Source organism: Halolamina rubra (genome assembly GCF_000739555.1).
Taxonomy (GTDB): domain Archaea; phylum Halobacteriota; class Halobacteria; order Halobacteriales; family Haloferacaceae; genus Halolamina; species Halolamina rubra.
On record NZ_BBJN01000039.1, the window covers coordinates 1 to 110585 of the forward strand.

105 protein-coding genes, 1 tRNA gene, 1 other RNA gene and 8 pseudogenes (1 of these 115 running past the window's edge) are annotated in these 110585 nt (G+C 70.7%); 46 read left to right on the forward strand and 69 right to left on the reverse strand.

What is annotated here, in order from left to right; all coding sequences use genetic code 11:
- Together ACP95_RS10880 and ACP95_RS10885 are read right to left on the reverse strand one after the other, a co-directional pair.
- Positions 1-802, reverse strand: a pseudogene (locus ACP95_RS10880) (hypothetical protein); the annotation flags it as partial.
- 46 nt (positions 803-848) lie between these two features.
- A complete protein-coding gene (locus ACP95_RS10885) occupies positions 849-1682 on the reverse strand; it encodes a hypothetical protein (RefSeq protein ID WP_049981232.1) in 834 nt (277 codons plus the stop codon).
- A gap of 124 nt (positions 1683-1806) precedes the next feature.
- Here ACP95_RS10885 and ACP95_RS10890 point away from each other — a divergent pair.
- Positions 1807-2951 (forward strand): annotated as a pseudogene (locus ACP95_RS10890) (NADH:flavin oxidoreductase/NADH oxidase).
- A gap of 93 nt (positions 2952-3044) precedes the next feature.
- Here ACP95_RS10890 and ffs read toward each other — a convergent pair.
- The 3 genes from ffs to ACP95_RS10900 all read right to left on the reverse strand — a co-directional run bounded on the left by ffs (position 3045) and on the right by ACP95_RS10900 (position 4615).
- Positions 3045-3355: signal recognition particle sRNA (ffs, locus tag ACP95_RS15365), an RNA gene on the reverse strand.
- A gap of 73 nt (positions 3356-3428) precedes the next feature.
- Positions 3429-4151 (reverse strand): hypothetical protein, encoded by a 723-nt coding sequence (locus ACP95_RS10895; RefSeq protein WP_049981233.1) that lies wholly within the window; start codon positions 4149-4151, stop codon positions 3429-3431.
- A gap of 44 nt (positions 4152-4195) precedes the next feature.
- A complete protein-coding gene (locus ACP95_RS10900; RefSeq protein ID WP_049981234.1) occupies positions 4196-4615 on the reverse strand; it encodes a DUF7548 family protein in 420 nt (139 codons plus the stop codon).
- A gap of 85 nt (positions 4616-4700) precedes the next feature.
- On the opposite strand from ACP95_RS10900, the gene ACP95_RS10905 reads away from it, so the two are divergent.
- Both ACP95_RS10905 and ACP95_RS10910 read left to right on the forward strand, forming a co-directional pair.
- The gene (locus ACP95_RS10905; RefSeq protein WP_049981235.1) at positions 4701-5867 is read left to right on the forward strand and encodes a thiolase family protein; all 1167 of its coding nucleotides are present in this window, start codon (positions 4701-4703) and stop codon (positions 5865-5867) included.
- Positions 5864-6274: an OB-fold domain-containing protein gene (locus ACP95_RS10910; protein WP_049981236.1), complete on the forward strand. Its 411-nt coding sequence runs from the start codon at positions 5864-5866 to the stop codon at positions 6272-6274. The genes ACP95_RS10905 and ACP95_RS10910 overlap by 4 nt, the downstream gene beginning before the upstream one ends.
- On the opposite strand, the gene ACP95_RS10915 is transcribed toward ACP95_RS10910, so the two are convergent.
- Positions 6275-7051, reverse strand: coding sequence for a DUF7547 family protein (locus ACP95_RS10915; RefSeq protein ID WP_049981237.1), 777 nt, complete (start codon positions 7049-7051; stop codon positions 6275-6277).
- Between the two features lie 87 nt (positions 7052-7138).
- Here ACP95_RS10915 and ACP95_RS10920 point away from each other — a divergent pair, with 87 nt between their 5' ends.
- Positions 7139-7426 (forward strand): DUF7111 family protein, encoded by a 288-nt coding sequence (locus ACP95_RS10920; RefSeq protein ID WP_049981238.1) that lies wholly within the window; start codon positions 7139-7141, stop codon positions 7424-7426.
- Between the two features lie 48 nt (positions 7427-7474).
- Positions 7475-9361: a phospholipase D-like domain-containing protein gene (locus ACP95_RS10925; RefSeq protein ID WP_049981239.1), complete on the forward strand. Its 1887-nt coding sequence runs from the start codon at positions 7475-7477 to the stop codon at positions 9359-9361.
- On the opposite strand, the gene ACP95_RS10930 is transcribed toward ACP95_RS10925, so the two are convergent.
- On the reverse strand, positions 9249-11189 hold the full coding sequence (locus tag ACP95_RS10930; RefSeq protein WP_049981240.1) for a DHH family phosphoesterase: 1941 nt from the start codon (positions 11187-11189) through the stop codon (positions 9249-9251). The genes ACP95_RS10925 and ACP95_RS10930 overlap by 113 nt on opposite strands.
- A 117-nt stretch (positions 11190-11306) precedes the next feature.
- On the opposite strand from ACP95_RS10930, the gene ACP95_RS10935 reads away from it, so the two are divergent.
- The 4 genes from ACP95_RS10935 to ACP95_RS10950 all read left to right on the forward strand — a co-directional run bounded on the left by ACP95_RS10935 (position 11307) and on the right by ACP95_RS10950 (position 14412).
- Entirely contained in the window at positions 11307-11807 is a 501-nt protein-coding gene (locus ACP95_RS10935) for a Mov34/MPN/PAD-1 family protein (protein WP_049981241.1), read from the forward strand.
- Positions 11804-12253: an adenylyltransferase/cytidyltransferase family protein gene (locus ACP95_RS10940; RefSeq protein ID WP_049981242.1), complete on the forward strand. Its 450-nt coding sequence runs from the start codon at positions 11804-11806 to the stop codon at positions 12251-12253. Before ACP95_RS10935 ends, ACP95_RS10940 begins: the two co-directional genes overlap by 4 nt.
- Positions 12254-12334: 81 nt before the next feature.
- Positions 12335-13735, forward strand: coding sequence for a heme o synthase (locus ACP95_RS10945; protein WP_049981243.1), 1401 nt, complete (start codon positions 12335-12337; stop codon positions 13733-13735).
- Between the two features lie 2 nt (positions 13736-13737).
- Complete coding sequence (locus tag ACP95_RS10950) at positions 13738-14412, forward strand: DUF7546 family protein (RefSeq protein WP_049981244.1); 675 nt, start codon at positions 13738-13740, stop codon at positions 14410-14412.
- A gap of 10 nt (positions 14413-14422) precedes the next feature.
- Here the strand turns inward: ACP95_RS10950 and pyrI are convergent, their stop codons facing one another.
- From pyrI to ACP95_RS10970, 4 genes and pseudogenes are all read right to left on the reverse strand, one after another.
- On the reverse strand, positions 14423-14884 hold the full coding sequence (pyrI, locus tag ACP95_RS10955) for an aspartate carbamoyltransferase regulatory subunit (RefSeq protein ID WP_049981245.1): 462 nt from the start codon (positions 14882-14884) through the stop codon (positions 14423-14425).
- The gene (gene pyrB, locus ACP95_RS10960) at positions 14877-15800 is read right to left on the reverse strand and encodes an aspartate carbamoyltransferase (RefSeq protein ID WP_049981246.1); all 924 of its coding nucleotides are present in this window, start codon (positions 15798-15800) and stop codon (positions 14877-14879) included. Before pyrB ends, pyrI begins: the two co-directional genes overlap by 8 nt.
- A gap of 108 nt (positions 15801-15908) precedes the next feature.
- Positions 15909-17686 (reverse strand): annotated as a pseudogene (locus ACP95_RS10965) (DNA mismatch repair protein).
- Positions 17687-17720: 34 nt separating this feature from the next.
- A complete protein-coding gene (locus tag ACP95_RS10970; RefSeq protein ID WP_049981247.1) occupies positions 17721-19298 on the reverse strand; it encodes a thiamine pyrophosphate-binding protein in 1578 nt (525 codons plus the stop codon).
- Positions 19299-19376: 78 nt separating this feature from the next.
- Between ACP95_RS10970 and ACP95_RS10975 the strand changes: the two genes are divergently transcribed.
- Positions 19377-19757, forward strand: a complete 381-nt coding sequence (locus tag ACP95_RS10975) for a hypothetical protein (RefSeq protein ID WP_049981248.1) — start codon at positions 19377-19379, stop codon at positions 19755-19757.
- Here ACP95_RS10975 and ACP95_RS10980 read toward each other — a convergent pair whose 3' ends face one another.
- On the reverse strand, positions 19758-20165 hold the full coding sequence (locus tag ACP95_RS10980) for a DUF6691 family protein (RefSeq protein WP_049981359.1): 408 nt from the start codon (positions 20163-20165) through the stop codon (positions 19758-19760).
- A 41-nt stretch (positions 20166-20206) separates the two neighbouring features.
- The gene (locus ACP95_RS10985; RefSeq protein ID WP_049981249.1) at positions 20207-20686 is read right to left on the reverse strand and encodes a YeeE/YedE family protein; all 480 of its coding nucleotides are present in this window, start codon (positions 20684-20686) and stop codon (positions 20207-20209) included.
- Between the two features lie 123 nt (positions 20687-20809).
- On the opposite strand from ACP95_RS10985, the gene ACP95_RS10990 reads away from it, so the two are divergent.
- Positions 20810-22108 (forward strand): MFS transporter, encoded by a 1299-nt coding sequence (locus ACP95_RS10990; protein ID WP_049981250.1) that lies wholly within the window; start codon positions 20810-20812, stop codon positions 22106-22108.
- A 29-nt stretch (positions 22109-22137) separates the two neighbouring features.
- On the opposite strand, the gene ACP95_RS10995 is transcribed toward ACP95_RS10990, so the two are convergent.
- The 6 genes from ACP95_RS10995 to ACP95_RS11020 all read right to left on the reverse strand — a co-directional run bounded on the left by ACP95_RS10995 (position 22138) and on the right by ACP95_RS11020 (position 28753).
- Positions 22138-22419 (reverse strand): hypothetical protein, encoded by a 282-nt coding sequence (locus tag ACP95_RS10995; RefSeq protein ID WP_049981251.1) that lies wholly within the window; start codon positions 22417-22419, stop codon positions 22138-22140.
- 281 nt (positions 22420-22700) lie between these two features.
- The gene (locus tag ACP95_RS11000) at positions 22701-23852 is read right to left on the reverse strand and encodes an acyl-CoA dehydrogenase family protein (protein WP_049981252.1); all 1152 of its coding nucleotides are present in this window, start codon (positions 23850-23852) and stop codon (positions 22701-22703) included.
- Between the two features lie 68 nt (positions 23853-23920).
- Positions 23921-25846 carry an AMP-binding protein gene (locus ACP95_RS11005; protein WP_082224668.1) on the reverse strand — a complete coding sequence of 642 codons (1926 nt, stop codon included), beginning with the start codon at positions 25844-25846 and terminating at the stop codon, positions 23921-23923.
- A 57-nt stretch (positions 25847-25903) separates the two neighbouring features.
- Complete coding sequence (locus tag ACP95_RS11010; RefSeq protein WP_049981253.1) at positions 25904-26506, reverse strand: DUF6517 family protein; 603 nt, start codon at positions 26504-26506, stop codon at positions 25904-25906.
- Between the two features lie 101 nt (positions 26507-26607).
- Entirely contained in the window at positions 26608-27000 is a 393-nt protein-coding gene (gene mce / locus ACP95_RS11015) for a methylmalonyl-CoA epimerase (RefSeq protein ID WP_049981254.1), read from the reverse strand.
- A gap of 67 nt (positions 27001-27067) precedes the next feature.
- Positions 27068-28753 (reverse strand): acyl-CoA mutase large subunit family protein, encoded by a 1686-nt coding sequence (locus tag ACP95_RS11020; RefSeq protein ID WP_049981255.1) that lies wholly within the window; start codon positions 28751-28753, stop codon positions 27068-27070.
- A gap of 118 nt (positions 28754-28871) precedes the next feature.
- On the opposite strand from ACP95_RS11020, the gene ACP95_RS11025 reads away from it, so the two are divergent.
- Positions 28872-29327: a hypothetical protein gene (locus ACP95_RS11025; RefSeq protein WP_049981256.1), complete on the forward strand. Its 456-nt coding sequence runs from the start codon at positions 28872-28874 to the stop codon at positions 29325-29327.
- A gap of 70 nt (positions 29328-29397) precedes the next feature.
- Positions 29398-30066, forward strand: a complete 669-nt coding sequence (locus tag ACP95_RS11030) for an O-methyltransferase (RefSeq protein ID WP_049981257.1) — start codon at positions 29398-29400, stop codon at positions 30064-30066.
- A 27-nt stretch (positions 30067-30093) separates the two neighbouring features.
- On the opposite strand, the gene ACP95_RS16140 is transcribed toward ACP95_RS11030, so the two are convergent.
- Entirely contained in the window at positions 30094-31545 is a 1452-nt protein-coding gene (locus ACP95_RS16140; protein ID WP_202593827.1) for a hypothetical protein, read from the reverse strand.
- 103 nt (positions 31546-31648) lie between these two features.
- Entirely contained in the window at positions 31649-32449 is an 801-nt protein-coding gene (locus tag ACP95_RS11040) for a creatininase family protein (RefSeq protein ID WP_049981258.1), read from the reverse strand.
- A gap of 123 nt (positions 32450-32572) precedes the next feature.
- Between ACP95_RS11040 and ACP95_RS11045 the strand changes: the two are divergent.
- The 3 genes and pseudogenes from ACP95_RS11045 to ACP95_RS11055 all read left to right on the forward strand — a co-directional run.
- Positions 32573-32865 (forward strand): annotated as a pseudogene (locus ACP95_RS11045) (DUF2267 domain-containing protein); the annotation flags it as partial.
- Between the two features lie 196 nt (positions 32866-33061).
- On the forward strand, positions 33062-33448 hold the full coding sequence (locus ACP95_RS11050) for a nascent polypeptide-associated complex protein (RefSeq protein ID WP_049981259.1): 387 nt from the start codon (positions 33062-33064) through the stop codon (positions 33446-33448).
- Positions 33449-33452: 4 nt separating this feature from the next.
- On the forward strand, positions 33453-34184 hold the full coding sequence (locus ACP95_RS11055) for a tRNA (adenine-N1)-methyltransferase (protein WP_049981260.1): 732 nt from the start codon (positions 33453-33455) through the stop codon (positions 34182-34184).
- A gap of 44 nt (positions 34185-34228) precedes the next feature.
- Here the strand turns inward: ACP95_RS11055 and ACP95_RS11060 are convergent, their stop codons facing one another.
- On the reverse strand, positions 34229-34552 hold the full coding sequence (locus ACP95_RS11060; RefSeq protein WP_049981261.1) for a transcription factor S: 324 nt from the start codon (positions 34550-34552) through the stop codon (positions 34229-34231).
- Positions 34553-34614: 62 nt separating this feature from the next.
- Positions 34615-35883, reverse strand: a complete 1269-nt coding sequence (locus tag ACP95_RS11065) for an MFS transporter (RefSeq protein ID WP_049981262.1) — start codon at positions 35881-35883, stop codon at positions 34615-34617.
- A 279-nt stretch (positions 35884-36162) separates the two neighbouring features.
- Here ACP95_RS11065 and ACP95_RS11070 point away from each other — a divergent pair, with 279 nt between their 5' ends.
- Positions 36163-36591, forward strand: a complete 429-nt coding sequence (locus ACP95_RS11070) for a DoxX family protein (protein WP_049981263.1) — start codon at positions 36163-36165, stop codon at positions 36589-36591.
- A gap of 27 nt (positions 36592-36618) precedes the next feature.
- Here ACP95_RS11070 and ACP95_RS11075 read toward each other — a convergent pair whose 3' ends face one another.
- Positions 36619-37137 carry a CNNM domain-containing protein gene (locus tag ACP95_RS11075; RefSeq protein WP_049981264.1) on the reverse strand — a complete coding sequence of 173 codons (519 nt, stop codon included), beginning with the start codon at positions 37135-37137 and terminating at the stop codon, positions 36619-36621.
- 123 nt (positions 37138-37260) lie between these two features.
- Between ACP95_RS11075 and mvaD the strand changes: the two genes are divergently transcribed.
- Positions 37261-38259: a phosphomevalonate decarboxylase MvaD gene (mvaD, locus tag ACP95_RS11080; protein ID WP_049981265.1), complete on the forward strand. Its 999-nt coding sequence runs from the start codon at positions 37261-37263 to the stop codon at positions 38257-38259.
- 112 nt (positions 38260-38371) lie between these two features.
- Positions 38372-38941, forward strand: a complete 570-nt coding sequence (locus tag ACP95_RS11085) for a GNAT family N-acetyltransferase (protein WP_049981266.1) — start codon at positions 38372-38374, stop codon at positions 38939-38941.
- A gap of 11 nt (positions 38942-38952) precedes the next feature.
- On the opposite strand, the gene ACP95_RS11090 is transcribed toward ACP95_RS11085, so the two are convergent.
- The 5 genes from ACP95_RS11090 to ACP95_RS11110 form a co-directional block, all read right to left on the reverse strand.
- Positions 38953-40023 (reverse strand): ATP-NAD kinase family protein, encoded by a 1071-nt coding sequence (locus ACP95_RS11090; protein ID WP_049981267.1) that lies wholly within the window; start codon positions 40021-40023, stop codon positions 38953-38955.
- 237 nt (positions 40024-40260) lie between these two features.
- Complete coding sequence (locus tag ACP95_RS11095) at positions 40261-40962, reverse strand: competence/damage-inducible protein A (protein ID WP_049981268.1); 702 nt, start codon at positions 40960-40962, stop codon at positions 40261-40263.
- Positions 40963-41015: 53 nt separating this feature from the next.
- Positions 41016-41663 carry a class I SAM-dependent methyltransferase gene (locus tag ACP95_RS11100; RefSeq protein WP_049981269.1) on the reverse strand — a complete coding sequence of 216 codons (648 nt, stop codon included), beginning with the start codon at positions 41661-41663 and terminating at the stop codon, positions 41016-41018.
- A gap of 2 nt (positions 41664-41665) precedes the next feature.
- The gene (locus tag ACP95_RS11105; protein ID WP_049981270.1) at positions 41666-43756 is read right to left on the reverse strand and encodes a type II secretion system F family protein; all 2091 of its coding nucleotides are present in this window, start codon (positions 43754-43756) and stop codon (positions 41666-41668) included.
- Between the two features lies 1 nt (position 43757).
- Positions 43758-45413, reverse strand: a complete 1656-nt coding sequence (locus ACP95_RS11110; protein WP_049981271.1) for a type II/IV secretion system ATPase subunit — start codon at positions 45411-45413, stop codon at positions 43758-43760.
- Between the two features lie 164 nt (positions 45414-45577).
- Between ACP95_RS11110 and ACP95_RS11115 the strand changes: the two genes are divergently transcribed.
- Entirely contained in the window at positions 45578-46048 is a 471-nt protein-coding gene (locus tag ACP95_RS11115; protein ID WP_049981272.1) for a DUF5793 family protein, read from the forward strand.
- 151 nt (positions 46049-46199) lie between these two features.
- Here ACP95_RS11115 and pdxS read toward each other — a convergent pair whose 3' ends face one another.
- Positions 46200-47108: a pyridoxal 5'-phosphate synthase lyase subunit PdxS gene (gene pdxS / locus ACP95_RS11120; RefSeq protein ID WP_049981273.1), complete on the reverse strand. Its 909-nt coding sequence runs from the start codon at positions 47106-47108 to the stop codon at positions 46200-46202.
- A gap of 133 nt (positions 47109-47241) precedes the next feature.
- On the opposite strand from pdxS, the gene ACP95_RS11125 reads away from it, so the two are divergent.
- Positions 47242-47997, forward strand: a complete 756-nt coding sequence (locus ACP95_RS11125; RefSeq protein WP_049981274.1) for a DUF1405 domain-containing protein — start codon at positions 47242-47244, stop codon at positions 47995-47997.
- Here ACP95_RS11125 and ACP95_RS11130 read toward each other — a convergent pair.
- The 8 genes from ACP95_RS11130 to ACP95_RS11165 all read right to left on the reverse strand — a co-directional run bounded on the left by ACP95_RS11130 (position 47994) and on the right by ACP95_RS11165 (position 56455).
- Complete coding sequence (locus ACP95_RS11130; RefSeq protein ID WP_049981275.1) at positions 47994-48971, reverse strand: isocitrate/isopropylmalate dehydrogenase family protein; 978 nt, start codon at positions 48969-48971, stop codon at positions 47994-47996. The two genes, ACP95_RS11125 and ACP95_RS11130, sit on opposite strands and share 4 nt — an antisense overlap.
- The gene (gene leuD / locus ACP95_RS11135) at positions 48968-49651 is read right to left on the reverse strand and encodes a 3-isopropylmalate dehydratase small subunit (protein WP_049981276.1); all 684 of its coding nucleotides are present in this window, start codon (positions 49649-49651) and stop codon (positions 48968-48970) included. Before leuD ends, ACP95_RS11130 begins: the two co-directional genes overlap by 4 nt.
- On the reverse strand, positions 49648-51075 hold the full coding sequence (gene leuC / locus ACP95_RS11140) for a 3-isopropylmalate dehydratase large subunit (RefSeq protein ID WP_049981277.1): 1428 nt from the start codon (positions 51073-51075) through the stop codon (positions 49648-49650). Before leuC ends, leuD begins: the two co-directional genes overlap by 4 nt.
- Positions 51072-51425, reverse strand: coding sequence for a hypothetical protein (locus ACP95_RS11145; protein WP_321163001.1), 354 nt, complete (start codon positions 51423-51425; stop codon positions 51072-51074). The genes leuC and ACP95_RS11145 overlap by 4 nt, the downstream gene beginning before the upstream one ends.
- A 4-nt stretch (positions 51426-51429) precedes the next feature.
- Positions 51430-52461 carry a ketol-acid reductoisomerase gene (gene ilvC / locus ACP95_RS11150; RefSeq protein WP_049981278.1) on the reverse strand — a complete coding sequence of 344 codons (1032 nt, stop codon included), beginning with the start codon at positions 52459-52461 and terminating at the stop codon, positions 51430-51432.
- Positions 52454-53176 (reverse strand): acetolactate synthase small subunit, encoded by a 723-nt coding sequence (gene ilvN / locus ACP95_RS11155; protein WP_049981279.1) that lies wholly within the window; start codon positions 53174-53176, stop codon positions 52454-52456. The genes ilvC and ilvN overlap by 8 nt, the downstream gene beginning before the upstream one ends.
- On the reverse strand, positions 53173-54987 hold the full coding sequence (gene ilvB, locus ACP95_RS11160; protein ID WP_049981280.1) for a biosynthetic-type acetolactate synthase large subunit: 1815 nt from the start codon (positions 54985-54987) through the stop codon (positions 53173-53175). Before ilvB ends, ilvN begins: the two co-directional genes overlap by 4 nt.
- A 244-nt stretch (positions 54988-55231) precedes the next feature.
- Positions 55232-56455: a LeuA family protein gene (locus tag ACP95_RS11165; RefSeq protein ID WP_082224669.1), complete on the reverse strand. Its 1224-nt coding sequence runs from the start codon at positions 56453-56455 to the stop codon at positions 55232-55234.
- Positions 56456-56604: 149 nt separating this feature from the next.
- Here ACP95_RS11165 and ilvD point away from each other — a divergent pair, with 149 nt between their 5' ends.
- From ilvD to ACP95_RS11185, 4 genes are all read left to right on the forward strand, one after another.
- The gene (gene ilvD, locus ACP95_RS11170) at positions 56605-58356 is read left to right on the forward strand and encodes a dihydroxy-acid dehydratase (protein WP_049981282.1); all 1752 of its coding nucleotides are present in this window, start codon (positions 56605-56607) and stop codon (positions 58354-58356) included.
- Between the two features lie 51 nt (positions 58357-58407).
- Positions 58408-60084 carry a histidine kinase N-terminal 7TM domain-containing protein gene (locus ACP95_RS11175; protein WP_049981283.1) on the forward strand — a complete coding sequence of 559 codons (1677 nt, stop codon included), beginning with the start codon at positions 58408-58410 and terminating at the stop codon, positions 60082-60084.
- A gap of 24 nt (positions 60085-60108) precedes the next feature.
- On the forward strand, positions 60109-61386 hold the full coding sequence (locus tag ACP95_RS11180) for a HEAT repeat domain-containing protein (RefSeq protein WP_049981284.1): 1278 nt from the start codon (positions 60109-60111) through the stop codon (positions 61384-61386).
- A 70-nt stretch (positions 61387-61456) separates the two neighbouring features.
- Positions 61457-61843 (forward strand): hypothetical protein, encoded by a 387-nt coding sequence (locus ACP95_RS11185; RefSeq protein WP_049981285.1) that lies wholly within the window; start codon positions 61457-61459, stop codon positions 61841-61843.
- On the opposite strand, the gene ACP95_RS11190 is transcribed toward ACP95_RS11185, so the two are convergent.
- A complete protein-coding gene (locus tag ACP95_RS11190; protein WP_049981286.1) occupies positions 61828-62562 on the reverse strand; it encodes a protein sorting system archaetidylserine synthase in 735 nt (244 codons plus the stop codon). The genes ACP95_RS11185 and ACP95_RS11190 overlap by 16 nt on opposite strands.
- Before the next feature lie 127 nt (positions 62563-62689).
- On the opposite strand from ACP95_RS11190, the gene ACP95_RS11195 reads away from it, so the two are divergent.
- Positions 62690-63130, forward strand: coding sequence for a cupredoxin domain-containing protein (locus ACP95_RS11195; protein WP_049981287.1), 441 nt, complete (start codon positions 62690-62692; stop codon positions 63128-63130).
- 72 nt (positions 63131-63202) lie between these two features.
- Here ACP95_RS11195 and ACP95_RS11200 read toward each other — a convergent pair whose 3' ends face one another.
- The 4 genes and pseudogenes from ACP95_RS11200 to ACP95_RS11215 all read right to left on the reverse strand — a co-directional run bounded on the left by ACP95_RS11200 (position 63203) and on the right by ACP95_RS11215 (position 65691).
- Positions 63203-63844, reverse strand: a complete 642-nt coding sequence (locus ACP95_RS11200) for a 30S ribosomal protein S3ae (protein WP_049981288.1) — start codon at positions 63842-63844, stop codon at positions 63203-63205.
- Positions 63841-64083, reverse strand: a complete 243-nt coding sequence (locus ACP95_RS11205) for a KEOPS complex subunit Pcc1 (RefSeq protein WP_049981289.1) — start codon at positions 64081-64083, stop codon at positions 63841-63843. The genes ACP95_RS11200 and ACP95_RS11205 overlap by 4 nt, the downstream gene beginning before the upstream one ends.
- Positions 64080-64508 carry a hypothetical protein gene (locus ACP95_RS16370; protein WP_049981290.1) on the reverse strand — a complete coding sequence of 143 codons (429 nt, stop codon included), beginning with the start codon at positions 64506-64508 and terminating at the stop codon, positions 64080-64082. The genes ACP95_RS11205 and ACP95_RS16370 overlap by 4 nt, the downstream gene beginning before the upstream one ends.
- Before the next feature lie 716 nt (positions 64509-65224).
- Positions 65225-65691, reverse strand: a pseudogene (locus ACP95_RS11215) (30S ribosomal protein S15).
- A gap of 245 nt (positions 65692-65936) precedes the next feature.
- Here ACP95_RS11215 and ACP95_RS11220 point away from each other — a divergent pair.
- Positions 65937-66008, forward strand: a tRNA-Ala gene (locus tag ACP95_RS11220).
- Positions 66009-66324: 316 nt separating this feature from the next.
- Positions 66325-67185 (forward strand): SDR family oxidoreductase, encoded by an 861-nt coding sequence (locus ACP95_RS11225; protein WP_049981292.1) that lies wholly within the window; start codon positions 66325-66327, stop codon positions 67183-67185.
- Positions 67186-67229: 44 nt separating this feature from the next.
- Here ACP95_RS11225 and ACP95_RS11230 read toward each other — a convergent pair whose 3' ends face one another.
- Positions 67230-67940, reverse strand: coding sequence for a DUF502 domain-containing protein (locus tag ACP95_RS11230; RefSeq protein WP_049981293.1), 711 nt, complete (start codon positions 67938-67940; stop codon positions 67230-67232).
- 202 nt (positions 67941-68142) lie between these two features.
- Here ACP95_RS11230 and ACP95_RS11235 point away from each other — a divergent pair, with 202 nt between their 5' ends.
- Positions 68143-68385 (forward strand): SelT/SelW/SelH family protein, encoded by a 243-nt coding sequence (locus tag ACP95_RS11235; RefSeq protein WP_049981294.1) that lies wholly within the window; start codon positions 68143-68145, stop codon positions 68383-68385.
- A 29-nt stretch (positions 68386-68414) separates the two neighbouring features.
- Here the strand turns inward: ACP95_RS11235 and fdhF are convergent, their stop codons facing one another.
- On the reverse strand, positions 68415-70550 hold the full coding sequence (fdhF, locus tag ACP95_RS11240; RefSeq protein ID WP_049981361.1) for a formate dehydrogenase subunit alpha: 2136 nt from the start codon (positions 70548-70550) through the stop codon (positions 68415-68417).
- Between the two features lie 178 nt (positions 70551-70728).
- Between fdhF and ACP95_RS11245 the strand changes: the two genes are divergently transcribed.
- Positions 70729-71811 carry a bactofilin family protein gene (locus ACP95_RS11245; protein WP_049981295.1) on the forward strand — a complete coding sequence of 361 codons (1083 nt, stop codon included), beginning with the start codon at positions 70729-70731 and terminating at the stop codon, positions 71809-71811.
- 8 nt (positions 71812-71819) lie between these two features.
- Here ACP95_RS11245 and ACP95_RS11250 read toward each other — a convergent pair whose 3' ends face one another.
- The 4 genes from ACP95_RS11250 to ACP95_RS11265 all read right to left on the reverse strand — a co-directional run bounded on the left by ACP95_RS11250 (position 71820) and on the right by ACP95_RS11265 (position 77541).
- Positions 71820-72482, reverse strand: coding sequence for an RAD55 family ATPase (locus ACP95_RS11250; protein WP_049981296.1), 663 nt, complete (start codon positions 72480-72482; stop codon positions 71820-71822).
- A complete protein-coding gene (locus ACP95_RS11255; protein WP_049981297.1) occupies positions 72479-73066 on the reverse strand; it encodes a response regulator in 588 nt (195 codons plus the stop codon). The genes ACP95_RS11250 and ACP95_RS11255 overlap by 4 nt, the downstream gene beginning before the upstream one ends.
- A gap of 61 nt (positions 73067-73127) precedes the next feature.
- Complete coding sequence (locus ACP95_RS11260; protein ID WP_049981298.1) at positions 73128-75809, reverse strand: PAS domain S-box protein; 2682 nt, start codon at positions 75807-75809, stop codon at positions 73128-73130.
- 91 nt (positions 75810-75900) lie between these two features.
- The gene (locus tag ACP95_RS11265) at positions 75901-77541 is read right to left on the reverse strand and encodes a SufS family cysteine desulfurase (protein ID WP_049981299.1); all 1641 of its coding nucleotides are present in this window, start codon (positions 77539-77541) and stop codon (positions 75901-75903) included.
- 84 nt (positions 77542-77625) lie between these two features.
- On the opposite strand from ACP95_RS11265, the gene ACP95_RS11270 reads away from it, so the two are divergent.
- Positions 77626-77979, forward strand: coding sequence for a hypothetical protein (locus ACP95_RS11270; RefSeq protein WP_049981300.1), 354 nt, complete (start codon positions 77626-77628; stop codon positions 77977-77979).
- On the opposite strand, the gene ACP95_RS11275 is transcribed toward ACP95_RS11270, so the two are convergent.
- Genes ACP95_RS11275 through ACP95_RS11285 form a run of 3 tightly spaced genes read right to left on the reverse strand, consistent with a single transcriptional unit; the run spans position 77980 to position 78904 of the window.
- Entirely contained in the window at positions 77980-78246 is a 267-nt protein-coding gene (locus ACP95_RS11275) for a hypothetical protein (RefSeq protein ID WP_049981362.1), read from the reverse strand. It abuts the gene before it with no gap.
- Positions 78246-78524 carry a ubiquitin-like small modifier protein 1 gene (locus tag ACP95_RS11280; RefSeq protein WP_049981301.1) on the reverse strand — a complete coding sequence of 93 codons (279 nt, stop codon included), beginning with the start codon at positions 78522-78524 and terminating at the stop codon, positions 78246-78248. The genes ACP95_RS11275 and ACP95_RS11280 overlap by 1 nt, the downstream gene beginning before the upstream one ends.
- Positions 78521-78904 (reverse strand): hypothetical protein, encoded by a 384-nt coding sequence (locus tag ACP95_RS11285; RefSeq protein WP_049981302.1) that lies wholly within the window; start codon positions 78902-78904, stop codon positions 78521-78523. The genes ACP95_RS11280 and ACP95_RS11285 overlap by 4 nt, the downstream gene beginning before the upstream one ends.
- 177 nt (positions 78905-79081) lie before the next feature.
- On the opposite strand from ACP95_RS11285, the pseudogene ACP95_RS11290 reads away from it, so the two are divergent.
- A pseudogene (locus ACP95_RS11290) lies at positions 79082-81015 on the forward strand (aldehyde ferredoxin oxidoreductase family protein).
- An 89-nt stretch (positions 81016-81104) separates the two neighbouring features.
- Here ACP95_RS11290 and ACP95_RS11295 read toward each other — a convergent pair.
- Positions 81105-81320, reverse strand: coding sequence for a hypothetical protein (locus tag ACP95_RS11295; protein WP_049981303.1), 216 nt, complete (start codon positions 81318-81320; stop codon positions 81105-81107).
- Between the two features lie 84 nt (positions 81321-81404).
- Here ACP95_RS11295 and ACP95_RS11300 point away from each other — a divergent pair, with 84 nt between their 5' ends.
- The 5 genes from ACP95_RS11300 (at position 81405) to ACP95_RS11315 (ending at position 86850) form a co-directional block, all read left to right on the forward strand.
- Positions 81405-82433 (forward strand): zinc-binding dehydrogenase, encoded by a 1029-nt coding sequence (locus ACP95_RS11300; RefSeq protein WP_049981304.1) that lies wholly within the window; start codon positions 81405-81407, stop codon positions 82431-82433.
- Positions 82434-82678: 245 nt separating this feature from the next.
- Positions 82679-83404: a hypothetical protein gene (locus ACP95_RS11305; RefSeq protein WP_049981305.1), complete on the forward strand. Its 726-nt coding sequence runs from the start codon at positions 82679-82681 to the stop codon at positions 83402-83404.
- Between the two features lie 7 nt (positions 83405-83411).
- Complete coding sequence (locus ACP95_RS15785; RefSeq protein WP_154018528.1) at positions 83412-83561, forward strand: hypothetical protein; 150 nt, start codon at positions 83412-83414, stop codon at positions 83559-83561.
- Positions 83561-85036, forward strand: a complete 1476-nt coding sequence (locus tag ACP95_RS11310; protein ID WP_049981306.1) for a sodium:solute symporter family protein — start codon at positions 83561-83563, stop codon at positions 85034-85036. The genes ACP95_RS15785 and ACP95_RS11310 overlap by 1 nt, the downstream gene beginning before the upstream one ends.
- 314 nt (positions 85037-85350) lie before the next feature.
- Entirely contained in the window at positions 85351-86850 is a 1500-nt protein-coding gene (locus ACP95_RS11315) for a M28 family peptidase (RefSeq protein ID WP_049981307.1), read from the forward strand.
- A 3-nt stretch (positions 86851-86853) separates the two neighbouring features.
- On the opposite strand, the gene ACP95_RS11320 is transcribed toward ACP95_RS11315, so the two are convergent.
- The 3 genes and pseudogenes from ACP95_RS11320 to ACP95_RS16380 all read right to left on the reverse strand — a co-directional run.
- Positions 86854-87576 carry an SDR family NAD(P)-dependent oxidoreductase gene (locus tag ACP95_RS11320; RefSeq protein WP_049981308.1) on the reverse strand — a complete coding sequence of 241 codons (723 nt, stop codon included), beginning with the start codon at positions 87574-87576 and terminating at the stop codon, positions 86854-86856.
- A gap of 64 nt (positions 87577-87640) precedes the next feature.
- Positions 87641-88183: an LLM class flavin-dependent oxidoreductase gene (locus tag ACP95_RS16375; RefSeq protein WP_237560438.1), complete on the reverse strand. Its 543-nt coding sequence runs from the start codon at positions 88181-88183 to the stop codon at positions 87641-87643.
- Positions 88184-88248: 65 nt separating this feature from the next.
- Positions 88249-88590: pseudogene (locus tag ACP95_RS16380) on the reverse strand (LLM class flavin-dependent oxidoreductase); the annotation flags it as partial.
- A 159-nt stretch (positions 88591-88749) separates the two neighbouring features.
- On the opposite strand from ACP95_RS16380, the gene ACP95_RS11330 reads away from it, so the two are divergent.
- Entirely contained in the window at positions 88750-90075 is a 1326-nt protein-coding gene (locus ACP95_RS11330; RefSeq protein ID WP_049981309.1) for a phosphoribosylamine--glycine ligase, read from the forward strand.
- Positions 90076-90097: 22 nt separating this feature from the next.
- Positions 90098-91252, forward strand: a complete 1155-nt coding sequence (locus tag ACP95_RS11335; RefSeq protein WP_049981310.1) for a hypothetical protein — start codon at positions 90098-90100, stop codon at positions 91250-91252.
- 73 nt (positions 91253-91325) lie between these two features.
- On the opposite strand, the gene ACP95_RS11340 is transcribed toward ACP95_RS11335, so the two are convergent.
- The 6 genes from ACP95_RS11340 to ACP95_RS11365 form a co-directional block, all read right to left on the reverse strand.
- Positions 91326-92759 (reverse strand): PAS domain S-box protein, encoded by a 1434-nt coding sequence (locus ACP95_RS11340; protein WP_049981311.1) that lies wholly within the window; start codon positions 92757-92759, stop codon positions 91326-91328.
- A gap of 164 nt (positions 92760-92923) precedes the next feature.
- The gene (locus ACP95_RS11345; RefSeq protein ID WP_049981312.1) at positions 92924-93304 is read right to left on the reverse strand and encodes a PaaI family thioesterase; all 381 of its coding nucleotides are present in this window, start codon (positions 93302-93304) and stop codon (positions 92924-92926) included.
- 41 nt (positions 93305-93345) lie between these two features.
- The gene (locus ACP95_RS11350) at positions 93346-94152 is read right to left on the reverse strand and encodes an enoyl-CoA hydratase/isomerase family protein (protein ID WP_049981313.1); all 807 of its coding nucleotides are present in this window, start codon (positions 94150-94152) and stop codon (positions 93346-93348) included.
- A complete protein-coding gene (locus ACP95_RS11355) occupies positions 94152-95036 on the reverse strand; it encodes a 3-hydroxyacyl-CoA dehydrogenase family protein (RefSeq protein WP_049981314.1) in 885 nt (294 codons plus the stop codon). The genes ACP95_RS11350 and ACP95_RS11355 overlap by 1 nt, the downstream gene beginning before the upstream one ends.
- 55 nt (positions 95037-95091) lie before the next feature.
- Positions 95092-96561 carry a zinc ribbon domain-containing protein gene (locus ACP95_RS11360; protein ID WP_049981315.1) on the reverse strand — a complete coding sequence of 490 codons (1470 nt, stop codon included), beginning with the start codon at positions 96559-96561 and terminating at the stop codon, positions 95092-95094.
- A complete protein-coding gene (locus tag ACP95_RS11365) occupies positions 96558-97730 on the reverse strand; it encodes a thiolase domain-containing protein (RefSeq protein WP_049981316.1) in 1173 nt (390 codons plus the stop codon). Before ACP95_RS11365 ends, ACP95_RS11360 begins: the two co-directional genes overlap by 4 nt.
- A gap of 118 nt (positions 97731-97848) precedes the next feature.
- On the opposite strand from ACP95_RS11365, the pseudogene paaK reads away from it, so the two are divergent.
- Positions 97849-99134: pseudogene (gene paaK, locus ACP95_RS11370) on the forward strand (phenylacetate--CoA ligase PaaK).
- A 29-nt stretch (positions 99135-99163) separates the two neighbouring features.
- Here paaK and paaI read toward each other — a convergent pair.
- Entirely contained in the window at positions 99164-99562 is a 399-nt protein-coding gene (gene paaI, locus ACP95_RS11375; RefSeq protein WP_049981317.1) for a hydroxyphenylacetyl-CoA thioesterase PaaI, read from the reverse strand.
- 129 nt (positions 99563-99691) lie between these two features.
- On the opposite strand from paaI, the gene ACP95_RS11380 reads away from it, so the two are divergent.
- Positions 99692-100168, forward strand: coding sequence for a MaoC family dehydratase (locus ACP95_RS11380; protein ID WP_049981318.1), 477 nt, complete (start codon positions 99692-99694; stop codon positions 100166-100168).
- Positions 100169-100197: 29 nt separating this feature from the next.
- Here the strand turns inward: ACP95_RS11380 and paaE are convergent, their stop codons facing one another.
- Genes paaE through ACP95_RS11405 form a run of 5 tightly spaced genes read right to left on the reverse strand, consistent with a single transcriptional unit; the run spans position 100198 to position 103129 of the window.
- Complete coding sequence (gene paaE / locus ACP95_RS11385; protein WP_049981319.1) at positions 100198-100398, reverse strand: 1,2-phenylacetyl-CoA epoxidase subunit PaaE; 201 nt, start codon at positions 100396-100398, stop codon at positions 100198-100200.
- Positions 100395-100847 carry a 1,2-phenylacetyl-CoA epoxidase subunit PaaD gene (gene paaD, locus ACP95_RS11390; protein WP_049981320.1) on the reverse strand — a complete coding sequence of 151 codons (453 nt, stop codon included), beginning with the start codon at positions 100845-100847 and terminating at the stop codon, positions 100395-100397. Before paaD ends, paaE begins: the two co-directional genes overlap by 4 nt.
- Complete coding sequence (gene paaC, locus ACP95_RS11395) at positions 100840-101667, reverse strand: 1,2-phenylacetyl-CoA epoxidase subunit PaaC (protein ID WP_049981321.1); 828 nt, start codon at positions 101665-101667, stop codon at positions 100840-100842. Before paaC ends, paaD begins: the two co-directional genes overlap by 8 nt.
- Positions 101667-102185, reverse strand: coding sequence for a PacF protein (locus ACP95_RS11400; protein ID WP_049981322.1), 519 nt, complete (start codon positions 102183-102185; stop codon positions 101667-101669). The genes paaC and ACP95_RS11400 overlap by 1 nt, the downstream gene beginning before the upstream one ends.
- 2 nt (positions 102186-102187) lie before the next feature.
- The gene (locus ACP95_RS11405; protein WP_049981323.1) at positions 102188-103129 is read right to left on the reverse strand and encodes a Phenylacetic acid catabolic protein; all 942 of its coding nucleotides are present in this window, start codon (positions 103127-103129) and stop codon (positions 102188-102190) included.
- A gap of 83 nt (positions 103130-103212) precedes the next feature.
- On the opposite strand from ACP95_RS11405, the gene ACP95_RS11410 reads away from it, so the two are divergent.
- The 3 genes from ACP95_RS11410 to ACP95_RS11420 all read left to right on the forward strand — a co-directional run bounded on the left by ACP95_RS11410 (position 103213) and on the right by ACP95_RS11420 (position 105730).
- On the forward strand, positions 103213-103863 hold the full coding sequence (locus ACP95_RS11410) for a helix-turn-helix domain-containing protein (protein WP_049981324.1): 651 nt from the start codon (positions 103213-103215) through the stop codon (positions 103861-103863).
- 25 nt (positions 103864-103888) lie between these two features.
- On the forward strand, positions 103889-104650 hold the full coding sequence (locus ACP95_RS11415; RefSeq protein WP_049981325.1) for an enoyl-CoA hydratase/isomerase family protein: 762 nt from the start codon (positions 103889-103891) through the stop codon (positions 104648-104650).
- A gap of 99 nt (positions 104651-104749) precedes the next feature.
- Positions 104750-105730 (forward strand): AAA family ATPase, encoded by a 981-nt coding sequence (locus ACP95_RS11420; RefSeq protein WP_049981326.1) that lies wholly within the window; start codon positions 104750-104752, stop codon positions 105728-105730.
- A gap of 33 nt (positions 105731-105763) precedes the next feature.
- Here ACP95_RS11420 and ACP95_RS11425 read toward each other — a convergent pair whose 3' ends face one another.
- Positions 105764-106756: an asparaginase gene (locus tag ACP95_RS11425; RefSeq protein WP_049981327.1), complete on the reverse strand. Its 993-nt coding sequence runs from the start codon at positions 106754-106756 to the stop codon at positions 105764-105766.
- A gap of 129 nt (positions 106757-106885) precedes the next feature.
- Between ACP95_RS11425 and ACP95_RS11430 the strand changes: the two genes are divergently transcribed.
- Together ACP95_RS11430 and ACP95_RS11435 are read left to right on the forward strand one after the other, a co-directional pair.
- Positions 106886-108925, forward strand: a complete 2040-nt coding sequence (locus ACP95_RS11430) for a hypothetical protein (RefSeq protein ID WP_049981328.1) — start codon at positions 106886-106888, stop codon at positions 108923-108925.
- On the forward strand, positions 108922-110585 hold the start of the coding sequence (locus tag ACP95_RS11435; RefSeq protein ID WP_049981329.1) for a UvrD-helicase domain-containing protein. 1843 nt of this gene lie beyond the right edge of the window; the window shows 1664 of its 3507 coding nt (coding positions 1-1664); the start codon lies at positions 108922-108924; the stop codon falls past the right edge of the window. The genes ACP95_RS11430 and ACP95_RS11435 overlap by 4 nt, the downstream gene beginning before the upstream one ends.

A 110585-nucleotide genomic window follows, 5' to 3' on the forward strand; every position in this document is an offset into this window, starting at 1 on the left:
GTCGAGATTCCGCCTCCGACCCGTCGTCGCCGGCCGAGTCAGATTCCGCCTCCGACCCGTCCTCGCCGCCGATCGGCGGGTAGACGCCGGTGTCCGGCGCGTCCGACTCCGGCGTCGGATCGGCGGCCTCGACGGTGCCCTCCGGGTCGAGCCCGCCGTCGTCGCCGCCGAAGACGCGCCCGCCGCGGGCGGCCTCCTCGGGGTCCGGCCAGTCGGGCTCGTCGTCCATCTCGATCCGGTCGCCGGTGTCGAGTTGCTGGCCCACGCCGAGCGCCTCAGCAATGCGCTCCCTGGTCGCCTCGACCCGCTCGGCGTCGGCGTGGCCGGCGGCCGGCTCGTAGTTCTCGACGCGAACGTCGAGCACTTCGGTCGCGAGCTGGTGGAACGCGACCATCGACTTCACGGCGGTACCGAACTGCCGCTCGCGCTTCTCGTCGATCGCGCCGTACTCCGACTCGCGGATCGCGTCGAGCTCGTCGACGGCCTCGGCGAGCGTCGACTCCAGCCGTTCGGTCGTCTCCCGGAGCGCCGCGACTTCCTCCGCGAGGGCGTCGACGCGGTCGTCGCGTGAGGAGTCTACCTCTCGGTCGTCACGTGGACCGGCGGCGACGTGGTCGTCACCGTCGGTTCGGCCGCCGTTCTCGGCCTCGAGCCGTTCGATGCGTGCCTCGAGCGCCGCGAGACGGTCGCTCTCGTCGCCGGTCGGCGACGAGGCGGCCTCGGTAGACGCGTGCTGCTCGGCCGAGTCGTTCCCCCCGATCGTTCGCGGATCAGTCGGTCCGTCGTTCCCGCGTTCCCCCATCACGCCACGGGTACTCGAGCCCGGACTATAACGTTACGCCCGGGAGCTACCGACCGATCCCGCAGCCCGAGACCGTGTCGCAGTCCAGCCCTTCCGCCTCCAGCGCGTCGATGAACTCGTTCATCCCGATCGCGTCGCTGGCGATGTGGCCGGTGACGACGAGGTTCTTCCCCTCGCCGCCGTACTCCTCCCGCAGTTCGGCCGTGTCGCCGGCGCCGACGTGGATGTACAGCACCGTGTCGACGCCGTGGTCGAAGTAGGCGCTGGCCACGTCGCTGCCGCCGTTGGTGCCGGCGGCGTGGTGGATCGCCACCTCGCCGAGCTCGTTGTCGCGCTCGCCGAGGCGGAGCTCCACGTCGGTGATCGCCTCGTCGATCTCGCGGATCTCGCCCAGTGCGTCCGCGAACTCGCCGACCGTCGCGTCGTCGTCGAGGCCGTCGGCGACCTCGCGGAAGCGTCGGCGCCCGAGCTCGTCCGGCGCGAGGTGGACGTTCATGTACGGGATGTCGAGGTGTTCGGCGATGGAGGGGTCGTGGCGGTAGTTCGCGCTGTGGCCCGCGTGCTCCATGCCGGAGATGATCCCCGACGCCGCCTCCTCGGCGCGCTCCTCGGGGACGCCGTGGGCGGTCATGAACTCGACCTGCTTGTCGAGCACCGGGGCGAAGTTCACGCGCGGATCGCCGCCCGGCGGGTGGTGGGCGAGCACGAGGTCGTACCCCTCGCGCTCGGCGAGCTGGATCTCCGGCGACTCGAGGTCGATCCCGACGAGCGCCGTTTCGAGGTCGTCGCCCGGGACGTGGATCCCGCTGTCCGCCGGCACCTCGTCCCAGCCGACGAGGTCCAGACTGATCTCCATGATCTCCTGCGTCGAGAGTGCCATACCCCCTCTCCCGCGGCGTCGGTGAAAAGCTCCCGAATCCGGCACGACGCGCCGACGGGTCGCCGGTATCGGCAATCCGGACACGAGCCGACAGCGCTTTTCCCGCCCGCGCGAACGGTGGGCCGTGAACGCTTCACTGTTCGAACCGCTCACGCTGCGTGAGACGACGATCCCGAACCGCGTGATGGTGTCGCCGATGTGCCAGTACTCCTGTGACGATCGGGACGGGCTGGCGACCGACTGGCACCACGTCCACCTCGGGAGCCGCGCCGTCGGCGGCGCCGGCGTCGTGATCGCCGAGGCGACCGCAGTCGAGCCGCGCGGGCGCATCTCGCCCGAGGACCTCGGCATCTGGAGCCAGGAGCACGCCGACGCGCTGGCGCCGACCGCCGAGTTCATCCGCGAGCAGGGCAGCGTGCCGGCGATCCAGCTCGCCCACGCCGGCCGGAAAGCCAGCACGCGCCGCCCGTGGGAGGACGGCCCCCGCCTCGTGAAACAGGACGAGGGCGGCTGGACGCCGCGGGGCCCACCGACGATCCGTACCCCCGCGACGAGGCGAACACGGCGCCGACCGAGCGCATGGATCGTGACGACATCGACGAGGTGATCGACGCGTTCGTCGACGCCGCCGAGTACGCGCTGGACGCCGGCTTCGAGGTGCCGGAGATCCACGCCGCCCACGGCTACCTGCTCCACGAGTTCCTCTCGCCGATGAGCAACGGCCGCGACGACGAGTACGGCGGCGACTTCGAGGGACGCACCAAGCTGCTCCGGGAGGTCTGCGAGGGCGTCCGGGAGGTCTGGCCCGACGAGAAGCCGATCTTCGTGCGGATCTCCGCGACCGACTGGCTCCCGGACCGCGAATCCTGGGACGTCGCCCAGTCGGCCCGGCTCGCGAGCGAGCTCGCAGAGATCGGCGTCGACTTCCTCGACGTCTCCTCCGGCGGCATCCACCCCGACCAGGAGCTCCCGCGGACCGGCCCCGGCTACCAGGCGCAGTACGCCGAGACGATCCGCGAAGTGCTGGCCGAGGACGGGCAGACGCTCTCGGGCGACACGCTCGCTGCGGGCAGCGACGAGATCGCGGTCGGCACCGTCGGCGGCATCACCGAAGCGACCCACGCCGAGGCGCTGGTCGGCAACGAGCGCGCCGACGCGGTGCTGCTCGCCCGTGAGCACCTTCGGGATCCGTACTTCACGCTCCACGCCGGGCGCGAACTCGACGCCGAGAACGCGCCGGAGTGGCCGGACCAGTACAAGCGAGCCTGAGCGGCCCTCACGGTTCGGAAATTCTGAACAGTTTGCGATTTCTCGAACGTGCGAACCGCGAGCCATCGGCTCGGGAACTGAGAACGGAATGAATGGCGGACGGCCGGGGTTGCCCGGCGTTCCGACACGGGGAGTCTCGGTTGCCTCCTCCACCCCGCGACCCGACGAGCGACGGGCGTCCGACGGTGGGCTGCTCGCTTCCGCGCCTGACCCGGTTCCGTCGACCAACCACGGCGGACCGCCCCTGCGGGCGGGCGTCGTGGACCGCTGTCCCCGGCGGACGAGGCTTCGACGTCGGCTCCCGAGGCCCGCGCCGGTCAACCGGACGAGCCCGGGGTTCGGTCCCCCCTGAAGACTATCTCGGGGGTGACGAGCGGGGCCTAACCGCCCGACCTAGTCCAGTTCCTACTAACGCGGTCGAACTTAAGGCCCTTTCGGGACAGAGATACCCACGCGAGACGCGACCCGCGTCCCGCCTCAGAGCTCCACGGGCTCCAGCGTCGCCTCCAGCTCGTCGACGTGCTCGTTGTAGGCGTCGACGAACGCCGGGAACTTCGGGACGAACCGGCGCACGTCGCTGGCCGCGGGGGGCTGGTACTGCGAGACGAGGTAGACGCCGTCGCTGCCGCCGACCCGGAGGTAGGAGACGCCGTCGCGGTCCCAGTTGAGCTCCCAGCGCAGCCCGTCGATGCGTTCGGCGTAGGTGCCGTAGTCGCCGCCCTCGAAGCGGCGGAGCTCGCCCGCGATCCGGTCGCAGATCTCCTCGACGCGGTCGAGCACGCGCCGGCGTTCCGCGACCGCGTTCTCCGTCGTTTTTGCCTCGGGGAACTCCGTGGTCACGTCCGAGAGCGTCGCCTCGGCCGCCTCGACGTACTCGTCGTAGGCGTCGACGAACGCCGGGTACTCCGCGAGCGCGGCCGCGAGCGGTTCGGGGTCGGGCTGGCGCTTGGTGGAGACGACGTACACTTCAGACCCGCTCTTGGGGTCGAACTTCAGGAAATCCAGTTCGCCGGCCTCGTGTTTCACCGTCCACTCGCCGCCGGGCGTGTCGAACGTCTCCCGGCCGTAGTCGCCGCCCTGGAGGCGGGCGAGGTGGTACGCCACCCGGCCGGCGTGGTCGGCGACGGCGGCGACGATCTCGTCGCGTCGCTCGGCGACGGCTTCGGCGTCTGTCGGCTCGACGGGTGGCCAGTCGGTCACGGGTTCGGTAGCTCGCTGGGAGAGTTAACGCTCGCGGTCACGGCTCACAGCACCGTCCGGGCCTGGAGACCGGAGACCGCCGTCAGCGCCAACGCGCCGGCCAGCACGGCCCAGCGGTGGTTCTCGATCCACGCGTACTCCGCCGGGAAACTGAACAGCACCGTCGAGTCGATCGTGAGCACCCACGCGACCGCGGCCAGCACCACGCTCAGGGCGACGACGGCGCCGACGCCGGAGAGCGTCAACGCGTCGGTGTGGGGGCGCCCGACCGAGAGGAACACGACGGCGGCGACGACCGCCAGCAGCCCGACCGCGGTCAGCCCGAACGGCCCGGCCGCGTAGTACGCGCCGAGCGTGTCCCCCGCCCCAGTGATCAACACCAGCGGCGCGAACACGACGACCGCGACGGCGGCGGCGACGACGGCCGCGAGTTTCCCGGCGTCGGCGGGGTCGGAGAGGTTCATGGCCGGTGGTGGCGCCGGCGCGGCCATAAATCGCTCGTGTTCCGCGAAGGGAAACGCGTAAGCGACCCGCGGCCGGCCCCCCGGTATGGACCGAGTCGCCATCGTCGGCGCGTCGATGACCCCCTTCGGCGACCGCGAGGGGGAGTGGCTCCGCGACCTGTTGGCCGAGGCCGGCGCGGACTGCCTCGACGACGCCGGCGTCGGGGCCGACGCCGTCGACCACCTGTACGTCTCGAACATGGCCAGCGGCGAGCTGGAGGGACAGACGGGCGTGCCGAACATGCTCGCCCACGATCTCGCCGCCCAGCCGGCCTACACCGCACGCATCGACCAGACCTCCTCCTCCGGCGGCGCCGGCATCTACGCCGCGTGGCAGTCGATCGCCTCCGGCGCCAGCGAGATGACCCTGCTCGTCGGCGGCGAGAAGATGACCCACAAGACGACGGGCGAGGCGACGGACGTGATCGCCTCGCTCACCCACCCGGTGGAGTACAAACACGGCGTCACACTCCCCTCCTTCGCCGGGCTCACCGCGCGACTGTACCTCGAGGAGTACGACGCGCCCCGCGAGAGTCTGGGCAAAGTCGCCGTGAAGAACCACAGGAACGGCGTCGACAACCCCAAGGCGCAGTTCCGGAAGGAGGTCGATCTCGACACCGTGCTCGACTCGCCGATCGTCGCCGACCCCCTGCGGCTGTACGACTTCTGCCCGATCACCGACGGCTCGGCGGCGCTGCTGTTCTGTCCGGAGTCCGTCGCCCGCGAGATCGCCGACGAGTACGTCCTCGTCAGCGGCGTCGCGGGCGCGACGGACACCCACGTCGTCCACGAGCGCGCGGACCCGACGACGATGCGCGGCGTCGTCGAGTCGAGCGACCAGGCCTACGAGATGGCCGATCGCGAGCCCGAAGACGTCGACTTCGCGGAGCTCCACGACATGTTCACCATCCTCGAGTTTCTGCAGTTCGAGGACCTCGGCTTCGCGGAGAAAGGGGAAGGCTGGAAGGCGATCGAGTCGGGCCGGACCGAGCGCGACGGCGACCTGCCGATCAACACCTCCGGCGGCCTGAAGTCGAAAGGCCACCCCCTCGGCGCCTCGGGCGTCGCACAGGCCGTCGAAGTGTACGAACAGCTCCTCGGCGAGGCCGGCGACCGACAGCTCGACGACCCCGAAGTCGGGCTCGCCTGCAACGTCGGCGGCTTCGGCAACTGCGTGACCACCACGATCCTCGAAACCCCGGAGGCAGAATGAGCGACCAGACTGACACCACGAGCGACGAAGCGAGCGAGGAACCGGCGATGACCGCGTACCGCTATCCGGACGGCAGCGTCACCTACCCCGGCCACCCCAGGGGCCCGGACGGGAACGAGCCGGTCGGGACCGTCGACCTCAGCGAGTACACCGCCGAGGTGGTGACCTGGACCACGTCGACGGCGACGCCGCCGGGCGTGCGCCAACCGAACCACCTCGCGATCGTGGAGTTCGACGTGGACGGCCGGCCGGTCCGCGCGCTCGGCCAGCTCGAGGAGGGGAACGTCGAGATCGGCGACATGGTCGAACCGTTCCACGTCGACGAACTCCGCGACCCTGAAGCGGGCATCCGCGAGCCGGAGAGCCAGGCGTGGGACGGGTTCCGGTTCCGCCCCGTCGAGGAGTAGCTACTCGTCGTCGCGCTCGTCCGCGTCGGCGTCGTCTTCCGCCGGTTCTTCGGTCCCCTCCCCGGTCGCCCCCCTGACCTCCTCCCTGATCGAGTCGAGTTCGGCGTCGACGTCCGGCTCGGCTGGCTCCGCCGACTCGTCGGCGTCGGCACCCTCGTCCGCAGTCGCCTCTCCCTCCCCCGCATCCGCCTCGCTCTCGTCGGACACGTCGAGGTGGACGGCCTCGTCCCCGCGCGCCGGCGATCGCGACGACCCCGAACCTGCCGCGCGGTCGCCCGCCTCCCGGAGCCGTTCTTGGATCTCCGCCGACAGCGTCTCGGCCTCGGAGAGGAGCTCCCGGGCCTCGGGGTCGGGGGCGTCGGTGCCCGCGAGCGCGTCGTTCAGCTCGTCGAGACTGCTGGCGAGCCGCTCCGTCGAGAGCCCGCGCCCGGCGTCGATCGCGCGGCTTACCGCACCTGCCTCGTCCACGTCGTCCGGGATCGCCGTACGTTCGGGGTCGAGCGCCCGGAGCGCGGCGCCGCCGAGCTGGAGCAGCCGGACGTTCGCCTCCAGGATCGAGATCAGGGTGGGGATCGTGTACTCCTCGGTGAAGCGGAGCACCTCGCGGAGCCGCGGCGGGCGCGGGGCGGGGCGGCCGCCGCCCGGTAGCCCGCGCGGGATCCGCGGCCCGTCGCGACGGTCCTCGTCTAACGCCTCCCTGAGCTCGACGAGCGTCGACTCCAGCTCCGCGATTCGGTCCCGTAGCTCGTCCGGGTCGGGGTCGCGGCGGTCGGTCATGGATCGTCGTTGGGGCCGCCGACGCATAAGCCCCACCGCGGCGCCGACACCGACGGTTCTTACTCGCGGGCCGCCGAACCGACGGCCATGACCGACCACGAGGCCGCGACCGAACTGACCGCCGGCGACGTGACCGCCCGCTACGTCGAGGCGGCGGGGGAACGGCGGCTCGACTTCGAACGCGAGGGGCGGACCGCCTCGATCGCCCAGAACGCCGACGGCTACGCGATGCTGAAAGTGCGCACGGGCCCCGAGGGCGACGAACTCGAGCGCTACTACGGGTTCGACATGGCGCTGGACCACGCCGCGGAACTGCTCGGCGTGGGCGTCAACGACCTCCCCGTGCCCGACCCCGCCGCGGACATGGGGATGTAGCCCCCGACCCGGCGAGAGTTTATCAACGATAGGGGGACCACCCCTTCCGTGCCGCGAAAGCCCCGTTCGACCGACCGCCGACTGCCCCCTGAGAGCCGTCAGTGGCTGGCCCGCATCGCGGGGCTGCTCCTGGGGGTCGCGCTCGTGCTCGCGCTCGCGAGCGTCGGCGCCGTCGCCGCCGATCGAACCGCCGGTCCGTCGACCGCCCCCGCCCCGACAGTCGCGGTCGGGAACGCCTCGAACGCCTCCGGCGTCGTGCTCGAACTCTACCCCGATCCGGTCCGGAACGGCGACGCCGGCGAGTACGTCCTGGTCGAACTCCCGCGGGCCGGGAACTGGAGCCTCTCGGACGGCGAATCGACCGTCCGCCTGCGAAACCGCTCGGGACGCGTCCTCGTCACCCCCGAGCCGGGAGCCGTCGGCGACCACGTCGCCGCCGACACGGCAGTCGTCGAGGGCTCGCTCGCGCTGGCGAACACGGGCGAGACGGTCGTCCTCCGGCGCGACGGCGAGACAGTCCACCGTGTCCGCTACGAGGCGACGGTCGAGGGCGAGCGCTACCTCCCTGCCCCTGGCGAGTGGCGCCCGCCCGGTCTCGACCCGCGGTCGCCGGTCCCCACCGGCCCGGCCAACGCCACCGCGTTCCTGCTCCCGGACTCCCCCGGACTGGCGCTGTCGACGCTCGAGAGCGCGACCGAACGCCTCCTGCTCGCGGGCTACACGTTCTCCTCCGAGCGAGTCACGGCGGCGCTGCTCGCGGCGGAGTCACGGGGCGTCGACGTGCGCGTGCTGGTCGAGGCCGAACCCGTCAACGGCGCCTCGGCCCGGCAGGCACGCCTCCTGGATCGTCTCGCGGCCGGGGGCGTCGACGTGCGCGTCGTCGGCGTCGGCGCGGACCGGTTCAACTACCACCACCCGAAGTACGCCGTCGTCGACGGGCGGGCGCTGGTCCTCACCGAGAACTGGAAACCCGCGGGCGTCGGCGGCGCCTCCAGCCGCGGCTGGGGCGTCCGGATCGAGAACGGCACCACCGCCGACGAGCTGGCCGCGCTGTTCCGGAACGACGCCGGCGCCGCCGACACTCGGGCGTGGGAGTCGTTCCGACGGAACCACCGGTTCGAGTCGTTCCCGGCCGCGAACGGGAGCTACCCCACCGAGTTCGCGCCGGAACAGGTCACGGCGACGAACGTGACGCTCCTGACCGCGCCCGGCAACGCGGCGTCACGGCTCGTCGCCGCCGTCGACGCCGCCGACTCCCGGGTCGACGTGCTCCAGCCCAGCCTCGGGCGACAGGACAACCCGCTCGTCCGGGCGACGCTGCGGGCGGCCCAGCGCGGCGTCGAGGTCCGGATCCTGCTCTCGGGCGCGTGGTACGTCGCCGAGGAGAACGAGGCGCTGGTTTCGTGGCTGAACGACTGGGCGGCGCGCAACGACGCCCCACTGACCGCTCGCGTCGCCGAACCCGGCGGCCGGTACGAGAAGATCCACGCCAAGGGGCTGCTGATCGACGACGACATCGCGGTCGTCGGCTCGCTCAACTGGAACGAGAACAGCGCGACCCGGAACCGCGAGGTCGCGCTCGCGCTGCACGGGCGCGAACCCGTCGCGTACTACCGGGAGAGCTTCGACGCCGACTGGGCCGGCGGTAACGGGGGGGAGAACGTGGCTGTTCGCGGCGGGCGCCGTGGCCGCCGTACTGGTCGCGGGGCTCGTCGCGGGGCGCTCGGTGCGCTTCGCGGCGGTGGAGAAGTGGGAGGAGTGACCTTGTCGACGCTGTCGGGAGATCAGTCGTCACAGAGGCGCGGCTGCCAGTCGCCGCGCCTCAGTCGTCCAGGGCGGCGGCCGTCGAGGAGAGCGCCTCGTCGATCTCGGCGTCGGCCATCTTCTCGACCAGCGCGTCGATCACCTGCTCGCGCCTGCCCTTCACGAACTTGATCGAGCCGACGACGAGGTGGCCGCCGCCGGAGACGCCGGCGCCGGGCAGCTCCTCGTTCAGCTCCTCGACCATCTCCGGGATGTCCAGCCGCACGCCGTCGCTCCGGAGCACGGCGAAGTCCGGGCCGTAGCCGATCGTGATCACGGGGTCGCCCGTCTCCTCGACCTTCGTGTCGTGGAGCTCGCCGGTGGTCTTCCCCGGCGCGGGGTAGGTGAAGCGGTGGGCCCACTGGTCGAGGTCGATCCGGTAGAGGTGGGCGTCGCTCTCGAGGGTCTCGTGCTCGACGTGGTCCTCGACGGCGTCGAGCTGGTCGTCGACGTCCCGCTCGGCCCGCGAGGAGAGGAACTCGACCAGCTCCTCGTGGCGGTCGCGGTCGTCACAGCCGACGTTGAGCACGTCGTTCACGACCGAGTGGCCGCTGGAGTAGCGGAGGAAGTGGGCCGCGTAGTCCAGCGCCTCGCCCACGTCGTCGAGGTCGTCACGGTCGTACCCCTCGGCCTCCGCCAGGTCGACGTAGTCGCTCATCGCGTCGGCGCGGGAGCGGTCCGAGACCCCGGCGACCGCCGGCACGTGCCGGAGCTCGTCGGTGATCTCCGGGTCGATCATCCGCGCGAGCTCGACGCACATCATCCCCGTGGTGATGCTGTAGTCCTCGTCGTACAGGTACGGGTTGACGTGGGCGTCGAGCAGCGGGTCCACCGCCTCCGGGTCCGGGTGGTGGTGGTCGACGACGGCGATGGGCATGTCGTAGTGCGCGAGGTTGCGGTAGGCCGGCGTGTCCTCCTCGGTGCTCCCGTTGTCGAGCATCAGCAGGAACGGAAGCTGCTGGCCGTGCCGGGCCCGCCCCTCCAGCGCGAAGTTGAGGTCGCGGGTCACGTCCTCCATCTCGTAGAACGGCGCCTTCGAGGGGAGCCGCTTCAGCAGGTGGCGGCCGGCGTCGGGGTCGGCGTGGACCTCCTGGATGAAGTGCTCCAGCGCGCGCTGGACGGGGATCGCGGCGCACATCCCGTCGCCGTCGGCGTGGTGGCGCACCCGGATCGGGCGGCCCTCGAGCACCGTCCGGCGGAGCAGTCGCGCGAGATCCTCGAGGTCGCCGCGGAGCTTCTCGAACTCGGGCCACTCGACCAGCGGCTCGACGGCTTCTGGGCCGGCACGCTCGGTGCGGGCCTCGTCGAGGCGCTCGCGGGCGGCCTCGGCCTTCTCGCCGTCGAGTACGGTCACGTCCTCCACCTCGAGCTGGCGGACGCCGTCGTGGAGGCCGACTTCGCCGGTGACGCGGGCGACGTCGCCGAGTTCGGCCTCGGGGTAGGCGCGCACGCCGGCTTCCTCGAACGCCGCGGCGGCGACGATTCCCGTCTCGTCGCCGACGTGGAAGATCGTCGGGCCGCCGGTCTGTTTGATCTGGGTGAGCTCGCCCTCGACGGTCACCGTCTCGTCCCGGGTGAGGTCGTCGATGGCGGTGATCTCCGGCTCGTGTTCGACGCGCACGACCCGGTTCTCGTCTGGGTCGACCTCCTCGAACGCGAGGTCGCCGTTCTCCCGGATCTCGGTCAGGCCGACTACGAGCTCGTCGCCGACCTCGTACTCGCCGTCGAGGCCGGACTCGTGGACCAGCCCCGAGACGTTGTCGGACACGTCGACGAAGACGCCGTAGTCGACGACGCCGTTGACGGTCACGAGGTAGCGGGCGCCCTCCGCCACGTCGTCGATCGTGCAGTCGTCGTCGAGATCGTAAACCACGGTCGCGTCGTCGGGAACATCCCGACGGGCCGGGGGCGAACCGCCCTCGGCGGTGCCGGCGTCCTCGCCGGCGGAGTCATCAGTCATACGGAAAAGTCGGCGGTCGCCGGTGTTAAGTCTTCCAGTTCGGACCGCTGAGGGTGGCTCGACCCCGACAGCTCCGTCCCGGAATCCTTAGTTGGCGCCGCCCCCGAGTTCGGGGAAATGGGACTGTTCCGGTCGGGCGACGTTGTCGGGATCGCCGACGACGCCCTCACGTTCGCGCTCGAAGCGTCCCGCGAGAGCCACCCCGACGAGTACATGGGGCTGCTGCGGGGCGAGCCCGCCAGCGAGTTCGGACTCGACCACGAGGGGCTGCTCGTGACCGACGTGCTGATCATCCCGGGCACGGAGTCGAACCCCGTGAGCGCGACGGTCAAGACCAGCATGGTCCCCAACGACTTCTCCTCGGTCGGCTCGATCCACTCCCACCCGAACGGCGTGCTCGAACCCTCCCAGGCCGACCTCGCGACGTTCACCAAGGGGCAGGTGCACATCATCGTCGGCCACCCCTACGGCCGCGACGACTGGGTCGCGCTGGACCGCGAGGGGAAGCGCCGGAGCCTCCCGGTGTACGACGTGGAGCTCGACGACCCCGAGGAGTTCTTCGACTTCACGCAGGCGGACATCGACGCCGAACTCGGCCTCGACGGTGACGAGCCATGAGCGGGGGACCGGCGGACACGCGGCGAGCAGTAGCGCAGGGCACCTTCGACCTGATCCACCCCGGACACGTCCACTACCTCCGGGAGGCCGCGGCGATGGCCGACGAGCTCCACGTGATCGTCGCCCGGAGTTCGAACGTCTCCCACAAGGCCGACCCCGTGCTCCCCGCCCGCCAGCGCCGGGACGTGGTCGACGCCGTCGACGCCGTCGACGAGGCCCACCTGGGCGACGAGTCGGACATCTTCGTCCCGATCGAGCGCATCGACCCGGACGTGATCGTGCTGGGGTACGACCAGCACCACGACGAGTCCGCGCTCGCGGCCGCGCTCGCCGATCGCGGGATCGACTGCGAGATCGACCGCGCGGGGCCCCGGGAGCCGAAGTACGACGACGAGCTGCTCTCGACCGGGAAGATCGTCGACCGCATCCTGGAACGCCGTGGATGAGCGCCCGATCGACCCGCTGGCAGTTCCCGGCGAGAGGGCAAACGCGAAGCCGATAAGTACCGCGGGACGCAACTTCGCGTAGTGAGTTCCGACCGCCAGTTCGCCGGCATGCTCGCGGCGACCGCGATGGGAGTGTACCTCCTCGTCGCCATCGGTGCGACCACGGCGGTGACCGACGCCGCCACCGCCTGTCAGGGCTGGCCTGCCTGCGGGAGCGGCTTCGGCGTCCCGACCACCGCGGACGGCTGGTTCGCCCTCGGCCACCGCGTCGCCGCCCTCGCCGTCGGCCTGCTCCTCCTCGCCACCGCAGCCCTCGCGTGGCGTCGCGACGAGTCCCGGCGCGTGAAGGCGTCGCTGCTGTTCGCGATCGTCCTCTACCCGGTCCAGTCCGGGGTCGGCGCCGTCATCGCCACGACGACCGTCACCCCGGCCGCGGCCGTCGCGGCCCTCCACCTCGGCACGGGCGTCGTCATCTTCGGGAGCGTGCTCGCGGCGCTGGCGTGGGCGCTCGAGGCCGCCACCGGCGACCCCGACGACGAACCGACCGACCCCCTCGACGACGCGCCGGCGACCGTCGAGGAGTCGCCCTCGCCCGAGCTCCCGGCGCCCGGCTGGCCCCGGACGAAGGCGAAGCTCGCGGCGTACGGCCGCCTGACCAAGCCGCGGCTGATGTGGCTGCTCTGCCTCGTCGCCTCGGCGGCGATGGCGCTGGCCGGCGGCGCCAACTTCACCGTTCCCGTCGTCGCCAAGACGCTCGTCGGCGGCGCGCTCGCCATCGGCGCCTCCGGCACGTTCAACCACGTGCTCGAGCGCGACGTGGACCGCCGGATGCAGCGCACCAGCGACCGCCCGCTCGCGGTCGACCTGGTGCCGGTTCGCAACGCCGTCGCGTTCGGCCTCGCGCTCGCGGCGATCTCGGTCGGCCTGTTCGCCTCGATCAACGTGCTCGCGGCGGTGCTCGGGCTGACCGCCATCGCGTTCTACAGCGTCGTGTACACGCTGATCCTCAAGCCCAACACCGTCCAGAACACCGTCATCGGCGGCGCCGCCGGCGCGCTGCCCGCGCTCATCGGCTGGGCCGCGGTCACCGGCGAGATCGGCTGGGGCGGCCTCGGGCTGGCGACGGTCGTGTTCCTCTGGACGCCCGCGCACTTCTACAACCTCGCGCTGGCGTACAAGGACGACTACGCCGCCGGCGGCTTCCCGATGATGCCGGTCGTCCGCGGCGAGACGACGACGCGCCGCCACATCGTCTGGTACCTCGGCGCGACGCTGGCGGCGACGGCGGCGCTGGCGCTGACGGCCCGGCTCGACTGGCTGTTCGTCGCCTTCGGGATCGCGCTCGCCGGGCTGTTCCTCTGGACGGTCGTGCGGCTCCACTTCGAGCGCACCGAGGCGGCGGCGTTCCGCGCGTTCCACGCCTCGAACGCCTACCTCGGCGGCGTGCTGCTCGCCGTCGTGCTCGACACGCTGGTCCTGTGAGCATGTCGGCAGTCACCGTCCCCGGCGTCGAGGACCTCCCCGAACCGCGGACGGTGCTGCTCTGGACCGCCGTGCTGTACGTGGAAGTGATGGCGCTCACCGGCTACTGGCTGTTCGGCGACACCGCATCCGTCAGCAGCCCGCGGTTCGCGCTGTACGGGCTGCTCTGGATCAACGTCGCGCTGTGGGTGTTCGTCCGGGCGGACGTGCCGGACGTGGGCCCGAGCGCGGTCCGCCGCGGCGCCGTGGTGGCGCTCGGCTACCTCGCGGTGCTCGCGTACACCGGCGGCGTCGTCGCCCCCGGGATCCCCACGACGTTCGACTACACGGCAGGCTTTTCGGTGCTCTGGCTCCCGCCGGGCTGGGGCCCCGCGATCACGTTCAAGAGCCAGTACCTCCGGCTGATCCTGATGCCCGCGAAAGTGATCGGCTACCTCGCGCTGACGTACCTCGTGTTCGTCACGGTGCTCGACGTGTCCCGGTCCGCGGTGTCGGGGCTGCTGGGGCTGCTGTCCTGTGTCTCCTGCTCGTGGCCGATCCTGGCGTCGGTCGGCACCGCGGCGCTCGGCGGCGGCTCGTTCGTCGCGGTGGCGACGACGACGTACGCCTACGACGTGTCGACCGCGGTGTTCCTGCTGACGGTGGCGCTGCTGTCCTGGCGCCCGTCGTTCCGGTAGCCCGCCGGGCTCAGCTCACGTCGAGGTGGTCGGCGATCCCCTCGCGGATGATCGTCTCGCAGTAGTCACAGCGCACGCCGTCGTCGAGCACGTCGAAGCGGGTCTCGACCGGCTCCTCGTCGTTGGTGATGCAGTTGCTGTTCGGGCAGGCCAGCACGCCCGTCACCGACTCGGGGCGCTCGACGCGTTTCTTCTCGCGAACTTCGTACTCCTCGACGATGTTCACCGTCGCCCGCGGCGCGATCAGCGAGAGCACGTCGACCTCGGCCTGGGAGAGCTCGCGCTCCTCCACCTTCACTACGTCCTTGGCGCCCATCCGGTCGGAGGGGACGTTCATCGCGACGCTGACCCCGGTGCCCTCGCTGCCGTCGATGCCCAGCAGCGCGAGCACGTGGAGGGAGCTACCGCCCGGGAGGTGGTCGAGTACGGTGCCGTCGCGGATCTTGGAGACGCGGAGTTCGTGGTCACTCATCGTTCGAGAGCAGGAGGTCGAGCAGCGCCATCCGGACCGGCACGCCGTTGTGGGCCTGCTCGAAGTAGTTCGCGTGGTCGGTGCCGTCGATCTCCGGGTCGATCTCGTCGACGCGCGGCAGCGGGTGCATCACCGTCAGGTCGTCCCGGGCCGCCTCGAGCGTCTCGGCGTCGATCTGGAACTCCCCGGCGACCTTCCGGTACTCGTCCTCGTCGGGGAACCGCTCGCGCTGGATCCGCGTGACGTACAGCACGTCGAGTTCGGGCAGCACCTCGTCCAGCTCGGTGTGCTCCCGGACCTGCGCGCCCGCCTCGTGGAGGTCGAACCGGACCGAGCGCGGCAGCCGCAGGGACTCCGGACTGACGAAGTGCATGTGGGCGTCGAACTCGGTCAGCGCGGTCGCCAGCGAGTGGACCGTCCGGCCGTACTTCAGGTCGCCGATGATCCCGATCGTGAGATCGTCCAGCCCCGCGGCCTCCCGGATCGAGTAGAGGTCGAGCAGTGTCTGGCTCGGGTGCTGGCCGGCGCCGTCGCCAGCGTTGACGACGGGCACGTCGACGAACTCCGAGGCCATCCGGGCGGCGCCCTCGCGGGGGTGGCGGAGCACGAGGCCGTCGGCGTACCCCTCGACCACCCGGACGGTGTCGGCGAGGCTCTCGCCTTTCTTCACCGAGGAGGCGTCGACGCCGCCCATGTCGACGACGTCGCCGCCCAGCCGCTTCATCGCGGTCTCGAACGACATCTTGGTTCGCGTGCTCGGCTCGTAGAAACAGAGCGCGAGCACCGTCTCGGGGTACCGGGCGGGGAGCGGGCCGCCGCCGTCCAGCGCGGCGTCGAACTCGGCGGCGCGGTCGAGCACGCGCTCGACGTCCGCCCGCGAGAGCTGGCCCGCGGCGACGAGGTGGTCCTGACGCATCAGTCGAGAGGGCGATGGGCACGACCTTGAATCCCTCGGCTCGGCCGTCCTCGCCGGTGTTCACGCCCGTGTGTGCGGCAGGGACCGACGTTACGAATCTCGAAGGAGTCAGTCCTGCCACTCCGCGTCCGACAGCGTCCGCTGGACCGCCTCCTCCCCGACCGCGGCGGCGATGGAGCGGAACGCGGCGCGCTCGTCGCGGTCGCCGGCGTTCGCGACCAGCCGCGAGACGATGAACTCCGGCGTCGAGCGCCCGACCGTCCCGAACCGCGGCTGGTAGTCGACGCGCAGGTCGAGCTCGTCGGTCAGCCCCTCGGCGAAGATGCCGTCGATGCGGGCGGTGTCGGGCAGCGGCGCGAGGTCCTCGGCGAGGTGGGTTACGAACACGCCCAGCGCGCCGCGGTCGACGGTCAGGTCGACCAGCCCGTTCAGCAGGTCCGCCGCCCTGCCCGGCTCCGTGATCGCCTCGAACTCGTCGACGAGCATCAGCGCGCGCCCTTCGCCGGTCAGCGGCGGCACGACCGACCGCAGCGTCGACTCCAACACGCCCGCGTTGAACGAGGCGTGGCGCCGGTGGAACACGATCGCGTCGAAGCGGCCGACCTCGGCCTCGTCGGCCGGGACGGGCAGCCCCATCGCCGCCAGGAGCGCGACGCCACACAGCGTCTCCAGCAGCGTCGTCTTCCCCCCGGAGTTCGCGCCCGTCAGCACCGCCACGCGGTCGCCCGAGGGCGGGTCGCTGCGCGCGCGCCGCCGGAGACCGAGTGGTCGCCGACGCCGTAGCTAACGGGCTGGATCTCGCCGTCGATGAACAGGTTGCGCGCGCCACGAACCGCGAGCCCGTCGTCGACGAGCGTCGGCCGCGTGAGATCGTGTGCCGCAGCGAAGCGGGCGAGCGACAGGTCGAAGGCAAGCTCGTCGACCGCGTCGACGGCGGTCTCGATCTCCCCGCCCGCGGTGTCGAGCGTCTCCCGGAGCTCGCCGGCGACGACTGCCTCGCGGTCCGCGACCTGGCCCTCCAGCTCCGCGACGAGCCCGCGCAGCGTCGCCGAGACGAAGTCGGTCTCGTCGCGGGCCTCGTCGGGCGCGACCGCCCTGACCTCGCTGGGGGTGACGCCGGTCTCCTCGGCGACGTAGGAGATCACGCCGCTCTGGAACGCCTCGAGCGAGCGCACGTCCTGCCCGCGGACGGTCTCCAGCACGTCCAGCGCGCCGTCGTCGAGCCGGCGCGCGGCGGCGAGCTGGGTCCGAAGTCTGTCGAGCTGCTCGTCGGCGCCCTCACCCACCGAGAGCGGCTCGTCGGCGGCGTCGTCGCCGAACTCGCCCTGCACGGCGCCCAGCGCGTCGACGGCGTTCGCGAGCGCGTCGGCGTCGAGATCCGCGAGGCGCTCGAACGGGCCGCCCTCGCTCGCGCCGATCTCACGGAGGTCGAGCGCGGCGTCGACCGCCGCGCGCCGGCCCGCGCCGGCGTCGTCGTAGCGCTGGAACGTCGCGACGACCGACTCCCGGCCGTCGTCGTCCAGCCCCGCCCACACCTCGCGGGCGGCGTCGATGCGGTCGAGTCGGTCTTCGGCGGCCGACTGGCTCGACAGCGGCGTGAGCACGCGGATGCGGTCGGCGGCGCCGTCGGTCAGCGCGTCCCGCGCGGCCAGTTCCAGCAGATCGCCGTACACGTCGCGGGCGTCGCCGGTGCCCAGCGTGTCCAGCCCGGCGGCGCCCGTGGCCCGCCGGAGGATCCGCGTCGCCCGGCCCCGCGAGAGGCCGGCGTCGACCAGCGTCCCCACGTCGGCGGACTCGATGGCGCGCACGGCGCGCTCGACGCCCAGTTCGGTTTCGAGCAGCTCGGCCGTCTTCGGGCCGACGCCCCAGTACTCCTGCAGTCGCATGGGTGGAGGTGTGGCCGGGGGTTCTTGAGCGTTGTCAGAACTCGACGGGGATCTCGATCAGCGTCGGTCGGTCCCGGTCGAACGCCGCCGAGAGCGCAGCGGGCAGCTCGTCGGCGACGGCGTCGAACTCGATCCGCCGGGCGGCGGCGCCGAAGCTCTCGGCCATGTCGACGAACGCCGGGTTCTCGATGTCGGTCGCCATCGTCCGGCCGTAGTCCCGGCGCTGCACGTCCTCGAGGATGTCGTAGGAGTCGTCGTTGCAGACGACGATCGGCACGCCGAGGTCGTACTGCACCGCGGTCGCGAGGTCGCCGACGGTGAACAGGAGCCCGCCGTCGCCGACCAGCGACACCACCTGGCGGTCGCTCCCGATCGCCGCGCCGAACGCGGCGGGCGGGCTGAACCCCAGCGTGCCGAACCCGCGGGGGAAGAGGAACGAGCGCGGCGCACCGGTCGGGAACCGCGTCCGCGCGGCGTAGCTCACCTTCGTCATGTCGTTGACGACCACCGCGTCGTCGTCGAGCGCGTCCCGGAGCACCGCCAGCAGGTGGTGTCTGTCGTCCTCGGCGCCGACCGCGAGCGGTTCGGGGCCGGCGTCGGCGGCCTCGTTCGGCCCGTCGAAGCGCAGCCCGCGCTCGCTCGCGCGGTCGTGGATCGCCCCGAGCGTCGCCCCGGCGTCGCCGACGATCCCCAGCGCCGTCTCGTGGTTGTTGCCGAAGTTCGTGGGGTCGACGTCGACGTGGATCAGTGCCTCCGGGAACGGCGTGTCGGCGCTGTCCTGCGCGCTGAGCTCCGTGCCGACCGCCAACACGAGGTCGCGTTCGGCGACGAACTCGTGGGCCGGCTCGTGGCCCAGCGCCGTCGCGACACAGCAGTCGTGGTCGCCCGGAACCACGCCCTTCCCCGCGGCGGTCGTAATTACCGGGATCTCCGTCTCGTCGACGAACCTCCGCACCGTCTCGGCGGCGTCGACGGTCCCGCCGCCGACGACGAGCAGGGGGCGGTCGGCGCCGGCGAGCAGCTCGACCGCCTCGTCGACGCGCTCGGTGTCCGGCCCCGGCGGGGCGGCGGCCGCGCGGTCGACCAGGTCGACGGGCTCCGCGCGTTCGAGCACGTCGGTCGGGATCTGCACGTGGATCGGGCGGGGGCGGCCGCGCTCCAGCCGGTCGAACGCGTCGGCGATCGTCTCCGGCACGTCGGTTACGCGGTCGACGTGGTAGCTCTCGGCGGCGACGGAGTCCATCACGCCCTGCTGGTCCTTGAGCTCGTGGAGGTGGCCCTTCCCGCGACCGGCCTCGTTGGTCGCGTTCGTCGTCGAGATCACCAGCATCGGCGAGGAGTCCGAGTACGCCTGCCCGACCGCGGTCGCGACGTTGGTCAGCCCCGGGCCGGTGATGACGAAGCAGACCCCGACGCGGCCGGTCGCACGGGCGTAGCCGTCGGCCGCGAACCCCGCGCCCTGCTCGTGGCGAGTCGTGACGTGGTCGATCCCGCTGTCGAGCAGCGCGTCGTAGATCTCCAGGGTGTGCACGCCGGGGATCCCGAAGGCCACGTCGACGCCCTCGCGCTCGAGCTGTGCGACGACCGCCTCGCCGCCGGTCAGTCGGTCCATACCTCCTACGGGGCGCGTGAACCACCGTAGTTCTTTCTCCGACCGCAGTTTTTTGCGTCAGCCGGTGGAGTGGCCCCCATGAGCGAACTGGCCGCCGACCCCATCCACACGGCGCTCGCGGACCGGCTCGGCACCGCGCTCCGGGGGGTGATCGTGTACGACGGCGAGCGCGTCGACGACTCGCTGCGGGCCGACGTGGCGGATCAGTACACCGACGAGGAGATCAGGTCGTTCGTCGACAACAGCATCGTCCACCAGCTGGACGCGCCGACCGTCGAGGAGTCGTTCCAACTCGGCAGCCTCGAAGCCGTCGTTCGCACGTTCGAGCGCTCGTGGGTCACCCGGGTCGCCGACGGCGCCAAGCGGGGCTGTCTGTTCTCCGTCGAGCGCGACGAGAACGTGTCGATGGCGGCCGTCGAGGACGGGATCGAGATCGTCCGCGAGGAGCTGCGGGAGTAGTCAGTCCCGGAGCAGGTCCCGGGCGACCCCCTGCCCGTAGGCGCCGACGAACATCCCGGCGATCCCCGCGAGGATCGGCCAGTTGCCGATGCCGACGCTCGCGTAGGCGGCGCCGGGGCAGATGCCCGAGATCCCCCAGCCGACGCCGAACACGACGCCGCCCAGCAGCACGTTACTGTCCAACGTTTTCCGGCGCAGATCGTACACCCTGTCCGTCAGCGGCGCGCGCTTCCCGCTCCGGGTCGCGAGGTGGAACACGGGGCCGGCGACCAGCGCCGCCCCGCCCATCACGAACAGCAGGCCGAAGTCCTCGAACTGCAGGAAGTCGAGCACGACCTCGGGCCGGGCCATCCGCGAGACCGCGAGGCCGACGCCGAACACGAGGCCGCCGACGAAGATCAGCGGCATGAACAGCGGGTGGCGGCCGTCGGCGCCCGCTCCGGGATCGCTCACGGCGACACCCCCATCGCCAGCAGGACGTGGGCGGTCCCGGCGGCGACGAGCACGAACGTCGCGACGTTCAACAGCGACGCGTCGGAGAGCGACCCCACGCCGCAGATCCCGTGGCCGGAGGTACAGCCCTTCCCGACCCGGGTGCCGACGCCGACGAGCACGCCGCCAACGAACAGCCGCGTCGTCGACACTTCGGTGACGAACCAGTCGTCGCCCGAGAGGGCAGTGTACGCCGCCGCCCCTAGCACGATCCCGGCAGTGAACACGAGCCGCCAGCCACGCGACTGGACGAAGCGGAACTGCTGGAACCGGTCGCGGTCGGAGACGTACGAGAGCGTCGACTCGAGGAACGTGCTCGCGCCCGCGGCGATGCCCGTCCCGAGGTAGATGGCGACCGTCGCGAGGCCGATCAGCAGGCCGCCGACGAGGTAGTGCAGGACGCCGTTGGGGAACAGCGTCGCGAAGTCCAGAGCCATAGGGCCCTCTCCGCCCGGCACGCGTTTGAACGTCCCGGCGCCGGCGGCCGAATCCTCAGCTGACCGATACGATGGCGTCGCCGGAACCCCTACGGATAAATCCCGGCTGGTTCTGGGTCCGCCGTGTCTCGGCTCTCGTTCGACGCCGTGCGGGGGTTCGACCGCTCGGTGTACGTCGTCGCCGTCGGCCAGCTGCTGAACGTGTTCGGCTCCGGGCTGGTGTACCCGTTCGCGACGATCCACTTCCACCTGGAGATCGGGATCGCGCTGTCGCTCGTCGGGCTGGGGCTGCTCGTGAAGAACGTCAGCACGGCCGTCGCGACCACCGTCGGCGGCTACCTCGCCGACCGGATCGGGCGCAAGCCGGTGATGGTGGCGGCGATGGCCGGCAACGCCGTCACACTCGCGGGCTACGCGTTCGTGCCAGCGATCGCCGCCGCGATCGACCCGCTGGACCCGGCGGGTGCGTTCATAGCCGTCTCCGCGTTGGCGGGCGCGACGAACGGGCTGTACACGCCGGCCGGGCAGGCGTACATCGCCGACCTGACCGACGGCGCGGAGCGCGACCGCGCCTACTCGCTGCTGAAAGTCGGCAACAACGTCGGCTTCGGCACTGGGTTCGTCGTCGGCGGCCTGCTGTACGAGTGGGCGGAGGTGACCGTGTTCCTCGCCGACGGCGCCACCTCCGCGGTCGTCGCCGTCGTGCTGTTCGCGCTGGTGCCGCGGATCCACGCGGGCCAGGAGGACGTGGCGCTCCGGGACTCAGTGGGCGACTGGGGAGCGGCGATCACCAAGCGCCGCGTGCTCGGCCTGGCGGCGCTGAACGTCTGCTTCGCGGTGCTGTACGCCCAGATGCAGACCACCGTCCCCGTCGTCGCCGAGGCGGAGCTGGGGCTCTCCTCGTCGGAGATCGGCACGCTGTTCGTGCTCAACCCGCTGACGCTCGTGCTGCTCCAGATCCCGCTCGTCGACGCCGTCTCGGGCTGGCGGCGCACGCGGGGGCTCGTGCTCTCGGTCGGCTTCTGGGCGGCGTCGATGGCGGTCGTCTGGCTCGTCTACCTGCTGGATCTGGGCCCGGCGGCCGCGGGACGCCATCCGCTGCTCGCCGTCGGCGTCGGGCTGCTCGGGCTGCATCTCGTCGCCCGGACCGTCGGCGAGGTGCTGCACTCGCCGATCTCGACCTCGCTGATGAGCGCGCTGGGGAGCGACGGCGAGCGCGGCGCCCAGCTGTCGATGCTCGAGGTCGCCAAGCGCGCCGGGTTCGGGATCGGCTCCTTCGTCGGCGGCGTGTTCTTCGACTACGGGCTGGCGGCGTGGCTCTGGCCGTCGCTGATCGGGGTCAGCCTGCTGCTGGGCGTCGGGCTGCTGGCGTTCGAACGGACGCTGTCGCCGACTGAGAACGGCTTGGCGGCGGAGAGCTAGATCGCCCTTCCGGAACCAGACCGCGCGGTTCAGCTACTCGGGAGGCTCGGCCCCACACTCGGCGTCGGCATGTCGGCGCCGGCGACCTCGCCGACGTACCAGACGAGCGCGGCGACCGCGGGGGCGACGAACGCGGCGGCGGTGAACAGCGCCGACGGGAGGTCGCCGTGGGCGTAGTGAACCCGCGCGAGGTTCGACCAGAACAGCGCCCACACGATCAGCCCCGCGGCGACCGCGACGGTCGTGGCCACGTCGACGATGCGACTCGCTGCGCTCGATGCCAAATCGAGCGCGTTGCGGTACGCAGGCATCGTCGCATGCCGACCATCGAGCCTTGTGAAAGTTTGATAAATTTAGTAATGAATGTGGTGGAGAATACCTGCGAACGCGTCGCAAAAACTGAATCGTTGCCGCCGTGTCCGGCAGCGAATTCGGGGTCGACAGCAGTTCTGGCCTCACAGCCACGGCGTCAGCTCCGAACCGACGACACGGAGGTCGTCGGCGGTCGCTCGCCGATTGGGCTACACACAGCCACGGCGTCCGCTCCGTGACTGCGCGACGGAGCGCGCAGTAGGTCGCTCGCCGTGGCTGGTTAGCGCGGCGTCTGCCGGTAGATCAGGTTCCGCTGGATCTCGTTGGCGCCCTCGTAGATCACCGGGATGCGCACGTCGCGGTAGACGCGAGCGATGCGGCGGTCCGCGAAGATCGAGCGGCCGCCGTGGAGCTGCATCGCGCGCTCGGCGACGTCGACGGCGGTCTCGGTCGACTTGGTCTTGGCCATCGCCGCCCAGTAGCCGGGGTTGTCGTGCTCCTTCACCATCCGCGCGGCGCGCCAGTTCAGCGTCCGGGCGGCCTGGAACTCCGTCTGCATGTCCGCGAGGATGTGCTGGACCGCCTGGAACTCGTTGATGTTGCGGCCGAACCCCTCGCGCTCGTGGACGAACGCCTCGGCCTCCTCGATGGCCGCGGCCGCGAGCCCGAGCCCGTGGCCGCCGACGACGACCCGACCGTGGTTGAAGAAGTCCGCGAGCGCGTAGAACCCGCCGCCCTCGGTGCCGACGAGGTTCTCCTCCGGGACGCGGCAGTCGTCGAAGACGATGTGGCCCTGTTTGGACGCGCGCATCCCCATCTTCTCGGGGATGTGCTCGGCCTCGTACCCCTCGGAGTCGGTCTCGACGATGAACAGCGAGTAGTTGCCGTAGCGGTCGTCGCGGTCGCCGGTCTTGGCGTAGACGGTGAGCCAGTCGGCCTCGACGGCGTTGCCGACCCAGTACTTCTCGCCGTTGAGCACCCACTCGTCGCCGTCCTTCTCGGCGCTGGTGGTCATCCCCGCGAGGTCGGAGCCGGTGTCGGGCTCGGAGACCGCGAGCCCCGAGAGCTGGTCGTTCTGGGCGACCGGGCGGAGGTACTTCTCGTGCTGCTCCTCGGTGCCGTACTGCTCGACCAGCTCACAGCCGAAGGAGGCGAGCATCAGCGTCAGCCCGATGCCGGCGTCGGCGCGGAAGAACTCCTCGCCGATCGCGAGGATCTGTTCCACGTCGAACCCGCGCCCGCCTAGCTCCTCGGGCAGGTCGGCGGCGACGAGGCCGGCGTCCATCGCCGCCTCGAGCACGTCCCACGGGTACTCCCCGGCCGCGAACTGCTCCGCCGCGACGGGTTCGATCTCCGCCTCGGCGAACGCTCTGGCTTCGGCTTTCGCCTCGCGCGCGTGCTCGGGGACGAGCCCCTCGTCGAGTAAGTCCATACGCTAGAGTGGCGGCGAGCACGCAAAAAGGCACTCAGAACTGCCGCTCCGTGGTCCCGCGTTTCCGGTCAGCGCCCGTCGGCCGCGGACTCGTCGTCGTCCTCGCCCGCGTCGTCGGGCGCCTCCTCGTCATCCTCGACCTCGTCGCCGGTTTCGTCGTCCGCGGCGGCGCCGATCCCCGTGAGCCGGTCGCTCTCCCGGCGCCCCGCGGGCCCGTCCGACGACGAGAGCGCGGCGCCGCCCCGGCGTTCCTCGTCCTCCTCGGTTTGCTCCGGCTCCGCCTCCGGCGCGTTGTCGGCGTCGACGCCCGGGTCGGCCTCCGCCCGGGTCGGCTCGGTCTCCATCGCCGCCTCTAGCGCCGCCGCTGCGGGATCCTCGTCGTCGGACCCGTCGGGCACCGATTCGTCGGCAGCCGCCGGCTCCTCGCCAGCCTCCGGGGTGACGTCGTCGCCGTTGCCGGCGGCGCGGGCGCTCGGTCGGTCGCGCTCGATCGCCACCGTGTCGCCCTCGCGCAGGCGCTCGCGCACCGCGTCGCGCTCGACCGTCCCCGACACCGTCCGGGGGAGCTCCTCGACCGTGCCGACCGTCCGCGGGAGCTTGAACCCCGCGAGCCGCTCGCGCAGGTGGCTCTCGAGCGCGTCCACGTCGACGTCGTCGCCGGCCGGGACCAGCAGCGCGGCGACCCGCTCGCCCCACTCCTCGTCGTCCATCCCGACGACCGCGGCGTCCTCGACCGCCTCGTGGGCCCGGAGCGCGTCGACGACCTCCCCGGGGTCGACGTTCTCGCCGCCGGTCAGGATCCGGTCGTCGAGCCGGTTCAGCACGTACAGCCGCCCGGCATCGTCGCGGTACCCCACGTCGCCGGTGTGGAGCCCGTGGGGCCCGAACGCCTCGTCCGTCGCCGCCGGGTCGCCGTAGTAGCCCGGCGTGACCGTCGGGCCGCTGACGACCAGTTCGCCCGACTCGCCCGCCGCGACCGGTTCGCCGTCCCCGTCGACGACGGTCACCGTCGTCCAGAGCAGGGGGTTCCCCACCGTCTCGGGGTGGTCGTACGCCTCCTTGGCGCGGGCGGTCGCGATCTGTGAGGCCGTCTCGGTCATCCCGTACGTCGGGCAGATCGGCACCGAGTAGTCCCGGCAGCGCTCGACGAGCTCGGCCGGGGTGGGGGCGCCGCCGACGAGCGCGAACCGCAGGCAGTCCGGGAGCGTGCCCCGCGCCGAGAGCATCCGGCGGAGCATCGTCGGCACCAGCGAGACGCAGGTCGCTTCGTGCTCGCGCAGGTCGTCGACGGTTCCCCCCGGATCGAACGACTCGCGGACGATCACGGTCGTCCCGTACAGCGTCGAGCGCAGCACTGGCGCGATTCCGCCCATGTGGTGCAGCGAGAGCGGCACCAGCCAGCGGTCCTCGGGGTCGACCCCCAGCCTGAACGCGCTGGCGGTCGCGCTCGCGAGCAGGTTCCCCATCGTGAGCCGGACCGCCTTCGGCTCTCCGGTGGTCCCGGAGGTGAACAGGAGCAACTGCGTGTCCGCTCGCTCCCACGCGGTCGGCGTGAACTCGTCCGGCTCGGCCGCCGACAGCGGCGTCACGTCGTCGTCGTCGGCCTCGTCGATGGTGAACGCCGGCACCGACCGCCCCACCTCCGCCGTTGCCGCCCGGACCTGCGACTCGGTGGTCCCGTCACAGACGACGGTGTCCACGTCGGCGCGGTCGAGGCGGGCGGCGAGCTCCGGCGGCGTGAACTCCGCCGCCAGCGGCACCAACACGGCGCCCAGCCGCATCGACGCGTGGATCAGGCAGACCGCCTCGACGCCCGTCTCCAGGACGGCGGCGACGTGATCGCCCTCGGCGACGCCGAGCGCCGAGAGCCGTCCGGCCATCTCCTCGACCGTCTCGTCGAGCGTCGCGTACGTCCAGGCGTTGCCGGAGCTCGCGTTGACGAGGGCCTCCCGGTCGGGCGTGGTCCGGACCCGGTGGGCCAGCCAGTCGTGCATATCTCCCTCCACAGGACTACTGGTACTTCCCTCTTGGCACACGTCGCCGGCGACCGGTTAACCGTGGCCGAGCGACGCGAACAGCGACTCGACGGCGGCGCGGCTCTCGGGGCGATCCGGCGTGTAGACGCCGACCGCGAACACCGTGTCCTCGCCCATCGTCTCGCGGGCGACGAGGAGCCGCGGGGCGTCGCCCTCGACCGCGTACTCGCCGGCGGTCACCTCCTGGCCGGCGAGTTCGACGGTCGTCTCGCCTGCCCACGTTACCTCGGTCGTCTCCATCGGGAGGTACGGGAAGACGTAGGTCACCACCTGCTTCAGCGGCGCGTACGTCAGCGGGTTGAGCGGCACGCCGCCGAAGCGCCAGGCCGGGAGGCTCACCGTCACCACCGCCGCCCCCGTCTCCTCGTGGGTCGTCGTCATCACGTACGCCGAGAGGTCGACGCGCTTCTCGACGCCGGCGACGCCCAGTCGCTCCCGGAACTGCACCGGCTCTACGGTCGGCTCGGCGAACCCGTGGTGGTCGGCGGTGCCGGCGTCGACGGCCAGCGGCGCGTCGGCGCTCCCCTGTAGCGGCCCGCCGGCGACCAGCCAGCCGCCGCCGACGGCCGCGAACAGCACCACCCCGACGACGCCGAGCCTGAACAGTCTCCACAGCATGCGCCGCGGTTACGAGTAAGCTCCCTTAACTGTTCGGCTCGGTGATAGCCACGGGACGGCGCAGCCGACGGCCGCAGCGGAACGGGCCGCAGAAGGGTTCGTCAGTGCTCCACGAACTCGACGAGCACGCCAGCGGTGTCCCGCGGGTGGAGGAAGGCGATGTCGTGGTTCCACGCGCCCGGGCGGGGCTCGTCGTCGATGGGCTCGATCCCGAGGTCGCGGGCGCGGTCGAGGGCGGCCGCGGCGTCGTCGGTCGCGAAGGCGACGTGGTGGAGGCCCGGGCCGTTCTCGGCGACGTAGTCGGCGATAGTGCTGCTGTCGTCGAGCGGTTCGATCACCTCGACGTACCCGTTGCCGAGGTCGAGGAACACGAAGCGCATCCCGCGGGCCTCGTCGGTCTCCTCGTGGACGTTCTCGGCGCCGAGCAGGTCACCGAACAGTGCCGCGGTCTCGGCGGCGTCGTCGGTGGCGACGCCGGCGTGGTCGAACTCCATGGGCGTGTCTCGGGGTCGACGGCCCAAAAGCGTGGGTCGTTCGCGTGAGGCTCCGCGGGGCGACCGCTCAGACCGACACGCCCTGCTGGTACTCGCCGAACACGTCGCGGAACAGGTTACAGACCTCACCCACGGTCGCCTTCGCCTTCACCGCGCCGACGATGTACGGCATCACGTTCTCGTCGCCCGCGGCGGCGTCACGCAGGTCGTCGAGCGCCGCCTCGACGGCGTCGTCGTCGCGCGCCTCGCGGAGCTCGTTGAGCCGGTCGATCTGTCGCTGCTCGTCCTCCTCGTCGACCGACTCCAGATCCATCTCCGGCTCGGCGTCCTCGACCTCGAACTCGTTGACGCCGACGATGACCCGCTCGCCCTCCTCGATCTCCTCCTGGCGCTCGAAGGCGACTTCCTGAATCTGACGCTGGACCCACTGGTCCTCGATGGCGCCGCGCATCCCGCCACGGTCGTCGACGTCCTCCAGAATGTCGAACGCCTCCTCCTCGAGTTCGTCCGTGAGGCTCTCGACGTAGTAGCTGCCCGCGAGTGGGTCGATGGTGTCGGCAGCACCCGACTCGTGAGCGAGTATCTGTTGTGTTCTGAGCGCGGTCCGGACGGATTTCTCCGTCGGCAGCGCGAGCGCCTCGTCCTTCCCGTTGGTGTGGAGGCTCTGAGTGCCGCCGAGCACCGCCGAGAGCGCCTGGTAGGCGACGCGGACGACGTTGTTCTCGATCTGCTGGGCCGTGAGCGTCGAGCCGCCGGTCTGGGTGTGGAACTTCAGCTGCTTCGACTTGGGGTTCTCGGCGTCGAAGCGCTCCTCCATGATCTGGGCCCACATCCGGCGGGCGGCCCGGAACTTCGCTGCCTCCTCGAAGATGTTGTTGTGGGCGTTGAAGAAGAAGCTCAGCTGGGGCGCGAACTCGTCCACGTCGAGCCCGGCGTCGATGGCCGCCTCGACGTACTCGATCCCGTTGCCGAGCGTGAACGCGACCTCCTGGGCGGCCGTCGAACCGGCCTCGCGGATGTGGTAGCCCGAGATGGAGATGGTGTTGAAGTTCGGCACCTCCTCGGCGCAGAACTCGAAGATGTCCGTGATGAGCCGCATCGACGACTCCGGCGGGTAGATGTACGTGTTCCGCGCGGCGTACTCCTTCAGGATGTCGTTCTGGATGGTGCCACGCAGCTCCTCGCGGTCGACGCCCTGCTCGTCGCCGACGGCGATGTACAGCGCGAGCAGCACGCTCGCGGGCGCGTTGATCGTCATCGACGTCGACACCTCGTCCAGCGGGATGCCGTCGAACACGGTCTTCATGTCCTCGATCGAGTCGATGGCGACGCCGGAGCGTCCAACCTCGCCAGTGGCCATGCCGGCGTCGGAGTCGTGGCCCATCTGCGTCGGCAGGTCGAACGCCATCGAGAGTCCGGTCTGCCCCTGGTCGAGCAGGTAGTGGAAGCGCTCGTTGGTCTCCGACGCCGTCCCCATCCCGGCGTACTGCCGCATCGTCCAGAGCCGGCCGCGGTGCATCGTCGAGTAGACGCCGCGGGTGTACGGCTCCTCGCCCGGGAAGCCGATCTCCTCCTCGTAGTCTTTGTCGGCGATGTCGTCGGGGGTGTACAGCGGGTCGACCTCCTGCCCGCCGGTGTCGGTGGTGAACGTCTCCTTGCGCTCGCCGAACCGGTCGACGGTGGGGCCGTAGGTCTCCGCCTCCCAGGACTCCTTCCCCTCGCGGATCGCCGCGAGGTCCTCGTCGTCGAACATGGGTCGAACTGGGGGCGGTTCGGACTTAAGGGTGGGGAGACCGCGGCGACCCCCGCGAGGCGCCGACGGCGGTCCGGAGTCACCCCCCTTTATCGGCGACCGGGCCACAGGAGCGGACATGGCACTCATCGACACCGCGTTCAGTATGCTGCACGTGCTGTTCGCCGGGATCTGGGCCGGCACGACCGTGTTCTACGCGTGGCGGATCCACCCGCTGCTCTCCGAGGGCGACATCGGCGCCACGTCGGCGATGTCGATCACGACCGGACTGCGCTGGCTGACCCGGATCGGCGCCGTCGTGTTCGTCGTCACCGGCGGCCACATGGCGGCGACGGGGTACGGCGACGGCCGGCTGTTCGGCACCAGCGCCGGCCACGCCGTGCTCGGGATGCTCGCGCTCTGGCTGGTCGTCACCGGGCTGCTCGAGGCCTCGATCGGCAAGATCCAGGACTCGCTGGGCGAGGGGAAGATCCAGACCGCCGGCCGGGAGAACGAGACGCTGATCCGCGTCGCGGCGACGTTCTCGGTCGTCCTGCTCCTGCTCGGCGGCTACCTCGCGCGGCCGCTGGTCTGAGACCAGCCGACCACACACCGACGGGTTCGTCGGGCCAAACGCTTACTTCTCCGCCGGCGAACCGACGCGCATGGATCTGGAGACCGTCGAGCGGTACGTCCGCGCCACCGGCGCGGGCCACAGCGAGGTGCAGGCGGAGATGGCCGACTACGCCGACGAGAACGACTTCCCCATCATCGGCCCCGACGCGGGCGCGGTGCTGCGGATGCTCGCGCGCCTCACCGACGCCGAGCGCGTGTTCGAGTTCGGCTCGGGCTACGGCTACAGCGCCTCCTGGTTCCTCGCCGGCGGCGCCGACGAGGTGGTGCTCACCGAGATCGACGAGGGCGAACTCGACATGGCGCGGGAGTTCCTCGACCGCGCCGGCGTCGCCGACCGCGCGCGGTTCGAGCACGGCGACGCGCTGGAGCTGGTCGAGGCGTACGGCGGCCCGTTCGACGTGGTGCTGATCGACCACGACAAGCCGCGCTACGCCCAGGGGTTCGACAAAGCCCGAGAGAAGGTCCCCGAGGGCGGCGTGATCGTCGCCGACAACATGACCCGCGGCCCGATCGACATCGACGCGCTGACGGCGTACTTCGCCGACGGCGAACCGCTCCCCGACGACGCCAGCGACGGCACCGAGGGGATCGCGAACTACGTCGAACACGTCCGCGCTGACCCGGCGTTCGAGTCGTTCGTCCTCCCCGTCGGCTCGGGGCTCTGTCTGAGTACGCGCGTCGCGCCGCGGCGGGACTGAGCCCCCTGTAGGCCGGTCGCGTTCAGGTCACTGCCGCACGCCCGTGACCGACGGCACACTGATCCGCGCAGCCAGCCCGCGCCCCGTCGACCCGACAGCGCCGGCGGCGGCGTCGAGGCCGTCGCGCACCCTGCTGCCCAGCGACCGAACACCCCCGGAGACGGACGAGCACGTTTCCGTCGCGGCGTCCGCGACGGTCCGTCCCGCCGCGGCGGCGCCGTGACTCGACTCGCTCGCGACCTGCCGGACTCGTCGGCTGGCCGCGCTGCTGCCGTGCCGGAGCCCTGCGACCGCCCGAGCCCCTGCGCTCCCCAGCCGTCCGCCGACGCCGCGAGCGACGCCGGCGAGCCGAGCCGCTCGCTCCCCCACCCCGCGACCGATCCTGGCGGGGGCAACCGTCGTCGCGGCCGTCGTCGCCGCCACCGCGGCCAGCGTCGGGACGGCGACCAGCGAGCGCAGGCCCGTGGCGGTCGTCACCTGGTCGGCCGTCGACGCCGCGTCGTCGTCGGCCTCGGCGTACGGGTCGGGGTCCCGGAGATCGGTCAGCACGCGCTTCGCGATCACGTCGGCCCCGTTCTCGAACTCGGGAGCAGTCGGCGGGTCGGCGACCGCGTCGAGCACGTCGATGGGGCGGTCGGCGACGGCGAACCCGTCCACGTCGAACCGCTCCAGCCAGTCGGCGACCGCGCGCTGTTCGTCGGTCGCCGGGTGGACCACACAGGGCGTGCCCGCGACTGCGGCGTCCATGATCGTCGAGTAGCCCGAACAGACCACCGCGTCGGCGCCACGGACGTACGGCAGCAGCGACGGGACGGGGTCCCACTCGTCGTCGGCCACGTCGAGCACGTCGTACCCCTGCCGGCGCAGGTGGTCGGCGATGGTGGACAGCGACGAGTAGTGGCTCGGCACGACCACCACGTCGGGCGGGTCGTCGACGGCCCCGTCGCCGTCGAGCGCCACCGGCGGGATCCGGGTTGCCGCCTCGGGGTCGCCGCCCGACTCCGGCCAGACCACGGGGTAGAAGAACTCGCGGGCCGCCGAGAGCTGGAACCGCGTGTGGAACCCCGCGCCGGCGCGCTCGATCCGGTCGCGGTAGAGGCTCGGCATGTCGTGTTTCAGCACGTACAGCGGCACGTCACACCGACTCGCCGCCATCGCGGCGAACATGTCGTCGGTGACGAGCGCGTCCGGCTCGGTGGCGGTCAGCCAGGCCTGGTACTCCACGATCCGACTCAGGCTGGCCGGGAGGCTCCGACTGAGCGTCTCCCACGTCGAGCCGCCCTGGAACGTGTCGATGAAGTCGACGTCGGTGGGTTCGAACTCGTCGTACCCGTTCAACGCGACGAACTGGGTGCCGGCGCCGCCGCCGGCCATGCGGACTCTCCCGCCCCGTCGCTCGACGGCGTCGGCGACGGCCAGCATCCGAGTCGCGTGTCCCGCACCTTCGGGGTAGTGCGCGACGGCAACTGTCGGAGCCATGAATCGTCGGACGTTCCAGCCTCGCCCCTAAGGGCCTTGTGGCGATCTGAGCGCGCTCGAGACAGGGCTCGACGCCCGTGCACGCCGGCCCCCGGTGGCGGCGTCAGACCTGTTCGGTCCGCCTCCCCGGTTTGGGGTCGACGTGCTCCCGGGGCATCAGGTCCGCGAAGCGCTGGTCAGCCAGCCACTCCGCGAGGTGGACCAGCTCGTCGCAGGCGGCCTCGAACAGCCGCTCGCCCTTCTCCGCGCTGGCGTCTGTCGGGTCGCCGAAGGCGCCGTTGGCGGAGTTCTCGATCGTGTCGTAGTGGACCCGGGCGCCGTGGCGGCTGTGGCCGGAACTCGCGAGGTCGGTCAGGCCGCCGTCGCGGGCGTTCTCGAACTCGCCCGGCTCGACCGTCTCGGGGTCGAGATGCAGCAGCATCGACGTCTCCTTCGGGCCGGCGTGGGGGCCGTTGGTCTCGAAGAGGTCGTCGACGAGCTCCGGGATCGACTCGTCCCACATCCACGGCGTCGCGAACGCGGTCTCGTCGGCGCGGAGGCGGCGGCCGACCTCCTGGAGATGCTGTGCGTTGCCGCCGTGGGCGTTGACGAACACCACGCGGTCGATCCCGTGGGCGGTGAGGTTCCGCGTCAGCTCCTCGACGTAGTCCCGGAACGACGACGGCGACACCCACATCGTGCCGTGGAAGTGGCGGTGGTGGTCGCTGACGCCGACGTTCACGGTGGGCGTACAGACGAACCCCGTGCGATCGGCGGCCGCGCGGGCGAGCCCCTCGGCGATCACGTGATCGGTCGAGAGCGGCAGGTGCGGGCCGTGCTGTTCGGTCGAGCCGAGCGGGACGAACGCCACGGGGCCGGCGTCGGCGGTCGCCACGTCCGGCCACGTCTGGTCGGCGAGGTACATGGGTAGTCGCCGGTGCCCAGGCCCCTAAAGCCTCCCGAGCGCGGCACGCCCGGGGCGAACAGCCGCTCGTGGACCTGTTAGGTCTGCATAACTTTAACCGCGGCTGGTCCGTAGTTACGGACGATGAACTTCGACGAGTTCACCGGCGAGATCCAGCACCGACTCGAGCTACCGGGAACCGGCGAGGCGGTTCGCTCGATACGGGCGACGCTGATGGCGCTGGGCCAGCGGATCCCCGAGGGGAACGCCGAGGACCTCGCGGCGTCGCTCCCGATGGAGATCAAGTGGTACATGACCGGCGCCGTCCACGGCACGGCCAGCGGTTCGACTGGGCGGAGTTCGTCTCCCGGGTCAGCGAGGTGGAGGGCACCGAGCGCCAGGAGGCGGCGTACCACGCGCAGGTGGTGATGGATCTCGTGGCGTCGCAGGTGCCGCCGTCGGACCTGCGGCAGCTGCGGGACGCGCTCCCGGAGAGCGAGGACGACGAGAACTGGGGGAAGCTGTTCGGCGTCGTCGACGACGGCGGCTGGCAGGGCGGCTCGACGGCGTAACGATTTCGGAGCCTCCGGCCCCTTCGCCACGCTTTTGACGCCTCCCCACCGACTCACGACCATGTTTGGAGGCGGCGGACTCAACCCGCGCAAGATGCAGCAGATGATGAAGCAGATGGGGATCGACGTCGAGGAGCTCGACGCCGAGGAAGTGATCATCCGGACCGGCGACGAGGAGCTCTACTTCGACGGCGCCCAGGTCACCAAGATGGACGCCCAGGGCCAGGAGACCTACCAGATCGTCGGCGAGCCGAACGTCCGCGAGACGGGCGGCGACGATACGGAAGCGCTGGAGGAGGGTGCCGACGAGGCCGACGACGACGGCGGCATCCCCGACGCCGACGTGGAGATCGTCGCGCAGCGTGCCGGCGTCACCGAGTCCACCGCCCGGCAGGCGCTGGAGGAGAACAACGGCGACCTCGCCGCGGCCGTCTCGCAGCTGGAGTAGTCCGGTGGAGGCCGTTCTACTGGTTCACGGCGACCGTGAGTACGTACGCCACCCCGGCGAGGAGCTCCAGACCGACCTCGGCGTGCTCGACGTGCCCGAGGACGTGAGCCACGGCGACGAGCTCGAGACCCACCTGGGCGAGCGCTTCGTCGCCCAACGACTCCGAGGGCCGGATCTGTTCGAGCACTTCGAGCGCACCGGCGCGCCGATGATGCCGCGCGACGCCGGGCTCGTGATGGGCCACACCGGCGCCGGCGGGGGCGACCGCGTGCTCGACGCCGGCACCGGGACTGGCGTGCTCGCGGCGTACCTCGCCCGTGCGGGCGCCGAGGTGACGACGTACGAGACCGACGCCACGTTCGCCGACGTGGCCCGGGAGAACATGGCGCTCGGCGGCGTCGACGACCGCGTCGACGTGCGAACCGGCGACGTGACCGAACAGCTCGACGAACTCGTCGACGAGGGCCCGTTCGACGTGCTCACGCTCGACACCGGCGACTCGGCGGCCGTCGTCGAACGCGCGCCGGAGCTACTGACCAGCGGCGGGTTCGTCGCCGTCTACTCGCCGTTCGTGGAGTCGGTCCGGGAGACCGTCGAGGCCGCCCGCGACGGGCTCACGGAGATCCGGACGTTCGAGACGATCCAGCGCCGGATGGACGTGAGCGACCGCGGGACGCGGCCGTCGACGGCCGGCGTGGGCCACACTGGCTACCTCACGTTCGCGCGGAAGGAGTAGGGGCGCGTCCGTTCGTTTTCGGCGCGGTCAGGCCGCGAGCGCTCTCAGTGGTCGTCCTCGCGCCACTTGTGGCCGCACTCCGTACACGTGAAGAAGCGCGTCTCGGACTCGTCGGCCGAGCGGATCTGCTTCATCTCGTAGCTCGCGCGGTCGTGGCCGCACTCGGGGCAGCGGATCTCCGTGGTCGGCCCCATGGCCTCCTCGCCCACGTCGGACATGTCGACGATCTCGCTCTCCTCCTGGTCCTGCTGGGTGGTCATCGCGCTCTCCTCGGCCTCGTCGCGGGGCTCGGTGTAGCCACAGCTGCCACAGACCCACTCGTCGCCCTCCGCCTTCATCATCGAGCCGCACTCGTCGCAGAACTTCATTAGCGGTGGCGTAGCGGGCCACCCGGTTTAAGCGCCGGGGTTCGCCGCCGGTGGGGCGTGGGTCAGCCGAACGTCCCGGACTCCACCGCGGTCGGCGCGCCGAACCGCCGCAATGGGGGGAGGGCCGCCCAGAACGACCCGGTGAGCGCGATGCCGACGCCGCCGGCCAGCAGCACCGCCCGCGCGCCGACCGCGGCGCCCGCCAGGCCCCCGAGCAGCAGTCCCAGCGGGCCGACGACGTTGCTCAGGCTGCTGACCGTCGCCGTCACCCGGCCGAGTCGGTCGTCGGGCACGCCCGTCTGCATCGTCGCCTGCACGCCGACGTTGTACACGCCGACGGGGACGCGGGAGAGCCCGAACAGCGCCGCCGTCAGCGCGACGCCGCCGAGTTCGACGCCGCCGACCCAGGCCGCGCCCGCGAGCAGGAGGCCGACGGCGTTCGTGACGCCCAGCGATCGGTCCTCGACCAGCGGCGCGAGCAGGGAGCCGGCGACGGCGCCGGCGGTCGTCGCCGCGAGCAGGAGGCCGTACCCCGCCGCGCCCGAGAGCGCGGCCGCGTACGCGGGCAGCACCGCGAACGCCGCGCTCGTGAGGAAGTTGGCGACGAGGCTCGCCAGCAGCATCGCGCCGAGCACCGACCCCGTGAGGACGGCGACACCCTCCCGGAGTTCCCGGCGGTAGGCAGCGAGATCGAGGCGGCCGTCCGGATCGTCACTCCCCTCCGCCGACTCGGTTTCGGGGATCGAGAGCCCGAGGAACAGCAGCGCGGCGACGCCGTACGTCGCGGCGTCGACGCCGTACAGCGCGACGGCGCCCACGGCGGCGACGAGCGCGCCGCCGATCGCCTTCGCCCCGGCGTCGACGGCGCTCGTGACGATCGAGAACGCGCTGTTGGCACGGACGAGCGACTCGCTGGCGACGACTCGGGGGAGCGCTGCCGTCTGGGCCGGCGCCGCGAACAGTTCCGTCAGCGCCATGAACGGGAGCACCGCGAGCACGACCCAGACCGAGAGCTCGCCGGCCAGCGCCGCCAGCGGCACGAGCAGCGACAGGACGGCGCCGAGCGCCTCCGAGCCGACGAGGACGCGCTCGAGCCGCGCGCGGTCGACCAGCGGGCCGGCCAACAGCTTCAGCGCGTTCGGCGCACGCAGCAGGAACCCCGCGAGCCCGGTGTACGTCGTCGAGCCGGTGAGCTCGAACACCAGCCACATCGCGGCGACGGTGTACAGCCCGTCGCCGAGGAAGCTCGTCGCCCGGCCCGCGAGCATCCGGCGGAACGCCGGATCCGTCGGGGGCGAGAACCGCCGGCGGAGCGTCGCGTGGAGGGACACGCGCGAGCCGTCGGCGGCCCGCGTGTTGAACCCTCGGGGAAACGCGGTTTAGTAAGTTTTCGGATAGGTTCGACCCCTGTCGTTCTGACCCGCGGCGGCGTTCGGACGGGCGGATTTGGAGGCGATTCTTTCACACGATTTCGGCGGTAACACCGCTGTAACCGGGTGACGGCGGGGTTCGCGAGCGCTCAAGTGGTTCGCACCTGTAGCTGGTAGCGTGACGCAACCACCCACTACGGCGGAACCGCTCGCAACCGACTCGACGACGGAGGTGGCGCGATGAGCCTGCTCCAGGTCGCCGCGTTCGACGGCGCCGCGGGGACGATCTTCCTGCTGGCCCGGGTCGTGTTCGGCCTCGTCCTCGCGTTCATGGGGCTGAACCACTTCATGGACGTCGAGGGGATGGCGGGGTACGCCGGCGCGAAAGGCGTCCCCGCGCCCGAGTTCGGCGTCGTCGCCTCCGGCGTGATGCTGCTGCTGGGCGGGCTCGGCATCGCCGCCGGCGCCTACCCCGTGCTCGCGGCGGGCGCGCTCGCGACGTTCTTCGTCGTCGCGACGCCGCTGATGCACGACTTCTGGAACGCCGAGGACACGCAGGGCGAGATGACCCACTTCCTCAAGAACGCCGCGCTACTGGGCGGCTCGCTGGCGTTCCTCGGGCTCGGCGGCGCCGACTGGCCGCTGGCGCTCGGCGTCGGCCTGTTCTAAGCGACACCCCCGACCGCTCGTTGCGGGCTACTCCACGTACGGGCGTTCGATGTCGGGTTCCCCCTCGATCCAGCGCGTGATCGCGCTGGTCCCCCAGTCGAACAGCGAGATCACCGGCGAGAGCACGCGCTCGACGACCGAGATGACGGGCGCGACCCGGAGCGACCACGCGGCAGCGTTGCCGAGCCCGTACGCCTTCGGGACGATCTCGCCGAACACGAGCACCAGCACGCTCGTGAGCAGCGTCGCGGCGACGACCGCGGCGCCGGGGTCGAGCGAGCGCGCGACCAGCACGGTGACGATGCTCGAGATCGCGACGTTGACCACGTTGTTCCCGACCAGCAGCGTGACGAGGAGCCGATGGGGGTCCTCGCGCAGCGCAGCCAGTGTTCGCGCCCGGCCGTCGGCGGCGGCGGTCGCGTCGGCGGAGGTGTCCGTGCCAGCCGGCAGCGAGAAGATCGCCGTCTCGGAGCTGGAGAAGAACGCACTACAAGCCAGCAGGGCGACTGTGGCGGCGATCCCGGCGGCGAGTAACAGGTCGACCATGGCCACCTTCCCGGCGGGGCGGTAATGAAGCCGGCGGCGGGCGCCACCGGCCGCCGTGTCGTGGCACGTCGACGCCACAGCACCGACACGTCTAACCCGGGCCGCCGAGGAACTCCGACAGAGATGCCGCTCAAGGCCACCGCGCGGGCCCACCCCATCCAGGGGCTCGTGAAGTACCACGGGATGCGCGACACGGAGCTGCGCCTCCCCTACCACGACTCGATCAGCGTCTGTACCGCGCCGTCGAACACCACCACCACCGTCGAGTTCCTCCCCGACGCCGGCGACGACACGTACATCATCGACGGCGAGGGCGTCGACGGCCGCGGCGCCGAGCGCATCCGCCACGTGCTCGATCACGTCCGCGACCTCGCGGGGATCGACCACGCCGCGCGGGTGGAGAGCGAGAACTCCTTCCCCTCGAACGTCGGCTTCGGCTCCTCCTCCTCCGGCTTCGCGGCGCTGGCGATGGCTGCCAGCGAGGCGGCGGGGATGGACCTGACCCGACCCGAGATCTCGACGATCGCGCGCCGCGGCTCGTCGTCGGCGGCCCGCGCGGTCACGGGCGCCTACTCCGACCTCTCCGCCGGCCTCAACGACGAGGACTGCCGCTCCCACCGCCTCGCCACCGGCACGGGCGAGGACGGCTTCGACCCGGAGGAGGACCTCCGGATCGTCACGGCGCTCGTCCCGGCTTACAAGGAGACCGAGGAAGCGCACGAGGAAGCCGAGGCGAGCCACATGTTCGACGCGCGACTGGCGCACGTCCAGGACCAGCTGGTCGAGATGCGCGACGCGCTGCGGGAGGGCGACTTCCACCGCATCTTCGGCACCGCCGAGCACGACTCGCTGTCGCTGACGGCGACGACGATGACCGGCCCGTCGGGCTGGGTGTACTGGAAGCCCCAGACCATCGCCGTGTTCAACGCCGTGCGGGAGCTCCGGGAGACGGGCGTGCCGGTCTACTTCTCGACGGACACCGGCGCGTCGGTGTACGTGAACACGACTGCGGACTACGCCGACGTGGTCGAGGAGAAGGTCGCGGAGACGGGCGTCGAGACGCAGGTCTGGGAGGTCGGCGGCCCCGCCGAGGTGCTCGCGGAGAGCGAGAGCCTGTTCTGAGCCAGCCCCGGCGCGCGATCGTCGGCAGCGTCGGCCGCCGGCTCTGAGCGTGGTGCCGTGGCTGTGTCGCCCCTCCCCCAGGTTCTTTTTCGATCCGTCGGGTGTCGCCAGTATGGTCGAAGTTCGGTCGATCCGGAAGTCCGACCTCCCCGCGTTCCGCCGCCTCCACAACCGCTACGTCGACCGCGATGAGTCGCTCGACACCGTCCGCGAGTGGTACGCCGAGTCGCCCGAGTTCCTCCTCGGCGCGTACGACGGGGAGGCGCTCGTCGGGCACGCGCTCGGCCGCCCGCACTCGGCGGAGCGCCTCGAACTCGCGGGGATCAGCGTCGAGGAGTCCCACCGCCGGCAGGGGATCGGCTCGGCGTTGCTTGACGCCGTCGAGGACCGGGCCGTCGCCCACGGGTTCGAGCGCGTGTCGCTCGGCTCCGCCGGCGGCTACGTCGACGAGTTCTACGCCGCGAACGGGTACCGTCCCGAGAGCGTCCTGGTCCGTCTCGACGCCGATTCGGCGGTGCCGGAGACGGTCCACGAGGTGGTGGGGGTCCGAATCGAGGACGGGACGCGGAAACTCTACGTCGAACCCGGAGACGGCGGCCCCGACCACCTCGACGCGGTCCGTGGAGCGTTCGACGACCCCGAGGCGATCTACATCATGGCGAAGCAGCTCGACGAAGCGTAACCGGCCGCACGTCAGACCAGCTTCATCATCCGGGTCTCGAACTTCCCGACCCGGACTTTCCACCAGCCGCGGAGCTCCTCGTCCAGATCCGGGTCGTCGGTGTCGGCGCGCAGCACGTTCACGCCGTCGAGCTTCGCCCGCGAGGCGACGATCGTCACGTCGCACTGCCGAATCACGTCGGGGGAGAGCTGGGGGTTCCCGCGGCCGAACACGAACCCCTGGCCGCCGATGGGGGAGACGACGATGACGTTCTCGCCTTCCGGCCCGAGCGCGTCCAGTATCTGTTGCTCGCTGGCGTCTCGCACCACCACCTCGCCGTCGCGCCACACGTCGACGCCGATCGGCGAGCCCTCGAACCCGAGTTCGTCCTTGATCGTTCCGACTGTCGATCCGGGACCGAGCACGTACGTCCGCGACGGCTCGGCCCGGATGTCGTCGGCGACGCCCTCGGCGAGCGCCTCGACGGTACCGCCGCCGAGCTGCTTCGAGGACTGCATCTGCTCTCCCACCGGCACTCGTGCGACCGCCCGGAGTTCCGGGTTCACCTCGCCCTCGCGGTACTCGTCCTCGTCGATGTCCATCACCTCCCGGCGCTCGGTGCGCTCGTAGCTCGCGACGATGTAGGCGGCGTCCTCCGGCGAGACCGCGAACACCGAGGAGTAGACCTTGACGCCGGCGGGAACGCCGAGCATCGGCGTGTCGGTTCCCTCGAGCGTCTCCGCCACGTCCGCCGCAGTCCCGTCGCCGCCCACGAACAGCACGAGGTCGACGCCGGCGTCGACGAACGCCTCGACGGCCTCGCGAGTGTCCTCCGAACCCGTCTCGTCGCCCCCGGGCTGGCCGAGAACGGCGGGCTCGTACCCCGCCGCCCGGACCGCCGCCTGCCCCATCGGCTCGCCCCAGGTCGAGATCTCGGCGTCGGGCAGTCGATCCCGGAGCTCTGCCAGCGCGCGCTCGGCGCGCTGGGGCGCCCGCGGTTCCGCGCCGCGGGCGCGGGCCTCCGCCACCTTCCCGTCGGTGCCCTTCAGCCCGACGCGGCCACCCATTCCCGCGATGGGGTTGAGGACGAAACCAACGTGCATGGCCCCCCTTCGACGGGGAGCGGGAAAACGGCCGCGGAGGCGGCGACCGCGACAGCCCTGCCGCCGGCGTCGACGCCGGAGACCACCAGAGCTAAGCGCCGGAGCGTCGAACGCCGAGGCATGCTTCAGGCTACCGCAGTCGAAGGGGTGTCGCTCGATCCGGCGCTGACCGGCGCCGTCGCGCTCGTACTGGGGATCGCCGTGACGGCGGCGTGGACGCTCGCGTTCTACCGGTAACTACTCGGCGTTCTCGCCGACGTCGTCGACGTGCTCGGCCAGCCACGCGGCCGCCCGTCGAGCTTCCGCCGGATCAGTCGCCGTGACCTTCAGCGTCACCGTCTCGCCGGGGTAGGAGCCGACGCTCACGTCGAAGCGCTCCCCCACCTCGGCGATCCGGTCGAGCAGCTCGCTCTCGGGCTCGGCGGCCTCGACGCGCTCGACGTACGTCTGCTCGCCGTCGAACTCGTCGGCGACGGCCGCGAACATCGCCCGCATCTCCGCCGGGACGCCGGGGAGCACGTAGCAGGACTCGACGACGGCGCCCGGGGCGACCCCCTCGGTGTTGTGGAGCGGCCGCGAGCCGGCCGGGAGCTCGGCGGTGCCGGTCGCGAGGTCGTCGCCCGCGTAGCCGCCCTCCTCGCGGAGCCACGCGACGGCCTCGTCGTGCAGTTCGACCTCGCGGCCGAACGCGGCCGCGACGCCCGCCATCGTCACGTCGTCGGGGGTCGGGCCGAGGCCGCCGGTGACGATCACGGCGTCGTACTCGGCGTGGTACTCGTTGACGACGCGGGCGATGTCCGCCTCGCGGTCGGGGACGGTCGTCACGCGCTCCACGCCGACGCCCCGCTCGTCGAGGCGGGCACAGAGCCAGGTCGCGTTCGTGTTCTCGGTGTCGCCGGTGAGCAGTTCGTCGCCGACGGTGACGATTGCGGCGTCCATCTGTCGGGGGTAGGCGCGAGCCGGGGAAAAGCGCGACGGCGGCGGCTCCGCCCTCACTCTCCGGGGCCGACGACGGCGTAGCAGTTCCCGCTGGAGAGCTCCCACTCGAGCAGCGCCAGCTCGCTCGCCCGGAGGTCGGCCTCGAACTCCCTGGGGTCGTACACGTGGTAGAACCGCCCGACGGTGTCGCCGCCCGGCAGCGTCCAGTCGATCTCGGTGTCGAGCCCCGAGCCGTCGGTCTCCTCGTCGACGAACCGGTCGTGGGCGGTGCTCCACGCGCTCACCAGCGCCCGCCCGCCCGGCGCGAGGGTGCGACCCAGTTCGTTTAGGCTCGCGAGCCGGCGCGTCCGCGGCCGGAGGTGGTGGAGCGTCGCGACGTACACCGCGAGATCGACCGCGTCGGCCCGCAGCGGGATCGACCCGGCGTCGCCGGCGACGAGGTCGACCGCGAACCCGCGCTCGGTGGCGCGGTCGGCCGCCTCCGCCAGCAGCCCCGTGCTGGCGTCGACGCCGACGACGCGGTCGGCGTGGGCGGCGAGCACCTCGGCGTGGCGCCCGTTGCCGCAGCCGAGGTCGAGGCCGACGGCGCCGGAGCGCCCCTCGAGGAACGACTCGATCTCGGGCCAGGGGTACTCGCGGGTCTGTGAGAAGTGGCCGGCGATGCGGTCGTACGTCTGGCCGGCGTGGCGGTCCGCTCCCATCGTCAGAGGAAGGCGAAGGCGATCACGGTAAGCGTGAGCAGGATCACGACGTGTTTCGCCCCGTCGGCGATCGACCCCTCGCCGAGCTGGCCGGCGATCAGCCCCGAAAACGTCGCCTGGATCACGGCGGCGTGGTAGAACAGCAGCGTGTACGCCCCGGTGTCGACGCTCCCGAGGCTGCCGAACACGCCGCCGGAGACGCCGCCCGGGAGCCCGCCGCCGGTGCCGCTCAGGTTCGCGCTGTCGATCGCCGGGATGAACGACGTCGAGAGCGCGAACACGATCCCGATGAACACGAGATAGGCGATGTAGATGACCAGCATGTACGTCACCATCTCCTGGCGGCGCTCGCGCTGGAGCCGGCGGCTGGCGCGGGCCTCGTCGGCCGCGATCTCCAGCACGGGCGCGATCTCCCCGCTCGCCGTCATCGCGTTGGTGATCAGCACCGTCGCGCGGGTCATCATCGGCGAGTCGATCCGGCGCTCCATCCGGCGGAACGCCGCCCGCACGTCGGCGCCCCAGCGCACGTCCTCCCACGCCCGCTGGAGCTCCGGGCTCAGCGCGCCCAGATCCGAGCGCGTGAGTCGCTCCATGCTCTGGACGACGCTCACACCCGCGTCGTTGATGCTCGCGAAGCGGTCGAGGAAGTCGGGGATCACCCGCTCGATCGACCGCACCCGGCGCTTGTCGATCTCGTACAGCAGCGCGAACGCGCCGGTGACGAACAGCGTCGCCTCGACGACCGGGCTGTCGACCGCCCGGAGCGCCGCCAGCGGGGCGAGGGGGATCGCCCCCGCACGGACGAACACCCACCAGAGCCCGACCGGGACGGTGACGGCGAAGCTGTAGCTCGGGTTGCGCAGCAGGGTCCGGGCCGGGCTCCGCAGCCAGCCGAGCACCGACTCGTACGTCTCGTACACCGCGAGCCGTTCCCGGCTGGCCCGCCACTCGTCGGCGACCTGCCCGCCGTCGGCGCGGGCGGCTTCGGTCTCCACGTCGGTGATCCCGCTGACCTGGACCGGCGGGATCTCCGAGCGCACGTCGCCGAGCGTGCTGCTGATCGTCCTGGTCGAGCTGTCGATGTAGGCGACGAACGCCAGGCTCGCCACCGGGACGGCGAGGTACACCACCACCCGCAGGAGGTCGAGCGTGTCCTGCAGGACGAGGCCGACGACGACGAGGATGGTGATCAGGAACAGCGGGCCCGCGACGAGCACGGTGACGTACGCCTCGGCGAACGTCGACAGCAGGTCGAGATACTGGCGCTGCTGGGCCTCGGCCTCCTCCTGGTAGCGCTCGTACTGCCCCTTGAGGAAGTTCGAGAGCGACTGCCCGGAGCCGAGCACGGAGGCGAGGTTCTCCCCGAACTCCTCTAAGTTCTCGCTGGGCGTGCGGTCGGCCATCCGGTCGAGCGCGGTCAGCACGTCGGTGCCGAACGTGTTCATGTCCCTGACGGCGACGCCGATCTCCACCGCCGCCTCGCCGTACACGTCGCGGTTTCGGGTCAGCGTGTCGAGGATCGCGGGGAACGCCATCCCCGACCGGGAGAGCGCGTACACGAACGCGATCGTCCGCGGGAGCGTCGCCTCGATCCCGCTCGCGCGGTTGCTCGCCCGCTCGTCGAGCATCGCCCACCGCAGAACGTAGGTGCCGAGCGCCAGCGCCGTGCCGACGGTCGCGCTGGAGACGAACACCAGCACGAACAGGTCCGCCAGCCCGAGGTCGGTGACGCGGGTCAGGTCCGCGAGGAACCCCAGCGCGGCCGGCAGCGCAGCCCGCACGGCCTCCCCGCTGATCCGGAGCGTCCAGAGCAGCGCGGCAGCGCCGTAGACGCCGACGACGCTGCCGCTCACCCCGAACAGGAGGCTGTACAGCAGCGTCCGCGCCGCGTAGACGCGGTGGGTGGTCCGGACGTGGGCCGCACGGAGGCGGGACTGCTGGTCCCGCTTGCGCGGGCTCTCGTCGGCGACGTAGTCGCCGAACAGCGAGATCGCGACTCGGGTGACGAGTAGCTCCGCGGGCCGGGCGACGCGCTCGGCCGCGATCGGCAGCAGCAGGAGCACGGCGACGACGAGCGGGAGCGCCCAGAGCATCTCACTCCACCGTGTCGGCGAGCCCATCGCCCGCCGAGAGCTCGACGTCGGCTCGTTCGACCCGGTCCATCACGCGGTCCGGGTGGGCGTAGTACTCGTTGATCAGCGCGGTGAAGGCGCGGTAGTCGGTGATGCCGCGCTTCTGGAGGAACTCGAGGAACCGCTCGCGGTCGCGCATCTCTTGGAGCAGTTCCGAACGGCGCCAGCCACGCTCCTCCTGGATCTCCTCGAGCAGCGCGGAGTCCCGCCGGCGCACGGTGTCGGTGTCGGCCTCCCACTGGAACGCGGCGGAGTAGTCGAGCTCGCCGGTCCGCTGGTCGATGCCGCCGATCTCGCCGACGGTTTTGGTCCGGCGGACGCGCTCGTCGTCCTTCCGGGTGAGCACCTGGATCGAGATCATGTCGAGGCTCTGGACCATCGCCCGCGGGACGTTGATCGGCTCGTTCTCCAGCCGGTTGATCACGGTCTCGATCGAGTCGGCGTGCATCGTCGAGAACGTCGTGTGACCGGTGTTCATCGCCTGGAACAGCGTGACCGCCTCGGCGCCGCGGACCTCGCCGACGACGATGTACTCCGGGCGGTGACGCAGCGCCGAGCGCAGCAGGTCGTACATGTCGATGTCGGTCCCCTCGTCCAGCCGCTCGCGGGTGACCGAGGAGAGCCAGTTGTCGTGGTACAGCGAGAGCTCGCGGGTGTCCTCGATGGTGAGCACCTTCGCCCGCGGCGGGATGAACATCGACACCGCGTTCATCGACGTGGTCTTCCCCGACGCCGTCCCGCCGGCGAAGATGAGCGACTTGTTGTGCTCGATGCAGAGCCAGAAGTACGCCATCTCGCTGATCGTGAACGTGTCGTTCTCGATCAGGTCGATCGGCGTGAACGGCTCCTCGGCGTACTGCCGGATCGTGAACGCCGAGCCGCGTGGGGTGACTTCCTCGCCCAGCGCGAGCTCGGCGCGGGAGCCGTCGGGGAGCGTCGTCTCGACGATGGGGTCGCCGACGGAGATGTGGCGGCCGGACTGCTGGGCGAGCCGGATGACGTAGTTGTCCAGCGCCTCGGGCTCGAAGGAGACGTTCGTCTCGATGTCGGTGTACTCGTCGTGGTAGACGAAGATCGGGAGCTCGTAGCCGTCACACGAGATGTCCTCGATGTGGCCGTCGTTCAGCAGCGGGTCCACCTTCCCGTACCCCCGGAAGTCCCGCATGAGGTAGTACAGCAGCGAGTGGAACGTCCCCATGTCGGCGTCGACGCCGTACTGCTCGAGCAGCGTTTCCAGCTCCTCGCTGAGTAGCTCCCTGTCGGCGTCGGTGTCGGCCGCGCGGTACAGCAGCGGGTCGCGGATATCCTCGACGACCCGGCGCAGCAGCAGCCGCTCGAACTCGTCCAGGGTCGGCTCGACGGCGTGGTACTGGTGTTCGCTCGCCGCCGGGTCGTGGGTGATCACCACGTAGGCGTACGGCGCGTTCACCCAGTAGCGGTCGACCTCCTCGTGGCCCTCGGGCACGTCGAACGACGCCAGCGGCCCGTCCTCGCCCGGACGGAACGGCCGCGTCTCGAGCTCCGCGCCGCGAAGTAGCTCCAGCGTCCGGCTGATGCGCCGCTTCAGCCCCGAGAGCGTGCTACCGGTCTCCGACCCGTCGATTCGGTCCCCCGACATGCCGTAGTCGTGTGGGCTACCGGAGGGGCGGCCTTATAACTGTACGCACTGCGGCGTCGGCTGCAGTCCGCGCGCGCCGGCCGCGGGTCGGCGCGACCGAACTGTCGCAAGGCACACACGGGCGTCACGGTTTTAGGTACCCATCGCTAACCGTGCAGTACCGAATGAGGCGCGACTACTTCGAACTTGACGTGACGAACGTCGACTGGGCGGCGGAGGGTGCCGAGCCCGCCCAGCCGCTGGTCGAGATCGACTTCAGCGGCCCCGGGGAGGGGCTCCGGGAGCGCCTCAGCGACACCGACGGCGAGCTGCTCGCCGGCGACGACGTCGACGTCGCGTTCCGCCTCCAGGAGGAGCTCGTCGAGGACGCCTCCGTGCCGGGCGTCGTCGCCGTCACCAACCGCGTCACCGGGGAGTACGTCCTCGAACTCAACGAGGAGTCGGCGGACGTGCTCCGGTTCATCGAGGCCGCGCGGGCGTACACCGAGTCCGAGGACGCCGACGGCTACCGCGTGATCGTCTCGATCGACGGCGAGGAGATGGTCGAGTACGAGAAGGACACGTTCCTCGTCTACGACGCCGACGGCGAGTTCCTCCGCGAGCGCAGCCTCATCCCGCCGGGCGTCGAACTGTAACCGGCCGTCGGCTCTCTACTGCAGCTATCGCGCACGCCTCGAACAGTCGGCGCTATCAGCACCGTTCGAGCCGCGTGGAAAGTTCACACAGTCCAGAATTTGTGACCAGTCCGGAACACCCACAGTGTCGTCAGAAGGAACGCGACCGCCCTCAGTTGCCGCGGCCCTGCAGCTTCTCCTCCTCGGGGAGGTCGACGTTGGCGTCGCCGCGCATGCCGCCGCCGGCGTCGGAGGCGATCTCGAACAGCGCCTCCGGGTCGTCCCAGTTGTTGACGGCCTCGACGATCGCGCTGCCCATCGCCTGGGGGTTCTCCGCGCCGAAGATCCCCGAGCCGACGAAGATGCCGTCGCAGCCGTGGTACATCATCAGCGCGGCGTCGGCGGGGGTGGCGATCCCACCCGCGGCGAAGTTGACGACCGGGAGGCGACCGAGGTCGGCGGTCTCGTGAACCAGATCGCGCGGCGCCTCGTTCTCGCGGGCCCACATCTCGCGCTCCTCGTAGTTCATCCCCTCCAGCTTACGGATCGCGCTCTTGATGTTGCGCTGGTGGTGGACCGCCTGGTTCACGTCGCCGGTGCCGGCCTCGCCCTTGGTGCGGATCATCGCCGCGCCCTCGTCGATGCGCCGGAGCGCCTCGCCCAGGTTGCGCGCGCCGCAGACGAACGGCGCGGTGAAGTCGCGCTTGTCGATGTGGTACTCCTCCTCGGCGGGGGTGAGCACCTCGCTCTCGTCGACCATGTCGGCGCCGGCGGCCTCCATGATCTCGGCCTCCTTCCGGTGGCCGATCCGGACCTTCCCCATCACCGGGATCGAGACCTCGTCGGTGATCTCGCCGATGTCCGCGGGGTTGGCCATGCGGGCGACGCCGCCGCGCTTGCGGATGTCGGCCGGCACCGCTTCGAGATGCATCACCGCGACGGCGCCGGCGTCCTCGGCGATCCGGGCCTGCTCGCGGTTCACCACGTCCATGATGACGCCGCCTTTCTGCATCTTCGCGAAGCCCCGCTTCACGAGGTCGGTGCCCCGTTTGAGCTCCTCGATGTCGTCTACTTCGTCCATACGTTCCCTTACGGCGGACGGGACTTAAGGGGGGTGGCTTCGGCCCGTTCGGCCGGGAGTCGGCGGCGACGCCCGCGGGACCGTCCGCACCGCCACCGGCAGCCCTTTGCCGCCCCCGCCCGCTCCCTCGTCCATGACCCTGCCGGGCCTGCTCCCCCGCTCCCGCCTGCCCGACCGCGACGCGCTCCCAGGCTGGCTCGCCCCAGTCCCGCGGGCCGTCGAGGACCTCGGCCTGCGGGCGGTGTGGCTCGTCGTCCTCACGAACCTCGTCGGGACCGCGTTCGGCTTCTGGTACTACGGCTTCCACCCGCTGCCGCTCTCGGACCCGCTGATCGTCGGCCAGTTCGCCGCGGAGCCCGTGCTCGTGTGGCCGCTCGTCCCCGACAGCCCCGTGGCGACGCTGTTCATCGCGCTCGCGTTCGGCGCGTGGGCGCTGGGGCGGAACAGCGAGTACCTGAACGCGCTGGCCTTCTTCGGCTGCTGGAAGCTCGGCCTCTGGACGCCGTACGTCCTGCTCGTCTTCTCGGAGGGGTTCCGCGCGGTCAACCCGCTGCCGATGTACCTGTTCCTCCTGTGCAGCCACCTCGCGATGGTGGTCCAGGCGTTCGTGCTCCACCGGTTCTCGGACTTCCCGGTCCGCGCCGTCGCGGTCGCGGTGCTCTGGTACGGGCTGAACGACCTCGTCGACTACTTCGTCCCACTGGTGGGTACGCCCCACCACACCCTGATCCCGGGGCAGGTCGTCGGCGCCGACGGATTCCTCACGCACCCCTCGGAGATCCACCTGCTCGCGGCGGCGGGCGCGGTGGTGCTCACGCTCACGGCGACGTTCCTGACGCTGTCGACGCGGGTGAAGAAGCTGGAACTGCTCGCAGAAGCCGACCGCTAGAGCCGGCGGATCACGGCGTCGGCGACCGCGTCGGTCGTCGCCGAGCCGCCGAGATCCGGCGTTCGGGGCCCCGCCTCGAGAACGGCCTCGACGGCCGCGCGCACCTCGTTCGCCTCCTCGTCGTGGCCCAGGTGGGAGAGCAGCATCGCCGCGCTCAGCATCGTCGCCGACGGGTTGGCGACGCCCTCGCCGGCGATGTCTGGCGCGGTGCCGTGGACCGGCTCGAACAGCCCGTTCTCGGCGCCGACGTTCGCGGAGGGGAGGAGCCCGAGCCCCCCGACCAGCCCGGCCGCGAGGTCCGAGAGCACGTCGCCCGCGAGGTTGGGGCAGACGATCACGTCGTACTGGGTCGGGTCGAGCGCGAGCTTCGTCGCCATCGCGTCCATCAGTTCAGTCCCGTAGTCGGCGTCGCGCTCGTCGGCGACGGCGTCGACGGCGTCGAGGAACCGGCCGTCGGTCGTCCGCATCACGTTCGCCTTGTGCGCGACGGTCACGTCGGCGTCGCGCTCGGCGGCGTACTCGAAGCCGAACTCGGCGATGCGCCGCGAGGCGGACTCGGTGACGACCCGGGTGAGCGTCGTCACGCCCTCGCCGAGATCGCTCTCGTGGCCCGCGTAGACGCCCTCGGTGTTCTCCCGGACGAACACCACGTCCGTCTCGGGCCGGAGCGCGTCGACGCCGGGGTACGCCCGCGCCGGGCGGACGTTCGCGAAGCTGCCGACCGCCTCCCGGAGCGGGAGGATCACCTCGGCGGCCGTCTCGCCCGCGGCGCCGAACAGCGTCGCGTCGGCGCCCTCGACGGTCTCGCTCGTCGATTCGGGGAGCGGGGTGCCCCGCTCCGCTGCCACCGCGTCGCCGGCCTCGGCGTCGACGAACGAGAACTCGGGCTCGACTGCTTCGAGCACCCGGACTGCCGCCGGGACGACCTCCTGCCCGATCCCGTCGCCCGGGACGACCGCGATCTCGTCGGTCATCTATCGGTGTAGGGGAGCGAGGCGGCCGTCTCGGCGACCTGCTCGGGGTTCGACCCCAGTAGGGCGGTCGTGTCCCACTCGCCGGCCACGAGCGACTGCCGCTGGGCCGGATCGACCGCGGCGTCGATCTCGCGGTCGGCGTACGTCACGGTCTCCGCGGCCACGTCGACCGTGATCTCGGTGTCGGGCTCGGCCTCGACGCGGTCCTGCAGCGCCGCGATCGCCTCGCTGTCGGCGGTCACTGTCGGGATGCCCAGCGCGAGGCAGTTGCCCGCGAAGATCTCCGCGAACGACTCGCCGACGACGGCGTCGATCCCCCAGCGCTGGAGCGCCTGGGGCGCGTGCTCCCGGGAGGAGCCACAGCCGAAGTTGGCGTTGACCACGAGCACGTTCGCGTCCCCGAACTCGGGGTCGTTGAACGGGTGGTCGGTCGGGTTCTCGGCGACCTCGCCGCCGTCGGCGTCCGGGCCGGTGGTCTCGTAACGCTGGTCGAAGAAGGCGAACTCGCCCAGCCCCTCGAACGTGAGCACCTTGAGGAACCGCGCGGGGATGATCTGGTCCGTGTCGATGTCGTTCCCGCGGACGGGGACGCCCGTCCCCGTGACGCGCTCGACGGCCGGGGCGTCGACGCCGCCGTCGCTCGACGGGTCAGCGTCAGTCGCGGTCTCGTCACCGCTCATCGCGCCACCTCCGGGGTCGCGTCCAGTTCGCGCACGTCGGTCACTTCCCCCGTCACGGCCGCGGCGGCGACCATCTCCGGGCTCATCAGGATCGTCCGCCCGTCGGCGCTGCCCTGCCGGCCGACGAAGTTCCGGTTGGAGGAGGAGGCACACACCTCGTCGCCCTCCAGCTGGTCGTCGTTCATCCCGAGACACATCGAGCAGCCCGCCTCACGCCACTCGAAGCCCGCCTCGCGGAAGGTTTCGTCCAGCCCCTCCCGCTCGGCGGCGGCTTTCACGCGCTGGCTGCCCGGGACGACCAGCCCGCGCACGTCGTCGTGGACCTCGCGGCCCGCGACGATCTCTGCGGCCGCCCGCAGGTCCGGGAGCCGCGCGTTCGTACAGGAGCCCAGGAACGCGACGTCGACCGGGAAGCCGGCCATCGGCTCGCCGGACTCGACGCCCATGTGCGCCTGCGCGCGCTCGGCGACCGCGCGGTCCTCGGGCGGCAGCGCCTCGGGCGCCGGCACGGGCTCGGAGACGCCGGCGGTCTGGGCGGGCGTCGTCCCCCACGTCACCGTCGGCTCAATCGCGTCGGCGTCGATCGTGACCACGTCGTCGTAGGTGGCGTCGTCGCCCGAGCGGATCGACTCCCAGTACCGCTTGCGCTCCGCGAACGTCTCGGGCGAGTCCTCGAACGCGTCCGTCTCACGGAGCCACTCGTAGGTGGTCTCGTCGGGGTTGACGTAGCCCGCGCGGGCACCGCCCTCGATCGACATGTTGCAGACGGTCATCCGGCCGGGCATCGACAGCGACTCGACGGCCGGGCCGCCGTACTCGTACACGTAGCCGACGCCGCCGTCGGTGCCGAGCTCGCCGATGATCGTCAGGATCAGGTCCTTCGCGGTGACGCCGTCGCCGAGCTCGCCCGTGACCTCGATCCGGCGGACCGCCTGCTTCTCCATCGCGACGGTGCCGGTGGCGAACACGTCCCGGATCTGTGAGGTGCCGATCCCGAACGCCAGCGCGCCGAAGGCGCCGTGGGTCGCGGTGTGGGAGTCGCCGCAGACGACGGTCATCCCGGGCTCGGTCAGCCCCTGCTCCGGCCCGATGACGTGGACGATCCCCTGCCGGCCGGTGTCGGGGTGGTCGAACGTGACCCCCGCGTCGGCGACGTTCTCCTCGAGCTTCGCCATCATCGACTCCGCGGCGTCGTCGTCGTACGGGCGCTCCCGGTCGTCGGTCGGGACGATGTGGTCGACGGTCGCGTGGGTGCGCTCGGGGTAGGCGATCTCGAGGTCGCGCTCCTCGAGCATCCCGAACGCCTGCGGGCTGGTGACCTCGTGGATCAGGTGCAGGCCGACGAACAGCTGGTCCTGGCCGCTGGGGAGCCGACGGACGCGGTGGCGGTCCCACACCGCGTCGTACAGCGTCCCCTCGCTCATACGTCGGCCTCTGTGTCCGCCTCCGCGTCGTCGTCCTCCTCGACCCGTTCGACGCCGCGGTCGTACACCTGCGCCGCGTCCGGGGCGTCCTCCCGCGGCGTGTGGTCGACGTCGCCCATCGGCTCCTCGTCACGCTCGTCGTCGGGCTCGGCGTCGGCCTCGCCGCCGTCGACGACGGCGACCTTCCCGCGCTCGAACACCTGGGAGTCGCCGAACGTCTCGCCGGTCATGGGGTTGGTGTGCTGCACGTCGCCCATCGTGTGCTGGTCGGCGGCGTGCTCCTCGTCGTGTCGCTGGCTGTCGGTCTCGTGTCGATCCGTCGGGGTTCGGGTGTCGGTGTGTCGGGTCATTGTCTCAGTCGTCCGCGGGTGGGTTGGCTGCCTCTCGGTGCTCCTCCTCGCTCCAGGCGAACAGCGCGCGGAGCTCCTCCCCCACGTCCTCGATGTCGTGGGCCTTCTCGGCGCGGCGGCGCTGGCCGTACGACGGCCGGCCGGCCTGGTTCTCCGCGATCCACTCGCGGGCGAACTCGCCGTTCTGGACCTCCTCGAGCACGGTCTCCATCTGCTCGCGCGTGTGGTCGTCGACGACGACGTCGCCGCGGGTGAGCCCGCCGTACTCGGCGGTGTCGGAGACGGAGTCCCACATCTCGCTCATCCCGCCCTCGTACAGCAGGTCGACGATGAGCTTGAGCTCGTTCAGACACTCGAAGTACGCCATCTCCTCGCTGTAGCCGGCGTCGGTCAGCGTCTCGTACCCCGCCTTCACGAGCTCGGTGACGCCGCCACAGAGCACCGCCTGTTCGCCGAACAGGTCGGTCTCGGTCTCCTCGCGGAACGTGGTCTCGATGACGCCCGCGCGGGTGCAGCCGATCGCGTCGGCGTACGCCAGCGCCTCCTGCTTCGCCTCGCCGGTCGCGTCGCGGTACACCGCGAGCAGCCCGGGCGTCCCCTCGCCGTCGGCGTACTGCCGGCGGACGATGTGGCCCGGCCCCTTCGGCGCGACCATCGTCACGTCGACGTCCTCGGGCGGCTCGATCTGGTCGTAGTGGACGTTGAACCCGTGGGCGAACTGGAGCGTGTCGCCGGCCTCGAGCTCCGGCTCGATCGCCGCGTACACGTCGGGCTGGACGTTGTCCGGGACGAGCATCGACACCATGTCCGCGGCCGCGGCCGCCTCCGTCGGCGTCGCTACGGCGAGCCCGTCCTCACGGGCCGCCGACCGCGAGGCCGAGCCCTCCCGCAGGCCGACGATCACGTCGACCCCGCTCTCCGCGAGGTTCTGGGCGTGGGCGTGGCCCTGGCTGCCGTAGCCGAGTACGGCGACCGTCTTCGTCTCGATGTAGCTGTGCGTCGCGTCGTCGTCGTGGTAGATCGTGTTCTCAGTCATCGTTCGTCGGCGCCTCCGGCGCCGTTGCGTGGCTCGATGCCGCGTCGATCCGCTGTCGTTCGTAGCGCTCCTCCTCCGCGTCGGTGGTCCACTCGGTGCCGCGAGCCAGCGCGGCGGTCCCGGTTCGCGTCAGCTCCCGGACGCCGAAGCGCTGGAACGCCTCGATCGCCCGGTCGACCTCCGCGGAACTGCCCGTCACCTCGACGGTCACCGTCCCGGGCTCGGCGTCGAGGGTGCGGGCGTCGAACATCTCGGCGACCGACTCGACCGCGGCGGGCCGGTCGTCGTGGACTTTCAGCACCGCCAGCTCGCGCCGGACCGCGTCCCGGCCCAGCTCGCGGACCGAGATCACCGGCACCAGCTTCTCGAGCTGCTTCTCGACCTGCCGGACGCCCGGCTCCGGCTCCTCGATGGTGAGCGTCATCCGGGCGGTCTCGGGGTTGGTCGTCTGCCCGACGGTGAGCGAGTCGATGTCGAACCGGCGGCGGCTCACCAGCCCGGCGACCTCCGCCAGCACGCCGGGCTCGTGTTTCACCAGCGCCGAGATGGTGGTCCGGCGCTCGGGGTGGCTGGCCTCGGCGTCGGGGTCGACCCGGACGCCCTCCTTCGAGCGGCGCCCGCTGGGTCGCTCGCGCTCGTCGGGCCCGGGACCGGTCAGCCCGTCACGCTTTGCGTCGCGGTCTGCGAAGCCCCCCTCGGCTCGCTCCCGGCTCATAGCTGCCCCTCCGAGAGCGCGAAGCCACTGTTGTCGCCGCCGCTCGGGACCATCGGGTAGACGTTCTCGTCGGGGTCGATCCGGGCGTCGACGACCGACGGGCCGTCGTGGGCGAACGCCGCTTCGAGCGTGTCGGCGACCTCGTCGTACTCCTCGAGCGTGAACCCCTTCGCGCCGAACGCCTCCGCGATGGGTTCGAACTCGGGCATCCAGCCGTACTCCGAGGCGGTGTGTCGCCCCTCGAAGAACGCGTCCTGCCACTGGCGGACCATCCCGATCGCCTCGTTGTTGAGGATGATCACTGTCACGTCTAGGTTCTCCCGCGCGGCGACGGAGAGCTCCTGCAGCGTCATCATGAACGAGCCGTCGCCCTCGAAGCAGACGACCTCCCGGTCGGGCGCGGCGACTTTCGCGCCGATGGCGGCGGGCAGCCCGTACCCCATGGTGCCCAGCCCGTGGCTGGAGACCCAGGCGCGCGGGTCGCGGTACGTCCAGTACTGGGCGGCCCACATCTGGTGCTGGCCGACGCCGGTGGTGACGATCGCGTCGTCGGGCGTCGCCGCGTCGGCGGCCTCGACGACGAACTGCGGCTTCAGCGGCTCGTCCTCGGGCGCCGCGTACGTCATGGGGTACGTCGCCTCCCACTCGCGGCACTGCTCGCGCCACACGTCGTGGCCGTCGGCGTCGGATCGCGCCTCGAGCGCGTCGTGGACCTGCCCGACCACGGCCGCGGCGTCGCCGACCAGCGGGTAGTCCGCCTCGACGTTCTTCGAGATCTCGGCGGCGTCGACGTCGGCGTGGATCACCTCGGCCTCGGGCGCGAACGTCTCGATGCCACCCGTGAGTCGGTCGTCGAAGCGCGTCCCGATCGCGAACAGACAGTCGGTGTGCGAGACCGCCAAGTTCGCGGCGCCGGTGCCGTGCATCCCGGCGAAGGAGAGACAGCGCTCGTCGTCCTCCGGCACCGTGCCGATGCCGGGCATCGTCGTCACCACGGGCACGTCGAAGCGCTCGACGAACGCCCGCAGCTCCTCGCTGGCCTCGGCTTTCACCACGCCACCACCCGCGAGCACGAGCGGTCGCTCCGCCCGGGCGAGCGCGTCGGCCGCGGCGTCGACGGCTGGCTCGTCGGCGCGCTCGGGCGCCTCGTAGTACTCCGGCAGTCCGGCCTCCGGGCCGGCGTCGCTCGTCGTCTCGGCCGTCGTCGCGTCCTTCGGCAGGTCGACCAGCGTCGGGCCGGGGCGGCCAGCGGCCGCGAGTTCGACCGCCTCGCCGACGCTCGGGCCGACGGCGTCGGCCTCGCCCGCGACGTAGTTCTGCTTCGTGATCGGCCGCGTGACGCCGACGGTGTCGGTCTCCTGGAACGCGTCGTTACCCAGGAACTCGGTCGGCACCTGCCCCGTCAGCGCGACGACGGGGTCGGAGTCCATGTCGGCGTCGGCGATCCCCGTGACGAGGTTGGTCGCGCCCGGACCGGAGGTCGCCATGCAGACGCCCGGCTCGCCCGTCACCTGGCCGTAGGCGTCGGCGGCGTGGGCCGCCGCCTGCTCGTGGGCCATCGTGACGTGGGTCGGCGCCGCGTCGGCCTCCGCGAGCGCGTCGTAGACGGGCATGATCGCGCCGCCCTGCACGCCGAAGACGTGCTCGACGCCCGCCGTCTCGAGCGCGGCGATCGCGGCGTCGGCGCCGGTCGTCGCCGTGGACTGCTCGTCGTGGTCGGGTGGCTGTTCGTCGCTCGGTTCCGCTCGGTCGTCGTCGTGCCGTGGCTCCCCCTCGGTGGGTCGGGCCGCGGCGGGTGCTGGCTCGCTCATCGTGACTGGTGACTGCGGGTTCGCTGGTCGGGTGATGCGACGGTCGGTTGAGAAGCGGTGGGTGTAGGGGTCAGGCAGCCCCTACAATGATGAGCGAGACGCTGACGCCGAGCGAACCGGTGTGGCGTCGACGCGTCATGGACGGCCCGATGAACCCGACCGTGATAACTCTTTCCGCGCCGTGTCGACCCGTGACACGATCGCTGCCGCTGGGGCTGTCGCGAGGCGTCGTCGGTGGCGCGCATCAGGCCGGCCCCTCCGTGATCCGCTCGCTCTCGCGATCCACGTCGTGGGCCTCGGCGATGGCGGCGAGCGTGTCGTCGGTGATCTCGTCGCCGTCGGCGCCGCGGTCTTTCACCTCGCGGGTGACCGCGCGCACCTGCTCGTCGGTCGGGTCGTAGCCCGCGTCCTGCAGGCGCTCGCGGACGGAGTGGGTGCCGGTGTGTTTGCCCAGCACCAGCTCGCGCTCGGCGCCGACCATCTCCGGCGTCATCACCCCGGGCTCGAACGTCGCCGCGTTCTCGATGACGCCCGCGGCGTGGATGCCGGACTCGTGGGCGAACGCGTTGTCGCCGATCACCGGCGCGTTCGCCGGCTGGTCGACGCCGCTGCGCGCCTCGACGGTACGGGCCAGTTCCGTGATCTCCGTGGTGTCGATCCCGGTGTCGGCGCCGTAGACGCTCTCGGCGGCCATGACGACCTGCTCGAAGGCGGCGTTGCCGGCACGCTCGCCGATGCCGCCGACGGAGACCTGCGCCTGGTCGGCGCCGGCCTCGAAGCCGGCCAGCGCGTTCGCGCTCGCGAGCCCGAAGTCGTCGTGGGTGTGCACGTCGATCCGCGCGTCAGTGTGCTCCCGGATCGACCGGATCAGGTCCGCGAACCGGTCGGGGGTCGCGACCCCGCAGGTGTCCGGGACGTTGATCCAGTCGGCGCCGGCCGCCGAGACCGCCTCGATCACCTCGAACAGGTAGTCGGGGTCGGTTCGGGTGGCGTCCATGGGGGAGAACATCACTTCGGCCCCGGAGTCGGCCGCGCGCTCGACGTTCGCGACCGTGCGCTCGAGCACGGCCTCGCGGCTGGCGTGCATCGAGTCCTCGATCTGCACGTCGCTGGTCGACGCGAACGTGTGGACCATGTCGACGCCGGCGTCGATCGCGGCCTCGACGTCCTCCTCGACGACGCGGGCCAGCCCACACACCGTCGTGTCGGCGGCCGACGCCACGTCGCGGACCGCCGCGAACTCCGCGTCGGAGTTCACGGGGAAGCCCGCCTCGATCACGTCGACGCCCGCGCTGTCCAGCGCGGCGGCTATCTCGCGTTTGTCCTCGTAGGAGAACGACGTACGGGGCGACTGTTCACCGTCTCGCAGGGTGGTGTCGAAGATCCGAGCTTTGGCGAACTCGGGATCAGTTCTCAGCGTGCCCTGGGAGAACTCGATCCGCCGGGGATTCCGACGCTCCCTCGATATCGTGAGTCATTGCGTCCCACGCTATCCCGTGCCGTGGCATAAACCTGTCGCCCCGATCCATCACGGTTAATAGGGATGGTCACTTAGTTGAGTGATCATCGACGCCACGCCCGGGACGGAGTTAAGTGCCCCCGGGCGTGGGTGACGGTATGAGTCGACAGCACACAGGCGGGGAGGGAGACGCCCCGAGCGGGGGAAAACCCCCCGAGCTGCGGAGCAGCGAAGTGACCGAGGGGCCGGAGCGCGCGCCACACCGCGCGATGTTCCGCGCGATGGGGTTCGACGACGACGACCTCTCCTCGCCGATGGTCGGCGTCGCCAACCCCGCGGCCGACGTGACGCCGTGTAACGTCCACCTCGACGACGTCGCCGACGGCGCGATCGTGGGCGTCGACGACGCCGGCGGCATGCCCGTCGAGTTCGGTACCATCACCATCTCCGACGCCATCTCGATGGGGACCGAAGGGATGCGCGCGTCGCTGATCTCGCGGGAGGTGATCGCCGACTCCGTCGAGCTGGTCGCCTTCGGCGAGCGCCTCGACGCGCTGGTCACCGTCGCGGGCTGCGACAAGAACCTCCCCGGGATGCTGATGGCCGCTATCCGGACCGACCTGCCGAGCGTGTTCCTCTACGGCGGCTCGATCCTCCCCGGCCAGCACGAGGGGCGTGACGTGACCGTCCAGCACGTGTTCGAGGGCGTCGGCACGTACGCGCAGGGGGAGATGAGCCGCGAGGAGCTGGACGAGCTGGAGCGCAACGCCTGCCCCGGCGCGGGCTCCTGTGGCGGGATGTTCACCGCGAACACGATGGCCTCCATCAGCGAGGCGCTCGGCCTCGCGCCGCTGGGAAGCGCGTCGCCGCCGGCCGAGACAGAAGGCCGAACCGAGGTCGCCGAGCGCGCGGGCGAACTCGCGCTCGACGCCGTCGAGCACGACCGGAAACCCTCCGACATCCTCTCGCGGGCGTCCTTCGAGAACGCGATCGCGGTGCAGGTCGCGATGGGCGGCTCCACGAACGCGGTGCTCCACCTGCTCGCGCTGGCCGCGGAGGCCGGGATCGATCTCTCCATCGACGACTTCGACGAGATCGCCCGCCGGACGCCGAAGATCGCCAACCTCCAGCCCGGCGGCTCGCGGGTGATGAAGGATCTCCACGACGCCGGCGGCGTCCCCGTGGTGATCCGCCGGCTGGTCGAGGCCGGCCTGTTCGACGGCGACGCGAAGACGGTCACGGGGCGCACCGTCTCCGAAGAACTCGCGGAACTCGACCTGCCCGCGGACGAGACGCTCGACGAGACCGACTTCCTCCGGCCCGTCGACGACCCGTTCCACGAGGAGGGCGCGATCAAGATCCTGAAGGGGAACCTCGCGCCCGACGGCGCCGTCCTGAAAGTCACGGGCGAGGACCAGTTCCACCACGAGGGGCCGGCCCGCGTGTTCGAGAGCGAGGAGGACGCGATGAAGTACGTCCAGGAGGGCGGCATCGAGTCCGGCGACGTGATCGTCATCCGGAACGAGGGGCCTCGCGGTGGCCCGGGGATGCGCGAGATGCTCGGCGTCACCGCCGCCGTCGTCGGCCAGGGCCACGAGGACGACGTGGCGATGGTCACCGACGGCCGCTTCTCGGGCGCGACTCGCGGCCCGATGATCGGCCACGTCGCGCCTGAGTCGTTCGCCGGTGGCCCGCTCGGCGCGCTGGAGGACGGCGACCACGTCACCGTCGACATCCCCGACCGCAGCCTCGACGTCGACCTCGACGACGACGAGATCGAGCGACGGCTCGACGATCGCGAGCCGCCCGAGCGGGAGTACACCGGCGGCGTGCTGGGCAAGTACGGGACGCAGTTCGGCTCCGCCGCCGACGGCGCCGTCACGAACCCGGGGCTGACGCGCGACAGGTAACGAGGTCGGCCGGAACACCAAAAGGTCCCCCCTACGTGCTGATGTGGTACTGTGACGGTGCACGTCGATCCGGGGATCCTCTATCTGGCTGCCCTGATCGTCTCCTCCGCGGTCTGTGGGTTCATGGGCTATCTCGCGATCGCGAACCGCAACCGACGTGGTGCGCGCGCGTTCGGAGTCCTCGTCGGCATCCTCCTGGTGTGGGCGCTGACCGAAATCGTCGAACTCGTCACCGCCGAGCCGTCGGTCGCGGCGGTCGCGCGGCAACTCCGGTTCGTGTTCGTCCCGTTGATCCCGGTCGCAGTGCTGGTCATCGCGCTCCAGTACACCGACCACGAGGAGTACGTCTCCTCGGGGACGGTCGGCCTGCTCTGCCTCGTCCCGACGATCACCGCCGTGCTCGTGCTGACCAACCCGGAACACGGCTTCGTCTGGATCGACGGCACGATGGTGTCGGTTCCACCGTACTCCGTGTACGAGGTCACCTACCGGCCGTGGTTCTGGATCTACTTCGTGTACACCCAGGTGCTGATCGTGATCGCGGTCGTGCTGTTCCTCCGTTGGGGGCTCGACGCCGAAGGCCCCTATCGCCGGCAGGCCCAGTACATCCTCGTCGGTATCTCGGCGCCGTGGCTGGGGAACCTTCTCGAGATCACCGGGATCTGGAACTCGCCCGTCGACCTCGGCCCGATCGTGACCACGATCACTGGGATCAGTATCGGTATCGCAGTGTTCCGCTTCCGGTTTCTGGATCTGTCTCCCATCGCCCGCGACACCGTCGTCGAGGCGATGCACGGCGCCGTGATCGTGCTGGACGAGGAGGACCGCGTCGTCGACGCCAACCCCGCGGCCCGGAAGCTGCTCGACGCCGGCGACGACGGTGTCGTCGGCCACGCCGTCGACGACATCGCGTCACCGTCGCTGGCCGAGGCCTGTCGTGAGACGGACGGACCGGAGCGGCTCTCGCTCCCCGTCGGGCAGGGCGAGCGCACGTTCGACGTGGTCCGCTCGGCGCTCCCCAGCAGTGGCCGGGTGGTACTGCTCTCGGACGTGACCGAGCAACGCCGGCAAGCCAAGCAGTTGGAGCGGCAGAACGAACGGCTCGATCAGTTCGCGTCCGTGCTCTCGCACGACCTCCGGAACCCGCTCAACGTCGCGCAGGGGTACGTCGACCTGATCGAGCAGGACGGCGAGGACGGGGAGAACGTCGAGCGCGTCGAGTCGGCGCTCGATCGGATCGAGTCGCTGATCGAAGACACCCTGGCCCTCGCCCAGGAGGGGTCGGCGGTGACCGACCCCGAGTTCGTCGACCTCGCGGCCGTCGCCGAGTCCGCGTGGGAGACCGTTCCGACCGACGACGCGACGCTCGCGATATCGGTCGACCGAACCGTCCGCGCAGACCGGGACCGGCTGGTTCGGCTGTTCGAGAACCTCTTTCGCAACTCGGTCGAGCACAACGATAACGCCGATCTCACCGTGCGCGTGGAGGGTATCCCGGACGGGTTCGCGGTCGTCGACGACGGGGAGGGGATCCCCGAGAGCGAGCGTGCGGCCGTGCTCGAACGGGGGTACACCACCAGCGACGGTGGAACCGGACTCGGGCTGGCGATCGTGGCCGAAATCGCGCGGGCCCACGGCTGGCGAGTCGAGATCGCCGGGAGCGAGGGGGGCGGCGCACGCATCGCGTTCCACGGGGTCGAGGGCGCGCTCGGAAGGGAAACGCCTTAATCAGTTTCGGACCCAGTCACAGGTATGACTGACGAGGAGGAGGCGACCGAGACCGAGGAGGAGGCGCTCCAGCTCTCCGCCGAGGAGATGGAGTCCCGCCTCGACGAGGCGAGCGAGTCGCTCGAGGACGCCGAGACCGAGGCCGCGCTCGACGACGTCGAGGCCACCGTCGACCGCGTGGCCGAGGCGTTCGAGACGGCCGACTTCCCCGAGGACGACGAGGAGGCCGGGGAGATCGAGAGCCGCATCGACGAGCTCCGCGAGGGGATCGAGGAGCAGCGCGGGCCCTACGCCGAGGACGTGGTCGACGACCTCGAATCGTTCCAGACACAGCTCACAGAGACGCGCTGGACCGCCAAGGGCGAGCCTGCGGTGCAAGACGCCGTCGCCGACTACCTCGACGCCGCGGGCGACGCGCTCGACGCCGAGTTCGGCGACGCCGCGGACGCCGAGCCCGAGACGCTGGCCGACGAGCTCGACGCCGTCGCCGACGCGGTCGAGGACGCCGGCCTCGACGCCGACGACGACGCCGACACGATCGCGGCGCTGGTCGAGGCGACCGACGAGCTCGAGTCCGGGCTCGACGACGCCGAGGAGTGGGACGACCTCCAGACCAACGAGCAGCTCCGGGCGGAGGGGTTCTACGACGTGCTCGGCCACTACAAGGACTACCCCGTCGAGTGGGCCGCGCTGAAGGAACACGAGCAGCAGGGCAACGTCGAGCAGGTGCTCCGCGCGCTCGACGCGCTCGACTCCGAGTTCATGGAGCGTCACTGCATGGAGGCGCTGACCCGGATGGGCGATCCGGCGGCGTTCGACGAGATGCACGCCCGCGCCCAGAAGCGCGACAAGCCCGGGATCGAGGCGCTGGGGAAGATGGGCGCCGGCGCCGAGGACGCCGTCGACACGCTGCTCGACTACGTCGACGAGGACTCCGACCCGCAGCTCCAGAAGGTGACGTTCAAAGCGCTGGGCGAGATCGGCAGCGAGGAGGCCACCCAGCCGCTGGCGAACAAGCTCGAGATGGAGGACGACAACGTCCGACCGATCGCGGCCCGCGCGCTCGGCCTGATCGGCGACACGCGAGCGATCGAGCCGCTGGCCGACACCGTCGAGAACGACGAGGAGCGCACCGTACGCACCGCCGCGGCGTGGGCGCTCCGCCAGATCGGCACCCGCGAGGCGCTCGAAGCGGCCGCCGAGTACGACGACGCCACGGCGTACACCCTGCAGGCGGAGGGCGAGAAGGCCCGCGAGGCGCTCGACGCCGACGACGACGAGGCCGCCGCCGTCGAGGCCTGATCGGCGCCGCCCCCCGGCGATTATCGTGGTCTTCCTGTGGAGTTAAGTGCGCCACTCGCGCACGCCCGATGTGAACGACCAGTACCAGCAGTTGGTCCGGCTGGTGAAGGCGCGGGCGGGACGGAGCTTCCGGACGGCGTTCTGCTACGACGCCGACGGCTGGGACGCGCTGTACGTCCGAACCGACCTCGCGACCGACGACCTCGAGGCGGCGGTCCCGGCGCTCGCCGAGCGCGCGCGGTCACAGGAGCCGCTCGTCCGGGGGCGTGACTACCCGCCGCTTGGCGCCCAGCGCGCGTCGGTGTTCCTCCACGAGAACGCGGTGCTCGTCCAGTTCAGCGAGCCCGACTCCGAGACCGGGGTCGTGCTCACGCTCGACACAGAGGTCGCGGGGAACCTCTCGGAGTTCGTGAAGGCGTGTGAGACGGTGCTGACCGAGCCTCAGCGCCGCCAGTAGAGCACCGGCCCGAGCACGAGGTACGCCAGCGCGAGGTACAGCAGCCCGAACGCGAACCCCCGACCGTACAGCCCGGGCAGCAGGATCGCGCCGGCCTGGACGACGCCCATCACCAGCGCGTCCTGGGCGTGGAGGTCGGGGTAGACCACGTCACAGAGCATCAGCGGCGTCAGCACCGCCGCGAGCGCGAGCAGGAACCCGGCGTCGTGAAAGCCTGCGAGGGGGATCCCGGCGCCCCGGTAGCCCGTGAGCACGATGGCGCCGAAGATCGTGGCCGCGAGCGTCGTCGGCACGCCGACGGTCTCGTCGCTGTCGCTGTCGTAGGCGGTGTACAGTCCGAGTCGCGTGACGGCGGCGGCGACGTACAGCGCGGGGACGGCGACGCCCGCCAGCGCGAGCAGGCCCTCTGCGGAGAGCCCCGACGCCAGCGTCGCCGGCGATCCCCACTCCCGCAGGGAGACGACGGCGACGAGGAACGCGGGCGCGACGCCGAAAGTGGCCACGTCCGCGAGCGAGTCGAGGTAGGGGCCGGCCTCGGTGCCGCCGTACTTCCGGGCGACGACGCCGTCGAGGCCGTCGGCGATGGCCCCGAGCAGCACGAGCCGGGCCGCCAGGCCGACGTCGACGGTCACCGCGACGACCGCGAGAAACCCCAGCGCGGCGTTCCCGACGGTGACGGCGTCGGCTGGCCCGAGGCGACCGATGAACCGCGAGCGCATGTCCGGCCCGTCGGCCGGCCCCGGTTTACGTGTTTACATCCGGACGACGGCCGCGGGTCCGGCGGAGCCGCGCCGCGATCGCTCCGGAATCACGCCGCCTAAATCGCTCGGGTTCCAACCCCGGCGTATGGAGCGCCGACGCTATCTCGTCACCGCGGGCGCCGCCGCCGCGGCGAGTCTCGGTGGCTGTCTCGGGCTGACCCGGGGGGAGAACACCGAGTTCGACGTGGGGATGCGCCCCACCGCGTACGATCCGCCGGAGATCACCGTCGCGCGGGGGGAGGAGGTCGTCTGGGAGAACACGGGTACCCGCGACCACACGGTAACCGCCTACGAGGCGTCGCTGCCCGACGGCGCCGCCTTCTTCGCCTCGGGTGGGTACGAGGACGAGCAGGCCGCCCGCGACGCCTGGGCCAACGGCGCCGGCGGCGCGCTGAGCAACGGCGAGCAGTTCAGCTACACGTTCGAGATCCCCGGCGAGTACGAGTACTTCTGCATCCCCCACGAGAGCGGCGGGATGATGGGGACCGTGATCGTCGAGGACCGCACGCCGACGGCGACGGAGTAGGCGTCGACGGCGCGGTCGCTCGTCGCCGGTGAAAAAGCGAAAAGCGCGTGAATCCGTTGCCGAGCGGCGGCGCTACTCCTCGACGGCCTCGTCGACGTCCTCCTCGTCCACGTCGACGGAGGCCTCCTCCTCGGCCGCGACCTCCTCGGGTCGGGCCTCGAGCGTCAGCTTCTGGACCTCGACGCGGCGCAGCGGGTAGATCTCCTTGGCCTCGCCGTAGATGGCGGAGGAGACCCGCCCCTCGACGACGCTGTCGACTAGCTGCTCGAAGCTGCGCTCCTCGGCGGCGTCCTCGACGATGTCGACCATCACCGAGCGGATCGCCTGCTCCTGGGAGCGGTCGGCCTTCTGGGTCGTCAGCGCGACCGGCTGGATCTTGACGCGGTAGTCGTCCGTGGTCAGCAGCGTGACCGTGGCGGCGACCTTCGAGGCGCCGCGGCGGACCAGCGAGCGCAGGTAGTCCCGCGTGAGTTCGTACTTGATGAACTCGGTGTAGGCGGCGTCGCTGCCCACGTCGTTGATCTTGAACGTCAGCTTGCTGTTGTTCTGTCCCTGGTCGCCCTCCATCTCGCCCTGCGTGGTCTCGATGGTTCGGCCGACGACCTGGTTCGGTTCCTCAGCGACAGTCTCACCGATCTCGGCCCGGTCGAACTGCTCGGGCGCGAGCACGGTGTACCATCGTTTGCCTTCGATCGTTGTGGATTTCTCGCTCATGTGTTGTCGGTGTCCCGCGCCGTCTCGCAGACGGCGTCGGCGACAGTCAGGTTGACGAGGTAGTCGTCGACGGAGGCGGCCAGCCCGCCAGCGTCCTCGCGGACGATGGTGGTCCGGACCGCGTCGCCGTCGACGGCCGTCGTCATCGCATCGGTGTTGTCGGGAGCGAGCGCGGCGGCCACGACCCGCGCGTCTGCGTGGGTCGTCGAGATCGTCGCCTCGTGGGTCGCCTCGCTCATAGCGCCTCCCGGAACGCGTCCGTGAACTGTTCGGTGTCGGTGTCGAAGCGCGCCCAGCCGGCGTCGTCGGTGCCGTGGCCCGTGCCGTCGACCGCGTCCGCGGCGGCCGCGACGGCGTCGCCGATCCCCGACTCGCCCGCGGCGGCCGCGGCCCCGTCGGCCACGGCCAGCGCGACCGGTTCGGGCGACCGGAACGCCCGCGCGAGGCGGGCGACCGCCGGCAGGACCGCGGCGTCGGCGTCCCCGCAGTCGAGGACCCAGACGCCGTGGTGCCGGGCGGTAGTGGCCGATCGCAGCGCCGCGTGGACGGTCGCCCCGTACTTCCGCCAGGCCGCGAGCGCGGCGTCGCGCGCGTCGTCGGCCCGCTCGCCCAGCGCCAGCGAGATGCCGGCGGCGGGGGCGGTGCGGGCGACGGCGTCCAGCACGTCGCGTAGCCGCCGAGCGTGGGGAACGGCGCGTCCGGGACGCGGTAGGGGCGGAGCGCGCGCTCGACCGCTCGGGCGGCGCGCTCGGTCGCCCCATCGGCGGTCACCGTGTCGACGGTGACCAGCGAGGCGAGCCGGCGGTCGAACTCCCCGCCGCTGCCGGCAGCGCGGGAGTCCGCAGCGTCGTCCGCGTCGGGCTCGAGTTCGGCGACCAGCGCGGCCGCCGCGTCCTCGTCGCCCGAGAACGGGCCGTGCAGCAGCGTCGACGCCGCGAGGCCGGCCGGCACTCCGTCGGTCGGGATCGCCAGTCCGGGCTCGCGGTCGATCACTCCCGACTCGCGTGCGGCGTCGAGTGCCGCGTCGGCGGCCCGGACGGGTTCGCCCGCGGCGATCGTGCCGGCGAGGGCGAGGATCGGGTCCGGGTCGGCGCCGAGTCGGCGAGCCAGCTCGAACGCGCTGGGGCTCGCCGGGCGCTCGAGGGTCGCGTCACCGTCGACCGCGGTCGGCCCGACGGCGACGGTGACGGCGTCCTCGGTGGCGGTGGCCGCCTCGTCGTCGAGGCGGAGCTGGAACGGGGTTGCGGTCTCGGCACACGCCCGGGCGAGGAGGCCGGCAGCCGCGAGGCTGTCGCCGTCGCTGGCGGCGGCGACCCGGACGAAGGGTGCCGTCGACAGGGCGTCGGCGAGTGGCTCCTCGACCCGGCGGGCGCTCGACATCTATCCTTCGAGGATCTCTTCGGCGGTCTCGTAGTCGTACTCGAACTCCGCGTCGATCTCGTCGCCCTGGTAGTAGTCGACCAGGCGACGGATCTTGGACTCGGTGTTCTGCAGGGCGCGCTTGTTCTGGGCGTCCTGCGGGTTCCGGTCCATGTGGGCGCGCAGGCGGACCGCCCGCTCCATCAGGTTCCGGAGGTCCTCGGGGAGCTCGTTATCGGCGTCGTTCTCCTCGAGGATCTCGGTGACCTTCTTCCCGGTCGCCAGCTTCACGTCCGGGATGGGCGTGCCCTTCACCCCTCGTCGCGCAGTTTCAGGCCGATCTGACTGGGTTCGTGGCCCTGCTCTGCGAGTTCGACGACGCGGGATTCGATCTCCTCCGCGTCGACGTCGCTCCACTCCGGCGGCTCGTCTGCCACGGGGGCGTCCGAACCGGACGACCCGCGGCGGCGTGTGTGCATTCGTGCCATTGTCTGAGTTGGAACGGCACTGACCGCGAAAAGACCGACTACACGTCGGTACACTTCCGCAATCCCGAGCCCGGGCGGTCCGAGCGAGTCAGATTTGCGGCCGTGCTGTTCCCAACGGTGAGTGACCGGCGAGGGGCTTAATGGCTTTCCATCCGCGGCGTCGACGTCGATGTGGCGTCGACGCAGACGCCGTCTGGCATCGAAGCCCTTAATAACGAAACCGGGGTACGATTGGATGCGTTCGCGGGCTCGTAGATCAGTGGTAGATCATCCCCCTGGCACGGGGAAGGCCCGGGGTTCAAATCCCCGCGAGTCCACTCCTTTCGGTCACTTCGTTCCCTCCAGTCGTGGACTCGCGTGGTCTCACTCGCTCACTGCGTTCGCTCGCGAGACCCCCGCGAGTCCACACGCACTGGTCAGTTCACCCGAAGGATCTCGTAAGTTCACGACCCTGCGAGTCGACGCTTTCGGTTCACTTCGTTTCCTCGGAAATCCATCTACGACGCCCGAACCGTCGACGTAGCTTCGACGCCTGTAGACGCCATGTCGGCGAGTGGCCGGCGATCGACCACATGCTACCACTTTCGGCGCTCGGACACCGGGAGTTAAACCTCGCTCGCCCGACCGGGCCCCATGGCGCTCGCGAACCCCGACCTCTCCGGATCGACGGCGTTCATCACCGGAACCACCCGCGGCATCGGCAAACAGCTCGCGCTCGCGCTCGCCGAGCAGGGCTGTAACGTCGTCTCGACGGGCAAGACCACCGACGACGACGACTCCGAACTCGGAGGCTCGATCGAGCAGACCGCCCGCGAGGTGCGCGACCGCGGGCCCGACGCGCTCGCGCTCGAACTCGACCTCCGGGACGAGGAGCGCGTCGAGACCGTCGTCGACGAGGCGATCGACCAGTTCGGCGAGATCGACATCGTGATCAACAACGCCAGCGCGATCCAGCTGGCGAACGTCGCCGACCTGCCCGCCGACCGGTTCGATCTGCTGACCGACGTGAACGTCCGCGGCACCCACGTCGTCGCCCACGAGTTCGCCGAACACCTCGCGGACCAGGACGAGGCGTGGTTGCTGTCGAACTCGCCGCCGATCGTGACCGACCGGTCGCCGGGGAAAGCCCCCTACGCGTGGTCGAAGCTCGGGATGTCGTTCATCACGCTCTCGCTCGCCGAGGAGCTGGCGGGCGAGGGCGTCGGCTGTAACACGTTCTGGCCGGTGACGACGATCGACACCCGCGCGAGCCGCTACTTCGGGCTCGGCACCGAGGACGACTGGCGAACCCCGGAGGTCGTCTCGGACGCGGTGCTCGAGATCCTCGCGCGGGACCCGTCCGAGTGTACGGGCAACAGCTTCTACGACGAAGCGCTGCTCGGGGAGGCAGGGGTGACCGACTTCTCGGAGTACAACGTCACCGAGGGCGACCCCGCGCCGATGTCGGCACAGCTGTTCGACCCCGAGTTCGACCGCGAGCGTGATCTACCCTGAACGGGAGCTAGCAGGCGCCCTCCACGTTCCGACAGCGAAGCTAGTCAGTCGAACCACTCCTTTGAGCCGGACATGGCGACGCCGCTGGTGATGATCGCCTGGAACGCCTCCTGGACGGTCATGTCGATATCCTGCACCTGGTCGGCGTCGACACAGACCATGAACCCGCCCATCACCGGGTTCGGCGCCATCGGGACGAACAGCACGGACATTCCGTCGTCGCCGGCATCGTCGGGCACCGCCGAGGTCTGGAACGCCAGCGAGTAGACGCCGCGGTGGGGGAACTCGACCAGTTTTACCTCCTTGAACCCGTTCGTGTCGCTCTCGAGCATCACGTCGCTCATCTGGTCGAAGCTGCTGTACACCGACCCGACGCCGGGGACGGCTTCGACGTAGCGCCCGACCCCCCGAACCGCGCCGGCGGTGGAGCTCGTCTCCGCGAGCACGCCCGTGAACACGACGACGGCGACGAGCGCCAGCACCGTCAGCCCCTGTGCGACGACCCCCTCCTGCCCGCCGGTGAGCCCCAGCAGCGTCAGCACGTGGACCAGCGGGGACAGCAGGTTGCCGAGGAAGTCGACGACGGCGCCCAGCACGATCAGCGTCACCACCAGCGGGCCCGCGACCGAGACGCCCGAGAACAGCACCTGCCGGGCGGCCTCGAACGTGAAGCGATCGAGCATCGGCGTCGTCGGGACGTACCGGACCACGAGCCCGACGGCGGTTCTGGTCACGCCGACGATGGTTGCCTTCATCGGGGGTCACTCCCGGATACGTGGCCGGAGTTCGGGGTTTGTTACTCGGGAAGTACTGTCGCAGTTTCGACGATATGTACCTCATAACGAGACGGGTAACGGACACGTGGTTACCAGCTGGTGGCCGTCGACATCGCCGACGGGGAACCGGTGCGCCACCATGCGGAGGTTTAACACGGCCGGGGACCTACTCCCGGCCGTTATGGCATCCGTCGAAATCGAGTACTGCGTCCCGTGTGGCCACCGATCGCGAGCACAGGAGCTCCAGGCCGAGATACTCGAGGAGTACGGGCTGGGGGTCGACCGCGTCGCGCTGGTGACGGGCGACGGCGGCGTGTTCCAGGTCCGCGTCGACGGCGAGCAGGTGTTCGACGTCGACACCGACGAGTACGACGCCGAGGCGATCGTCGACACGGTCGGCTCGTACGTCGGCGCGACCGCCTGAAAGAGCCGCCGGGGGCGATCCCCGACCGATCAGTCGTCCGCGGCGGCGCCGTCGTCGTCGGGCTCGATCTCCACGTCGATCTCGGCGGCGGCGGCCTTGTACTCCGGAATCTTCGCGCGCTCGTCGAGCACGTCGTTCGTGAGTCGGTTCGCCGACGCCGCCGCGAAGTGCGGCGTCGTCCAGACGACGCCCTCCTTGATGGCCTCGGTCACGTCCGCGCGGACCGTGATCTCCCCGCGCCGTGAGCGCAGCCGCACCTTGTCGCCGTCCTCGATACCGTAGCGCTCGGCGTCGTTGGGGTGGACGTCGACGAAGTTCTCCGGCTCCTGCCGGGAGAGCGTCGGCGACCGCCGGCTCATCGTCCCGGTGTTGTAGTGCTCCTCCAGCCGCGCGGTGGTGAGCACGAGCGGGTACTCCTCGTCCGGCGTCTCCTTCGGTTCCTGGTGGACGACGCCCTCGATCCGGCCGAGGCCATCCTCGGTCTCGAAGGAGTCCTCGTACAGGTAGGAGTCGCCCTCGTCGCCCTCCTCGTAGCAGGGCCAGTGGATCCCCTCCTCGCCGAGGGCGTCGTACGTCATCCCGTGCATGATCGGGCAGACCTCGCGCAGCTCCTCGAAAACGTCCTCCGGCCCGTCGAACTCGAACCCCTCCCCGAACAGCCGCGTCCCGACTTCACTGAGGATCTCGAGATCGTGACGGGTGTTCTCGTGGACTTTGTGGACGCCGCGCATCCGCTGGACCCGGCGGTCGGTGTTGGTGACCGTGCCCCCGCGTTCGGCCCACGTCGTCGCCGGGAGGACCACGTCGGCGAGCTCCGCCGTCTCGGTCATGAAGATGTCCTGGACGACGAGGAAGCCGAGTTCCTCCTCGAACCGCCGCTCGGTCTGATTCCCGTCGGGCTCGCTCATGATGGGGTTCTCGCCCATCACGTACAGCCCGTGGACCGTATCGCCGATGGCGTGGGAGATCTCGACGTTCGTCAGCCCGGGCTCGCTGGGGATCTCGAACCCCCACACCTCCTCGACGGACTCGCGGGCCTCGTCGTCGTCGACGAGCTGGTAGCCCGGGAGCACGTTCGGCATCGCGCCCACGTCACAGGTGCCCTGGACGTTGTTCTGCCCGCGCAGTGGGTTCACGCCCGCGCCGGGCTTGCCGAGGTTCCCGGTGATCAGCGCGAGGTTGATCTCGTTCTGGACGTTGTCGACGCCGCAGCTGTGCTGGGACATCCCCATCCCGGTGAAGATGGCGGCGTCGTTGGCCATCGCGTACTTCTCGGCGGCCAGTTCGATGTCCTCGAGCGGGACGCCGCACTCCTCGGCGGCGGCCTCCTTGTCGAACCCTTCGAGCGTCTCCCTCAGGTGGTCGAATCCCTTCGTGCGCTCGTCGACGAACGCTTCGTCGATCCAGCCGGCGTCGGGCTCTTCCTCGTGCCGTTCGAGGATCGTCTTCAGCACGACGTTCAGCAGCGGGATGTCCGTGCCCGGCTTCAGCTGGAGATGCATGTGGCGGTCGGTCCCCGGAATGTCGAACGACTCGGTCGTCTTGTTCGCGTGGGGGTCGACCTGGATCACCGTGGCCCCCTCCAGCACCGCCTGCCGGAAGTACTGGCTGTTGGCGATCGGGTGCTGCTCGCCCGGGTTGGCGCCCTGGATCCACAGCACGTCGGCCGAGTCCTCCAGATCGGCCATGCTGTTGGTCATCGCGCCCATCCCGAGGCTGGTCCGCAGCGCCCAGACCGTCGACGCGTGACACATCCGGGTGCAGTTGTCGACCTGGTTCGTGCCGTACCGGCGGGCGAGCTTCTGGATCAGGTAGTTCTCCTCGTTGAACGTCTTCGAGGAGCCGAAGAAGCCCATCCCGTCGGGGCCGTGCTCCTCGCGGATCGACTCCATCTCGTCGACGACACGGCTCAGTGCCTCGTCCCACGTCGCCTCGCGGAACTCGCCGTCCTCCTTGATCAGGGGGTCGGTCAGGCGATCCTCGTGGTCGACGACCTGCGTCGCCGCGCCGCCCTTGATGCAGACGCTGCCCTCGTTGACGGGGGCGTCGCCCCAGGGCATGAAGCTCATCTCGCCGCGCTCCTCGCCCTCGCGGACGCGGATCCCACAGCCCACGCCGCAGTACGGACAGATCGTCTTCACCGGCTCCTCGGCGTTACTGGCCACGACGCTCACCCCGACTCGCGTTGTTCATACGTCAGTATCTGTCGCATCGGTCAATTAGTGTGTCGGTGGCCCGAACTCCGACGCCGACGCTGCCCGACCCGCGGCTCGCGCGTGTGACCGTCTGCACCCCGACGTAGTTCCGAAGCACCAATATGTAAGACGACTAATATCCTCGTAGATGCTCCCTCCCGACAGCCGCCGAACGCGTCGCATCGCAGCCCTCACAGCGGTGCTCCTCGTGCTGCTCCCGCTCGTGAGCGGCGTCGCCGCCGCCCAGTCCGCCGGCCAGGTCGGCGGCACGATCGTCGTCGGCGCCGGTGAGACCGTCGACGGGGTACAGGGCGTCGCGGGCACCATCGTGGTCCGGGGCACCGTCGACGGCGACCTCTCGGGCAGCGCGGGGACGATCCTGATCGCCGAGTCCGGCACCGTCACCGGCAACGTGCAGGGCGCCGCCGGGAGCGTCGTCGTCGCCGGGTCCGTCGAGGGCGACGTCCAGGTCGGCGGCGGCTCGTTCGACCTCACCGAAACCGGCGAGATCGGCGGGAACCTGGACGTCGGCGCGGGCAGCGTCACCGTCGACGGCACGGTCGGCGGCTCCGTCCGCGCGGGCGGCGACGCCGTGACGCTCGGCCCCAACGCCGACGTGGGCGGGGAGTTCCGCTACGACGCCGAGCAGTTCTCCCGGAGCGACGACGCGACGGTCGGCGGCGAGGTGATCCAGGACGACAGCCTCCGCGGAGGGACGACCGGGTTCGGCGGGTTCGGCACCCCCTCGTGGGTCGAGACCGCGTTCGGGTTCGTGACGAGCCTGCTCCTCGGCGCGATCCTGCTGCTCGTGTTCCCGCGGTTCTCCGACGGCGTCGCGGCGCGGGTCGGGGAGTCGCCGGCCGTAACTCTCGGCGTCGGCCTGCTGACGCTGGTCGGCGTCCCGATCCTCCTCGTCCTCGTGGCGATCACGATCGTCGGCATTCCCTTCTCGCTCGCGGGGTTCGCGGCGTTCTTGATCGCGCTCTGGATCGCGAGCGTCTACGGGAAGTACGCGGTCGGCGTCTGGGTGCTCTCGCTGGCCGACGGGGAGAACCGCTGGCTCGCGCTGCTGCTGGGGCTCGTGGGGTTCCTGCTGCTTGGACTCGTCCCGATCGTCGGCGGCGTCGCCGAGTTCGTCGCGGTGCTGCTGGGGCTGGGCGCGGTCGCGCTCGGACTCCGAGACGGGTACGAGAAGCGGTCCGGATCCGCCGAGTCGGCGCCGTCGAACTGACTCGGCGCTCAGTCGAACGCGCGCCAGGTGCGCGAGGCGCCCGGGAGCCCCCTTACCCGGATCTCGCGGCCGTCCTCCCCCTCCCGGAGTTCGATGACGCAGTCGAACTCGCTGGTGATCGTGTTGACGGTTTGCGGGTCGTGTGAGACGCTCTCGAGCGTGAACACGCCGAGGCCGTCCGTGTCCGCGATCCGGGAGGTGTAGATGTGGAGGAACTTGAACACGGTGTTGAGGTCGAGGTACTGGATCAGCGTCGAGATCGACACCAGCCCGTGGCGAACGTCCGAGACGTCCTGCTCGGAGAAGCGCTGGAGCAGTTTCGCGGTGCCGATGCTGATCCCGGTGAGATCGCCCGGCGACGAGACGCGCTCGGTCGCGATCTCCCGGATCGCCCGCTGGCTGTCGCTCCCGGAGCAGTCGACGATGGCGACGCGGTCGCGGTCCAGCGTCGGCACGTACCGCTCGAACTCGTCGAGCATGCTCGACGCCGACGCGCTGGTGCTCACACACAGCACGCCCTCGCCCGTCTCGTGACCCGACGCGAGCAGTTTGAACGCGACCTCCCGCTTGCCGACCATCGCCGGCCCGGTTATCAGCACGTTCGTCCCCGGCGGCAACGCCTCTATGGTCCCGTCCGGAAGCACCGCGTCGATGTCGTACGGGGTGCTCATTCTCCCCCCTCGTCGTCCATGATCTCGCGGACGGCGCCGACGAACTCCGTGTCGGTGGACATGTCGCCCAGCTCCTCGTCGACGCGTTCGCGCTCCCGCTCGATCCGATCGACCAGGGCGGCGTACTCGTCGCTCTCGGCCAACTCCGCCTCGGTTTTCTCCGCCTGCAGCGCGCTCTGGCGGGCGACCAGCGAGTAGTACTCCTGCAGGTCGTCGTTCAGCTCGGCGCGGTCGAGCAGGCGCTCGATCGTCCCGGTCAGTTCGTCGCGGTCGGGCGGCTTGGTGACGTAGGCGTCGAACCCCATCTCCACGATGTCGAAGTCGGGGTCGACCGCCGACACCATCGCCACTCGACAGTCGATCTCGCGGTCGCGGATCTCCCGCAGCACCTCCTCGCCGGCCATCTCGGGCATCATCCGGTCCAGCAGGACCACGTCGACGTCGCCGTCGAGCTCCGTCATCGCCGTCGCGCCGTCGGGAGCCACGCGCACGTCGTACGACGAGCGCAGCCAGCGGCGGTAGGTCTCGGCCACGTCGGGCTCGTCCTCGACCACGAGCACGACGGGCGGACCGTTCTCGCTCATACGGGCTCCTCCCCCGCCACGGGGATATAGGTGGCCCTCGAACGTCCTCGCCCCCACGGTCCTACAGCGCGGCCTCGTGATCCACCGCAGTGAGCCGGACGACGAACGTCGCGCCGCCGGCGTCGTTGTCCTCGAGGCGGATCTCGCCGCCGTACTCCTCGACCATCGCGTCGGCGAAGAACAGCCCGAACCCCGAGCCCGTGGACTTGGCGTGGCCCGTCTCGCCCCGCCGGAAGATGGCCTCCTTGCGCTCGTCGGCGACGCCGGAGCCGTTGTCGGCGACGCGGACGACCACGTCGTCGTCGTCGCGCTCGACGGTCACCGAGAGCCGGAGCCCCTCGACGTCGTTGTGCTCGATGGCGTTGGTGACGAGGTTCCCCAGCACGTCGCCCAACAGGTCGTTGGCCAGCACCGGCTGGGAGTCGGGAACGTCGGTCTCGAACACCACCGCCGGGTACGTCGATCGCACGCGGTCGAGTTCCCCCCGCAGCGCCGCCGCGAGGTCGACCGGTTCGAGCTCCGGATCGCCCTCGCCAGCGAGCGTCTCCACCACGGTCCGGACGCGCTGGACGATCTCGGTCACGTCGTCGCTCCAGCGAACGATCGTCTCGGCGTCCTGCAGCTGCTCGCCGTCGAGTTCGTCGGCGAGGAACTCGGCGCGGGCCCGGATCACCGTGATCGCGTTGAGCACGTCGTGGCGCAGGATCGAGTTGAAGAACTCCATCCGGTCGGTCTGGCGCTCGAGCTGCCGTTCGCGCTCGCTGCGGCCGAGCGCGACCTGTGCGTTCGCGGCCAGCAGCTTCGCCAGCGTCACCTCGTTCTCGGTGAACGCGTCCACCTCGTGGGAGCCGACGTTCAACACGCCGTACTCCCCGATCGGGACGACGATCACGCTCCGCACCCTGCTGTCGGGGTTGTACAGCCCCGACTCCGTCGAGAGGTCGTCGGCGACGAGCGCCTCGCCGGTCCGGTACGCTCGCCAGGAGAGGCTGTCGCCGTCGGTGTACACCGGGAGCTCGTCGTACATCTCCTCGACCGTCGTCGTCACCGCAGCCGGTTCGAGGCTGTGGCCGGCCTCGTCGCGGAGCCAGATGCCGGCGATCGGGTGGCTCAGCACCTCCTCGGCGGTGTCGACGGCGACCGAACAGACGTCCTGCTCGTCCGTCGCCTGCACCATCTCCCGGGTGGCGTCGTGGAGCTCGCCGATCTGTCGCTCGTGCTCCTTCCGGTCGGTCACGTCCCGACTGTTGATCAGGAACCCGTCGATGGCGGCGGTCTCCGAGGGGTTGACGCCGCGAGACTCCAGCCAGCGCCACGAGCCGTCGCCGTGGCGGAACCGGTACTCGACGACCAGGTCCTCGCCCGGGTTGGCGATCACTTGCTCGAACGCGGTGAGCACGTCCGCGCGGTCCTCCGGGTGGATGTACTCGAACGCCACGTCGCCGACGAGCTCCCCGGGGCTGTAGCCGAGGATGCGCTCGGCCGAGGGGCTCTGGTACTGGTAGATCCCGTTCCCGTCGAGGACGCTCAGGATGTCGTTCGAGTGCTCGACGAACGCCTGGAACCGCTCCTCCTGCTCCTTGCGGTCGGTGACGTCGGTGACCGTCCCGAAGTGGTAGGTCGTGCCCTGGATCTCCGCACAGGTCGTCACCGTCTCGACGGGTATCGTTCGATCCCCGAATCGGTACACCGTCTCCTCCGTGCGGGTCTCGCCCTCCTCGAAGGAGTCCCAGTAGTCGGGGAACTCCTCACGGTCGAAGTTCTCGGTGAGCTCCCAGATCGGTTCGCCCATCAGCCGGTCCGTCTCTGTGCCGAGAGTCTCCGCCAACGTCTCGTTCACGTAAGCCAGCCTCCCGTCGGCCCCGTAGGCGCCGACGCCGACGCCGACGCTCTCCAGCAGCGCCTCGAGGAACTGGAGGTTCCGCCTCCGCTCTTTGCGATCGTCGACCTCCCGGATGAAGGCGAGCAACCGCGGCTCGTCGCCGATCCGGGTCCGCTTGAGGTTCACCTCACACCAAACGCTGGTGCCGTCAGCGCGCTCGTGGAGCCAGTCGAACTGCTGGGGGCTGCCGTCGACAACCTCCCGGATCCGTTCCATCGCCGCCGCCTGATCGAACCGGGGGTCGTCGGCGCTGATCTCGTCGACGGACTTGCCACACAGCTCTTCGATATCGTAGCCGAGCAGCTCCGCCCACCGCTGGTTCACTTCCTCGAACGTCCCCGTCTCCGGGTCCATGATCCCGATCCCGACCTCGGCCCGGGCGAACACGTCGCGGTACTCGGCAGGGGTGAGGTTCCACGGGGCGGACCCGGCGCGTTCGCTCGACCCGGCCGGCTCGTCTCCAAGCCCGCGGCGTTCGACGGCGTCGACGACCCGCTCGGCCAGCGCCGCGTACTGGTCGTCGGCGCGCCCCTTCCGGCGGTAGTCGGTCACGCCAGCCGAGAGGGCGTCGCTGGCGACAGCTTCCGAACCGGCCCCCGTGAAGAGGAGAAACGGGAGCGCCGGCTCGCGCTCGCGGACGGACCGGAACAGCTCGAGCCCGGTCCTCCCCGGCAGGTCGTACTCCGCGATCACGCCGTCGTACGCCTCGCTCGCGAGCAGCGCGAGCGCCTCGTCGGCGTCGGTCGCCGTCGTCACGTCGAGTCGGTCGTCCTCGCGTTCGAGTCGCTCCGCGGCGGCGGCGACGAACGACGAGTCCGGGTCCACGTGGAGCACGCGGACCGTCTCTGGGGGTGTCTGCATCGATAGCGCCTCGTTGGCCGTGGCTATCGACGGGCGGGGGAATAAACCGCTGGACTCCGGGAGCGACGCCGCTCCGCCGCCGAGACGCCCTCTACGTCGCGGAGGGGGAGCCTTCGACCGTCGCCTCCGTCTCAAGATACTCGCGAGCGGCCTCGCGGATCACCTCCTCCGGCCCGACCACGCAGTCCCGCCGGAGATCCGGGAACTGGCCGTCGAGCATCGCCGCCACCTCGCCCTCCATCTCGGCGGCCTCGGCGAGGGTCCGGCCCTCCAGGTACTCGGTGATCAGGCTGGCCACCGCCCGGCTCACCGCACAGCTCTCGCTCTCGAACGCCAGTCGCTCGATCGTGCCGTCCGGCGCGACGTCGACGTGGAACTCCCCCTCGTCGCCGCAGGCGGTCTCCTCGGAGGACTTCACCAGCGACGGGTCCGGGAGGCCGCCGGTGTTGTGCGGGTCACGGTGGTGCTCGTACAGTCGATCCGCGTAGCGGTCCGAGCGCAGGTAGCTGTCGAGCTTCGCCTCGGCGTCGTCGACGGCGTCGAGCAGGCGGTCGATCTCCTCGGTGGTGTTGTAGACGTAGAACGACGCCCGGACCGAGCCCGGCACGTCGAGGCGGTCGTGGAGCGGCTGCGTGCAGTGGTCGCCCGCGCGGACGGCGATCCCCCGGTCGTTGAGGATCGAGGAGAGGTCGTGGCCGTGGACGCCGTCCACGTTGAAGCTCACCAGCCCCGTGCGCTCCTCGCCCGGGCCGGGGCCGTACGTCTCCACGTCGTCGCGCGCCTCGAGGCGCTCGAGCGCGTACTGCGCGAGCCGGTTCTCGTGGTCGCGCACCCACTCCATCCCGAGCTCGTCGAGGTAGTCGACGGCCGCCGCGAGCGCGATGCCCTCTGCGATCGGTGGGGTCCCGGCCTCGAACTTCCAGGGGAGCCCGTTCCACGTCGAGCGGTCGAAGGTGACGTGCTGGATCATCTCGCCGCCGTAGAGAAACGGCTCCATCTCCTCGAGCAGCTCCTGCCGGCCGTAGAGTCCGCCGATCCCCGTGGGACCGGCCATCTTGTGCCCCGAGAACGCGAAGAAGTCCGCGCCCATCGCCGCCACGTCGACGGGGCGGGTCGGCGCCGACTGGGCGCCGTCGACGACCAGCACCGCGCCGGCGTCGTGGGCGAGATCCGCGAACGTCCGGACGGGTGTGACCGTCCCCAGTACGTTCGAGACGTGGGGCACCGACACCAGCTCGGTGTCGTCGTCGATCAGCGACTTCGCGTGCTCCACGTCGACGTGGCCGTCGTCGGTGAGTCGGACGAACCGCAGGTCGGCGCCGGTGCGCTTGGCCACCTGCTGCCAGGTGACCAGCGAGGCGTGGTGCTCCATCTCGGTGGTGACGATCGCGTCGCCGGGGCCGAACTCCGGGAGAGCGAGCCCGTGGGCGACGAGGTTGATGCTCTCGGTCGTGTTGCGGGTGAACACCATCTCCTCGCGGCCGTCCGCGCCGACGAACTCCGCGAGGCGGTCGTGGGCGGCCTCGTACGCCAGCGACGCCTCGTGGCTGAGCTCGTGGATGCCGCGGTGGACGTTCGCGTTGTAGCCGGCGTAGAACTCCTCGAACGTCTCGTACACCTGCCGCGGGGTGTGGGTGGTCGCGGCGTTGTCGAGGTAGGTCAGGGGATGGCCGTTCACTTCGCGGTCGAGGACGGGGAAATCCTCGCGGACGCTGGCGGCGTCGGGGGACATGCGACGACGGTATCGTTCAGTCGTGTTAAAGGTTCCCGGGCCGCGGGGACAACGCCTATCCCCGACGGCGCCCAGTTCTCGGTGATGGACGACGACCGCACGTTCGCGCTCGAATCCCGGCTGACGAACCACGGCTGCTACCTCCAGTCGGTCGCCGTCGAGGGCGACGCCTACCGGCTCACCTACCAGTCCGCCGCCGCCGACCAGCACGGCGAGATCCCCCACCAGCAGGTCGGCGACGTGGTCAACGACTTCCGGAAGCTGTTCGACCGGCGGGACTGGCCGGTCCGGGACGTGGAGGCGACGGTCACCGACCTCGACGACGAGCGACTGGGCGCGTGGCGCGCCGACGCCGACTGGTTCGACGCGCTCGAGGCCGGCGAACTGACCGAGGTGGAGTTCTCCCAGCGCGTGCTCGACAGCCTCGAGACCGCCTGATCAGCCGCCGGCTCGCATCGCCTTCCGGGAGAAGTCCGCGATCAGCTGCTCGAACTTCTCCTCGCCGAACTCGTCGTCGGCCGCGAAGGCGACGGTGACCTCCGTCAGCTCGATCGAGGGGCCGATCGCGACTTTCTCCGCCGAGAGGTCGACCCGCCAGCCGTCGGCCTCCACGGTCGTGTCGTCGACGATCGTGCCGCCGAGGTTCTCGAGGTAGTTCCGCGCCAGCCGCATCGAGATCCCCCGGAACTCCTTCTCGCGGCGCATCATCCGCCAGCGACGGGGGGGAAGATGCTGAGTCGGTCGCCGTCCTCGAGGACAGTGTCCATCCCGTCGAGATGCAGCGCCTCGCGCCCGCTCTTGAGCACGTTGATGTGCGGGCGCAGGTCGCCGTCCTCGATCAGCTGGCCCGCGAGGTCGTCGTACTCCGCCTCGAGCTCGTACAGCACCTCGCCGATGGTGGTGCCCTCGGGGAACTCCCGCTCGACGACCTTCTGCCCGACGACCTGGCGGAACGTCGCGAAAAACCGGAGTTCGACGTTCATCGGTCCCCGAACCGGATACCGTCCTCGACGAGGCGCTGGTTGCGCTCGCGGTCCAGCGCGTCGCCGAGCTCCTCGTGGTCGTACAGCTGGGCGATCAGTTCGGCGTAGAGGTTGCGCCACGAGATGGCGTAGATCGGCGACTGGCCCCAGGCCCGGAGCTCGGGGACGAACTCGTCGAACCGCTCCATCCGGCTCTCGATCCGCTCGACGGCGTCGAGCACGTAGCCGACCGCCTCGCCGTCGTCGTCGGCGGCGTCGATGGCGTCGTTGATCCGGCGCTCCCACCCCGCGACCGCCTCGCGCATGTCCTTGCGCGCGTCGTCGTCGCCGGGCAGCGAGTCGAGGATCGGTTCCGGGGCGCCGAGTGAGACCGTCTCCATACGCGCTACTGGGGCGGCAACGCGGATAAAGCTCCCGACGCAGGAAACCGCAGGAGGGCAGCCCGTTCGAGCGCTCGGTCACACGGGGTCGACGGGGCGTGATGTAACTGTAACCAGTTACATTCATGTGCGAACGCCTAACAGCCGACAGCCCCTATGTAAGGAACGAGTATTACTATGACTGACCTCGGAGGCTTCCACGACAACGTCGCCCGCATCGACCTCAGTGCGGGCGACGTCGACTACGAGAGCATCGACGACGAGGACGCGCGCCACTACATCGGCGGGCGCGGCCTCGGCGTGAAGTACGTGTTCGACAACGGACCCGACGTCGAACCGCTGGGCGAGGAGAACCTCCTCGCGTTCATGAACGGCCCGCTCACGGGGACGCAGGCGCCGATGAGCGGCCGGATCGCCGTCGTCACCAAATCCCCGCTGACGGGGACGGTGACCGACTCCCACCACGGCGGCTGGAGCGGCGCCCGCCTGAAGTGGGCCGGCTTCGACGGCCTGCTGTTCGAAGGGAAGGCCGAGCACCCCGTCTACGCCGTCGTCGAGGACGGCGAGGTCGAGCTCCGCGACGCCAGCCACATCTGGGGGTACGGGGTCCACGAGACGATGGACGAACTAGAGTCGGAGGTCGACGGCGCCTACGGCAAGAACCTCTCGACGATGGCCATCGGCCCCGGCGCCGAGAACGAGGTGCGCTACGCCTGCATCATCAACGAGGACGACCGCGCCTCGGGCCGCGGCGGCACCGGCGCGGTGATGGGGTCGAAGAACCTCAAGGCCGTCGTCGTCAAATCCGGCACGGAGATGCCCAAGCCCGCCGACCGCGAGACGTTCATGGAGGGCCACAAGGCGGCGATGCAGGCCATCCAGGAGTCCGACGTGACCGCCCCCAACGAGGGCGGGCTCTCGGTGTACGGGACGAACGTGCTGATGAACCTCACCGAGGAGATGGACGGCCTCCCGACCCGGAACGGCCGGTTCACCTCCACCAGCATGGAGGCCGAGGAGGAGCCCGACGACCTGAACATCGACTCCGAGAAGGTGTCGGGGGAGAACGTCGAGGAGAACATCCTCGTCGACGACCCGACGTGTCACTCCTGTCCGGTCGCCTGTAAGAAGGAGGTCGAGGTCGACGTCCACCACAAGGGCCAGGAGCTCAACGTCCGGATGGAGTCCTACGAGTACGAGCCCGCGTGGGCGCTCGGTCCGAACTCGATGAACGACGACCGCGACATGATCGCGGTCATGATGGACCGGTGTAACGACTACGGGATCGACAGCATCGAGACCGGGAACATCCTCGCGTTCGCGATGGAGGCCACCGAGAAGGGGTACATCGACGACGCCGACGGTATCGACTGGGGCGACGTGGAGGCGATGACCGAGATGATCGAGAAGATCGGCAAGCGCGAGGGCGACCTCGCGGACACGCTCGCGGAGGGGCAGGAGCGCGCCGCGAGGCGCTCGACGCCCACGACTGCCGCCTCGACGTGAAGGGGCAGGCGATCGCCGCCTACGACCCCCGTGGCCTGAAGGGGATGGGGATCGGCTACGCGACCTCCAACCGCGGCGCCTGCCACCTGCGCGGCTACACGCCCGCGGCGGAGATCCTGGGCATCCCGGAGAAGGTCGACCCGACCGAGTGGGAGGGGAAGGGCGAACTCACCGCGGCGTTCCAGGACCTCCACGCCATCTCGGACTCGTTCGACATCTGCAAGTTCAACGCGTTCGCGGAAGGGGTCGAGGAGTACATCGACCAGTACAACGGGATGACCGGTCGCTCCGTGGGCGAGGAGGAGCTCATGGAGGCCGGCGAGCGCGTGTACAACCTCGAACGCTACTACAACAACCTCGTCGGCTTCGACGGCGACGACGACTCGCTGCCGGGTCGCTTCGTCGAGGGCGCCGAGGACGCACAGCCCGCCGGCGGCGGGATCGCCGGCGAGCTCTGCGAGCTCGACGCGATGAAGGAGGAGTACTACGAGCACCGCGGCTGGGTCGACGGCGTCGTCCCGGACGAGAAGCTCGCCGATCTCGGCATCGACATGGGTCCGGGCACCGGCGTCTCCGCCGGCGACTCGGCCCCGGCCGACGACTAGCGGTGTCGCCGGCACGAACAGTCGGCGACGACTGACGTTGTCGCCGATGCGAACAGCGGGCGACGACCGAAAAACGAGGTTCGGGGTCGCTACTCGGCGGCCTCGGCGTCGTCGCGCTTGAACCGCTTTTTGAGTTCGTCCGCGGGCCCGACTTTCTCCGCGACCGTCGCGCCGATCAGCGCGCCGAACCCGGCGCCGGTGCTCGCGGCGTTCTTCCCGACCAAGCCGCCGAGCCCGCCGCCGATGGCGGCGCCCGCGGCGGCGAACTGTGCGCGTCGGATCGCGTGCTGAATACGTTCCTTCATGGACGACAGTATCACCTGACAGGACAAAAACCCGTCGGCGATCCGACCCGCGGCTTTTTGCCCGTACTCCCCCCACGAGCGAGTATGCGAACTGCACACATCACCCAATACGGAGCCCCCGAGGACGCGCTCTCGGTCGTCGACGTGGACGACCCCGAGCCCGGGCCGAACGAGGTGCGCGTGGCCGTCGAGGCGGTCGCGCTCAACCACCTCGACGTGTTCGCCCGGACCGGCCACCCCGGGGACGAGGGCGATTTCCCGAAGCGGACGGGCTGTGACATCGCGGGCGTCGTCGACGCCGTCGGCGCCGACGCCGACGAGTGGTGGGTCGGCGAGGAGGTCGTCGTCTACCCCGGCGTCTCCTGTGGGGAGTGTGAGTTCTGTATGGCCGGCGAGCAGACGATGTGCCACGAGTACGAGATCATCGGCGAGGACCGCCCCGGCGGGCTCGCGGAGTACGTCGTCGTCCCCGAGTGGACGCTGGAACCGAAGCCCGCGTCGCTCGACTTCGTCGGCGCCGCGGCGGTGCCGGTGACGTTCACGACCGCTTGGCGGATGATCGTCACCGCGGGCGAGCTCCGGCCCGCCGAGTCCGCGCTGATCCTCGGCGCCAGCGGCGGCGTCGGCAACGCCGCCCTGAAGATCGCCGACCGGCTCGGGGCGACGACGTACGCGACCACCTCGACCGCGGAGAAGGCGGCCGTCGTCGAGGAGCACGCCGACGAGGTGATCGACTACACCGCGGAGCCCTTCGACGAGGCGGTGATGGCGCTGACCGACGGCCGCGGGGTCGACCTCGTCGCCGACCACGTCGGCCAGGCCACCTGGCAGCGGTCGATCGACTCGCTGGCGATGGGCGGCCGGATGGTGATCTGCGGCGCCACCTCCGGCCCCGACCCGGAGATCGACATCCGGTCGCTGTACCAGCACCACCGACAGATCCGGGGCGCGCCGATGGGGAACCGGCAGGACTTCCGGGACGTGCTCTCCCTGGTCGCCGAGGGGGAGCTCGACCCGCGGATCGACCGCGTGCTCCCGCTGGCCCGGATCGCCGAGGGCCACGCCGCCATCGAGGACCGCGACGTGATCGGGAAGATCGTGATCCGGCCCTGACGACGGCGGGGGTCACCCCTACCGCGCGGCCGTTTCGCGAATACGTGTCGGATCGACAGAACAGTTGGTAGAGTACCAGTTCACGTGTTGGTGCCACTGACGAGCCGGCTACTGTCTTGTTTTCGACACGGTCGTTGTCTGGTCTTGTCCAGTTACATACGTGAATCGACAAAACCTATTTATAAAGGGGGTGGCCATGTTCCTCTGTAACGCACCACAACGAACGATGATCCCCTCACCCCACCATGATTCGCCGAACAGTTCGTAGCAGATCCCTCGCGACGACGCTCTTCGCGGCGCTCGTTCTCGTCGGGCTGGTACTGGGCCCGAGCACGGTCGCCGCGCAGGACGCCTCGCCGTCGGTCGACCTGGCCGGAACGTCGATCGAGATCGACGGCGGCGAAACCAGCACCGTCACCGCCGAGTACGAGTTCGAGATCGCATCGGCCGGCAGCGGCGAGAGCGAGCTCACGTCGATCAGCGGCACGATGTGGCAGCTGCCCGACCGCGAGATCGGCGACATCTCGGCGACCGTCGACGGCGAGAGCGTCGACGCCTCCGTCACCGAGGAGGACCGCCACTGGGCGATCTCGGTCCCCGTCGCCGACGCCAGCGACGGCGACACGGTGACCGTCACGCTCGAGTACGAGGTCGCCGGCCCGGCCGGCGAGGTCCGGGTGCCGCTCTGGGTGCCCGAGTACTCGACGCCCGGGCAGGCGAACGTCGTCGACGCGACGCTGACGCTGCCGGAGGGCACGACCGTCTCCGGTGGCGCGTTCCCGAGCCCGACAGCCGTCGACGGCGACACCGCCACGTACGAGCTCCTGCACGTGCCGGGGTTCGTCGCTGCGGAGTACGACGAGTCCGGACCCGGCCTCCTCACCGAGGACACGCTGTACTCGCTGCTGGGGGTGGTGGTGATCGTCGGCTTCGTCGTCGGAGGACTGGCAATCGACCGCAAGACGGCCTGAAAAGACCATGGCTTCACTAATCGCGATGCTCGCACCGTTCGTCATCATCGGCGTGCTGTTCGTGACGGGCGCGATGCTGTGGGCACGACACAAGGGACAGGAGGTATCGGAGCAGGAGATCGGCAGCGAGGAGCTGGAACGCGGAGGTGATCGCTGATGGCGGTGATCGGCACCGTCGGCTGGGTGTTCGTCATCACCCTGGCGCTGTACTTCCTCGTCATCTTCGGGATCGGCGTGTACGGCTACCTGAAAACGCAGGACGAGGACGACTTCCTCGTCGCGAACCGGGAGATCGGTCCCGCGGTCGGGGCGGCGACGCTCTCGGCGACACAGATGAGCGCCGGCACGTTCGTCGGGACGATCGGCGTCCACTACCTCACGGGCGTCAGCTTCATCTACATCTGGATCGGGCTGTGGCTGGGCTGGCTGGTCTCGCTGGTGTTCGTCGCGCCGCAGATGCGCCGCTTCGGGAAGATCACGGTCCCGGACTTCATCGCGGTCCGCTACGGCGACGACGGCAGCGGGGGCGACCGGATGCGCGCGTTCTCGGCGCTGCTGATCGTCGTCGCCTACACGGTGTACATCAGCGCGCAGTACACCGGCGCCGGCCTGATCTTCCAGTCGATCTTCGGCGTCTCGACGGAGATCGGGATGGCGATCATGGTCGCGATCATCATCGCCTACACCGCCTTCGGCGGGATGCGCGCCAGCGCGCTGTCGGACTTCGTCCAGATCATCATCATGACCGTCGGCGCGATCATCGCCATCCCGATCCTGCTCGGCAACGTCGGCGGCATCGGCGAGCTGGAGCTGATGCTGACCTCGCTCAACCCGGCGTACATCGGCTGGGCGTTCACGCCGCTGGAAGTCGGCACCATCGCGCTCGCGTTCGGCTTCGGGATGCTCGGCGCCCCCTACGAGATCGTCCGCATCTACTCGATGCGCGACGAGCAGACCGTTCGCTACGCGATCGGGACGACGCTGATCTTCCAGATCCTGATCGCGAGCGGCGTCGCGATCGTCGGGATGAGCATGCGCGTGCTCTACCCCCAGCTCACTACGCCAGACCTCGCGAGCGTGATCATGAGCATCGACGTGCTCGGGCCGATCCTCGGCGCGCTCGTCATCGGCGCGGTGCTCTCGGCGATGCTCTCGACGGTCGACTCGATCATGATCGTCTCGGGCGGCGCGATCGCCCACGACATCTACGCGGAGCTCCTCAACCCCGAGGCCAGCGAGCGCCGGAAGCTGTGGGCGAACCGACTCGCGGTGATCTTCGTCGGGATCGTCCCGTTCTTCCTCGCGCTGTACGGCGAGGCGCTGGGCGGGCTGGTGCAGTTCATCGTGCTGCTGCAGGCCGCGATCATCGGCGCGACGTTCTCGATGCCGCTGCTGCTGGGCTTGCACTGGGACCGCATGAACACGCCCGGAACCTTCGTCGGGATGGTGCTCGGCTTCGCCTCGGTGCTCGTCTGGCACTTCGGCACCGACGCCGGGGTCATCACCGGCATCCTGGCACAGATCGACCCGGTCGTCCCGGGCGTGATCATGTGTCTGGTCGGGATGGTCGTCGGCTCCTACGTCACCTCCCGACCGTCGCGGGAGGCGCTGGCGCCCTTCTTCGACGTGTAGCCCCGCCCGGGGGCTCTCCCCCCGAACCACCCGACCGATAGCCGGCACACGAAGGACTATACTCACGATTCCCAACGTACACACATGCTCGACCCCATCGACAGAGAGACCGAAGCGACGCTCGCGCCCGGGTCGACCGGGCGGAGCTGGAACGACACGTCGACGCGTTCGACGGCACCGAACGGATCTCCGGCACCGAGGACGAGTGGGCGGCCAGCGAGTACGTCGTCGAGACCCTCCGGGAGTACGGCTGCGAGGCCGAGCTCCACGAGTTCGAGGGGTACGTCAGCGTCCCCGAGGACGCCCGCGTCGACGTGACCGCGCCCACGCGGGCGACGTTCGACGAGGCCATCACCACCTCCTTCGGCGCGAGCACGCCGCCCGGGGGCGTCTCGGGCGAGGTCGTGCGCGTCGACGACGTGACCGAGGCGGCGGTCGCCGCAGCCGACCTCGACGGGAAGATCGCGTTCACCACCGGGCTGCCGACGCCCGAGCCGATCCGGCTGCTCGAGGCCGCCGGCGCGACGGCGGTGATCTACCAGTCCGTCAACGCCGACCACCTCCACGAGATGATCGTCACGCCGGTCTGGGGGACGCCCGGCCTCGACGACGCCGACGAGATCCCCGACCTGCCCGTGGCCCAGCTCACGCAGGACGCCGGCGACTGGCTCCGCGAGCGCTGCGAGGCGGGGCCGGTCGAGGCGACGGTGACGACGGAGGTCACGACCGAACTGACGACGCTCCCCTGCCCCGTCGGGCGGATCGAGGGCACCGAGAGCGACCGCTACATGGTCGTCGGCAACCACGTCGACTCGTGGTACGAGGGGATCACCGACAACGCGACGGCGATGGCGGCGACGCTCGAACTCGCCCGGATCTTCGCCGACGACCCGCCGGCCCGGGGGCTCGTGTTCGGCTTCTGGCCCGCCCACTCGACCGGGCGCTACGCCGGCAGCGCGTGGTGGGCCGATCGGGAGTGGCTGGACCTCCGTGAGAACGGCGTCGCCTACTACCACCTCGACCTCAACGGGCTCCAGGGCGCCGACGGGCTCTGGCACCAGGAGATGGCCGAACTCGACGAGGAGCACGTCGACGTGCTGGAGGCCGCGGGCGAGCTCCCGCTGCTCGAGGGCGGCGGCGACGGCGGGTTCCTCGGGTCGGGCCGGCCCGGGCGCAACTCCGACCAGTCGTTCTGGGGCGCCGGGCTCACGTCGCTGCTCTCGGGCGCGCGGCTCGAACCCGGGGAGGAAGGCGGCCCCATCGGCGGCGGCTGGTGGTGGCACACGCCGGCGGACACCCGGGACAAGGTGGATCTCGACGTGCTGGCCGAGGAGACGCGGATCGCGGTCGCGCTGGCCAGCCGGATCTGCGACTCGCCGGCGCTACCCCACGACTTCCGGGCGACCGTCGACGACGTTCGCGAGCAGGTCGCCGAGATCGAGGCCGAGACCGGCCGTGAGTTCGACGGCGTCCACGCGGAGCTCGACGCGCTGGCCGAGTCGCTTGAGGACGCGTACGACGTGATCGAAAGCGTCGACGCCGCGAGCTCCGACACCGCGGCGGCCGCGGAGGACCTGCAGGTCGCGCTGGGCAACGAACTCGTGCCGGCGCTGTACATGACTCGCCGGGACTACGACCACGAGCCAGCGCTCCCTCACGAGCCCCTGCCGGGGCTCCGCCGCGCCGCGGGCGTCGACGGCACCGGCCGCGAGGAGCGCTTCGCCGAGACCACGCTGACCCGCGAGGTCACCCGCCTCCGCCACCGCCTCCGGAACGCCCAGGAGGCGGCCGCGTCGTTCCTGGCGGACCGGTAGCGCTCAGAGCGTCGCGCCGCCGTCCACGTCGACGACGGCGCCGGTCATGTAGCTCGCCCGCTCCGAACAGAGGAACTCGATCAGCTCCGCCGCCTCCTCGGGCCGGCCGAGCCGGCCCAGCGGGAGGTCGTCGGTGAACGCCTCGATCCCCGCCTCGGTCCAGAGCCCCGAGTCGGTGGTGAGCGGCGTGTCCATCAGCCCCGGGACGACACAGTTCACCCGCACGTGGGGGCCCAGCTGTTTCGCCAGCCCCTTCGTGAGCCCGAAGATCCCGGCTTTCGAGGCGGAGTAGTGGACGCCGCCGCTGGCCGACCCCTGCTTGCCGGCGCCGGAGGAGACGTTCACGATCGCGCCGCGCTCGCGCTCGTACATCCGCGGCGCGGCCGCGTGAACGAGGTTGTACTGCCCAGTGAGGTTCACGTCCATCACCTCGTGCCACTCCTCGGGGCCGAGGTCGCCGATCCACTCGTACCGGGAGATCGCGGCGTTGTTGACGACCGCGACCACGTCGGCGTCGCCCTCCACGTCGGCGACGATCTCGTGGACGCGCTCGTGGTCGCGCACGTCGGCGACGTAGCCCGCCACGTCGTCGAACTCCGCGGCGACCTCGCGCATGGCGTCGTCGACGTCGATACCGGCGACGAGGTCGTAGCGCTCCCGGAGCAGATCCACGGTCGCCCGGCCGATCCCGCTCGCCGCCCCCGTCACGATGGCTGCGTCGGTCATACGTGAGCGTCGGCGGCGACCACCTTACGTGTTCGGCAAGCGGTCACGTACCACGCTACCGGGCTCAGGCGAACTGCGGCGCGACTTCCTCGGCGAACAGCTCCGGGCCGGTCGTGTCCGGGAAGTCGACGAACTCCAGCACGATCTCCTCGAACCCCGCCTCGCGGTAGCGCTCGACGTCGGCGGCGACCTGCTCGGGAGTGCCGACGAGGTGGAACTCGTCCGCCTCGAAGTTCGCCGGGCGGAACCGCGGGATCGCGTCGAGGAGCGCCTCGACCTCGGCCTCGGTCTCGCGGATCACACACCGGGCGAACCACGACTTCTCGATGGCGTCGAACTCGGTGCCGTACGTCTCACAGTGCTCGCGCAGCACGTCGAGCTTCCCGCGGAGCATCTCGAGGTCGCCCCAGTAGTTCCACGTGTCGGCGTGCTTGGCGGCGATGCGCAGCGTGAACTGTTCGCCGCCGCCACCAACCATGATCGGCGGGTAGGGGTCCTGCACCGGGTGCGGGCGGCCGTCGGCGCCGTCGAGCTGGTAGTAGTCGCCGTCGTAGTCGACGTCGCTGCCGGTCCAGAGCGCCTCGCAGACCTCGATCGTCTCCTCCATCCGGCGCAGCGTTCCGGGGCGTCCGGCCAGTCGTAGCCGAACGCCTCGGCCTCGTCCTGCTTCCAGCCGGCGCCCATGCCGACCTTCAGCCGCCCCTCGGCGACGTGGTCCAGCTGAGCGAGTGCCTTCGCCAGCAGCGGCCCGTGGCGGAGCTGGTCGTTGAACGTCTTGGGGTAGAGGTACGCGTCCTCCGTGGCGCCCGCGAGCCCGGCGAGCGTCGAGAACCCCTCGGTCGTCGGGCCCGCGCCGGCCATGATGTGGTCCGGAACCGCCAGCCCGTCGAACCCCAACTCCTCGACGGCGACGGCGTAGTCGCGCTGTTTCGCCCACGAGAGCTCCTCGCAGAACGCGAGCGTGCTGTACTCCGAGCTCCCCGCGCAGACGGGGACGTTGACGGCGAACTCCATGCGTGAGCATCGACGTGTTGGTACTTGATGGCACGCCTCGCGGCGAAGCGGGCGCGCCGGAGCACTGGCTCGCCGCGACCGGCGCCGTCGACGCCGCTCCGGCCGGGCTGTCGCCGACCCGCACGCACACTCAAGTCAGACGCGTGAGAAGACTGCTACATGGACACCAAGCGGTTCCTGTTCGTCTCGGCCGACGCGGCGCTGATCACCGACCTCGCGTGGCAGGTCCACGGGGAAGGTCACGACGTGAAGTACTACATCGAGGCCGAGAGCGACCGCGAGATCGGCGACGGGTTCGTCCCCAAGACGGACGACTGGGAGGCCGAACTCGACTGGGCCGACGTAATCGTCTTCGACGACATCTGGGTGGGGTCGGATATCGGGACGGGCGAACTCGCCCGTGAGCTCCGCGAGGCGGGCCACGCCGTCGTCGGCGGCACGCCGAACACCGACCGGCTGGAGGAGGACCGCGGCTACGCGATGGAGGTGCTCGAGGAGCACGGCGTGAACACGATCGACCACCGCGAGTTCGAGAGCTTCGAGGCCGGGATCCAGTTCGTCCGGGAGAACCCCGCGCCGTACGTGATCAAACCCCTCGGCGAGGTCCAGAACGTCAAACGCCTGCTGTACGTCGGCGACGAGGACGACGGCAGCGACGTGATCGACGTGCTCGAGGCGTACGAGCGGGCGTGGGGCCACCGGATGAAGGGGTTCCAGCTCCAGCGCAAGGTCGACGGCGTCGAGATCGCCGTCTGTGGGTTCTTCGACGGCGACTCGTTCGTCGACCGCGTGAACTTCAACTTCGAGCACAAGAAGCTGTTCCCGGGCAACATCGGCCCCTCCACCGGCGAAATGGGCACGTCGATGTTCTGGGCCGGGCGCAACGAGCTGTTCGAGCGGACGCTCGGGAAGCTCGAGGGCTGGCTGGCCGACGAGGGGTACGTCGGCAGCATCGACCTCAACTGCATCGTCAACGAGACCGGGATCTACCCGCTCGAGTTCACGCCGCGCTTCGGCTACCCGACGATCGCACTCCAGGAGGAGTCCATCGAGTCCTCCACCGCCGAGTTCTTCCACGATCTCGCCCACGGCGACGACCCCGAGCCCGACGTCCACCGCGGGTTCCAGGTCGGCGCCCGGGTGGTGCTCCCGCCGTTCCCGTTCGACGACGAGGGGACGTACGACGAGAACTCCCGCAACGCCGCGGTCGTCTTCGGAAGCGAGAGCCGCGAGGGCGTCCACCTCGAGGACACCAAGCGCGTCGACGGCCAGTGGCGCGTCGCCGGCGAGAGCGGGATGCCCCTGGTCGTGACCGGGAAGGGGGAGACGATGGCCGAGGCCCGCGAGCAGTGTTACGGCCGCGTCGACGAGATCGCGATCCCGAACCGCTACTACCGGGACGACATCGGCGAGCGCTGGATCGACGGCGAGGGCGACCGCCTCCAGGCGTGGGGGTATCTCGGGCCGGCGGGGGACGTTTATTAGGCAGCTCGCCGAGCGGTCGGCCATGAACGAGCCGGCGGTGTTCGAGGGCGTCGTCGACGAACTCGCTGCGCGGAGCTACGAGCCGCTGGTCCACGTGCCGGCGGCGCACGAGGACGCCCACGCCGACGTACTCGATCGCTGCGAGCGCCACGAGATCACGATCCGCGGGCGCTACCCCGACGTGATCGGCTTCACCGAGGCCAACCGCGTGTTCGCGATCGAGGTGAAGGGGGCGAGCAACCTGCTCCGGGGGATGGGTCAGGCGCTGACGTACCAGCAGGGCGCCCACGTCGCCTACCTCGCCGGCGACGCCGACGCCGTCGCCCAGCACACGGAGCTACTGCGGGCGAAAGGCGTCGGCGTCATCGGCGTCGACGACGGCGGCCTCGACAGCTGGCGCCGCCCGCCCAGCGCCGAGGCCGACACCGAGGTCGCCGACGTGGCGGGCCAGCTCTCGGTGCGGCTCCGCGGGAACGAGTTCGGCGGCGACGTGACGACGCTGAGCCTCGCCCAGCCGCTGAACTACCTCGCGCCAGTCGTGGCCGTCGACCGCCACGGGCCGCTCGCGAGGGACGAACTCGTCGACGCCCTCGCCGACGAGTTCGGCTTCGGCGCCGGCGACGCCGCGGTCGCGAGCGCCCGGACGCTCGGCCTGCTCACCCGGGAGCGCCCGCACGGGCTCACCGAGCAGGGCGAGCTCTCCGCGACCGTCCTCCGCGGCTACGGCGTCGAGGCCCTCGACGACCTCCGGCTCGTCAAGGAGGAGACCCGCGGCTCGACGGTCGCCGACACCCACCGCCCGCTGGCGATCCTGCTCCGGAACGCGTTCGCCCGCCACCCGGAGTTCGGGCTGTTGCTCGACGCCCTCCGCGAGGCGGGCCCCCGTGTCCACTTCCTCGACCTCGTCGAGCGACTGGTCCACGAGTACCCCAACGTGTTCCTGAGCGCGTTCTGCACCGACCGCGGCGCCGACCGGGCGCGCCGACTGATCGAGGCCGGCGAAACCCGCCGCCTGTACGCCGACCCGTCGGTCTGGCGCGAGGTGGTCCGGAGCAACGTGCTGTTCAACTTCGTCCAGCAGCTCAAACACGTCGGCGTCCTCGCCCCGGAGACGCGGAGCCACTCGGGCGCGATGGCCGAGTACGACCCCGACGAGAAGCCCTGGATCGTGGCGTAAGCGGCTTGCTCGGCCTCGCCTAGGCGAGTCGGTTCGGACGGCCCGATGTGCCGTGGCAGAACCGGCCGACGACTTACGGTAGTTCGACGTCCTCGGACATGTCGATCTCGAAGCGTGCGCCGCCCTCCTCTCCGTCGGTCAGGGACAACTTCCAGCCGTGGGCTTCCACGATCCGGTTGATAATGGTCAGCCCGAAGCCAGTTCCGTCCGTCGTCGACGAGTAGCCCACTTCGAACACCGCTTCACGTTCGTCAACGGGTACTCCTGGCCCGTCGTCCTCGACGTAGATTCCGTTTCCGCCGACCGAGCCGACACGGACGTTCACGTCGGACCCCCCGTGTTCTACGGCGTTCCGGAACAGGTTCTCGAACACGTGGCGTAGTCGCTCGGAGTCGCCCTGGAACTCCACGTCGTCGACGATTTCGATTGTCGCGTCGCCGGTGTCAACTGTCGACCAGCACTTCCCGACGAGGTCAGTCAACCTGATCTGCTCCGTTTCGGTTATCGTGTTCCCTTCCCGTGCGAGCGTCAGCGTATCCTCGACGATCGCCTCCATCCGATCGAGCGCGTTGAGCAGTGGCTCGAGATGGTCGTTCCCTGTTTCTTCGGCGAGGAGCGTCGCACGACCCTGTGCGACGTTGAGCGGGTTGCGCAAGTCGTGTGAGATCACAGTTGCGAACTCGTCGAGGCGTTGGTTCTGCTGGCGGAGTCGCCGTTCGCGCTCCACGCGATCTGTCACGTTCCGCGTGATCCCGACGAGGCGAGTGATTTCACCATCGCTGACAACTGGGGCCAGCTTCGTGTGCCAGAAGCGTGCCCCCTCGTCGACCTCCAGCTCTTCCTGGTAGGAGATCGACGTCCCGGCGTTGACACAGCGGTGGTAGTTCGCTTCGAGGCCCGCCCCCTGTTCCTCTCCGAACACGTCCCGGGGAGTTCGACCCTGCACTTCTTCGGTCGTGATACCGGTTTGTTCCTCGTAGGACGGGCTGAGGCGTTCGAACTCGAATCTGATCTCCTCCTCTCCTTCCTCGACGTCGACGAGGAAGATCGCGTCCTCGACGTTGTGTAACAGGGCCTCGTACTCGTCGGCGAGTTTCTGCGCTTGGCGCTCGTACGCTTTTCGGTCGGTGATATCTCGACTGCTGAGGAGGATACCGTCGATAACGTCGTTTTCGAGTCGATTCCGCATCGTGGCCTCGATCCACCGCCACGACCCGTCAGCGTGCTTGAACCTGACTTCGACAGTCTCGGAGCCGGTGCCATCCGCTAGCACGGCCTCCACCGCCTCGGCGTTCCGTTCCCGATCGTCGGGATGCACGAACTCGTACCCCTCGTGGCCGATCAACTCGTCGGGGTCGTAGCCGAGTATCCGTGTAACTGCTGGGCTGACGTACGTGATCGTCCCGTCGGTGTCGATGACCGTCGCGAGATCGTTCACTTCCTCGACCAGCGTCCGATACCACGCAGCAGCCTCGTGGTTTTCGACAGGCGCCGTACCGTCTTTCATTGGCCCACGTTTGGCCGGTACACACAAAAGCGGCTATGCTGCGGTCCCGAGAGGTCGGTCTCCCCACGGACGTGTATCCAGAGGTCAGTAGCGCGGCACGCCGCAACTACCTGATGCGGGACTTTCTGTATCGTTGTATTTAGTTTATCAGCGGGGAGGCCTGCTTACCCCGTCTTGTACACCCCGCGGGCGTCGGCGACGTGTGTCTCCTCGGTGAACACGCCGACTTCGACGACGCCGATCTCCTCGCCGAGTCGGACCACGTCGGCCTCGGCCGTCAGGTCGCCCGTGCCGGCCTCGAGGTAGTCGATGCGCATGTCGACCGTCGGCACCGGCTGTTCGACCAGCGAGACGAGCGCCGCGCCGCCGACGGTGTCCGCTAGGGTAAACGTGACGCCGCCGTGAGCCGTCGTCCCGTCGGCGTCCCACGTCAGCGCCTCGCGCAGTTCGACTCGGCCCTCCGCGTGGCCCTCCTCGACCGCGGTCACCTCGATACCGAGCAGGTCCGCGAACGGCATCTCCTCGAAGAACGTGTCGATCTCCATACCGAACCGTCGGGGCTACGGAACAAAAACTCTCGCGCGCCCTACTCGCCGCGCCACTCGGGCTCGCGGTCATCGAGGAACGCGTCGATCCCCTCGTCCTTGTCCGCGGTGGCGAACAGCTGGGCGAACAGTTCGGCCTCGTAGTCGAGCCCGTCCTCCAGCCCCAGCTGCGAGGCGGCCTTGACGGACTCCTTGGCGAACTCCAGCGCGACCGGGCTGTTCGCGGCCATCGACGCCGCGAGCTCGTCGACCGCCTCGTCGAACCCGTCGTCGCCGTACACCTCGTCGACGAGGCCGATCTCTTCGGCCTCCGCGGCGTCGACGAGGTCGCCAGAGAGGATCAGCCGCATCGCCTGCCCCTCGCCGACGAGGCGGGGGAGCCGCTGAGTGCCGCCGCCGCCGGGCATGATCCCGAGGCCGATCTCCGGCTGGCCGACCTTGGCGTCCTCGTGGGCGATGCGCACGTCGCAGGCCTGGATCAGCTCACAGCCGCCGCCGAGGGCGTGGCCGTTGATCCGGGCGATCACCGGCATCGGGCAGTCGGCGACGTGTTCGTACACCCGCGGGCGCTTGCTCGCCTCGCGCTGCTCCAGCGCGTCACGCTCACGGAGCTCCGTCACGTCGGCGCCGGCGGCGAAGGCGCCGGCCTCCTCGGCGCCCGTGAGCACCACCGCCCGCACGTCGCTCTGGGGCACGGCCTCGACGACCTCGGTGAGCTCCTTGCGAAGCTGGCCGTTCAGCGCGTTCCTGGCGTCCGGGCGCCGGAGCGTGATCGTCGCGACGTGCTCGCCCCGATCCCCGACCTCGGCGTCGACGGTCTCGCAGTCGGCCGCCACGTCCTCGATCATCACTCTCCACCCCAGTCGCCGCTGGTGCCGACGATCTCGCCGTCCTCCCACAGGTAGAACCCCTCGCCGGTCTTCTTGCCGAGCTTGCCGGCCCGGACTTTCCGCTTCAGGATCTGCGGCGGGCGGAACCGCTCGCCCAGCTCCTCACGGAGGTGTTCGAGGATGTCCAGGCGCACGTCGAGGCCGACCACGTCGCCGAGCGCGATTGGACCCTGCGGGTGGTTGTAGCCGAGCTCCATCGCGGCGTCGATGTCCTCCGGCGAGGCGACGCCCTCCTGCACCATCCGCATGGCTTCGACGCCCAGCGCGACGCCGAGCCGGGAGGAGGCAAACCCCGGCGAGTCGGTCACCTCGACGGGGGTCCGGTCGATCCCCTCGACGAACTCCCGGGCGGCCTCGAGCGTCGCGTCGCCGGTCTGTTCGGCGACCACAATTTCCACCAATTCCATAATGTGCACGGGGTTGAAGAAGTGTAGACCCACCGCACGCTCCGGACGGTCCAGCGCGCTCGCGATCTCCGTGAGCGACAGCGAGGAGGTGTTCGAGGCGAGGATCGCGTCGCCGTCGACGTGTTCCTCCACGTCCGCGAACGTCTCCTGTTTGATCGTCATCTCCTCCGGAACCGCCTCGATCACGATGTCGGCGTCCGAGACGGCCTCTTCGAGCGACGTGGTGCCGCTGATCCGGTCCAGCGTGGCCCGCTTCTCCTCGGGGGTGACTTTGTCGCGGTCGACGCCGCCCTGGAGGTTCCCCTCGATCGCGTCGAGGCCGTCGTCGACGAACTCCCGTTCGATATCCCGGAGCCACACGTCGTGGCCCGCCATGGCCGACACCTGGGCGATCCCGTGGCCCATCGTTCCGGCGCCGAGTACGGCTACGTGCATGTCCCAGTGGGGGGCCGGGAGCGAGAAAAAACCGCGTGACACGCGGTCGGGGTGGCTATCGGCGCCGCTCGACGGGCCGCATCTTGAACCCGTAGCGGATCACGCCCTCCTGGTCGTAGATCCGCCGGATCGTCGCCGCCACGCGCGTCCCGATCCCGACCGCATCGGCGTCGCCGAGCACCTGCGTCGGCACGCTCACCTCCCCGCCGTCGGGCCCCTCGAGCGCCACGACCGCGCTCAGGAACGGGCCGCTCCGGGACTGCTGCTCGACGAACTCCGGCGGCGCGCCGCCCTGGGCGATTGTGGTCACCGCCTCGACGGTTCCCTGTCCGGGAAGTTCGACCTGTTCGTAGGACTCGGGGCGACCCCCGCAGTCCCGACAGGCGCCGCCGGGCGGGAAGTTCAGCGCGCCGCAGTCCGGACACCGCCCCGCGACGAGTCGGTGGCGCTGTGGCGTCGTGCGCTGCCACGAGGGGACGCTGACGTACGCCCCGCCGCCCGCGGGTTCGCCGCCAGTGATCTCGCCGCGCCGGCGGAGGTACTCGGCGTAGGAGAGGCGCTCCTCCCCCGTCAGCGCCGCGTCGACGGGCACCGGGCCGTCGATCACGACCGCGTTCGCCCCCGCACCGCTACCGTACGCGGCGAGCAGCACGCGCTCGGCGCCGTCGTCGAACGCCGAGGCGGCGCCGAGGAACGCGCTCGCGGCGCCCGTGTCGCCGAGGTGGCTGACAGTCTCCCCCGCCGCGATGGTCTCGGTGTCGACGCCCAGCGCGCCGGCAGCGCGGTACGGGAGCTTCCCGTCGGGCGACTGGACCGCCGCGGCGTCGACGCCTGAAGGATCCGCGTCGAGGCCGTCGGCGGCGCCGCCGAGCGCCGTCGTGAACGCCTCGCGGTCGTACTGGGTGATCCCGAGGCCGCTCGTCTCGTCGTCGCCAGCCTCGCGGAAGCGCGTTCCGGGGTAGGACGCGACGTGCGAGGCGCGGTCGACGACCTCCCCCGGCGCGTCGGCGTCGACCACGAGCGCGGCGGCGCCGGCGCCGGCGGCGTGTTCGACCCCGCTGTCGGGCTCGCCGCGCGGGCAGTCGGCGACGACGACGAGGCCGATCCCGCCGTCTGCCGGGCCGCCGTCGCCCCACGGCACCGCGTCGAGCGCGCCAGCGAGGGCCTGCGCGCCGGCACGGGTGCTGCCCGTGAGCGTGCGCGTCGCCGCGTCCTCGGGCGCGCCGAGCGTGCTCGCGATCCGCGGCGTGAGATCCTCCTCGGCCATCGGCGGCGTCGTGGTCGCGAACGCCAGGTGGGCGATCTCGTCGCCCTCACGACCGGCGGCGTCGAGCGCTCGTTCTGCCGCGGCGATCCCCATCGTCAGCGCGTCCTCGTCGGCCTCCGGGACCGCCTTCTCCTCGACGCCCGCGGCGTCGAAGCGGCCCCACGCTTCCTCGAACGCCTCGGCGTCGATCCGGAGCCGCGGGGTGTAGGCGCCGACGGCGTCGATCCCGGGCTCGCTCGCCGACTGTTCGGCAGTCATCGCGCCACCTCCCGTTCGAGGACGTGCACGACGGCTGCACCGCCGCTGCCGCCGACGTTGTGGGTGAGCCCGATCTCCGCGTCCGCGACCTGCCGGTCGCCTGCTTCCCCGCGGAGCTGTTTGTACGCCTCCGCGATCTGCCCGGCGCCAGTCGCGCCGATCGGGTGGCCCTTCGACTTCAGGCCGCCCGAGGCGTTGACCGGGAGCTCGCCGCCGAGTTCGGTCGCGCCGGACTCGACGAGTTCGTGGGCCTGCCCGCGCTCACAGAACCCCAGATCCTCGTACGCCAGTAGCTCCGCGATCGCGAAGCAGTCGTGGACCTCCGCGAAGTCCACGTCGTCGGGCTCGATCCCCGCCCGCTCGTACGCCGTGGCGGCGGCCTCCATCGAGGAGTCGATCCTGGTGTAGGTGTCACGCTGGAACAGCCCCACGCGCTCGCTGGCGGCGCCGACGCCGGCGACGCGGACCGGGTCGTCGGTGTACTCTTCGACGGCGTCCTCGCTGGCGACCAGCACCGCCGCGGCGCCGTCGGAGGTCGGACAGCAGTGGTACAGGTTCAACGGGTCGGCGACCGCCGGCGCGCTCGTGGCGTCCTCGAGCGAGCACTCGAAGCCCAGGTGGGCGTTGGGGTTCTTCGCGCCGTTCCCGTGGTTCTTAACCGCGATCTTCGAGAGGTGCTCCGGCGTCGCGTCGTACCGGTCGAAGTACGCGCTGGCCATCTGGGCGTACACACCGGCGAAGGTGGTGCCGGTCAGGCGCTCCCACTCGGTCTCGCCGGAGACGCCGAGCCAGTACTTCGCCGTGTCGCCGCTGAGGTCGGTCATCACCTCGACGCCGCCGGCGAGCACCACGTCGGCCATCCCGCTTCTGACCGCCTGGACCGCCTGTCTGACGGCGTACCCCGAGGCCGCACACGCGTTCTCGACCCGCGTGCTCGGGATCCCGTCGAGGCCGGCGTGTTCCGTCACCGCGGGCCCGGAGAGCCCGATCTGCCGCCCGCCGACGCCGAGCGAGCCGACGACCGCCTCGTCGACGGCGTCGGCGTCGATGCCGGCGGGCACGCTGTCGATGGCGTGATCGACGGCCTCGGTGAACAGCGACCGGTAGCTCTCGCCGGGCATCGCGCCGAACTCCGTCTGCCCCGCGCCGATGATGTAGGCGTCCCGCATGGGGAGCCGTTCCGCCGGTTCGGCGAAAAGGCTTCCCGTGCCGGGTGGCGTGAAAACCCCCGCAGGGTTGCCGAACCCTCATGGTTTTTACTCCCGTCGGCCCTGGAAACGGTGTCGAATGGTACACAAGCCCATAGAGTCGGCCGACCGGTCGGAGATCAGGGAGCTCCAGGCCGAACGGCTGCGCGAGACGGTCGAACGCGCCTGCGAGAACGTGCCGTTCTACCGCGAGAAGCTCGACGAGGCCGGGATCGAGCCGGGGGAGATCGAGAGCGTCGACGACGTGCGGAAGCTCCCCACGACGACGAAGGAGGACTTCCGGGACGAGTACCCCGACGGGCTGTTCGCCGTCGACGACGACGAACTGACGCGGATCCACGCCTCCTCGGGGACGACGGGCAAGCCCAAGATCGTCGGCTACACCGACGCCGACGTCGACGTGTGGAGCGAGGTCGTCGCCCGCTCGCTCGCGGCGGCCGGCACCGAGGCCGGCGACACCGTCCAGAACGCCTACGGCTACGGCCTGTTCACGGGCGGGCTCGGCCTCACTACGGCGTCGAGGAGCTCGGCGCGACGGTAATCCCCATCGGCGGCGGGCAGACCCAGCGCCAGATCGAGCTGATGGTCGACCTGGAGAGCGACGTGTTCACCTGCACGCCCTCCTACGCGCTGTATCTCGCCGAGACCGCCGAGGAGATGGGCCACGACCCCCGCGAGCTCCCCATCTCGACGGTCGTGTTCGGCGCCGAGCCCTGCACCGACCCCATGCGCGAGGAGATCGAGGAGCGACTCGACGTGACCGGGATCGACATCTACGGGCTCTCGGAGATCATCGGCCCCGGCGTCTCCAACGAGTGTCACGAGGCCCAGGACGGCCTGCATATCTGGGAGGACCATTTCCTCCCCGAGGTCGTCGACCCGCGAACGGGCGAGCCAGTCGAGGAGGGGGAGGAGGGCGAACTCGTGCTCACGACGCTCTCGAAGGAGGCGCTGCCGGTGCTGCGCTACCGGACGGGTGACCTGACGACGCTCGACTACGAGGAGTGCGAGTGCGGGCGGACGATGGTGCGGATGGACAACGTCACCGGCCGGGCCGACGACCTGCTGATCGTCCGCGGGGTGAACCTCTACCCCAGCGAGATCGAGCACGCGGTGCTGGACGTCGACGGCGTCGCCCCGCACTACCGCATCGACCTCGACCGCGAGGAGAACCTCGACGTGCTGGAGCTCACCGTCGAGCGCGCCGAGGACACCGACAGGGGCCACGCGGAGCTGCGCGAGGAGATCCTCGAGCGGCTGGAGAACGTGCTCAGCTTCACCCCGGACGAACTGACGCTCGTCGAGGCCGGCGGCATCGCCCGCAGCGAGGTCGGGAAGGTCCAGCGCGTGTACGACCACCGATAGGCGTCGACGCCGCCGACCGCGCGTCCCACCTACTCGGGGCGGTACACTCGGCCGCGGAACGTCGCGACGCGGTCCCCGTTCTCGTCGACGACCTCGACCTCGTACTCGGCGGTGCTGCCGGCGAGGTGGGTCTCCTCGGCCGTCGCGGTCAGCGTCTCGCCGACGTCGACGGCGTCGAGGTAGGAGATGTTGGTCTCCAGCGCGAGCGCCGTCTCGCCCCGCGAGTTCGACGCCGCGGCGAAGGCGGCGTCGGCCAGCGAGTAGATCGCACCGCCGTGGGGCGTGCCGTGGAAGTTCAGCAGCTCCTCGGTGACGGTGATTTCAGCCACAGCCCGGCCCGGAGAGAGGTCGACGACCTCGATGCCGAGTGTCGCACAGAACGGGTCCGACGCCACCTGCTCGCGTGTCTCCTCGGGAACCTCGGTCATGCCGACCCGTTCCGCGAGTGAGGCCAAAGGACTGCTGGTCGTGGGGGGCGTCGACGCCCACGGTGGCAACCCCGACTGGGGCGCCGCTGTCCGGGAGCTATATACGGGAACTGGGCGAACCCGGGGGGTATGGCTTACAGCTACGAACCGCACTACTTCGAGGACTTCGAGGTCGGCGAGGAGTTCATCAGCGTCGGGCGGACCGTCACCGAGTCGGACTTCGTGATGCACTCCGCGCTCAGCGGCGACTGGACCGAACTCCACACTAACGCGGAGTACGCCGAGGAGCAGGAGTTCGGCGAGCGCATCGCCCACGGGCCGATGACGTTCGTGCAGGCCACCGGGTTCGTCTACCGGACGGGGATCGTCGAGCGCACCGCCGTCGCCTTCCTCGGGATGAACTACATGGACCTCCCGAACCCCGTCACCATCGGCGACACGCTCCAGCTGGAGATGGAAGTCTCGGAGAAGAAGGAGCTCAGCCGCGAGGACGCCGGGCTGGTCGTGCTCGACTGCGTGATGGAGAACCAGGACGACACCGTGGTTCTGGAGGGCGACATGAAGTTCCTCATCAAGCGGAAAGCCGCCGACGAGGACGCGGAGTAGGCCGCGAGCCGCCACTCGGGCCGTATCGACTACTCGAACTTCTTGAACTGCTGCAGGCAGTCGTTGCAGTAGTGGATCGACTGGCAGCGCGACGGCCCGCGGGGGTGCTCGCGCTCGGTGTTCTCCGAACCGCAGTAGGGGCACTCCGCGCCCGTGGTCTCGCCGCTGGTCGTGACGCTGGGGTCCTGCTCGCCCGAGCCGGGGGTGGGTCCGGCGGCGTCGTCGCTCATCGCTCCACGCTGATGCCGAACTCCCGGAGCGCTTCCTTCCCCTGTTCGGTGACGAGGTCGAGCGACCAGTCCGGCGCCCAGACGAGGCGCACCTCGGCGTCGTCGACGCCGTCGACGCTCTCGGCGGCTTCCTCGACCTCCTCGAGGATGATCTCCCGGGCCGGACAGCCGCTGTAGGTCAGGGTCATGTCGATGGTGGCTTCGCCGTCGTCGAGTTCGAGCCCGTAGATCAGCCCGAGGTCGACGACGCTGACGGGCATCTCCGGGTCCTCGACCTCGTACAGCGCGGCCCAGACCTCGCGTTCGAGCCCCTCGGCGCCCTCGCCGGTTGCGGGCACCTCCTCGGTCGTCCGCTCCTTCGTGTCGTACTCGGTGTAGCCACACGGCGTGGCCTCCGGGTCGGCTCGGGGGCGGTCGAACTCCTCGGGGCCGTCGGGCTCGCTACTCATCGTCCATCAGTTTGGTCGCTTCGTGGCGACCGAGGTTGCGGTACGAGGAGACCATCTCCTCGTGCAGGTCGTGCCAGTGCTGGGTGTGTTCGTTGTCCCGGCCCGTCGGCGTCGCCGGCTCGGCGTCGTCGGGCACCTCGAAGCCGAGGTCCATGAGGAACGCCGTGATGCGCTCCTCCCACTCCTCGCGCATCTCCTCGAGCGTGGCGTCGCGGATGCCGAGGTCGACGATATCCTCTTCGATATCTCCGACTGGCTCGAACAGCGTCAGCGCGTAGGGGTAGAGCCGATCGAGCGCGGCCTGCACGCGCCGGCTGGCCTCCTCGTCGTCGGCCATGCGGCGGAGCCAGTTCTCGGCGTGCTCGACGTGGTAGTCCTCCTCGCCCTGGATGCGGCTCGTTCGCTCGCGGATCTCCCGGTACGTCGACTCCTCCAGCGCCGCGAGCCGGATCTCCTCGGCCACGTCGTAGAGGTAGCCCCGGAGGATCGCGTCGCCCCAGTCGCCCTCCGAGAACGGGAGTTCGACGAGGGTGCTGTGCTGGAAGTCGTCCGGTTCGCTCTCCCAGAGCAGCGACTCCTCGGAGTAGCCGAACTGCTGGATCGCGTCGTACCAGAGCCGGGCGTGGCCGAGCTCGTCCTGGGCGTTGTTCGCGACCGCGAGGTCGGACTCGAGCGTCGGCGCCCGCACCTGCCAGAACGTGTAGCGCTCGGCCTGGATGTACTCGTCGTCGGCGAGCCGGAACAGCTGGGCCTCGACGGCGTCGCGCTCCCGCTCGGTCAGTTCGTCGGGGGCGCCGAGGTCGGCGTCGGTCGCCGCCATCAGCTCTCACCCCGCCGGCGCTCGGCCTCGATCTGCTCGCTCTCGGAGGCCGCCACCTCCTCGGCTGCCGGGTCGACGTTGTACGTCTGGGCGAACCGGTACGCCTTGTTCGTCGTGCCCCCGAACGTCACGTCTTCCTCGGTGATCTCGCCGACGTAGCGCGACTGGACCACCCAGATGCTGTTGGGGTCGTCGTCGCCGAACGCCTCGTCGGCCGCCGCCTTCGCGGCGTCGACGCCGTCGGCGGACACCTCGCCGCAGTGCTCGTGGTAGCCGCCCGCTTTCGCCTGTCTGAACACCTCCCAGTCGGTCTCGCCGTCGACGGGGCCGGCGTCCTCGTCGCCGTACACGCCGCTGACTTTCTCCTGCGGGGCGACCCACAGCGAGCGCGTCGGCTTGCGACGCCCGTGCTGGATCACGGAGAACTGCTTGGCCATCTCCCGGTCCGGCGCGTGGACGTTGCCGCAGTGCTCGTGGGCGCCGTCGGGCGTCGACTGGCGGAACACTTCCCAGATCATGGTCAGTCGGCCGCCTGCGGCGTCGGGCCGTCGCCGGTGGTCGCCTGCCCGTCGAGCATGTCGCGCACCCACTGGACAGCCTCCTGGGCCCGGGCGCGACTGTCGATCTGTTGCTTGCTCCCTTCGTACTCGTTCTTGGAGACGGTGAAGAACTCCTCCCAGTCGAGATCGTCCTCGACGACCTCGTAGGTGCCGTCGCCGTTGTCCCGGATGCGCGGCTCGTCGGGGATCTCCAGCCCGTACTTCTCGGCTTTGGGCATGTACGTGTTGAGGAACGCGTTGCGGAGCTCGTCGTTGGATTTCGTCTTCAGCCCCACCTGCTCGGCGAAGTCGTGGTGGGTGCTCTGGTCGTCGGTCGGCCCGAAGAACTGCAGGATGCGGGGCCACCACTCCTCGAACGCCTCCTGGGTCATCTCCTGTTCCTTCTTCGAGCCGCTCATCAGCTCCCGGAGGATCGACTCGCCGTGTTTGACGTGCATCCCCTCCTCGAAGCAGATCTTGTCCATCGCGTGGGCGTACGGCTCCCAGCTCGAGGACTTCAGCGTCGCCTGCCGGCGCATCGCCGCGCCGTCGACGAAGAAGGCGATCATCGGCGTCTCGACGTAGCGCTCCATCGGGTAGTGGAAGCAGTTGAGGAACTTCCCGTCGCCGTTGGCGAGATCCGCGAGCATCTCGTCGCGGGTCTTGATCCCCAGCGACTCCGCGGCCCGGTACAGCATCTGCCCGTGGCCGATCTCGTCCTGGGTTTTGGCGCTGAACGCCATCTTCCGCTCGAGGCTCGGTGCCTTCCGGATGAACGGGCGCTCCAGGTACGCGCCCATGATCTCGCTGTTCGCGTGGAACTCGAGCATCCGCGTCGCGGCCTCGCGGTACTCGCGGGGCAGGTCGTCCCGCGGGCTGAACTCACGGGGCCCTGCCTGCTGTTTGACCTCCTCGATGTTCATGATCGATCCTTGCCGACGGCGGACCTTACCGGTTCGGCAGTCCATAGACGGGTTTTAAATACACGTAGCGCCTCTTTTCGCCGATGATCGACGAGTGCCTGATGGCGGAGTTCCGCATCAGGGGCGACGACTCCCCGCTCGCGGACGCGAGCCGGGCCGCCGACGCGACCGTCGACGTGGCGCCGCCGCTGCTGCGCGACGACGGGAACGTGCTGCTGCGGTTCAGCTCGCCGCCGAACGAGGCGTTCACCGACGCGCTCGACGCCGACGACCGGATCCGGTATCTTTACCGCGCGGTCGCCGACGACCGCCACAGCTACCGGTGTCTCTCGCTCCAGCGCAGCGTCGTCCACGAACTCGTCAGCGCCGGCTTCGTCGTCGAGTCGCTGCGCTACCAGCGCGGCGACGCCCTGCTCACCGGCGCCGTCGTCGGCCAGGAGATCCTGCAGGCCGTGATGGAGACCGCCGGCGACACCGTCGGCGTCGAACTCGAACGCGTGTACGCGCTCGGCCCCGGGGAGGACTCGACGGTCGCCGAGCGCTGGGACCTCACGCCCGCCCAGTCCGAGGCGCTCCGCACCGCCGCCGAGATGGGCTACTTCACCGTCCCCCGCGGCGTCACCGCGGGCGAGGTCGCCGACGAGATCGGGATCAGCAAGTCGGCCTTCCTCGAGCGGCTCCGCCGGGGGCAGGGCGCGCTGTTCGCCCAGCTGTTCGGCGTCGACGGGAACTAAGGGCTCGCCCCCCGCGAGTACGGGCATGCGAGTCACCGACGACGCCGTCTACCGGATCACGTTCGACCGCCCCGACGTTCGCAACGCGATGACCACCGAGGTCGCCGCCGAACTGGCCGACCATCTGGCGGAGCTCGACCCCGAGCGCCACGACGCCGCCGTCATCACCGGCGACGGGCAGTCGTTCTGCGCCGGCGGCGACATCGACTCGATGGCCCAACGCGACTGGACGACCGCGGAGGCGTACGAGCGCGTCCGTGAGACGTTCGGCCGCGCCGCCGAGAACGCCCTCTCGGCGCCGGTTCCGATCGTCGCGAAGGTGAACGGCGACGCCGTCGGCGCCGGGCTGTCGCTGGTCGCGCTCTCGGACTTCGCCTACGCCGCCGAGTCGGCCCGCTTCGGCGCCTCCTTCATCAACGTCGGCCTCGTCCCCGACATGGGCGCGACCGCGATCCTCCCGCGGCTGATCGGCCTCCGGAAGACGAAGGAGCTCGCGTTCACCGGGAAGCTCGTCGACGCCGACGCGGCGGCGGCGATGGAGCTGGTCAACGAAACCGTGCCGGACGACGAACTCGACGCCCGCGTCGACGAACTGCTCGAGACGCTCCGGAACAAACCGACGGCGAACATCGGGCTCGCGAAGGAGGCGATCCACGACAGCCTCGGCCAGCCGTGGCGCGAGGGGCTCCGGCGCGAGGCCGGACTCCAGTCGATGGCGTACGACACGCCCGCCCACGAGGAGGGCGTCGACGCCTTCCGCGAGGGGCGTAAACCGGATTTCGATTGATAGAACTCGGCGAGTCGACCGTTGGCCTCGTACTGGCGCCGAACGCCGCCGACGCCGCGAGGGCAGGAACTTTGGGCCCCGGGCGCCTCCTACGAGTGAATGACGACTGACACGCCCTCCGCCTCGGAGGCGGGCGAGCGCTGCGCGGCGGTGCTCGACGCCATCGAGGGCGCCGTGATCGTGCGACGGGAGTTCCTCGAAACCGTGCTGGTGGGCGTTCTCGCCCGGGGGCACGTGCTGCTCGAGGACGTTCCCGGGACGGGGAAGACGCTGACCGCTCAGAGCGTCTCGACGGCGCTGGGGCTCTCCTTCTCCAGGATCCAGTTCACGCCGGACCTCCTGCCGGCGGACATCACCGGGACGAACGTGTTCCACGAGAACGAGGGCGACTTCGAGTTCCAGCCCGGTCCCGTGTTCGCCAACGTGGTGCTGGCCGACGAGATCAACCGCGCGCCGCCGAAAACCCAGGCCGCGCTGCTGGAGGCGATGGCCGAGGGGCAGGTCACCGTCGAGGGCGAGACCCGGGAGCTCCCGGAGCCGTTCGTCGTCATCGCGACCCAGAACCCCGTCGAGAGCGAGGGGACGTTCCCCCTCCCGGAGGCGCAGGTCGACCGCTTCGCGGTGAAGGACTCGATGGGCTACCCCGAGCGCGACGGCGAGATCGAACTGCTCCGTCGCCGCGCGGGCCGCACCGAGCAGGTTCCCTCCGTCGACCGCGTGCTCGACGACGGGATGGTCGAGACGCTCCAGGGGGTGCCCGAGACGGTCCACGCCGACCCGGACCTGCTCGAGTACATCGCCGACGTGGCCCGCTCGACCCGGGAGGACCGCCGGGTCGAGGTCGGCGTCTCGCCGCGTGGCACCCAGCGCCTGTTCGAGATCAGCCGCGCCCACGCGACGCTGAACGCTCGGGAGTTCGTGACGCCCGACGACGTGAAAGCCGTCGCCGGCCCCGCGCTGGCACACCGACTCGTTCTCACGCCCGAGGCCCAGGTCGACGGCGTCGAGAAGGCGAGCGTGATCGGTGACGTGCTCGACTCGGTCGAGGTACCGACCGTCGAGGCCGCGCCCGAGGCCTGATCGGCCGTCCGCTGCCGACGCTCCGCCAGATTCTCAGCGCCCGGGCTCCCGGAGCCCTCGCTCGAAGAACGCCGCGTCGACGCCGCCGTCGCCGGCCGCCAGCGCGACGGCGAGCTTGATCCGGGCTTTCCACGCCGGGAGATCGCCCGCCCACAGCACCCCGAGGTCGTCGAGGGTCGTCCCGCCGCCGTCGCCGCCGTACAGCGGCGCCGTCGCGCCCCCGTGGCAGCGCGAGGCGATCACGACCGGCACGCCGGCCCCCCGAACGTCCCCGATCGCCTCACAGAGCGCACCCGTCGTGTTGCCGAGCCCCGTTCCAGCGACGACGACGCCATCGACGGCCGGGCCGTCCTCGAGGTCGACGACTCGGCGGAGCGCGTCGCCGGAAGCCCCCAGTCCGGAGGTGAGCACCGGGATCTCCGCGTCGACCCCGTCGACCGCCGGCGCCGCCGCCGAGTAGCTTCGCGCGTCCCGGAACAGCCGAAGCCCCTCGGGCGTGAACTCGCCCACCGGGCCCCGCTCGGGCGAACGGAACGTCGAGAGCGCGCTGGTGTGGCTCTTCACCACGTCGCGTGCGGCGTGGACCTCGTCGTCGAACACGAGATACGTCCCCGACCCGACGCGGTCGTGGGCGACCGTCCGGACCGCCGCGAGCAGGTTGGGCGGGCCGTCGGTTCCGACCTGATCGAACGGGCGCTGGGCGCCGGTGAACGCGACCGGCACGTCGAGATCGGTCGTCAGATCCAGCAGGTACGCCGACTCGGCCATCGTGTCGGTGCCGTGGGTGACGACGATCCCGTCCGTCGCGTCGGCGGCGCGCTGGGCCGCGTCCCGGAGCGCCGCCGCGCGCTCCCAGGTCACGTCGAACCCCGAGACGCTCGCGACCCGCTCGACCGTGAACGAGGCCAACTCGTCGAGCCCCGGGACGGCGTCGACGAGCTCCTCGCCCGCCTTCGTCGGCGTCTTCCCGTCGTCGCCACCGGTGCTGGCGATCGTGCCGCCCGTGCTCAGTACCGTAATCTCCATGCCCCAGCCCCACACCGACGAGCGATACACCGCATGATGGCGGCGAGTGTTGCCGAGAGTCTCGCGGCGGGTTCGGGTCGTCCCACGGATTCTTACCGGTCGGGGACCACGTCGCGGTATCTCCCCCGCATGACCGACACCAGCGCGCCGGGCGCCGTTCGGGCGGTCGTCGGCGACCCCGACGAACTGCTCGATCGGGCGGACCGGGCCCCCGAACCGACCGAGTTCGTCGTCACGCCGGAACGGCTCCACCGCCGGAACCTGAAGCGACGGTTGGCCGAGCGCGCCAGCCCGCGGAGCAGCCTCCGGCTCACCGACGCGACCGCGATCGCCGCCGAACTCCTCGAGGCGGCCGGGGCGCCGAGCGGGACGATCGACCGCATCGACCGGCTGAAACACATCGAGGCCCTCCTCGAGAGGGACACGGCGGCCAACGAGCGGCTCCGCGCGGCGATCGGCAGCGACCTCACCGCCCGCATCGAGACGATCGCGGCTGCCCACAGCCGCGTCGCCGAGCTGACGGGCTGGGACGAGCGCCGACTCGACGCCCTCTCGTCGGTCGCCGACGACCTGCCCCCAGTCGCCCGGCAGGACACCGAAGACATCGTCGCCGGCGTCCGCGCGCTGGAGCGGGGGCTGATCGACCGAGCCGGGGCGGTCCACTCCCGGGAGCCGCTGCTGTCGGCGGCGGCGGACGCCCTGCGCGACCGGCCAGCGCTCTGGGGCGAGACGTTCCCCGCGGCCGAGCGCCTCGCGGTCGCCGGCGTGAGCGTCGTCGACGCGCCGCTGACGGAGCTGCTCGGCGCCGCGGCCGCCGCCGGGGTCGAGGTGACGCTCTCGCTCCGCCCGGGCACCGGCCCGGCGATCGTCGACCGGCTGCCGAACCGCCTCGAGGAGCCAGTGACGCTCGACGCCGACGACGGACGGGCGCGTCCGGAGGTTCTCACGGCCGCGGAGCTCGTCGCCGACACCCCCGAGGAGGAGGCACGCCTCGCGGCCGCCGTCGTCGCCGCCCACCTCCGGGGCGGCGCGTCGCCGAGCGACGTCCTGGTCGTCGCCCGCGACGCCGCCGAGTACGAGCGGGCGCTGGAGCGCGCCGTGGACCGCCACGGCGTGAATCTCGCGGTCTGGGCCCAGCTCCCGGTCGAGCAGACGATCCCCTACCGGCAGTTCGCGGCCGTCTGTGCGGTGCTCGGACGTGACGAGCTCACCCTCGACGAACTACTGGCGCCGCTGGAGTTCCACTGGGTTCCACCGGCGGTCGACGACGCCGACGCCACTCCGTGGCCGCTCGACACCGACGCCGTCGGTGATCTGCGCGCGGCGCTGGCGTCGACCAGTGAAAGCGAACCCGAGGCGGCCAGCCTGCCGGAATGGGGCGACCGACTCGCCGCCGCGGTCGACGACGGCGAGCTCGACCCTGCGAGCGCGGACCCACTCCGGTCGTTCCTCGACTGGGCCCGCGAGCAGCCCGACACCCCCGAGCCGGCCGCGCTCCACCGGACGTTCGAGCCGCTGGTCGCGGCCGGGCGCGCGGTGACGCTCCCGACCGTGTTCGCGTCCGACGCCGCCGACCTCGGTCGGACGTCGCGGTACGCCCGCGCCCTCTCGCGGATCGAGGAGCTGCTCACCGACGCCCGGGCGAAGTACCGCGAGTGGCTCGACGCCGGCGACGTGCCGCGGTCGTGGCTGGCCATCGCCGACCTCGCGGAGCGCGTGGTCACCACCCGTCCCGGGCGCCGGGAGCACGCCAACGCGGCGGCCGTCGACGTGATCGACGCGACGGACGCGTGGCTCCGCGAGGCGCCCCACGTCGTCGCCGTGGGGCTCGTCGACGGCGTCTGGCCGCGCCGCCCGGAGAGCGTGTTCCCCGAGGCGCTCCGCCAGGCGGTCGTCGCGGGCGACAGCGCCGCCGCTCGTCGGCTGGCGGTCCCCGGCCGGTGGACCGCCGCCCGCGAACGCGACCACCTCGCGAGCGGTTTCGGCGCCGCGACCGAGACGCTTGCCTGCACGCGCTACCACCGGGACCGCGAGGGGACCGAGCGGGAGCGCTCGCCCCTGCTCGCTGAAGTGCCGACCCGGCAGGTCGACGCCTCGGCGGCGCAGTCGCTGGTGGCGACGGGGACGCTCCCGGACGCCCTCGGCGCCGACGGGGGTGGTGCGCGATGACTGATAAGGGATCGGCCGGAGCGGACACCGGCGGGGACGGCTACCGCCGCCTCGAGGGCGCCCAGGCGGCGATCCGCGACGCCTTCTTCGCCGCCGACTCGGGGCTGTTCGTGCTCGACTGCGGCCCCGGCGCCGGCAAGTCGGTCACCGCCGACAGCGTCGCCGCCGAGGACCTCGCGCGCAAAGCACGGGCGGGCGTCGACAGTCCGACGGAGACGCTCTGTCTCACGTCGTTCTCCCGGGACGACGCCGCGAGCATCCTCCCGGGCGTCGAGCGGGCGCTCCGCGGGTTCGCCGACGATCCCGAGGCGCCGGTTGATCTCGACGCCGACTCGGCGGCCGAACTGGGGACGGCGCTCCGCGGGAGCGACCGCGTCGGCACGATCGACAGCGTGCTCGGCGCCGTGTTCGAGGCCCTGGCCGGCGAGGTCGGCTTCGAGGAACTGCCGGAAGTCGGCGACGGCGCCGCGCTCGCGCAGGTGCACGGCGACGCGCTCGAGGTGGTCCGGAGCGACGAGTCGCTCGCCGGGGCGCTCGCGACGCTCGACGACGGCTACCCCGGCGGGCGGTACGACGCCGACACGGCGGCGCTGCTGGCGGCCGCACGCAGCGCCTGTCGCGAGCGCCGGCTCTCGGTTTCGGCGCTCCGGGAGCGACTGGAGGCGGTCGTCTCGGGCGCGTACCCCGACGGGCCGCCGGCGTCGATGGCCGCGGTGCTCCGCGACGCGGAGCGCTTCTTCGGCGCCGAGGAGCGTGGCGCGGTCGAGCGAGCGCTCGAGAGCGCCTCGGGCGACCCGGACGCGGTTGTCGATGCAGATCAGGACCTCCACGACCGCTGGCTCGACAGCGTCGACGCGCTCTGTACGGTGCTGCCGGCGTACCTCGACGCCTACGACGACGCCTGCCGCGCCGCGGGCGTGCTCACTCACGTCGACGTGGCCCACTGGATCGCGACGTTCTTCGAGGACGACCGCTACGAGAGCGCGTTCCGTGAGCGCCTGCGGGCGCGCTGGACGGGCCGGCTCTCGACGGTGATCGTCGACGAGGCACAGGACGTGTCGCGGGCGCAGCACGACGCGCTGGCGCCGCTGGTCGACGCCGACACGCGCGTCCTGCTGGTCGGCGACCGCGAACAGTGCATCTACGCGTGGCGCAACGCCCAGCCGAGCCTGTTCGACGCCGCGGCGAGCGAGGGGCGCTACTTCGGCGTCGACTGGGACACCCACGAACGACGCAGCGCGACCCGAACGTACCGCCCGAGGCCGGCGATCGCGGCGGCGATCGACACGGTGTTCGAGCCGGTGTTCACGGACCCGACCCGGGGCGCTGCCGACGCCGCGGCCGACGGGCGGGCCGTCGGCGAGTACGACCGGCTCTCGGCCGTCCGGGAGCCCTCCCCCGAGCCGAGCGTCCACGTCGCCGCCTTCCCGGAACACGGCCGGCCTGGGTCGCCGACGTGGGTCGATCCGGCGGAGGGGCTCGGCGAGGCCGAGGCGCTGGCCGACTGCATCGCGACGGGGCTGGCGTCGGGGCGCTTCGAGCGCGAGGACGGCGACGACCCGGGCGTGACGGTGCTGTTCCACCGCCGGACCCACATGGACACGTACGTCGACGCCTTCGCCGACGCCGGGCTCTCGGTCCGTGACACCAGCCGCGCGCT

Coding starts and splice junctions, on each gene's coding strand:
- ACP95_RS10885 (WP_049981232.1), bottom strand. CDS start 1,682: ATGGCACTCTCGACGCAGGAGATCATGGAGATCAGTCTGGACCTCGTC.
- leuC (WP_049981277.1), bottom strand. CDS start 51,075: ATGAGCGAGGGGACGCTGTACGACGCGGTGTGGGACCGCCACCGCGTC.
- ACP95_RS11275 (WP_049981362.1), bottom strand. CDS start 78,246: ATGCGCCGCGAGAAGGAGTTCCGGGGGATCTCGATGCGGCTGGCGCGG.
- ACP95_RS10900 (WP_049981234.1), bottom strand. CDS start 4,615: ATGAACCTCTCCGACCCCGCCGACGCCGGGAAACTCGCGGCCGTCGTC.
- ACP95_RS11280 (WP_049981301.1), bottom strand. CDS start 78,524: ATGAACGTCGAACTCCGGTTTTTCGCGACGTTCCGCCAGGTCGTCGGG.
- ACP95_RS11400 (WP_049981322.1), bottom strand. CDS start 102,185: ATGATCTGGGAAGTGTTCCGCCAGTCGACGCCCGACGGCGCCCACGAG.
- ACP95_RS11225 (WP_049981292.1), top strand. CDS start 66,325: ATGGCGCTCGCGAACCCCGACCTCTCCGGATCGACGGCGTTCATCACC.
- ACP95_RS11430 (WP_049981328.1), top strand. CDS start 106,886: ATGACCGACACCAGCGCGCCGGGCGCCGTTCGGGCGGTCGTCGGCGAC.
- ACP95_RS11005 (WP_082224668.1), bottom strand. CDS start 25,846: ATGCACGACTGGCTGGCCCACCGGGTCCGGACCACGCCCGACCGGGAG.
- ACP95_RS11365 (WP_049981316.1), bottom strand. CDS start 97,730: ATGCGGGACGCCTACATCATCGGCGCGGGGCAGACGGAGTTCGGCGCG.
- ACP95_RS11330 (WP_049981309.1), top strand. CDS start 88,750: ATGGACACCAAGCGGTTCCTGTTCGTCTCGGCCGACGCGGCGCTGATC.
- leuD (WP_049981276.1), bottom strand. CDS start 49,651: ATGAGCGGTGACGAGACCGCGACTGACGCTGACCCGTCGAGCGACGGC.
- ACP95_RS11090 (WP_049981267.1), bottom strand. CDS start 40,023: ATGCACGTTGGTTTCGTCCTCAACCCCATCGCGGGAATGGGTGGCCGC.
- ACP95_RS11205 (WP_049981289.1), bottom strand. CDS start 64,083: ATGAGCGAGGCGACCCACGAGGCGACGATCTCGACGACCCACGCAGAC.
- ACP95_RS11405 (WP_049981323.1), bottom strand. CDS start 103,129: ATGAACATCGAGGAGGTCAAACAGCAGGCAGGGCCCCGTGAGTTCAGC.
- ACP95_RS11105 (WP_049981270.1), bottom strand. CDS start 43,756: ATGCTCTGGGCGCTCCCGCTCGTCGTCGCCGTGCTCCTGCTGCTGCCG.
- ACP95_RS10920 (WP_049981238.1), top strand. CDS start 7,139: ATGACCGACCACGAGGCCGCGACCGAACTGACCGCCGGCGACGTGACC.
- ACP95_RS11245 (WP_049981295.1), top strand. CDS start 70,729: ATGCTCCCTCCCGACAGCCGCCGAACGCGTCGCATCGCAGCCCTCACA.
- ACP95_RS11000 (WP_049981252.1), bottom strand. CDS start 23,852: ATGGACTTACTCGACGAGGGGCTCGTCCCCGAGCACGCGCGCGAGGCG.
- ACP95_RS11335 (WP_049981310.1), top strand. CDS start 90,098: ATGAACGAGCCGGCGGTGTTCGAGGGCGTCGTCGACGAACTCGCTGCG.
- ACP95_RS11310 (WP_049981306.1), top strand. CDS start 83,561: ATGGCGGTGATCGGCACCGTCGGCTGGGTGTTCGTCATCACCCTGGCG.
- ACP95_RS10950 (WP_049981244.1), top strand. CDS start 13,738: ATGTCGGCAGTCACCGTCCCCGGCGTCGAGGACCTCCCCGAACCGCGG.
- paaI (WP_049981317.1), bottom strand. CDS start 99,562: ATGACCGAGGTTCCCGAGGAGACACGCGAGCAGGTGGCGTCGGACCCG.
- pyrI (WP_049981245.1), bottom strand. CDS start 14,884: ATGAGTGACCACGAACTCCGCGTCTCCAAGATCCGCGACGGCACCGTA.
- ACP95_RS11380 (WP_049981318.1), top strand. CDS start 99,692: ATGGCTTACAGCTACGAACCGCACTACTTCGAGGACTTCGAGGTCGGC.
- ACP95_RS11345 (WP_049981312.1), bottom strand. CDS start 93,304: ATGGAGATCGACACGTTCTTCGAGGAGATGCCGTTCGCGGACCTGCTC.
- ACP95_RS11270 (WP_049981300.1), top strand. CDS start 77,626: ATGGACGACGACCGCACGTTCGCGCTCGAATCCCGGCTGACGAACCAC.
- ACP95_RS11265 (WP_049981299.1), bottom strand. CDS start 77,541: ATGTCCCCCGACGCCGCCAGCGTCCGCGAGGATTTCCCCGTCCTCGAC.
- ACP95_RS11025 (WP_049981256.1), top strand. CDS start 28,872: ATGGCACTCATCGACACCGCGTTCAGTATGCTGCACGTGCTGTTCGCC.
- paaD (WP_049981320.1), bottom strand. CDS start 100,847: ATGAGTAGCGAGCCCGACGGCCCCGAGGAGTTCGACCGCCCCCGAGCC.
- ACP95_RS11255 (WP_049981297.1), bottom strand. CDS start 73,066: ATGAGCGAGAACGGTCCGCCCGTCGTGCTCGTGGTCGAGGACGAGCCC.
- ilvC (WP_049981278.1), bottom strand. CDS start 52,461: ATGACTGAGAACACGATCTACCACGACGACGACGCGACGCACAGCTAC.
- ACP95_RS11340 (WP_049981311.1), bottom strand. CDS start 92,759: ATGAAAGACGGTACGGCGCCTGTCGAAAACCACGAGGCTGCTGCGTGG.
- ACP95_RS11020 (WP_049981255.1), bottom strand. CDS start 28,753: ATGTTCGACGACGAGGACCTCGCGGCGATCCGCGAGGGGAAGGAGTCC.
- ACP95_RS10940 (WP_049981242.1), top strand. CDS start 11,804: ATGAGCGGGGGACCGGCGGACACGCGGCGAGCAGTAGCGCAGGGCACC.
- ACP95_RS10905 (WP_049981235.1), top strand. CDS start 4,701: ATGGACCGAGTCGCCATCGTCGGCGCGTCGATGACCCCCTTCGGCGAC.
- ACP95_RS11110 (WP_049981271.1), bottom strand. CDS start 45,413: ATGTCGGGGGACCGAATCGACGGGTCGGAGACCGGTAGCACGCTCTCG.
- ACP95_RS11230 (WP_049981293.1), bottom strand. CDS start 67,940: ATGAAGGCAACCATCGTCGGCGTGACCAGAACCGCCGTCGGGCTCGTG.
- ACP95_RS11125 (WP_049981274.1), top strand. CDS start 47,242: ATGACCCTGCCGGGCCTGCTCCCCCGCTCCCGCCTGCCCGACCGCGAC.
- ACP95_RS11285 (WP_049981302.1), bottom strand. CDS start 78,904: ATGGAGACGGTCTCACTCGGCGCCCCGGAACCGATCCTCGACTCGCTG.
- ACP95_RS10930 (WP_049981240.1), bottom strand. CDS start 11,189: ATGACTGATGACTCCGCCGGCGAGGACGCCGGCACCGCCGAGGGCGGT.
- pyrB (WP_049981246.1), bottom strand. CDS start 15,800: ATGCGTCAGGACCACCTCGTCGCCGCGGGCCAGCTCTCGCGGGCGGAC.
- ACP95_RS11360 (WP_049981315.1), bottom strand. CDS start 96,561: ATGACTGCCGAACAGTCGGCGAGCGAGCCCGGGATCGACGCCGTCGGC.
- ACP95_RS11040 (WP_049981258.1), bottom strand. CDS start 32,449: ATGTACCTCGCCGACCAGACGTGGCCGGACGTGGCGACCGCCGACGCC.
- ACP95_RS10970 (WP_049981247.1), bottom strand. CDS start 19,298: ATGGACCGACTGACCGGCGGCGAGGCGGTCGTCGCACAGCTCGAGCGC.
- ACP95_RS11200 (WP_049981288.1), bottom strand. CDS start 63,844: ATGAGCGAGAAATCCACAACGATCGAAGGCAAACGATGGTACACCGTG.
- ACP95_RS16375 (WP_237560438.1), bottom strand. CDS start 88,183: ATGGAGGAGACGATCGAGGTCTGCGAGGCGCTCTGGACCGGCAGCGAC.
- ACP95_RS10975 (WP_049981248.1), top strand. CDS start 19,377: ATGAGCGAACTGGCCGCCGACCCCATCCACACGGCGCTCGCGGACCGG.
- paaC (WP_049981321.1), bottom strand. CDS start 101,667: ATGGCGGCGACCGACGCCGACCTCGGCGCCCCCGACGAACTGACCGAG.
- ilvD (WP_049981282.1), top strand. CDS start 56,605: ATGAGTCGACAGCACACAGGCGGGGAGGGAGACGCCCCGAGCGGGGGA.
- ACP95_RS11010 (WP_049981253.1), bottom strand. CDS start 26,506: ATGCTGTGGAGACTGTTCAGGCTCGGCGTCGTCGGGGTGGTGCTGTTC.
- ACP95_RS16140 (WP_202593827.1), bottom strand. CDS start 31,545: ATGGCTCCGACAGTTGCCGTCGCGCACTACCCCGAAGGTGCGGGACAC.
- ACP95_RS11410 (WP_049981324.1), top strand. CDS start 103,213: ATGATCGACGAGTGCCTGATGGCGGAGTTCCGCATCAGGGGCGACGAC.
- ACP95_RS10935 (WP_049981241.1), top strand. CDS start 11,307: ATGGGACTGTTCCGGTCGGGCGACGTTGTCGGGATCGCCGACGACGCC.
- ACP95_RS10995 (WP_049981251.1), bottom strand. CDS start 22,419: ATGCCTGCGTACCGCAACGCGCTCGATTTGGCATCGAGCGCAGCGAGT.
- ACP95_RS11095 (WP_049981268.1), bottom strand. CDS start 40,962: ATGGACGCCGCAATCGTCACCGTCGGCGACGAACTGCTCACCGGCGAC.
- ACP95_RS11260 (WP_049981298.1), bottom strand. CDS start 75,809: ATGCAGACACCCCCAGAGACGGTCCGCGTGCTCCACGTGGACCCGGAC.
- ACP95_RS11235 (WP_049981294.1), top strand. CDS start 68,143: ATGGCATCCGTCGAAATCGAGTACTGCGTCCCGTGTGGCCACCGATCG.
- ACP95_RS10915 (WP_049981237.1), bottom strand. CDS start 7,051: ATGACCGACCGCCGCGACCCCGACCCGGACGAGCTACGGGACCGAATC.
- ACP95_RS11060 (WP_049981261.1), bottom strand. CDS start 34,552: ATGAAGTTCTGCGACGAGTGCGGCTCGATGATGAAGGCGGAGGGCGAC.
- ACP95_RS11425 (WP_049981327.1), bottom strand. CDS start 106,756: ATGGAGATTACGGTACTGAGCACGGGCGGCACGATCGCCAGCACCGGT.
- ilvB (WP_049981280.1), bottom strand. CDS start 54,987: ATGAGCGAGCCAGCACCCGCCGCGGCCCGACCCACCGAGGGGGAGCCA.
- ACP95_RS11180 (WP_049981284.1), top strand. CDS start 60,109: ATGACTGACGAGGAGGAGGCGACCGAGACCGAGGAGGAGGCGCTCCAG.
- ACP95_RS11075 (WP_049981264.1), bottom strand. CDS start 37,137: ATGGTCGACCTGTTACTCGCCGCCGGGATCGCCGCCACAGTCGCCCTG.
- ACP95_RS11355 (WP_049981314.1), bottom strand. CDS start 95,036: ATGCACGTAGCCGTACTCGGCGCCGGAACGATGGGCCACGGGATCGCC.
- ACP95_RS11050 (WP_049981259.1), top strand. CDS start 33,062: ATGTTTGGAGGCGGCGGACTCAACCCGCGCAAGATGCAGCAGATGATG.
- ACP95_RS11250 (WP_049981296.1), bottom strand. CDS start 72,482: ATGAGCACCCCGTACGACATCGACGCGGTGCTTCCGGACGGGACCATA.
- ACP95_RS11415 (WP_049981325.1), top strand. CDS start 103,889: ATGCGAGTCACCGACGACGCCGTCTACCGGATCACGTTCGACCGCCCC.
- ACP95_RS11350 (WP_049981313.1), bottom strand. CDS start 94,152: ATGATCGAGGACGTGGCGGCCGACTGCGAGACCGTCGACGCCGAGGTC.
- ACP95_RS15785 (WP_154018528.1), top strand. CDS start 83,412: ATGGCTTCACTAATCGCGATGCTCGCACCGTTCGTCATCATCGGCGTG.
- ACP95_RS11115 (WP_049981272.1), top strand. CDS start 45,578: ATGAGGCGCGACTACTTCGAACTTGACGTGACGAACGTCGACTGGGCG.
- ACP95_RS11030 (WP_049981257.1), top strand. CDS start 29,398: ATGGATCTGGAGACCGTCGAGCGGTACGTCCGCGCCACCGGCGCGGGC.
- ACP95_RS11295 (WP_049981303.1), bottom strand. CDS start 81,320: ATGAAGGAACGTATTCAGCACGCGATCCGACGCGCACAGTTCGCCGCC.
- ACP95_RS11300 (WP_049981304.1), top strand. CDS start 81,405: ATGCGAACTGCACACATCACCCAATACGGAGCCCCCGAGGACGCGCTC.
- mce (WP_049981254.1), bottom strand. CDS start 27,000: ATGGAGTTCGACCACGCCGGCGTCGCCACCGACGACGCCGCCGAGACC.
- pdxS (WP_049981273.1), bottom strand. CDS start 47,108: ATGGACGAAGTAGACGACATCGAGGAGCTCAAACGGGGCACCGACCTC.
- ACP95_RS11145 (WP_321163001.1), bottom strand. CDS start 51,425: ATGACCCGACACACCGACACCCGAACCCCGACGGATCGACACGAGACC.
- ACP95_RS11100 (WP_049981269.1), bottom strand. CDS start 41,663: ATGGGAGCGGACCGCCACGCCGGCCAGACGTACGACCGCATCGCCGGC.
- ACP95_RS11195 (WP_049981287.1), top strand. CDS start 62,690: ATGGAGCGCCGACGCTATCTCGTCACCGCGGGCGCCGCCGCCGCGGCG.
- ilvN (WP_049981279.1), bottom strand. CDS start 53,176: ATGAGCCGGGAGCGAGCCGAGGGGGGCTTCGCAGACCGCGACGCAAAG.
- paaE (WP_049981319.1), bottom strand. CDS start 100,398: ATGAGCGACGACGCCGCCGGACCCACCCCCGGCTCGGGCGAGCAGGAC.
- ACP95_RS11085 (WP_049981266.1), top strand. CDS start 38,372: ATGGTCGAAGTTCGGTCGATCCGGAAGTCCGACCTCCCCGCGTTCCGC.
- ACP95_RS11305 (WP_049981305.1), top strand. CDS start 82,679: ATGATTCGCCGAACAGTTCGTAGCAGATCCCTCGCGACGACGCTCTTC.
- ACP95_RS10910 (WP_049981236.1), top strand. CDS start 5,864: ATGAGCGACCAGACTGACACCACGAGCGACGAAGCGAGCGAGGAACCG.
- ACP95_RS11070 (WP_049981263.1), top strand. CDS start 36,163: ATGAGCCTGCTCCAGGTCGCCGCGTTCGACGGCGCCGCGGGGACGATC.
- mvaD (WP_049981265.1), top strand. CDS start 37,261: ATGCCGCTCAAGGCCACCGCGCGGGCCCACCCCATCCAGGGGCTCGTG.
- ACP95_RS10985 (WP_049981249.1), bottom strand. CDS start 20,686: ATGGCTCTGGACTTCGCGACGCTGTTCCCCAACGGCGTCCTGCACTAC.
- ACP95_RS11130 (WP_049981275.1), bottom strand. CDS start 48,971: ATGACCGACGAGATCGCGGTCGTCCCGGGCGACGGGATCGGGCAGGAG.
- ACP95_RS11190 (WP_049981286.1), bottom strand. CDS start 62,562: ATGCGCTCGCGGTTCATCGGTCGCCTCGGGCCAGCCGACGCCGTCACC.
- ACP95_RS11320 (WP_049981308.1), bottom strand. CDS start 87,576: ATGACCGACGCAGCCATCGTGACGGGGGCGGCGAGCGGGATCGGCCGG.
- ACP95_RS10980 (WP_049981359.1), bottom strand. CDS start 20,165: ATGCCGCTGATCTTCGTCGGCGGCCTCGTGTTCGGCGTCGGCCTCGCG.
- ACP95_RS11420 (WP_049981326.1), top strand. CDS start 104,750: ATGACGACTGACACGCCCTCCGCCTCGGAGGCGGGCGAGCGCTGCGCG.